Consider the following 113933-nt stretch of genomic DNA (forward strand, 5'->3'; position numbering starts at 1 on the left):
GAACCCTACCCGTACGCCCCATGCACCCAGCGTACAGACAGCCGTGGCGGTCCGGTGTTCTTCACCACTGCGTCTGGTGGATGTTTCGTTGGTGAGTACGAGTCAGCGGGCTGGTTTGACGAGGTCCGGGACTCGGGTCAGCAGGACTGTAGGGGAACTGCCGCCGGTTGAGGTTCTGGGCTGCACCATGCCCGACTTAACCCCCGCCCCACCGCCGCTCCCCCACCCAAACTCAGACCGAGTTCTCTAAAAACCCAGCCCCGCGCCTACCTCCCAGCGCAACCCAACCCCCGCTCCACCGCCGCTCTCCCACTCAAAATCAGACCGAGTTTCTCTAGAACCAGCCCCGCGCCTACCTCCCGACGCAACCCAACCCCCGCTCCACCGCCGCTCTCCCACTCAATGTCAGACCGAGTTCTTTAGAACCCAGCCCCGTCCGGCGCCATCGGCCGCCAGGCCGATGTTGTCGCCCCTCCGGCAGGAGCGTCGTTCTGTCCGGCCCCCGCGGTCTTTGCGGGGCCGGACAGAACGACGCTCGTAGCCGTAGTCGACGGCGCCCGCGCCGAAGGCGCCGGAGATACAGGGCGCCATCGGCAGTAACCTCGTGAAAGCCCCGCCTCCGGCCCGGTTTTTGGGGCGGAGGCGGGGCTTTCACGAGGCTGGTAGACGAGGCGCCGCACCCTCGTGGACACCGCTTCTGACCAGGGCGGCAAACGGTCATCGTCGATCTCCGCCGGCCCTGGCTTGGTCGACGAGAAACGTTGTCGGCCCTGGTTAAAAGCGGTGTCCATTCGGAAGGGATGACACTGGTTAGAAGCGGTGTTTGCTGGGGAGATGAGCGTCCTGGTCAAATGCCGTGTTTGCTGCGGACGTGACAGCCCTGCTTAAAAGCCGTGTCCACAGCGGACGCGACAGCCCTGGTCAAAAGCCGTGACTGTGCGGGAGCGGCGCCTCGTCTACCAGCCCTGAGAAATCCCACCCCGACACCAAAGGGCGGTGTCGGGGTGGGATTTCTTAGGGCTACTACCGATGGCGCCCTGTATCTCTGGCGCCTTCGGCGCGGGCGCCGTCGACTACGGCTACGAGAGTCGGTGTTAGGACCCTGCAAAGACCGCAGGGTCCTAACACCGACGCCCCTGCCGGAGGGGCGACAACATCGGCCTGGCGGCCGATGGCGCCGGACGGGGCTGGGTCCCGTACAAAGTTGACCAGCTACGGGTTGAAGGTGACGGTCCCGCACGGGGTGAGGACGGCGGGGGTTGGGTCACGCCGAAATTTGACCAACTTTGGTGTGAAGAGTGACGGTCGCGCACGGGGTAGGTTCCGTCGAAGTTGGCTGACTTGGTTGTGAAAGTGACAGTCACGCACGGGGTGGGTTCGCGGGCTTGGCTCCGCCGGGGTTAGCCGTAGATTTTTAGGGGGGGGCGGACGCTGCCGGTGGGGGGGATGGCTTCGTGGCGGAGGACGAAGCTCATGAGGTCGTGGAAGGCTGGGCCGGCGATCGGGCCGCCCTCGGCTTTGTCGGGGACCTTCACGAAAATCGCGACCACGTAGCGCGGCGCGTCGGCTGGTGCCATGCCGACGAACGACGTGACATTGCCGCTCTCGTAGTGGTTTCCGGCGACCTGCCCACCCGTACCGGTTTTGCCGGCTACCCGGTAGCCATCGATGGCGGCGGCCGGCGCGGTGCCCTCCTGGGTCGCCACGCCTTCCAGCAACCAGCGCATCGCGGCCGCGTTCTCCGGCGAGAGCACCCGGGTCTGCTTGGGCGCTGCCTTGGGCACATACGTGCCGTCGGGGGCGATCGTGCCGCTGACCAGGGACGGCTGGACGCGTACGCCGTTGTTGGCGATCGTCTGATAGACGGACGCCATCTGCATCGGCGTCACCGCGACACCGAGACCGATCGGGATGCCGCCGTACGACGGGCCGCTCCAGTTCTTCACCGGCTGCACGATGCCCGAACTTTCCCCGGGCAGGCCCAAATCGTCGGAAGCACCCAATCCGAATGCCTTCTGGAAGTCATAAAGTCGCTGCGCGCCGAGCTTGTCGGCGACGGTGATCGTGCCGATATTGCTGGACTGGGTGAGAATTCCCTGCAACGTCATCTTCACCTGGCCGTGCGAATGCGTGTCGGTGAAACGCACCCCGCCCTTGGTGATCGAGCCGGGCAGATCAAGCACGGTGTCCGGCTGGATCACCCCGGTCTGCAGGCCGGCGCCGATGGTGATCGCCTTGTGCACCGATCCCGGCTCGACCACCGTCTGGGTGGCCACATCCCGCCACGTGGTGGGGTTGGAGTCACCCGGATTCGCCGCGTCGTACGCCGGATAGCTGGCATCGGCGAGCACCTGGCCGGTCTTCACGTCGAGCACCACGGCCGTACCGAACGAGCCACCGGCCGCCCGAGTCTGCTGGGCGATGATCTGCTGCGCCTGATACTGCACGTCGTTGTCGATGGTCAGCTTGATGCCGGTGCCCGGCCGGGCCGGCACGGTTTTGTCGTAGCCGGCCGGAATCTGGATGCCGCTCTGGTCCGCCTCGTACGTGTGTTGGCCGTCCTGGCCGGCGAGCACCTTGTTGAAAGACGACTCCAGACCGGCGGCGCCCACGCCCTCGGAGTTGGTGAAGCCAATGATGTTCGCGGCCAGGTCATGGCCCGGCTCGTCGCGCCGCTTCTCGTCCTGCGTACCGATGCCCGGGAGGTTCATCGACGTCACCACGTTGGCGACCGCGGGGTCCAGCCGGTGCGCCAGGAAGACGAACCGGATCGCCTTGCCGGTGGTCGTGTTGGTCTTCTTGGTCATTTTCGCCAGCAGCGTCTGCTCTGGTACGCCAAGGACGCCGGCGAGTTTCGCGGCGGTCGCCTCAGCAAGACCTGGCACCAGCTTGTTCGCCGGCGTGCCGGGCACGTGGTCGACCTCACCTGGGTCGGCAAAGATCGCCTTGGCCTGCACGCTGGTGGCCAGCACCGCGCCGTTGCGGTCGACGATCGACCCCGCGCGCGGAGCGTTCAGCTTGACCGAGATCTCGCGGCTGTCCTTCGCCTCCGCCGCCCACGCCGAAGCGTCCGCGGACTGGATGTAGACCAGCCGGCCGACCACCGCGACGAAAAGCAGCAGGACAACCACAAGCCCGATCCGTAGCCGCCGGTACGACGTACCAGCGGCGATCGGATGACTCCAGCCGTTCGCCATCCGCCGGACCGCGGCGCTCGGCCGGACCCGCCCGGCCGGCTGCCGGGGCTTGCGGGCCGCGCCTTGCTGACCGCGGGACTGCTGAGATCCGGCGGTGGCGTACCGCGGCCGTTCGGTACGTCCGGCCCGGTCGGCGCGTGACCGAAGCGGTAGCACCGTTGCTCCGCTGGTCTCGGCGCGCGCGCCGGCCGGGAGGTCGGTTGGCCGGTGGGCGGCTCATCGGCCACCCCCGGCGGCTCCCCCAGTGGTGGGGGTAGTCGGCGTGTTAGCGCCCCCGGTCGGTGGTTTGGCACCTCCGGTCGGCGCATTTCGCGCCGCTCGCCGCCGAGTTCGCGGCGCCGGATGGCGGCGTCGACGGCTGGCCGCCCTGGGGTGTACCGGTCGAGTTCGCCGGCGGCACCAGCGGCTGCGAACCGTTCGAGTCGGAGGAACCGTCCGAGCTGGACGTCGGATCCTTCGCCGGCGTCGGTACGCCGAGGATCCGGCCGTCCGGGAGCCGGATGAAGGCCGGCTGCCCGGCTGGCACCCAGCCGAGCCGACGAGCCGCCGCGGCGAGCGTGCCGGGTGCCTGCAGCTGGTTAACGTCCTGATGCAGGCCCTGTTCCTTCAGGTCCAGCACCTTTTGGTTGCGCTGCAGCGTGTTCAGCTGGAACGAGTTCTGGTTGACCGCGGTGTTGAGCAGCAACAGGCACACCATGCCGGCGATGACCAGACCGAGGATCAGCACGACAAAGGGAGTACGTGGCGCCGAGCTGGCAGCGGGCGGTGGCGGCAGCAGAAGCCGCGCGCCGAGCCGTCCGGCCTGCCGCGGTACGGACCGCCGAGAGGCGGTCTTCTTCGGGCGGGCCGGCTGTGTCCGGGTGGGCTGATCACGCGGTGGTTGCCGGCGGCCAGGCTGAACCGGCCGCTGCGGCCGAGCCGGCGCGGGCGCGCCGACGGTGGCTCGACCCGCCGAGCGGCTGGGCGCCGGAGCCGTCCTGGTCGGGACGGTCGCGGTCGCGCGGGCAGTCACGACGCGTCCCGCACTCGCTCGGCGGCCCGCACGCGTACCGACTGCGATCGCGGATTGCTCTCCAGCTCTGCTTCGGTTGGCGTCTCGGCACCGCGGGTGAGCAGCCGCAACACCGGCTCGGTGCCAGGCAGCTCGACCGGCAGGTCAGGCGGCGAGGTGCTCGTGGCACCGGCCGTCAAAGCCCGTTTGACCATGCGATCCTCCAGCGAGTGGTACGACATCACCACCAGCCGGCCACCGACCCTGATGGCGTCGATGGCCGCCGGCAGCGCTGTCCGCGCAGCGACTCCAGCTCGGCGTTCACCTCGATCCGCAGCGCCTGGAAGGCGCGCTTGGCGGGGTGTCCCCCGGTGCGCCGGGTGGCTGCCGGGATGGCGTCCCGGACCAGCTCGGCCAACCTCGCGGTGGAGGTCAGCGGAGTGCGCTCCCGTTCGGTGACAATGGCTCTCGCGACCCGGCCGGCGAATCTTTCCTCGCCGTACTCCCGCAGAATCCGGGCCAGGTCGGCGGCCGCATACGTGTTGACTACCTCTGCGGCGGAAATCCCGGTGGTCGGGTCCATCCGCATGTCCAGCGGCGCATCCCGTGCGTACGAGAAGCCGCGGTCCGTACGGTCCAATTGCATCGACGAGACGCCCAGATCGAAGAGCACGCCCTCGACCCGGTCGATGTCCAGGTCTTCGAGCACCTCGGTCATCTCGTGATACACCGCGTGGACGCCGGTGAAACGCTCTCCGAATGGATCCAGCCGGGCACTGGCCAGCCGCAACGCCTCCGGGTCGCGGTCTGGGCCACCAGCCGCAACCGCGGATGAGCGGCCAGCATCGCCTCGGCGTGACCACCGAGCCCGAGCGTGGCGTCGACCAGCACGGCCGGGCCCGTGGACAGGGCCGGCGCGAGCAGCTCAGCCACTCGCTCTGCCATCACTGGCACGTGCTGTGGTGCTTGTTGTGGTGCACTGTCGTCCACGCGCGTCGACCCCCCCCCGAGTTTCGCTGCCGTGCGTGTGCGGTGATCTGCTGACGTTTCGTCAGGTCCCCATCCGCTCCGTACGCCTGGCACCGGGGAAGGTGTGTCAGGAGCGGAGCGGCTGGAGGCCTGGCGAAACGGCCTCGATCTTTTTCAGCGGGTGCCTAAAACACCCCGGGCAGAACCTCCTCCTCCACGTCGGCGAAGCCCGGCTCGGACTCCGTCAGGTAGTCGTCCCAGGCCTGCTGGTCCCAGATCTCCACCCTGGTGCTGGCCCCGATCACCACGCATTCCTTCGTCAGTCCCGCGTACTCCCGCAGCCCGGCCGGAATGGTGACCCGGCCCTGCTTGTCGGGCACTTCGTCGTACGCACTGGCGAAGAAGACCCGTTGATAAGCGCGAGCCGCCTTGTGGGTGACCGGTGCCGCCTGCAGCTGTCCGGCGATCCGGGTGAACTCGGCCATCGGAAACACGAACAGGCAGCGCTCCTGCCCCTTCGTGATCACAAGCCCCTCCGCGAGTTCGTCCCTGAACTTCGCCGGCAGCAGAAACAGTCGGCCCTTGTCGTCCAGCCGCGGGGAATGGGTGCCAAGAAACATGCCGGCCTCCCCTCCCCCAAGCGAGGCATCCTGCCGTCTTGATGCCCCACTGCGCTCCACTGTACCCCACAAATCCCCACGGACAACCCGTAGGCGCTCCGAACATACCCCCATTGAGGGTGACTGCCCAGGTCAGAGCCGGTGGAGAAGAGTGGAGGACGATTCCCGAAGGTGCACTCGTACGCTCGCCAGCCATCCACCTGACGCCCGTTATGTCCGTTTCTCCACGGGCTCAGGTGGAGATGTGGGGCAAAGTGGAGGACCCAGGGGAGCGGAATGGAGCGCCGTGGCGCCCAGCTGAGGCGCGCAGCGACACGACCCCCCGCCGCCCCGCTCGCAGACCAGCGACCGCGTCGACGCACTTATCCTCAGAGTGTGGCCGGCGACAAAACCCGATTGCCGGCCCGAACCCGTCGTCGCAGACTCGGTCGGTGCTGATCAGACGAGAAATTCCAGCTGACACTGAGGTCGTACGAGCGATTCACCTGGCCGCTTTCGCACGCGAGGACGGAACGCCCGGGACAGTCGAAGCGAACCTGGTGGACGAACTGCGCGTGGACGCCGGCTGGATCAACGCACTTTCGTGGGTGGCTGTGGAAGACGACAACGTGATCGGCCATGTCGTGTGTACGCGCGCAACCGTCGGTCCTGATGCCCTTCCGGTTTTAGGACTCGGACCTTTGGGCGTACGCCCCGACCGCCAACGCAGCGGCGCCGGAAAAGCGTTGATGATGCACGCCATCATCGGCGCCGCCGACGCCCTCGGCGAGCCGGCGATAGTCCTCCTCGGCCATCCGACTTACTATCCGCGCTTCGGTTTCCAGCCAGCCGTCCCCGCCGGCATCGTCCCGCCTGATCCCGGATGGGAACCTGCCTTCCAACTCCGCACCCTCACCACTTACGCCGCAACGCTACGCGGCGATTTCGTCTACGCGGAACCTTTCCGGCGCCTCTAAAAGTGCCCGGCCGACGCGCTGCAACCGTTGTACTGGGTCGGCGACGGCATCGTCGGCGCATACAGCCAGGCGTGGAAAAAGTCGTTGAGATCACGCCCGGACACCCGGTTGGCCAGCGCGACAAAGTCCTCTGTCGATCCATTGCCGTATCGATTCGACGCCACCCAGGCGCGTATCACCTGGCGGAGTTCGCTGTCGCCAATCCGGTTGCGTAACGCTTGCAGCGTCATGAAACCGCGGGTGTACGCCGACAGCCCGAGCAGATGGGCCGCGCCCGGATCCGCGACCACCGTGGTCCAGAAATCCGACTCCGGCGGGAAGTATCCACACAGGTCGTCAAAATACTGTTGCGCGGTCTCGCCGCCATGCGCTTCGTCTCACAGCTCGGTGGAATACACCGCAAAGCCTTCGTTCAGCCAGATATCGCGCCAGTTCTTCACCGACACACTGTCACCAAACCACTGATGAGCGTTCTCGTGCACCATCAGCCCGATCGCCGACTCGACCGGCTGCCCAGGCTCAACCGGCTCCCAGAATGCCTCCGGATACGTTGGCCGAGTCTGGTTTTCCAACGCGAGATCGTTCTTGTCCTCCATCAGCACACCGCCGACGGCGTCGAAAGGGTACGGCCCCCACTGCTGTGACAACCAGTCGACAACCTCGCCGGTCCGCCTGATATCCGCCCGCGCCTGCCGGTTGACCGCGGAATCCCCTTGGGCAAACGCATAAACGTACGGCAACCCCGAGGCGGTCCGTCCGCTTTCGACGTCGTACTTCCCTATCGCCATAAATGCCATAGGTCGCCTGCGGCAACGGCTCAGCCCACCGGTAGGTCGTCCACCCGCCCGCGGTCCGGGTCGACTTCAGATTTCCGTTGCTGATCGCCTGAATCCCGGCCGGAACCGTGATCGTGGTCCGGAACGCGGCTTTGTCCCGAGGATGGTCATTGGACGGAAACCACCATTGCGCGATCGCCGGCTCCCCGGTCGCCACTGCCCCGGTCTTCGTCCGAGTCCACGCAGACACACCGTCGACCTTGACCGTGCTCGGAATGCCCGCGTACGTAACGCTGACCGTGAACACCTCGCCGGCACGGACCGGATGATTCGGCGTAATCACCAGTTCCTGCCCATTCGCCGCGTTCGCGGCGGTCTTTCCATCGACCGTGACTCGACGAGCCGTGAGCGCGAAATCGAGATCGAATCGAGACAGATCCTGGGTTGCGCGAGCGACGATTTTCGTCGTACCAGCCAACTCGTCGGTTGCAGGTTGATAACGAACGTCAATATCGTAGCTGGCGACGTCATATCCTCCGTTGCCCGCAGCGGGAAAATACGGATCCCCGATGCCGGCCGCACCTGGCGACGGGACCGCCAGCACCGCTACCAGCAGCAGATTCACGATTGTCATCTGCGGATGCTAGCGCTAAACGAGGGTTCTCGGTGTGGCCGGAAACTGTCGGTTAGAACTGGGCCGCTAGAACTGGGGGCGGCGGCCTCGGCGAGGGCCGTCAACAACGGGCGCACGAGCGGATTGTTGTTGGTACGGCGATAGAGCGCGTGCACGTATCGCGGCGGCGGCTCCGGGGTGAGAAGTTGGGCAGTCAGTTCCGGATACGGTGGCAACGCCAACTCCGGCAGCAGGGTGACACCGACACCTGCGCGTACCAGCGCGCCGACCACCGAATATTCGTCGCTGCGCACGATAACTCGCGGCTGGAAACCGACAGACGCGCAGAGTTGCGCCAGCCCCGGCGATTCCAGGCTGGTCACCCAGGGATCGTCGCGCAGATCCGTGAGCTTGACCGGATTTCTGTCGCGATGCGGGTGCCCGGGTGGCAGAACGACATACCGTCGCTCGGTCAGCAGCGGGACGGTGACCAGGTTCGCCGGCCAGCGCCGCTGTTCGATCTCGTTTTCGTAGACCAGCGCGACATCCAGCCGGCCGTCTCGCAACAGCGGCAGCAGATCCGCCGGCTCACCGTACTCCAGCTCCACCGCGACGCCGCCGCGCGTACGCAACAGGTTGGCCAGCGCAGACGGCAGCAAACGCATGCCAGCGCTGGAGAAACTGCCGATCTGCAGCTGCCCGGTCTCCCCTGCCGCGCGTGCTTTCGCGTCCAGCTCCAGCGATCGCAAGCCGGCCACCAGGTCGACACTTTCCCGAGCCAGTTTCGCGCGCGCGCGGCGGCGGTCGGTTGAATGCTTCGCGGCAGACGCTCGAAAAGCGCCAGCCCGGTGGCCCGCTCCAGCATCGACATCTGCTGCGAGAGACAGCCGACGCGGTGTAGCCCAGCACGTCGGCCGCGGCCACAAACGAGCCGCGCTGCAGCACCACTTGCAGGGTGTCGAGATGCACCGGGTTGAGCACAAGCAAAGCTTACGCATGAGGCAACAGTCTTTCCTGCTGGTTGGCCTTGTCCTCCGGCTCCGGCTCAGTCACGCTCGTATCACCTGCGGAAACGAGGACGGTGACAGGTGCAAAGTGAGGTTGTTGTGGTCGGCGCGGGTGTGGTGGGGGCGAGCGTCGCCTTCCACCTGCGAAGGCTGGGGGTCGGCAAGGTGACACTGGTCGAGCGGCGCGCGCGCGGCGTCCGGTGCGACCGGCCGGTCGGGTGCGCGCTCGTACGCACCCACTACACCAACGATCCGGAGGCGTCGCTCGCGATCGCCGCGCTGCCCTGGTTCACCGAATGGGCCGACCGGGTCGGTGGCGACTGCGGTTTCGTACGTACCGGATTCGTTCAGCTGGTCGGCGTGGACGACACGAAACTGTTGCGGGAAAACGTAAAATCACTGCAGAGGCTCGGCGCAACGACGGAAACTCTGGCTGCGTCGGACATCCGGGCGGTGGTGCCTGGGCTCGCGGTGGCGGACGACGAATCGGCCGCGTACGAACCGGAGAGCGGGTATGCGGATCCCGTTGCCACCACCCGCGGTCTTGTCGACGCGGCCCGTCGCCTGGGTGCGGACGTACGGGAGAACTGCTCTGTCGACGGCCTTTTGACCGCAGGTGGTCACGTCGTGGGTGTCGCCACGAACGACGGTCCGATCAACGCCGAGGTGGTCGTACTAGCCAACGGCGCCTGGTCGAACGCGTTGACGCGGCCGCTTGGTCTCGACCTGCCGATCACCGCGACGCGCGCGCAGGCAGCGGTCGTGCGCCGGCCGGCACCGCTCGTCGGAATTGCCGGGCATCCGGCCGTTATCGACCGTCGGAACGGAATTTACGCGCGTCCGTACGACGCCGATCGGACGTTGGTCGGTATGAGCAGTTCCAACGCGGACACCCTCAGCGACCTCGACGACGTACCCGTCGCGCCCGGTTTCGCCGAGCGGGCCCGGGACCGGCTCGCCGAGGCGTTCCCGGCCTTTAGCGGTCAACCCATCAGCCACACCCAGGCCGGTCCACTTGACGTGACCCCCGATCACTGTGCGATCCTCGGGCCGGTCGACGGGATCGACGGATTGGTTCTCGCTGTCGGCATGAGTGGCTCGGGTTTCAAGAAAGCGCCGGCAATCGGCGCGTGCCTTGCCGAGTTGATCCAGGACGGACAGGCGACCAGCGCCGACCTCCGGCCGTTCTCGTACCACCGTTTCGCACGCGGCGCGCAGATCGAGCGCCGTGACTACCGAATGGGCGCCGGCGGTGGGACCGCTCTGGTGCACTGAAATGGGGACCATGCGCAGGTGGCTGCTCGCGGGATTGCTGGCGATCACCATGGTCGGCGTCGGCGCGTGCGCGAATCCGACCCAGGTCGGCGATGCCGAACCACCGGGCGTCCTCACCCCACTGACTCCGGACACGGCCGCGATCGCCCAGCTGCCGGCCGCTGTTGTCGCGCGAAAAAAGAGCTGGTGGTGGCGATGGACGTTTCCAGTCCGCCGAACCACTTCTCCGGGCCGGACGGGGTCAGCGTGATCGGGCTCGACCCGGACATCGCCAAAGCACTCGGGCAAGCGCTTGGCGTACGTGTCAAAATCGTCGGCATCGGTTTTGACTCGATCATTCCCGGGCTGGCAGCGGGAAAGTACGACCTCGCCATCGCACAGATGTCGCCGACCGTGAAGCGCGAGAAGGTGCTGGACTTCGTCGACTACTTCTCGTCCGGCACCGCTTTGGCCGTACGCAAAGGCAATCCGCTCGGCATGCGACTGGACACCATGTGCGGGCACACGATCGCCGTACTCAAGGGCTCCTTCCAGGAGTCCACCAGGGTGCCCGAATATTCAGCGGCCTGTGTGAAAGCCGGAAAGAAGCCGATCCAGCCGATGGTGCTGCCGGACCAGCAGGCCACCATTCTCGCCGGCATCGCGGGACGCGCCGACGGGGTGATGCAGGACTCGCCCGTTCTTGAGTACGCACAAAAGAAGTCCGACGGCCAGGTGCAGGTCATCGCGGTCGCGCACACGTCATCGGTCGGCATCGGCATCCCGAAGACCTCCGGTCTCCTGCAGCCAGTGCGCCTCGCGATGCAACATCTGATCGATTCCCCCACGTACAAACAGATCCTGACCCGCTGGGGTGTCGCGAACGGCGGGGTTCCGAGCGCGGCCGTCAACCACAACTCCGACTGAAGGACACGATGTGTCGCTGCAAAAGGACTCCGGCCTGACGGCGGCCGCGCCGGACGGCGAGGTGATCAAAGCCGTACCCGTCCGACATCCGGGCCGCTGGGTCGCCGCGGTGGTGGTGCTCGTCCTCGCGGCGATGCTGGTACACAGCCTGATCACCAACCCGCGCTTCGAATGGCCGGTCGTCGGGCAGTGGTTCCTCTCTGATCGCATTCTGTCCGGGCTGGTCAACACCCTCGAACTGACCGCGATTTCGATGGTGATCGGCATTGTCCTGGGTGCGGTGCTGGCGATCATGCGACTGTCGTCGAATCCGATCCTGTCGGGCATCGCGTGGCTCTACATCTGGTTCTTCCGTGGTGTGCCGCTGTTCGTGCAGTTGCTCTTCTGGGGATTTATCTCCGCCCTCTATCCGAAGCTCTCGATCGGCGTCCCGTTCGGCCCGGCATTCTTCACATTCTCGGCCAATGACATCATTACCGCTTTCGGCGCGGCGATCCTCGGACTTGGGCTGAACGAAGCGGCCTACATGGCGGAGATTGTGCGAGCCGGCATCCAGGTCGTCGACCATGGACAGAGCGAGGCCGCAGCGGCACTGGGCATGAGTCGTACGCTCACATTACGGAGAATTGTTCTGCCGCAGGCGATGCGTGCGATCGTGCCGCCCACTGGCAATCAGACGATCTCGATGCTCAAGACATCGTCTTTGGTGAGTGTGCTGGCATTTCCGGAGTTGCTCTATGCCGCGCAGCTCATTTACTCGGACAACTACAAGACAATCCCGCTGCTGATCACCGCGTCGATCTGGTATCTCATCGTCACGTCCGTCCTCACCGTCGGCCAGTTCTTCCTGGAACGCCGGTTCTCCGCAGGGAGTGCTCGATGACCTCAGCCGCTGTCGAAGCCGTACGCGTACACAAGAACTTCGGCCCACTGCAGGTGCTCCGCGGCGTCGACCTGCGCGTCGAGCCGGGTGAGGTGTGCTGCATCATCGGCCCGTCCGGCTCCGGGAAGTCGACTTTCCTTCGCTGCATCAACCACCTGGAACGTATCGATGCCGGCCGTCTTTACGTCGACGGCCAACCGGTCGGTTACGCCGAACGCGGTGGCCGGCTTTACGAGCTGACCGAACGAAAAGTCGCCCGCCAGCGGCGGCAGGTCGGGATGGTTTTCCAGCGCTTCAACCTTTTTGGGCACCTCACCGCTCTGGAGAACGTCATGGAGGCGCCCATCCAGGTCGACCGCAAGAGCAAGGAAACCGCCCGGCGTGAGGCTTGTGCGCTGCTTGAGCAGGTTGGACTGACAAACAGACAGAATGCCTATCCCACCCAGCTTTCCGGCGGCCAGCAACAACGGGTCGCGATCGCCAGAGCGCTCGCCATGCAGCCAAAACTCATGCTCTTCGACGAGCCGACCAGCGCTCTGGACCCCGAACTTGTCGGTGAGGTCCTGGACGTGATGAGACAACTCGCCCGCGACGGGATGACGATGGTGGTGGTCACCCACGAAATGGGTTTCGCCCGCGAAATCGCCGACAACCTGGTGTTCATGGACGGCGGCGCCGTGGTCGAAAGCGGCCTGCCCACCGCTCTGCTGACCAACCCCACCCATCCGCGTACGCAGGACTTCCTCGCCAAAGTCCTCTGAGAGAGCACCACACGACCATGGTCATCGTGGTCCGATTGTTTGCCTGATGAGGAAAGAGAGCCGTGCCGCGGCTGGCTAGGGCGTGTCTCCTCATTCCAGGTGGATGAGGGTCGAGATCCAAGCGTCGTCTGCCGGTGCCGGGCGGTCGCCTTCATACCGTTGTTGTATGGAGGTGATCGCCCGGTGCTGGCAGACGGCGTTTGGGCTCGGCCCTCGCCGCCTGGGATGAGGAGACACGCCCTAGCATCCGTTGAATGTCAAGGAAGTCGGTTCCGCTGGTCATCGGGTCGCTCGCTCTGGCAGGCACCCTGGTCTTGGTCAGCGCGGCCGGATCCCTGCTGTACCAGTCCGGCTTCAGCCTGGTACGGCACTCCATCGCCAGCACTCTGCCGCCCGGCTGCGAGGGGTTGCGCAAGGCCGGCCTGGACCACTACTGGCCGGAAGACATCCGCTCGAGTAGGGACGACGTACGAACCAGCGGCCTCGCGTCATGTGTGTGGTCCTCCACCCAACCCCAGCCGGACTCGCTTTATCTCGTGGTCAGCGTACAGATCAAACGGTATTCCGGCCGGATCCTGGCCACACCGGCCGCCCAAGCGCACGCTGCATACGAGGATTCCTGTCATGACGACTGGGAACTCACCGGCGCTCCAGGAGAGGCCGCGATCGGCGACGAATACTGCTTGGACAACCCTTTCGGCGAGAACAGCAGCCGGATCACCACGAGAGTGGCCAACGTGGTGATCCAACTGACGGTTCGGGGCGCGAACTGGTCCAAGACCGGTGGCAGCGAGACAATTTACGAGGCTGAGAAAAACCTGGTCTTTGGACTGATAGGTCAGCTCAAGCTGCACTGAGAAATCCTTCGCGAACTCGACGTTTTCGTTGCCTCTTTCGGCGTGTCGACAACGAAAACGTCGAGTTCGCGGTGGGCCGCTAGAGGGCTTTGGACGACGAAGTCGTCTTAAGCCCTCTAGACGACCAGGGTGACTATTCGGCCGGGGACGACGATGGATTTGCGGATGTCCTTGCCGGCGAGGGAAGCCGCGACGACGGTCGGGTCGGCAACGCGACGGCCAGCACGTCGTCCTGGGAAGCGTCCGCGGGGACGGTGACCCGGCCGCGGACTTTTCCGTTGACCTGGACCGGATAAGTGACGGTGTCCTCGGTCAACAGCGCGGGATCGGCCTCCGGGAAGGGTTCGAAGGTCAGGGTTTGCGGGTGGCCCAGCCGCGACCACAGTTCTTCGGCCACGTGCGGGGCCAGTGGCGCGGTCATCAGGACCAGGGGTTCGACGGCCGCCCGGGGGGCCGCGCCGCGCTCGGCGGCCACCACGGTCAGCCGGTTGGTCAGCTCGATCAGCTTCGCGGCCGCGGTGTTCGCCTTCATGCCGGCGTAGTCGCGGCGCGCACCGTCGATCGTTTTGTGCAGCAGCCGCAGCGTTTCCTCGTCAACGTCGTCGTCGTTGACGTGTACGTCCCCGGTCTGCTCATCGATGACCAGTCGCCAGACCCGCTGCAGGAACCGGTGCGCGCCCACCACCGCGCGAGTGTCCCAGGGGCGCGAGGTTTCCAACGGACCCATGCTCATCTCGTACATCCGGAACGTGTCCGCGCCATAAGCCGCGCACATGTCGTCCGGTGTCACAACATTCTTCAGGCTCTTGCCGATTTTGCCGTACTCACGCTTGACTTCGTTGCCCTCGAAGAAGAACTTGCCGCCCGTCTCGGTGACCTGGTCGGCCTGGACGTACTGGCCGCGGCTGTCCTGATACGCGTACGCCTGAATGTAACCCTGGTTGATCAGCCGGTGGAAGGGCTCCTCGCTGGACACGTGACCCAGGTCGAACAGGACCTTGTGCCAGAACCGCGAATACAGCAGGTGCAGCACCGCGTGCTCGACCCCGCCGACATACAGGTCGGCGCCGCCGACCTCGCCGGCGCCGCGCGGACCCATCCAGTACTCCTCGACGGCCGGGTCGACCAGCGCGTCGGAGTTCGTCGGGTCCAGGTAGCGCAGCTCGTACCAGCAGGAACCGGCCCACTGCGCGGCATCACGTTCGTCTCGCGGCGGTACTTTTTCAGTCCGTCGCCCAGATCCAGCTCGACCTCGACCCAGTCGGTGGCCTTGCCCAGCGGCGGTTCCGGTGCGGAATTCGCATCGTCGTCGGCATAAGTGCGCGGCGAATAGTCCTCGACCTCGGGCAGCTCGACCGGCAGCATCGAGTCCGGTACGGCGATCGGCAGGCCGGTCTCGTCGTACACGATCGGGAACGGCTCACCCCAGTAGCGCTGCCGGCTGAACAGCCAGTCGCGCAGCTTGTACTGAACCGTGCCCTCGCCGAATCCGCGCTTTTCCAACCATTCGATGATCAGCGCCTTGGCGGCCTTGACCTCCAGGCCGTTCAACGAAATCTCGGCGTTGGCTGAGTTGATCGCGGCGCCCTCGCCCACATACGCGTCGCCGTCGAAACCTTCGGACGGCTGCACCGTACGAATAATCGGCAGCTGGAAAACCTTCGCGAAATCCCAGTCTCGCTGGTCCTGCTGGCCGGGCACCGCCATGATCGCGCCAGTGCCGTAACCGGTCAGCACGTAGTCGGCGGTGAAAATCGGGATCCGCTGGTCGTTGACCGGGTTGATCGCGTACGAACCAGTGAAAACTCCGGTCTTCTCACGGGAATCCGCGGTCCGGTCCGTCTCGGTCTTCTTCGCGGCCTCGGCCTGATAGGCGGCCACCGCCTCGGCCGGAGTCGCGAACCCGCCGGTCCATGCGGGTTTGGTGTCAGCAGGCCACCCGGCCGGCGTCAGTGCGGACAGCATCGAATGCTCCGGCGACACCACCATGTACGTGGCGCCGAACAGGGTGTCCGGGCGGGTGGTGAAAACCGTCAGCGGTCCAGCGTCCGTACCAAAATGCACCGCCGCACCGACCGAACGGCCGATCCAGTTGCGCTGCATCTGCTTCACTGGCTCCGGCCAGTCCATCCGGTCCAGGTCGGCCAGCAACCGGTCCGCGTACGCCGTGATGCGCATCATCCACTGGGTCAGATTCCGCGCTTGAACACAGGGAAATTGCCGCGTTCACTGCGGCCGTCGGCGGTGACTTCCTCATTGGCCAGCACGGTGCCCAAACCCGGGCACCAGTTCACCGGCGCGTCCGATCGTACGGTCAGCCGATAGCCGTCGACGATCTCGCGGCGCTCCACGTCGGATAATGCCGACCACGCCCGGCCATCCGGTGTTTCGCGCTGCCCAGCGGAGAATTCGGCGATCAGCTCGTCGATCGGACGGGCTTTCTGCTGCTCAGGGTCGAACCAGGCGTTGAAGATCTGCAGGAAGATCCACTGCGTCCAGCGGTAGAACTCGGGATCGGTGGTGGCGATCGACCGGCGGTCGTCGTGACCCAGTCCCAGCCGGCGCAGCTGCCGGCGAAAGACCGTGACGTTCTCCTGCGTGGTCTTTCGCGGATGGGTGCCGGTCTGTACCGCGTACTGTTCAGCCGGCAGGCCGAAAGCATCGAAGCCCATCGTGTACAGCACGTTGTGGCCGTTCGTTCATCCGCTGGAAGCGGGTCAGCACGTCGGTGGCGATGTAACCCAGCGGGTGCCCGACATGCAGGCCGGCGCCGGACGGGTACGGGAACATGTCCAGCACATACATCTTTGGCCGGTTGATCAGGTCGACCCCGCCGGGGCCGGTCCTGGGCTCGGCCATCGGACCGGACGGGTTCGGCGCGTGGAAGGTGCCCTCGGTCTGCCAGCGGTCCTGCCAGCGGGTCTCGATCTGGTTCGCCAGCGCGGCCGTGTAGCGATGCGGGGGCGTGTCGGCAGAAGCGTCAACAGCGGGTTCGGTGCTCATCTGCTCAATCCTTCGGGTTCACAAAGTCTGTTGTCGGTACGGGAAGTGCCCCAGACACGAAAAAACCCCTCGCGCAGGAGGGGTCGCCGTACTGATCGCCGCGGTCCCGCCAACCGGCGGGAGCGGATCAGTACGGCCTACTAAGGAGCAGTCCGTATGCCGCCACGCGAAGAGTCTACCGTGCCGGCGCCGACCGCCCTGTCACCAGGTCGCGCGGACGCGGAACCGCGCGGCCGGGTTCCGGTCCGGTTCTCGTACGGCCAGACCTGGTCGCCGGATCGGCCATCGGCCGGGCCGCGGTGGGACACTCACTGGATGCTGGTTGACTGGCTCGGCTACGGCCTGGGCATCGCGTTGGCGCTGCCGGTGGCCGCCATCGCCGTCCACCAGCGGCGATGGTGGAGCTGGCTGGAGCTGGCCGGCCTCGCGCTGCTCGCGGTGGCGGCCCTGCGTACGATCGGCGCGCCGGCGTGGCTGGTGACTGTCGGTGTCGACGTGGGTCCACCCGCGTTAGTCGCCGGGCTGGTGGCGTGGCGGTTGCACGACGACGCAGGGTGGTTCGCCCGTAAAGACACCGGAAAAGACTCCGTCATCACCGGGCTGACCAGCAATGATCACGAACAGCAAACGGAATCCGGAGTTGCGGTGCCGCCGCGAGCGTCCACCTGCGAGGATTGACGCTCACAGCGAACACACGGGGTATAGACCGGCCGAGGACCCAACCATCGGCCGACGGGGGCCGACGATGCGCGGCCAGCGGGAGGGAGTGGACGGTGGCTCACGGCATGCTGGAGGAGTTCGAGCCTCGGCTTGGCCAGACGGCGCAGAACGGTCAGATCCCGGCGGGCGGCGCTTTGGTCACCCACAATGACCTCGCCGACGCGGCTCAGCGGATTGTCCGCAACATAGAAAACGTCATTTCTGGTAAGACCTCGACCGTACGGCTGGCGATCGCCGTGCTGCTCGCCGAGGGTCACCTCCTGATCGAGGATGTGCCCGGCGTGGGTAAGACCATGCTGGCCAAGGCGCTGGCCCGGTCCATTGACTGCTCGGTCCGCCGGATCCAGTTCACCCCGGACCTGCTGCCGACCGACGTGACCGGTGTGAACGTCTACAACCAGGAGACGCACGACTTCGAGTTCCGGCCCGGCGCGGTGTTCGCGAACCTGGTGGTCGGCGACGAGATCAACCGGGCTTCGCCCAAGACCCAGTCGGCGCTGCTGGAATGCATGGAGGAGCACCAGGTCACGGTTGACTCCACCACGTACCAGCTGCAGAGCCCGTTCATGGTGGTGGCCACCCAGAACCCGATCGAGATGGAGGGCACCTACCCGCTGCCGGAGGCGCAGCGGGACCGGTTCACCGCCCGCATCGCGATGGGCTACCCGGCCCAGGAGGCCGAGCTGGCGATGATCGACCAGCACGGCATGACCGACCCGCTGGCCTCGTTGCGCGCGGTCGCCGACGCGGCCCAGATCCGCGCGATGATCGACATCGTCCGGCGTACGCACGTATCCGACCCGGTGAAGCAATATGCGGTGGAGCTCGTCGCCTCCACCCGCCAGCACCCGGACCTGCGGCTGGGCGCCAGCCCGCGGGCCACCCTGCACCTGCTGCGCACCGCACGTGCGGCCGCCGCCCTGGTCGGCCGTGAATACGTGCTGCCCGACGACGTCCAGCACCTGGCGCTGCCGGTCCTCGCGCACCGGCTGCTGCCCAGCTCCGAGGCGCAGTCCCACCGCCGTACGGCCGAGCAGATCGTGCATGAGCTGCTCCGCCGGGTCCCGGTCCCGACCGCCCGGACACATTAGTGTTCTCCGCGCTGCGGGGACTCACACTGCGTGGCCGGAGTTTCCTGGCCGCCGGGATCGCCAGCGCCGTGTGCGCGCTGATCCTGGGCGAGAACGACCTGCTACGAGTAGCCGTGCTCCTGATCCTGCTGCCCATCCTGTCGTCGCTGGCGGTGGCCAGGACCCGCTATCTGATGTCGTGCCGACGCACGCTGAGCCCTGACCGGGTGCCAGCCGGCAAGCCGGTCAAGGTCACCCTGACGGTGGAGAACACCTCGCGGCTGCCAACCGGGGTGCTCCTGCTGGAGGAACAGCTGCCGTACGCGCTGGGCAGCCGGCCGCGGTTCGTGCTGGACCGACTGTGGTCCCGGCAGTCGGCCCGGGTCAGCTACCAGGCCCGCGCGGACGTACGCGGCCACTACCAGCTCGGCCCGCTGCAGGTCCGGGTCACCGACCCGTTCGGGCTGTGCGCGCTGAACAAGTCGTTCACCGGCACTGAGCGGCTGTCGGTGATCCCGGCCGCGAAGCCGCTGCCGGCGGTCCAGCTGACCGGCCAGCGGCAGGGCACCGGCGACAACCGCGGGCGTACGGCCGCCGTGCACGGCGAGGACGACGCGGCCACCCGCGAATACCGAATCGGCGACGACCTGCGCAAGGTGCACTGGAAGTCGACCGCGCGGGTGGGCGCCCTGATGGTTCGCCGCGAGGAGCAGCCCTGGCACAGCCGGGCCAGCCTGCTGCTGGACACCCGGGCGATCGGCCACCGCGGCGACGGACCCGGCTCGAGCTTCGAGTGGTCGGTCTCGGCGGTCGCCAGCATGGCCGTGCACCTGTACGGCCGCGGCTACACGCTGAAGACGGTGACCGACATCGGTACCGAGGTAGAGACCAGCCGGCACTCCACGGACGGCCCTCTTATGGACTTGCTCGCCGGCGCCCGGTTGTCGCACCAACGGCACTTCACCGACGGCGTCACCCGGCTGCGTAAGCACGGCGGCGACGGCGTCCTGATCGCCGTTCTCGGCTTGCTGGACGACGAAGCCGCCGCGGAGCTCGCCAACCTGTCCCAGGGTGGCCGGCCGTGCGCCGCACTGTTGCTGGACACCACCACCTGGACCCGGCAGGCCGGCGAGACGGAGATGGTCGCCACCCGGGAGGCGTACGACCTGTCCGTCCAGCTGCTGCGCGGCGCTGGCTGGAAGGTCGTGGAGGCCGGCCACGGTGACCCGCTGGAGAAACTCTGGCGGCAGGTGACCACCTGGTCCGGCCGCGGCGGCTCGACGCTGGAACTGCCGACCGCGAGCGGAATCGAGGGACCGCGCTGATGCCCACCATGTCCGCACTGTCCTGGCAGCTGCGCCGGACCGTTGTGGTGTCCATCGCGGTCCTGCTGTCGGCGACCGCGCGCTCGGACCGATCTTCAACTCCATCTGGGGCTGGCTGCTGCCGGTGGTGGGCGCGATGGTGGCGGTCGCCGCGTCCGCCGCCTTCGCTCGGCTGCTCCGCGTCCCGCTGTGGCTGCAACCAGCGGTAATGGTCGTCGGGCTGGCGCTCTACGTCGTCCTCATCCTGGTACGGACCGGGAACTGGTTCGGGATTGTCCCCACCCCGCAGAGCCTGGAGGCGCTGTCCTCGCTGGTCCGCGGCGGGGTCAGTGACGTGGTCACGCAAAGCACGCCCACCAACGCCTCGGCCGGCCTGGTCTTGCTGACCACCGTCGGCGTCGGGATGGTCGCGATCGTCGCCGACATCGTCGCGGTGGGCCTGCGCCGGCCGGCGCTCGCCGGCCTGCCGATGCTGGCGCTCTACGCGATCCCGGTGTCGGTGACCGGCACCGGGATCCCGTGGCCGCTGTTCGTCCTCGGGGCGGGCGGCTATCTCTGGCTGATCTCCACCGACCACCGGGACCGGATCCGCGGCTGGGGCCGGATGATGCGGCCGGCCCGTACGCCGATGGACTCGACCTCCGGCGATGTCACCAACACCCCGATCGGAGCCGCCGGCCGCCGGATCGGCCTGATCGGGATCGCGGTCGCCGTGGTGATTCCGCTGCTGCTGCCCAGCCTGCCAGGCAGCAACCTGGCCGCGCTGTTCAACGGCGGCGGCTTCGGCGGGCCCGGCGCCGGCCGGGCCACCCTGGTCAACCCGATCTCCACCCTGAAGGGCCAGCTCACCCAGCCCAGCAACAGCGAGATGCTGCAGTTGCACACCAACGAGACGAGCCAGCAGCTGCAATATCTGCGGTTGGCCACGCTCGACACCTTCACCCCGTCCGGCCCGCAGGCCGGCTGGTCCCCCGGCGACGCGAAGAGCAGCGCCCGCAACCGGGTCACAAGTGGGCCAATCGCGGCGCCCGGTGTGGACGCCAACGCCGCGCACCACACGGTGAAGAGCAGCGTGAAGATCACCGGCCTGACTGCCTCGCCGTATCTGCCGGTCTACCCGAACAGCACCAAGGTCGACATCGACGGCGACTGGCACCTCGACTCGCTGTCGGGCAACATCTTCAGCCCGTACGGCAAGACCGGCACCGCCACCTACCAGTTCACCTCCACCCACGTGGACTACGACCTGTCCGCCCTGGAGGCGGCGCCGAAGCTGCCCACCAGCGACCCGATCATGCAGCACTACGGCGCGGTGCCGGTGCTCGCGCAGGTGCAGGGCATCGTCGACCCGCTCATCCGCGGCAAGACGACCTGGATCGACAAGGCAAACGCCATCGACCAGTATTTCCGCGGCAACGGCTTCGTCTACGACACCTCGACCAGGCCTGGCAACAGCGGCAACGATCTGGTCGACTTCCTGCAGAACAAGCGCGGCTACTGCGAGCAGTACGCCTCGGCCATGACGTACATGGCGCGGCTGGCCGGCCTGCCGGCCCGAGTCGCCGTCGGTTTCACACCCAGGGCCGCAAGATCGCCGATGGCACGTACTCGATGCACGCCCACGACGCGCACGCCTGGGTGGAGATCTACTTCAAGGGCCTGGGCTGGGTGCCTTTCGACCCGACCCCCGCCGGACCCGAACACCGTACGGACCCCGCTGCCGTGGACCCAGCCGGACGGCGGCCAGGGCGCCGCTGGCAGCACCACCCCGAACGCGGCGCCCACCGCAAGCGCCTCGACCGGCGCCGCCGGAAAGTCCCGAAGCAAGCTGGACCAGCAGCAGGACAGCGCCGACCCAGCCGCCAACGGACTGGCACCGACCGGCCCGCCGCCGGCCCTGTGGTGGGGCCTGGGGCTGCTGCTGGCCGTGTTGCTGTGCATGCTGGTGTGCCCACGACGATGCTGCGCAGTCGCATCCGGCGCCGCCGGATGACCATCGCGAAGGCCGGCAGACCGACCACGGCCGCGCACGCCGGCTGGGACGAGGTCCTGGACACCGCGGCCGACCTGCAGTTCCCACTGGACGTCTCGGAAACACCGCGAAGCACGGCCGAACGGCTGGAATCCGAGGCGAGCCTGGACGCCGCCGGGGTCAGCGCGATCGACTTGCTGGCCAGTGCCGAGGAGCAGGCCAGATACGCGCGCCGCACGCGGCGCCGGCGCAGGGTCTGGACGAAGCGGCCGCGACCGTAGGCCGGCAGCTCAGCCGCGCGGTGTCCAAGCGTCGCCGCTGGCGAGCCGCCCTGCTGCCGGCGTCCGCGCTGGCCGCGCTGTCGGAGCCGACGAGCCGATGGAGCGAGGCGACCGCGGAATGGGGTCTGGCGGGTACGCCACGCCGTCGGCCGCGTTTTCCGCTTCCCCAGGTCCCCCCCCTCGCGGCTGACACCCGCGAATGTGACGAAACAGCTCAGTTTTGTCCGTTTCGTTACATTCGCGGGCGGTGCTGGCCGTGCTGGGTGGCTTGTTCGAAGGCATGGCCGATCTGCAGCAGGTCGAAGTCACCGTGCCAGCGGCCGACCAGCTGCAGCCCAACCGGCAGGCCATCGCGGGTGAAGCCGGCCGGTACGGACAGCGCCGGCAGGCCGGTGGCGGAGATGTCGGTGCAGGACCGCATCCAGTCCAGGTAGTGCGGGGTCGCGGTGCCGTCGATCTCGGTGGGGAACTCCAGGTCCACGTCGAAGGGCGGCAGCTGGCTGACGGGCAGGGCCAGCACGTCGTACGAGTCGAAGAAGGCGCGCATCCGCCGGTAGAGGGTGGTCCGCTGCTCCTGTGCGGCCATGATGTCCGCGGCGGACAGTCGTCGGCCGGCCGCCACGTTCTCGACGACCGTTTGCTTGATCAGGCCAGGATGGGCGTCCACCAGCGGTCCGAGGGTGTACGCGAAGGACGCGGCCCGGAGCGTACGGAAGCAGTCGTTGGCACCAGAGAGGTCTGGGCAGTCCTCGGTGACGTGGGCGCCGAGCCGTTCGAAGACTCCGGCCGCGGCCGCGATGACGGCCCTGACCTCCGGGTCGACCGGCAGCGTGCCGCCGAGGTCGGTCGAGTAGGCCACTCGCAACCCGGCGGGGTCACGGTCCAAGGCTGCGCTGAACACCTCTCCCGGCTCCGGCAGCGAGAGCGGTGAACGGTCGTCCGGACCGGCCATCACGGACAGCCCAAAGGCGACGTCGGCGACCGTACGGGCGATCGGCCCGTCGACGGGCAGCCACGCCCACCCGAGCGCGGCTGGATAGGCCGGGACGCGGCCGGCTGACGGGCGCAGGCCGACGACGTTGCAGAAGGAGGCCGGGAACCGCAGCGAGCCACCGAAATCGCTGCCGTCCGCGAGCGGCTGCATGCCGGTGGCGACCGCGGCCGCGGCTCCCCCGCTGCTGCCGCCGGCCGAGCGGTCCAGCGCGTACGGGTTGCGGGTCGGCCCGAAGAGCGGGTTGAAAGTGTGCGCCCCGGCGCCGAACTCCGGCACGTTCGTCTTGCCCATGCTGATCGCGCCGGCGGCCCGCAGCCGGGCCACCACCAGGTCGTCGTGGTCCGGGATCTGGTCGGCGAACACCGGCGAGCCCAGGGTGGTCCGGATGCCGGCCGTCATGTTGGTGTCTTTATGGGCGATCGGAACACCGTGCAGCGGGCCCAACGGTCCACCCGAAGCGGCCAGCTGGTCGGCCCGTACGGCCTGCTCCATGGCCCGATCGGCGATCAGCGTGACGATCGCGTTGACAGCCGGGTTGACTCGCTCGATGCGGCGCAGGTGCGCGTCCAGCACTTCGCGTGCGGACAGCTCACCAGCTCCGATGTCAGCAGCGAGCTGCCGGGCACCAAGGAAAACGAGATCTTCTTCGGTAGGCACCGAAACTTACGAGGTCCAGCGGTTCGGGCGGCGACGCCAGCGATCTTCCAGCCGGTCCATCAGCGAGCCGCGGCGGCGCTCGCCGCCTTCCTCGGAACTCGCACCGGGCGCCTCCAACTGGCGGTGCCGGTAGGCGCTGAGTCCGAAGACCAGGCCACCGAACATCGCGAGGAAGCCGACGGCGGCAACGATCGGCACACCCCACACGTCCGGCTTGCCGAAGATCACGCCGACACACACCAGCGCCAGCCCGACGACCGCGACGATGCCGGCCAGCACCATCCGGCGACGGACATGGTGACGCGGATCGGCGGCGCGTACGGTCGAGGCGAACTTGGGGTCTTCGGCGACCAGCGCACGCTCGATCTGCTCGAGCAGGTGCTGTTCATGCTCGGAGAGCGGCACGGCACTCCTCCTGCGACTCGGCCACGCCCGCCAGGGCGAGGGAAGAGTATCCCCCGCCGGTTGACGGTCGATCTGTTTGCTACCTCTGAGGTACCCCGAACTGACGGCGTAGTAACAACAGTCTACGAGCACGGCGCCCGTCCGGAAAGATGGGCGCCACGGTCAAGGGTGCCATCTCTGTGAGCATCCCGTCACAGAACCGCGAGGATTGGCAGCCGTACGTCCCGATGACCTCTCGATGACCTCCCGATCCGGCCCAGCCGGGCCGGATCGGGGTCTTCCGGCGCCCCTGGAAAGATCCCGCGCATGCCCGGATCACATTCTGTCGACACCGAACCCACCGCGCCCGAGCAGAAGCAGGCCGACCCGGCTCCCACCACCAGCCCCGCCGGCCGGGGCGGCTGGCTCAGTCCGGTGACCAACTGGGTGTACGGGATTCTGGTGACAGTCGTGATCCTGGCCGGCACCGCCGGCGCCGTCCGGGTCTGGCTGAGCGATCGGGGCTTTTGGAACGACGAGCTCTACATCGCCGCGAACGTCCGCGACCTCGGCGTACGCGGACTTTTCGGCGCCCTGCGGTATTACCAGATCGCCCCGCTGGGCTGGCTGGTCACCGAGAAGAGCTTCCTGAAGGTGCTCGGTGAGAGCGAGCAGGCGCTCCGGCTGCCGGCGATGGTCGCCGCGGTGGCCACGCTCATCCTCGGGGTCGTGCTGGCCTGCCGGGCGATCGGCAGGTGGGCCGCACTGCTGACCGGGCTGCTGCTGGCCACCTCGCCGATGCTTCTGACGTACGCGGGCGAGCTGAAGCAATACACCACCGAGGCCGCGATCGCGCTGCTCGTGCTGCTGGCCGCCGACATGTACGCGGCTGACGACCGGCAGCACCTGACCCGGCGCCGGCGGCTCATCACCTGGATCGTGATCGGCATGATCGCCGCGGTGTTCAGCTACAGCGCGATGGTCGTCATCGCGGCCGCACTCGCTGCCGTGGTGCTGCATCTCTGGATCCGCAAGCGATTCCCCGACATGAAGGCCTTCCTGCTCGGCAGCATCCCGGTCCTCGCGCTGACCGCGGTGGTCGTCTTCCGCCGCCGGATGCTGCCGCAACTGGCCGACCAGAACGGCTACTTCCCGACCGGTTTCCCGCCGGCACACTCGAACCTGCCGCAGATCATCGAGTGGCTGCCCCGGATGTGGGGCGGTTTCGTGCAGTCCCCGCTGATGTGGGGGGCGCCCGTTTTTTTGGTGCTGTTGCTGGTGATCGGCGGGCTGGTGTCGCTGTTTCTGCTGCGGGGCCGGCTGTTGTGGGCCGCACTGTTGACCGCGGTGCTGGGCGTGGCGATCTGCGCGGCCGCCGTGCAGGGCCTGCCGGTGCAGGACCGGGTGTCGCTCTACCTGTTGGCACCAGTCGCGCTGGCCATCACGGCCTGCGTCGACGGCGCGGTCCGTGGCTGCGTACGCGCTTTCACCGCGGTGTCAGGAAAACAGGCCTCAGCAGCACAGGGTTCGGCAACACAGGGTTCGGCAACAGAGGTTTCGGCAGCACAGTGGTGGAGCCGTACGCGGCCGATCGGCACCGCGGTCGGCGTCGTGCTCGCCATCGGTACGGTCCTGTCGCTCGGCACCACCGCCGCCATTGCCCAGCCGGCGGTCGCCGGTGCGTACAAAGAGGTCACCACTCCGCAGTATCGCGACCCGGGCCGAGACGTGCTGGCCGATGTGGCGACCCGACTGGAACCCGGCGACCGGGTCGTCGGCTATGCCTTCAGCAAGCCGCTGATCGCTTGGTACGGCCGACACTTCCACCTGCCGGTGGTGGGCCTTGCCACCCTCGGCCCGCAGAAGACCTGCCATCCCGAGACGCTCGCGCCGATCCTCGCCGGCGCGACCCGCATCTGGTACGTACACGGCGCCCGACTTTCCACCCACCCCGACGATTTCAACGCTCGGGTGGTCGCCATGCTCGGCCAGCACGGGCACGTGGTCCAGTCCAAGCAGATCAACTCGGCGTCGGCCGCGCTGGCTTCGCCGGGATGGACGCTGATCGACGTGAAGGCCGGGCCAGACCCGCACCCGGCGACATTCCCAGCACTTCCCGACTATGCCTGCATGACTATGTTGCCGGCTCCGACTTATTAGGCGCCTGTTTTCGCGGCACCAGGGTAGCGGGGCGGATCGCTCCGGAGCCGAACCGTTTCGCGGCGGCGTCGACGGCCTGTTCGGCGTCGCGCCAACCGTGGTCCGGGTCGCCGAACATCAACTGCTCGCTGCCGCCGGCACCGTCGCCGCCGAGGTGCTCCACTCGTACGCCGATCAGCCGAATACGCGGCTGGTCGAGCCGTAGGGCGTCGTACAGACCGCGGGCGGTCGCGTAAATCTCGTGGCCGCTGTCGGTGGACTGGTGCAACGTACGCGAGCGGGTGATCGTTTTGAAGTCGGCGAACCGGACCTTGATGCTGACCGTACGACCGGAATAGCCGCTGGAACGCAGCCGCTCGCCCACTTTTGTGGCCAGGTGCAGGATTTCCTTGTGCATCCGGCGGTGATCGGTGACGTCGATGTCGAAGGTTTCCTCGGAGCCGATGGACTTGTCGTGCTCCTCCACGGAGACCCGGCGCGGGTCGCGTCCGTTGGCCAGCTCGAAAAGATGCGCGCCGGCCGCCGCTCCGACGGTTTTCTGCAGCGTACGCAACGGCATCGCGGCCACATCGCCGACGGTTTTGCACCCTGCCCGGGTCAGGATCTCCTCGGTCCGCTGGCCAACGCCCCACAGCGCACCAACCGGCAGCGGGTGCAGGAACTCCAGGATGGAGTTTTTCGGTACGACCAGCTTGCCGTCCGGTTTGCACAGCGAGGACGCGAGTTTCGCGATGAACTTGGTCGACGCCACCCCCACCGAGCAAGTGATGTGCTGCTGCGGCCTCGACCCGGCGGCGAATCTGCTCGGCGATGCTGGCTGGCGGTCCGAGCAGCCGGACCGCGCCGGTCACGTCCAGGAACGCCTCGTCGACGCTCAACTGTTCCACCATCGGCGTGACGTCAGCGAAAATCGCCATCACATCGCGGGACACCTCGCCGTACGCGCCGTGGCTGACCGGCAGGAAGACGGCATTGGGGCAGAGCCGGCGGGCGACCCCGGTGGGCATGGCGCTGCGTACGCCGAAAGCGCGCGCCTCGTAGCTCGCCGACGACGACACCCCCCGCGGCCGCCGGTGCCACCCACAACAACCGGTTTCCCCCGCAGCTCGGGGCGGGTGCGCAGCTCGACGGACACGAAGAAGGCGTCCATGTCGACGTGCAGAATGGTGCAGCCGGTGTCGTCGCCGACCTCGCCGGGCTTGGTCGCCATCCGCGGCAGATGCTGGCTGCGGCCCACCGCTAGCCGGCCCCGGAAGACACCAGCAACGGGACCAGCTGTTCGTCCGGCACCATGCCGCCGTGCAGTCCGACCAGCGAAGACTCCAATGGCTCGGCCTCGGTGGCGATCACCGCGACACCGGCGCCAGGCGCTGTCACCACGTCCCCGATCCGGGGACGCACCCGGTCGTCCACCTTCGGTCCGAACCAGCCGTCCGCGATCGCCTGGTCGCGGCTCACCACCAGCGTGTCCGGTCCGAGGACGTCGGTCCACGCGGCCAACACGTCGGCTTCCGCGCCAGGTTGCGCGTACACATGGCGGGCCCGACCCTCGCCGCCGAGCAATGCCACGCCCTCCCACAGGGCGGGCCACTCGTCGGCGTCCAGCCGGCCGGCCGGTGGCACGTCAATCATCCCGTGGTCGGCGATCACCACCAGCGCCGCGTCCGGCGGCAAGGCCGCCCGCAGGGTGCGTACCAGCAGGTCGACCTGCGCCAACTCGGCCCGCCAGGCCTCGGACTGCCAGCCACGCATGTGGCCGGTGGTATCCAACTCCGCGAAATACGCATAGGTGAGCGCGCGGTCGGTCGGCGCTCGCGGTCGCGTCGGCGGCCCCATAAGCCAAGTCGCCGAGGCTGTACGCCGGACGGAACCGACCGCCGCGAGCGGACGCCCTGGTCAACCCACTGCCGTTGTGAAATCCAGGCCCAACGTGTGCGACGGCGAGACCGAAGCCGGCGGCGCGGGCCAGCACCGGCTCGTACGGCTGCCAGGTCAGCGGGTCGACTTCGCGGTCCCAACGCAGTGAATTCATCAGGCGGCCAGTGCCGGGGATGGCGACCTGGTAGCCCAAAACTCCATGCAGGCCTGGCGGCAGGCCGGTGCCGACCGTGGTGACGCTGGTCGCAGTGGTGGCCGGAAACGCCGTGGTGATCGACCGCCCCGCCATCGCGTTCAGGGTCGGCGCCTCGTCCAGATGCGCACGCAGCGCGTTCCAGCCGAGCCCGTCGATCAGCAGCACACATGCCCGCTTGAAGGACCCCCACCGGCTAAGGCCTGGATGCCGAGCACGTCGTCGTATCCGGGCACGCCAAGCACCGCGGCGACCGACGGCATCACCTCGGCGAGCGAGCCGGTGCCGTACGCCGGCAGCCGTACCGCGCTCGTTTCGCTGCTCATGTCGGGCCCATCTTCGGACTCATCGTCGGGCCAGTAAATGCAACTGGGTCGCGAGGTCTCGATAGGGCAGCTGGTCGGACAGCGCCAGCTCCAGGCTCAGCAGGTCATCGGTCGGGTGCTCGATATCGACCGTGCCGGCCACCAGGTCGGCCACCACCCTTACGCCGTGGACCTGCTCGACAGTCAGGCCGGCACCGGCCAGCAGCGCGGCGGCACTGACCGGGTCGTACCGCCGCAACGCGGTGTCTCCGCCCCGGAAAAACCTGCCATCGGCGTCCTGCAGCCCCGCGGCGGCCAGCTGGAAATGCCCGCCAATGGCCTTGGCCAACACCGCCGCGGCCCGGTTGGCCAGCACCACGCTGGCGAGCCCGCCCGGGCGCAGCACGGCCCGGATGGCCACCACCGCGGCGGCCGGATCGTCCACATATTCCAGCACGCTGTGGCACAACACCAGGTCAGCGGCCTGCGCTCCGACCGCGGTGATCAGCGTCGCGACATCTCCCTGCACCGCCGTCACACGGTCCGCGACGCCCCCGCGTCGATCACTCGGCGGCTGAGGGTGGCGAGCGCGTTCGGGCTCGGGTCGACCACGCTGACGTGGTGCCCCTGACAAGCCAGCGGCACCGCGAACCCGCCGCTGCCGCCGCCGACGTCGACCACCCGCAACGGCCCGTCGGCAGCGCGCCGGTCGATCTCGGCCTGCAACCCACGCCAGATCACCGCGGTGCGTACGGTGCTGCCGGCGCCCACTCGCGCCGTCTGGTCACCCACCCTGAATCACTGTCACCCCGGATCATTCGCGGTTCCTGCGGTGAACCCTTGTTTGTGAACCTTAGTGTCGAGGGCTGACAACCTGGCGGATCGACTCCGCGGGGCGGCGAAAATTCCTGGGCGTACGGTCGATCGCCAGCAATACTCGCTGATATGACCGATCTGCCGGGAGAATACGTCGACGGTGTGAGAACGCTGCTCCAGGACCAGGCCGACCGGTGGCTCGGCGAGCTGCCGGGGCACGTCAAACGGCTTCTGGACGACTGGCGGCTGACCATCGCCGACCCCGACCAGCCGCCCATGCACGGCTTGTGCGCGATCGTCCTCCCGGTGACCACCGCCGACGGCGATAAAGCCGTCCTGAAGGTCGGCATCACCGGGCCCGACAACCACCCCGAAGCCGAGGCGCTGCGCCGCTGGGGTGGGCAAGGCGCCGTACGGCTGCTCCGCGCCGCGCCCCATCATCGACGGCACCCGCGGCGTCGATCATCGTGGCCAGTGGCCAGTGGTACGGCACGAATGCGCTGCTCTTGGAGCGGCTGGACAGCTCCCGGTCGCTGGCAAGTGTCGACCATGAGCTCGGCGCGGCAGTGATCGGCGGCGGCTGCTCCGCCGGCTGGCGATCCCGGTCGGCGACGAGCCCGGCATCCTGACCCGGCAAAACGACACCGCGGCCCGCTGGGCCACCGAGTTGCCCGCACAATGGGAGCGTCTCGGCCGCCCCTGCGAGCGCGAACTCGTCGATTTCGCGGTCGCCACCTGCCAGCAGCTGCTTGTTTGAGCGGCCTTTGCTCGTACACGGTGACCTGCACCAACACAACGTTCTCGCGGCCAGCAACGACTCGTGGCTCGCGCTCGATCCGAAGGGCGTGGCGGGTGAGCCGGAATTCGATGTGCTGCCGGCGCTGCACAACCTCTGGGACGACTTGGTCGCCACCGGCAACACCCGCCGAGCGCTGCTGCGCCGGGTCGCCATCATCGTCGAAGCCGGCGACCTCGATGGCGAACGCGCCCGCCGCTGGTCTCAGGCCCGCGCCGTCGACAATCTCCTGGGTGCCGTGGAAGACGACGACTCCGACTTCGCCGAGATGTCCCATCACATCGCCAGCTGGCTTACCTGACTATTCCTCGATGGCTCCGTCGAGCCGCCGCAGGTGCCGGCGGAACGTGTACGCCGGATCAGCCGCCCGGCGAGCCAGGTAGTCATCGAAAGCCGTCTGCTGGCGCAACGTGTCGCCAGCCTTGATCCGGTCCACCTGGTCGCGCTCGGTCCGGCAGATCTGTTGCGCGATCGCCAAAATCTCGTCGAGCCGGCCAGCGGGCACGAACAGAACTCCATCGTCGTCACCGAAAACCACGTCGTCGCGACTCACCTCGTACGACCCGATGCGCGCTGTGGTGAGCGCGTCCGCCTCCTGCTCGTCCAGCCGCACCGGACCGGACGGATAACTGCCGTAGCTGAACACCGGGATCCCGATCTCCACCAACTCCCGGGTATCCCGATGCAGCCCCCAAATCACCACCCCGGCCACTCCGGCCGACGCCGCCTCCAGCACCGTGAGATCCCCCGCGCAGGCCTCATCTCGCCGCCCGCCGTTGTCCACCACCAACACATCGCCTGGCTCGGCCTGCCCGTACGCCTCCAGAAACACGTCCACACTGCCGTAATGCCGCGCCGGCAACACCCGCCCAGCAAGCCGGTGCCCTCGTACGACCGCACCCATCCCAGCCGGCGCCACCCGCAACGGCACCTCCGCCCGCAAGCACGCGTCCGCCACCAGAGGCGTGGAAAGCTCGGCGAAAATCTTCAGCATCGGCCCATTTCTCCCTGTCTCGGCAACACAAACAATCCTAAACCGATGTTGTGCGACTCCAGTCGTCGCGACTCTCCAGGTGGCGACCGCCACCCAGCGACCGCTGTCCGCAGCTAGCGCCGTTGATCATGGGACAACCCCGCACCTTCTCGAGAAAAGTGCGCGATTGTCCCATGATCAACATCCCCATCCCAACATGCGGGACGGCAACACCTCGACAGTAACTCCAGCCCCACCAACAACAGGTCCAGCGTCGAGTGCGGGATAAAACCCCACACTCGACGTCGACTGCGGGGTTTTATCCCGCACTCGACGAAAATCCAGCCCCACGCCACCGCGAGGGTGACGTTGCGGAGGGCGGAATACACCGGCTTGTCACCCCAAAACGTCACCCTCACGATAGGCCCCACTCGCTAAATCGGACAAACAGGGCACCGGAGTCAGTCAACTAGATCACGCACACGGCGGAGCGTCCGTTCTCCCCGTCGGCGGGCGAAGCACTCGCGCGTTTTCTGGCCCGGCGGCGGCAAACACCGGCCGGGGCACGCTCCCGCCGGAAGCTATCGTCGAAAACTCTCGGAGCGTGGCTCAGCTGCTCACGCCGCCAGCCGCGAGTGCACTAACACTGGAGGGCCGACAAGGGGATCCAGGAGGTCCTGGCGGAGGGTAGCCGGTTCCTTCGGCGCGGTGGGTGGCTTCTTTTGGTGATGGTCAACTGCACGTTGGTCGGGCGGCTGATTTGTCTCGTTTGCATTGCAGGGACTGCTCATGACATGCATCTTGTCGCCGGGTGTCATACCTCCCGGCAGCTGCGTCCGCCGGCGACGTTGATGGACGCATTGGCCAGCGCGGTCTACGCAATCCCGGTTACAGGCCGCCGTTTTTCTGGCAATTCGGCGTTTCTATTTGTTTTAGGGATAATTTGTCCATGAGTCTGCGGCGCCAGGATCTTGAGCGGTATGTGTTGGGATTTTTGGCGCGTTGCCGCGCGCTGACCAGCGAGTGAAGGCGCAGGCGTATCTGCGGCGCGCGTTGACTGATGGTGAGCGCAAGTCGATGGAGCCGATGGCGGACCGGATCGGTGCGGATCAGCAGATTCAGCAGTTCGTGTCGTCCTCGACCTGTCCGGTCAAGCGAGCTGGTGCGGGCCAACAGCTCGCGCAGCTTGCTGATGGGGGTGATCACCCAAGCCCAAGCCAAACTCCGGGCCATCACCGGCACGGCCCCCACTGACGCCGGAGCTACTGGCCGGTCTGCTCCCAGTACTTGTCGCCGAACGCCTTCAAGTAGCGATCCAAGAACTCGGCGAGGCCGGCGCGGCCGAGTACCAGTCCGGCCGGTCGTCCATCGGCAACGCGACGAGCACGCGACGGCCGTCACCCTCCGAGGGCGCGAACACGACAAGCTCCTGGTCACCGAGGAACTCGCCGATCACGACGTCATCATCGCGGCAGTCGCCGGAACGCTGGCCGCGCTCTTGCATTGTGCGCTCTGCGGCACCCTCCGGCGAGAGCAACACCAGACCCCACTGCCCGTAGTCGACATCCTCGAACAGCCGCGACTGCCGGCTAGTTGACCACACCTGCGCCAGCTCACCGGGAACCTCGGCACCCGGCCAGGCCGACGCGATCTCGACATCAGTAGCCGGCTCGTCGAACGAGCACGCCACCTTGAACGAGTTGTCGCCAGCAAGGCCGTCGCGCGGCTCGGTATAGGCGCGGAAAGCGTTCAGCACCTCCGCAGCATCATCCGTCATAGTTCATCCGCCACGGGTTAAATTCCTGCTGGTGCACCGTGCGGAGCACCGGAACGAGGTTATTGAAGTCATTCGTGCCGCCGTACTCGCGCGGGATGATGTGGTGGATGTCGTACCTCGACCACCCACCTTCCGGCGTCGCGTAACCCTGGTTATACCACTCTTTGATTTACGCGCCACGCTGCTGAGCACCCCACGGCACACGATCACCAACAGGAACCTTCGACAACCCCGACCGCGGCGCAGCAATCGGATCACCCGTCCCCGGATCAGGCACCTTCGGGTATGCCCGACCAGCCCCATTCAGAACCTCAGGTGGTGCAAGTTGGTTCGTCGGGTCAGCCGCAGCCGAGCCGTCGGTAGGTGCCGTTTGACTTGCACAACTCGCATCGCAGTCAGTTACTGCGCCGTTGTCGAGCGTGCCAGCATCAACCGGGATCCCCCCCCCCCGGGTCTGCGAACTGTTGGGGTGGTCCGGCCTGCGCGCTTCCTTCCTTTGTCTGGCCGCTCGCTACGCGCCGTCGCAGAAGCGAGCGGCCGGGGTCTTTATTTCGGCGCCCACCCGCCTTTGCGGGCGGCCAGATCCTTCGCGTTCCGGTCCGCAGCCTCCCTGACATCCCCGTCCGGTGGCGTAGTCTCCAAGTCAATGATTTGAAGAATCATGGAGAACGCCTGAACCTTCCCTATATTGTGGGCAAAGCCGAGCTTGTTGCCCGCTTTTTGTTCCTTCTCAACAGCATCCCGCGCATCCTTCATCCCCTGCGCCACCTGCCGGCGAACCTCTATCAGAGCCCCGGCGTTGGTCCCGCCGCCCGGCGTGCGCTTCCCATTCACCTCTGTTCCCTCACAGCCCTACCGCTTATAGCCATGACACGCCCCGCATTCCCGGCAACCGGGTTGCCGATGACATCAGCAACGCGTTCACCAGCACCCCATGCACCACCTCGGCTCTGGCCGGTTCCCACTGGACTACTTGCGGTTCCACCAGCCAGTACGTGGGGCCGGACGGCCATGAGGTGGGCGGCAGAGCCACCCATTCACCGGGTCCGTGCCGCAGCACTCCGGCGGCGGTCAACCGGTCCGGCAATCGCACGCCAGCGGTGACCACGAACAGCCACCGGTCCGCCGCCGTGGTCGCGGTCGCCGTTGACCGCAGCAGCACCCGGTGAGCCGCCGCGCCCAACGCCGCCGGGGCGCTGATCACGTCCGCCACCTCGCCACAGCCAAGGCCGATCCGGTACGGAATCCGATCCCACCAACGACTCACCGTCGCGGTGTCCGTGGTCGGGTACCGACCGGCGCACACCCCCCCGGCGCCCGCGCCCGGCTCGGTCGAGTCGTCGTCCTGCACCGGCAGCACAGGCCAGCCGTTGCCGGCGTACCGCAACGCCGCCACGCGCAACCGGGCCACCCGATGCCGAGTCCGTACCCGCCGCAACCCCGCGACCGACAACACGCTCACCGTGGATCGCCACCCCGGCGGCACGACGACACAGCTTGGCCGGTGACCGCAACAGCGGTAACAGCAGTGGAACAGGCGCGGGCCGCGTCCACCACCGTGGCCACCCGCGCCGCCCGGATACGAGCGTTGGGCGCCGCCGCGACCCACAGCACCGCGTGCCGGCGGTGACCAGCCATCGACACCGACGCAAGATCCGCACCCGCAGCGGACAACGCCGTCGCAAGATCGGCCGGCACCGGTGGCGTACGCGGGTCAAACGTCGTCAACACCGCGCGCCACCACACAAACCCGCCCGCTCTGTCCGGGCTGGGGTTGCCGATGGTAGCGGTGTCCGGCGTGCTGTCCGGCAGAGTGTCTGCGGCGGTGTCCAGCGGCACCGCAAGGGTCAAGTCATCGAAACCGAACAGCCGGACCCGACCCCGCGCCCCGCCCGGGTACGCCAGTACGGCCGGGCGCCGCATCGGCACTCCCACAAACCGATCCCGGAACACCAGCACCGGGCGACCCCTCCCACACCCGGTACCCGCGTCCAGCGCGGTCCCTGCGGCATCCTGCGGGCGGTAGGTCGCCCGCAGCCACACAGCACGGCCCACCTCGCCGGCCAACATCGCGCCGGTCGTCTCAGCGCCGCCAAACGGCACGTTCACGGCCGCGCTCATCGGGTCGGTCCCGTCAGGGCGTGGCCGGCGTACTCGGTCGCCCACAGCGACCGGTAACACCGCCACAGTTCCGGCGTGAGTGGGCTACCCAGGTCGGTCATGATGTTCTCCACCACCCGCCGCGCGTTATAGTAATACCCCAAGCACTCAGCTTCCGGTGACAGCAAGCGATCCATAATTCGTTTGTGGGGCTGGAAAATCTGGACACTCGGGAACAACGTCACCTGCGGCAACATCACCGTCATGAACTTCTCCAACTGCACCGTGGTATCCAGACCGGCAATGTAGGTAAACGAGGTGTCCAGCCCGGCTCCGGCCTCGGCCAACAGTGCCGGCATCGCCTCCGGCAACAGGTCTGCTTTGGTGTTCTTCAACAAGAAATCCCGCCGAGACACACACTCAGCGGTCAAGAACAACCCAAACGGGGCGACATGCTCAGCCAGGAAACGGAACGCCTCCCGGCTCCGCAGCACCGATGACAACAGCACGATGCGGGCGTTGATCCGCCGCGACCGCAACACCTTGCGCAGCATCACCATCGCCTCAAGCGCGGCATTCTCGGTCCGGTAACACGCAGTCGACACCGCAACCTCGTGCAGGGACCGCAAAGTGCCGCCGGGCGGTAGCTGCAGTTCCAGTCCGTCCAGTAGGGCGTGCAGCTCGCGCTCCAACGTCAGCACCGGGTCGGCTGGCGGTTCCAGCGAGGTCGGGCAGAACGCGCACCCCGTGCACCGCGACCGGCCCGCCGGGTTGATCGTCGCCGCCCACCACGTGCCGTGCTTCCAGCAGCGCAGATACCCCGACACCGCATCATCAGCGTCCGTACGCACCGCCCGACCGATCGGCACACCAGCCGCGTACAGCCAACCGTCATCGCTCAACGTGAAAGGTGGATCAGACCGACCAGCCGCCACCACAACAGTCCGGACCTCAGGGCTTGTGATCAGCGACAACTGCAAACGCACCCGAGCACCCAGCGGCGTACACAACCCGTACAGGTTCAACGCCAACAACAACGCGTCAACGTCCGGAACGCCGTACTGACCGGCGTCGGACACCAGGGCATCCACTACTCCTGATCGGCAACGCGATAAGACACTCATGCTTAACCGCCTGTCGCTATTGGTGCGTAGTCAGACGGTCGCCGATATGCGACGCCAGAGATATACCGTGGCGGTATTCCCAGGCGGGATACGGTAGCCAAGGAGGTGAAGAGCGCTGTGAAAGGTGATCCGTTCGCGCCGATCAAGCTGCCGGTCGGGTTTTGGGTTCGCGTCGAGATGATCGAGGCTCTTGAAGCGCGTGACTTCGGCGCCGTCTTCCGGCTAGTCAGAAAGTACTCAGGCGAAAGCCAAACCCGTATCGGCCGGCTTACTGGCTTTGATCAGGGCAAGGTCAGCGAGATCATGCGGAATCTGCGTGAGATTGAGACGCTTGATGTGCTGCTACGTGTCGCCGATGGTCTACAGATGCCCGACTCCGCCCGGCACCTCGTTGGCCTAAGGTCATGCCAACGCGGGATAGCAAACAATTCAACCGATGCCGTAGAACTGGAGACCGGCCCGGCTCAGATCGATGACGCTCCGGCGACGTTCGCCGAGTCTTGGGAGGGAAGCGCCCTCCGGGCCAGCGAGCTATGGCGGAATGACGTGCAGCGCAGGAGCTTCTTGGCTTGGACCGGATCAGCTTTTATGGTTCCAGCAGTCAAATGGTTAGCCGATAGTCCGAGGTCCGAGGTCCCAGCTAGGCACGGCGGCGGCGACCAGCTAGTGGGCTCGCCAGATGTGGCGACAGTCCAAGAGATGACACGCACCTTTCAACGGCTCGACAACCGTTACGGCGGCGCCCACAGTCGGCAATTAGTGCTTCGCTACCTCAACGGCGACGTCGCGCCGATGCTGACCGCTGGCCGGTTTGATGCGGCCACGGGAGCAGCGCTCTTTGCTTCCGCAGCTGAGCTAGCCCGGTTGGCCGGATGGATGGCATACGACTCGGGCGAGCATGGAGCAGCGCAAGCCCACCTAATCCACGCCCTGCGACTTGCCAAGGTCGCCGATGACCAACCGCTCGGAGCGGAGATCCTCGCCGCCATGAGTCACCAGGCCATATATCTGAAAGATCCGGACACGGCCATTACCCTCGCCTCAGCTGCACGTAAGACAGCTGAGGATGCTCACTTACCTGCGCTGGCCGCAGAGGCATGCGTGAGTGAGGCCCACGGTTACGCCTTGCGCGGTGATGAGCGAGCCTGCACGCGTGCCCTCACCGCAGCCGAAGACGCACTGGACCGTGGCGACCGGGCCGCCGACCCGCAATTTATGGAATATTTCGATGCCGCCTATCTGTCGGCTCGGTTCGGTCAGTGTTTCTCCGCCCTCGGTCGGGGAGAACAGACAACGCGATTTGCCGACAGATCCTTGGATATGGATATGTCCTACGTCCGGGGTCGAACCTTCAATTTGGCTCTGTTAGCCAAAGGTCACGTCCAGCAGGGGGAAATTGAGCGGGCGGCAGTGGTCGCGCTGGAGGCTGCCGAGCGGACCACTGAAATCAGATCTGCGCGGGCAATTGACTATGTCCGCGATCTGGATCAGGCACTTGCAGGGCACTCCGAAAATACGGCAGTACGGGAGTTTCGCGATTTCGTAGCTGCACAGATTACAGCTGCGCACCTTCCGAACGCCTAACATCCCGCGCTTTATACAGCCCAATGACTGACGCAGAGCCAACGATCTCACCGGACGCGATGCGCTGGTCCAGTTCGCCCAACGGTACCCAGCCAACCTCCTGGGCTTCGTTCACGTCCACCGCGTCGCCAGTCGGATCAGCCCCGCGACCTAGGAAAAGCAGGTTTTCGCTGTCAACAGTACCGACCATCGGTTGGAAGCTGATCAGCGGCTCAACCGACCGGGGACGCCACCCTGTCTCCTCAGCGCACTCCCGTTCCGCAGTCTCGGCCGGATCCTCGCCCGGATCCACGTATCCTCCAGGCAGCTCCCACACCCAGCGGTCAAGGATGAACCGGTGCCGCCGCATCATCAGTGCGCGGTCTTCGTCGTCCAGCACCAGCATCATGGCGGCGCGGGGCGCACGGATGACGTACTGCTCGAATCGGACACCGTCCGGCAGCTCAACGGACGCGATACTCAGCTGCGCCTTGCGCGTATCGTCCACGACGCGCTCACCATGAATAATCCACCGCGTCGACTCGTCATCGCCCATGATCACCAGCCTATGCGCCGTCCGGCGGTGACTGAGTCCCGGCGGCGCATCTCCTACTGCGGTGTTCGTTACACGAGGCCAGAGAATTAACGGCGCGCGGCCAGCACGCGCGACATACAGCTTGACCGGGGCATTATGCCCGGTCAAGCCGCTGTTAGAGGCGTCGCTTACTCGCCAGAGAGTGTGTCGGTCGGACGGTCGTGTCGATATAGGTCGAGTGGCGACATCTCCGCAGGTCACGAGTAGGTAACAAACTCGGCGCCCACCGCGGCGGGCGATGCCCTCGCACGTTTCCGGGGGCGGCACACCTAGCCGGGGCCCAAAACACAGCTCTGCCGCCGCCCCAGGAAACGTGCTAGCCCTTGCGTCGACGGGGAGAACGGACCCCACGCACCCCGTACGCAAGCAAACGCCACCCACCAAATGAGCAGCCCGGGATCTTCCCTCTCCTCGGAGGCAACCGCCGCTTTTGACCTTAAATCTTTTGACCTAAAGCCCTTGGCCTAAGGCCATCACCAGCCACCCATCAGCGGAAATTGCGTGAGGTGGTAGCCACCCGGAGCTGCAAACGCTCCAACCGGGTGGCTACCACGTTGACGACCCCTTCCACCTTTTCCAAGTTTCCGCGTACGAGCAGTGCCGGACTGACGTGGGCCACTCGGCGGTAGAGCTTCCACAAGCCTGGCGAGCAGACCACGTTGACCATGCCGGTCTCGTCTTCCAGGTTGATGAAGGTGATCCCGCCGGCGGTGGCCGGCCGCTGCCGGTGGGTGACTACCCCAGCGACCAGCACCCTGGTTTTGTCGTCCACAGTGGCCAGTTGGCCGGCCGGAATGACGCCGAGGGAATCCAAATACGACCGGGCGAACTGGGTGGGATAGCTGCCGGCCGACATGCCAGTCGCCCACACCTGCGCCATCGCGTCCTCCACGTCGGCCATTCCGGGCAGCATCGGCGGGCGGGCGCCGACCGCGATGCCGGGCAGCCGGTCCGGCCGCTCCTGGGCCGCCGCGCCGGCGGCCCAGAGCGCTTCTCGTTTGGTCAGGCCGAAACAGTCGAAGGCGCCAGCGGTGGCGAGGGCCTCCGCCTGTTTGACAGCCAGCCAGTCCGACCCGGCGTGCCACATCCGGCATGTCCGCGTACGGGCCGTGTTCGATCCGCTCCTCTTCGATTTTCTTGGCCAGCTCGTCGCCGACGGTCCGGACCGAACCGATGCCCAGCCGCACCGCTTGGTCGGTTCCCATTCTGCTCGGGTCCGGTCGTTGTGGGTCCACTGGTTCGAGCTTCGCTTTGGCCAGCGAGGCATTGACATCGACTCCCCGTATGGTCACGCCGTGCCGCCGCGCGTCGGCGATCAACGACTGTGGCGAGTAGAAGCCCATCGGCTGCGCGTTCAGCAGCGATGCGCAGAAGGCGGCGGGGAAATAGAGTTTGAACCAGGCACTCGCGTACACCAGCTTCGCGAAGCTGAACGCGTGACTTTCCGGGAAACCGAAATGAGAAAAGGCCTCCAGCTTGCGATAAATGTCGTCGGCGGCGGTCCCGGTAATGCCGTTCCCCGCCATTCCATTATATAGTTTTCCGCGCAGTTGGGCCATCTTTTCCGCGGATCGTTTGGAACCCATGGCCCGGCGGAGCTTGTCCGCGTCGGCGCCGGTGAAATTGCCGATGGTGATGGCCATCTGCATCAGCTGTTCCTGGAAAAGCGGCACGCCGAGCGTACGCTTCAGTGCTTCCTTCAGCTTCTCATGCGGATATTCCACCTTTTCCTTACCGCTGCGGCGGCGCAGGTACGGGTGCACCGAGCCGCCCTGGATCGGGCCGGGTCGGATCAGCGCCACCTCGACCACCAGGTCGTAGAAGGTACGCGGCCGCAACCGAGGCAGGGTGGCCAGCTGGGCTCGGCTCTCCACCTGGAAAACGCCGACCGCGTCGGCCGAGCACAGCATGTCGTAGACCCACGGATCCTTCTCGTCCAGCGAATCGAGGGTGACCGTCTGGCCGTGGTGTTCCTTGATCAGCCGCATCACGTCGCTGAGCGCGGTGAGCATACCCAGGCCGAGCAGGTCGAACTTCACCAGTTTCGCGTCAGCGCAGTCTTCCTTGTCCCACTGCACGACGGTCCGGTCCTTCTTGGTGGCCCATTCCACCGGGCACACCTGGGCGACCGGCCGGTCGCACAGCACCATGCCGCCGGAGTGGATGCCCAGGTGGCGCGGATACTGCAGCACCTGGTTGGCCAGATCGATGACCTGGGCCGGAATGTCGTGGTCACCGTCGGCCGGCAGCGGCCCCCAGTGGTCGATCTGCTTGCTCCACGCGTCCTGCTGTCCCTGCGAGTATCCGAGCGCCTTGGCCATGTCGCGAACGGCGTTCTTGGGCCGGTACGTGATCACGTTGGCCACCTGCGCCGCGCACTGCCGGCCATATTTTCTATAGACGTGCTGGATGACCTCCTCGCGCCGATCGGACTGGATGTCCAGGTCGATGTCCGGATAACCGTCCCGCTCCGGCGCCAGGAACCGCTCGAAAAGCAGGTTGTGGGCAACCGCGTCCACCGCGGTGATGCCGAGCGCGTAGCAGACCGCGGAGTTCGCCGCCGAGCCGCGGCCTTGACACAGAATGCCTTCCTTCGCACAGAAATCCACGATCTCCTTGACGATCAGGAAATAGCCCGGGAAGTTCAGGCCTTCGATGACCCCCAGCTCGTACTCGATCTTTTCCTTCGCCTGGCGGTAATGCGGCCGGCCGGCGAATCGCCGGCGCACTCCCTGGTAAGTCAGCTCGCGCAGCCAGGTCACCTCGGTGTGGCCGTCCGGCACCTTGCGCGGCGGCAGTTGCGGCTCCACCAGCGAAAGGTCGAAAGCACAGGCCTTTCCGTATTCGGCGGCCCGCCGCACCGCGCCGGGATAACGGGCGAAAAGCGCCGCCATCTCCGCGCCGGACCGCAGGTGCGCGGTAGCGCCGGCCGGCAGCCAGCCGTCCATCTCGTCCAGGCTCCGGCGCGCTCGTACGGCCGCCAACGCGCTCGCCAGCCGACGCTGCTGCGGGATGGCGTAGTGCACGTTTCCAGTGGCGACAGTGGGAAGTCTCGCCGCCCCCGGCCAGCTCGGCCAGCAGGTCGTTGACCTCACTGTCGGTCGGGTCGCCGTGGTCGATCAGCTCGATCGCCACATTGTCCCGGCCGAACAGCGCGACCAGCCGGCGCAGTTCCGCGGACGCCGCGTCCCACGCCCCCGCCGAGGTGCTGGCGGCCGCGATCGCCTGTCGTACGGCCCCCTTGCGACAGCCGGTCAGGATCAGCCACTGGTCCGCGGCGAGGTCGGCCATCACCTCCAATCGGTAATCTGGCCGGCCCTTTTCCCCGCTGGCCAACAAAGCCGAGCTGATCCCGCGGGACAGCCGGCGATAGCCATCCGGGTTTCGGGCGATCGCCAGCAAATGGCTGCCGGCCGGATCGGCTACCCCGTTCTGCCGGCTGGCCAACCCCAGGCTGAGCTCCGATCCGAACACCGTGGGCACGCCCTCTTCCTTGGCTGCCTGGGGAAAACCGAACGACCCCGTACATGCCGTCGTGGTCGGTGATGGCGACCGCGTCCAGCCGCAGCGCCGCCGCGGCCGCGACGATCTCCTCGGGTTGGCTCGCGCCGTCCAGAAAACTGAAGTTGGAATGGCAGTGCAGCTCGGCATACGGGACCGGGTCGCCGGTCTGTTCCGGAATCGGCGGGCGCGGCGGCTCGTACGGCTCACGTACCCGACTCCAGCCGGGCGCGTCGCCGCCGTCGCCATGCGCTTCAGCGTCCTGAGGCGATTTCCAGGACAGCGCTTGGTTGAGCTGCTGCCACCGAACCGGCGGGGTTGTTCCAGCCCACAAATCCTCCTACCGGGGAATTTAGTCGTAGATTCCTTCGGCTTGCCAACTGCCGTTTTCCAGCGAGAGTAGGAAAGCCGCGCAGTTCAGGGTGTGGTGGCCGGGCCGGGTGTCGGCCAGCACGATCTGGAAACGGGCCCGGCGAATCGCCGCGGACGGGTCCCACCAGCGCTCGTCGACCGGCCACGGGCCGGCCCAGGCCAGCACGCCGCGGGGCGGCCGGTCCCCGATCGCGACCCAGTGCGGCGCGGCGCGGCGCTGAGCTGGTGCCGGCCGGTCAGCGTGACCAGCGCACCGTCCACGTCCCTTACCACCGCCGGCAGCGGGCCGGCCGGCAGCAAGCTCGGGGACGGCGCCGGCAGCCGGCCCGGCCAGGGCGGCTCGGCCGGCAGCGCCGGGGTCCGGTCGTCCCGCCAGGGCACCAACCGGACCCGCTCGGCCGGGCCGCGGCCACCGCCGAGCACCGGAGTGAGCACCGCTTCCTGTCCCAGCATGCCCTGGACGTGCGTCAACGCGCGGTGTGCGCGCTCGTCTCGCTCGCCGACATCGCCCCACAGGCCCGCCTGCAGGCCGGTGTGTTCCACCAGCTCGGCCGGCACCAGCCGGAGCAGGGTGATGCCCGCGGTCGGTACGTCGACCGCGCCGCCGCGGGCCACGCTGGTCAGCCAGCCGTCCAGCTGCCAGCGCACCCGGTCGGCCACGTCAGCCGTGCGCAGCACGCCGTCATGCCGCCACCACGTACGGGACAGCTGCTCGCCGTTTCCGGTCTGTGCCTCGATAGTCAGCCGCGTACAAGCCATCCCGTGGGCGGACAGCACTTGATGAAACCGGTCTGCGAGCGTACGAGCCATGAAGGCCGCGGTGTCCACCCGGTCGATGGGATCCTCTGGCTCCAGCGTGACCACCAAGTCCGCCGGCACCCCGCGGGCGGCCGGTGGGTACGGGTCGATGCCGGCCGCGATCCGATGCATCCGTGCCCCCTCCGCGCCGAATCGGGAGGCCACGTCCCGGGCCGAGATGGCGACGAACCCACCCAAGGTGCGCAGTCCCAGCCGGCGGAACAGCTGCACGTGCTCGTCGAGGCTGTCCACCACCTGCTGGCCGCGGTTCTTGCCGACCTTCCTGGCGGGGCCCGCGTCCCAGCCCACCGCCAACTCACCAATGTCCAGCGGGGCAAGGAAATCCGCCGCCTGGCCGGCCGGCACGACCAGCCCGCGGCGAGCCGCGAGAGTGGCCGCGCGAACAGCCCGTCGGACACTCCCGCCTGCGCTTCCACCCCAGTCTCGACGGCGACCTGCTCGACCAGTTTTTCTGGGCCGCCGCCTCGTCTCCGCCGTAGTAACCGGACGGTCCGCGGGCGGCCACCGAAACCAGCCCGGGACGCACCACCTCGACGCCCGGCGCGAGCTCCTCGACGGCTCGTACGACCGGCTCGAACTCGCGGGCGTCCCGGTCCTGGTCGGCGTTGAGCACGGCCAGCTCGGGGCAGCGCGCCTGGGCTTCCCGGCGGCGCAGGCCACGACGCACACCGTCGGCCCGGGCCGACGCGGAACAAGCGATCACCCGGTGCCCGACCAGCACCGCGGCCGGTTGGTGAGTGGGGATGCCCTCGGCCGCCATCGCCGCGATCACCGGCCAGTCCGGGCACCACAGCACCACCATACGGACCGACATCTCTCCTGCCCTTTCCTTTGTTTACACGACATTTGGCAGCGGGTCGGCCCGCAGCTTGGAACCGAGGTCGACCTTGGTCAGCCCGGACCGGGCCCCGACCACCCGGGGCGTGTCGTACCAGCCCGGCCTTGCGGTGTCGCTCTTGCGCTCCGGCGCCAGGCCGCCGCCGCGAGCCGGCAGCAGGACCCGCGCGCTGCGCGTCTGGGCGGCCGCCGACCGACCACTGGCCCTTACCACCACTTCCCGCTCGACCAGCCGGCCGTTTCCGCTGCCCAGCCCGTGCCACCGGACCGTCTCGCAGGTCAGCTGCACCTGCGCGCCCGGCCAGTCGCGGGCGGTCAGCAGCACCACCCGGCGGGATCGGGCCCGGGCCGACAGGCGGCGGACATACGCCGGGGTGAGCCGGCAGTCCGGCCCCACCAGAACCACTTCACAGCCGTCCATAAGTGCGGCGATGACAGCCGGCGCGTCATCGCCGGGCCGAGGCACCAGCGCCAGCCTTTGTACGGCCGTACCCAGCTCCGCGGCGGCCAGCACCCCCAGCGTCGGCATCCCGACCACCGCGCACCACGCGCCGGCCTGGGTGGCCTCGGCGACCAGCGCCACCATCAGCGCCGTCCCGCTGGTCACCGACACCGTCCAGCCGCGTCGAAGGCCCCCGCCGGGGAGCAGCCCCGCGAGCGAGGCCGGCACCGGCAACACGTCGTCGGTGAGCCCGGCCAGCTCCGGTGGCCCGGGTTCGGGCGCAGCGGTGTCGACCGCGGCCGCGGTGGCCAGCGCGCTGGCCACCGTGACCCCCGTACGCAGTCGATCCGCCGCCGAGAATCCGAGCGTGGCCGCCAGTTTTCCGCGCCGTTTCGGCGTTTTTGGTGGCGGCCACCGGTGCCCGCATGTCAGCCAGCGAGGAACATCTGGTGCGTCGAGCCGAGCAGGGTGCTCACCACCGCCAGAAAACGCTCGGCGTCGCGAAGCAGGTCGTCGGCCTCCCGGGTGCTCACCACCCGCTGGATGCCGGCCTCGGCGGCGGCTCGTTTCGCCGCCCCCGCAGCGCGAAAAACGCGGCCCACTCGGACAGCTCCGGCGCCACCGCCGAAAGCAGCGTCCACACCGTCGCCGGGCGGCCGCGGTGCTTGCGTGGATCCGGTCGCGCCTTCGCCGCCAGCACCGCGCCGCGGCCGCCCGCAGCGCGGCCAGGTGCGCGGTCGCGTACCGCAGGCCCGGCGCGGTGGTCTCGGCCGCTTCCACCAGGCCGCGCCGGGACAGCGCGAGCAGCGCGGCTGCGGAGCGTTGTGGCAGCAGGCCGCTGGGGATCAACGCTGGCTCGCGGTGTGGCCGCAGGCCGTGCGAACGCCCGTTCCCGTTTCCGGAAGTGCTGCCAGTAGGCGGCGGGAGGGTGGTCATCGCTGCTCCTGAGGGTTGTACGGCTCGACTGTCCAGCTGCCGTCCCACCAGTTGAACCGCAGCGTGAACTCCCGCGCCGCGGACAGCTGGACCGGCACCGCCCGAGCCCTCCACTGTTCGATATGACCGAGCTCGCCGGTCGACTGCACGTGCTCCAGCACCTCGCTGACCAGGTAGAGCTGCCCCTGGAACTCGAACTGTTCGGGTGTGTCCTGAGAGTCCGGCTGGTCATGACGCATGGCAGTAACGGTGTAAGACACCGTCCCTCCCTCCCTCACTTCGGCACGGCAAGCTGACGGGCGCGCAAGTCGCGACACCCGCTCCGGTCAGCTGCGGAGGAAGGCACAGCACTTCGACCGCCGGCCCCACAGGCGCTTCCCCACGCCCGCAGCTCCAGCGATCTGTTCGAACGAATGTTCGAACACTGATTACAGTAAACCCTGGGTACGACAGAACGTCAACGGCGCCCGCGTACCCGACTCATCACGGCCCTGACCAGCGGTTTCCTCACGCTCACAAGGGGCTGTCCGTGGCCACTGAGCCCACTGGTCCCGGTGTGACTCCTGAGGCTTCCCGTACGCCCCTCAACGGCCCGCCACTTGCGCCCAGCCCGGGTCCCCGGCGGCGGCGTCTTGATCGTCGAGTGCGGCACAAAATCCCGCCGACGTCGAGTGCGGGACATTGTGCTGCACTCGATGAGCGCGCGGAGCGGGCGAAGTCAGTCCTGGATGAGGCGGCGGAGGATCTTGACGAAGGCGGCCTTCTGGTTCTCGGACAGGTCACGCAGGGCCGGGTGGTCCACCAGATAGGCGGCGTTGAGCTTCGCCTGCAGTTCCTCGCCAGCGGCGGTGAGCTGGACGCCCTTCACCCGCCGGTCGTCGCCACCCTGGCGGGTGATCAGGCCACGGCTTTCCAGCCGGGAGATCACCACCGAGACGTTGGACGGGTTCGCGTGCATCCGCTCGGCGACCACTCTCATCGGGACCTGCTGTCCCGGCCGCAGGCTGCTCAGCGCCTTCGACTCCGGTCCGGACAGCCCGAAACTCGCGGTGCACCGGCCGAAATGCTCCCAGATGCGGCCGGTCAGCACAGTGGCGAGATCCACGATCTCGGCGTCGGACGGTCCCACTCCCCCAGCCTACCGGAGAAAGCCGCCACTGACTTCCAGGTTGGTCCTCTGTAATAATAGTGGTGCAACATAACTATTATCTTTCATGAGGAGCTCTTGTGAAAATTGGCCTGGCAATTGGCGATTTCACCTGGCCATCCGGACCGTCCCAACTCGGCCCGGAGCTCGCGGCGGTGGCGCGAGCCGCCGACACCTCGGGGTACGACTCACTGTGGGTGATGGACCACTTCTTCCAGATCCGGATGCTCGGGCCGGTCGAGAACGAGATGCTGGAGGGCTACACCACCCTCGCGTTCCTGGCCGGCATCACCTCCCGCGTCCAGCTTGGTACGCAGGTCACCGGCGTGCACTACCGGCATCCAGGGGTGGTGCTGCTCAAAATCGTCACCACCCTGGACGTGCTGTCCGGCGGCCGGGCGGCGCTGGGCATCGGCGCCGGCTGGAACGAGGGCGAGAGCCGCGCCCTGGGCGTACCTTTCCCCACCACCTCAGAGCGGTTCGAACAGCTGGAGGAAACCCTGCAGATCGCCCACCAGATGTGGAAGGGCGACGAATCTCCGTACGAGGGCAAGCACTTCCACCTTGACCGGCCCCTGAACTCGCCACAGAGCCTGCAGCGGCCCCATCCGCCGATCCTGGTCGGCGGTGGCGGGGAGAAGAAGACGTTACGGCTGGTCGCACAGTACGCCGACGCCTGCAACATCTTCCCCGGCCCCGACATGACCCACAAACTCGACGTGCTCCGCGCGCATTGCGACGCTGTCGGGCGGGATTACGACGAGATCCAGAAAACAACGGCGTACTGGGAACCCATCGAGTTCACCGACCAAGGCATTGAGCAGGTGGCCGAGAAACTCGCCGACTACGCGAAACTCGGCATTCAGGCCGTGCACATGTCCATCCGGGAAAGTCACCGCGCGGACCTCGTCCAGCAACTGGGTGAGCGTCTCATCCCGGCGGTCGCCGACTTCTAACCCACTCCGCCACATTCCTGGCGTTCGAGCGCCAAAAATGCGGCATTGCTCGCGACCGGAGATCGCGTTGACACCACTCAAGGGGTCGCTTACGGTGGCGGAAATCGTTTTCTTTCGTACGCGACCAAGGGTGTCCATGTCGATTAGGCGAGAAATGCCACGAAAGGCCGGTTGGCTGCTCGCGGTGGTGGGTCTGGTCGCGACCGCGTTGAGCGCGCTGCCAGCGCAGGCGGCCACCGCCCCCACCACCGCGACGCTGGTGGCGAAGCTGACCGGTCCCGGGTCGATCAACCAGACCGACACGAAATACCAGTTCAAGGCGACCGACCTGGGCATCAGCTGGGAGAACAACACCGGCCAGATCCTCACCGCCTTCGGCGACAGCTATGGCCCTGGGTGGATCGGCCCTGGCGCCGGCGTCGGCGATCCGGCCACCCTGGACTGGCGCTGCAACGCGCTGGCGCACAGCACCGACCACCACCTTGCCGACGGCATGACCTTCACCGACATGGTCACCGATCGGCCGGGCCACGCGAAACAACTGCTCCCCTGCCGCAAAGACAGCAACGACGCGGGCGGCGAGGTGACCGTCATCCCCACCGCCGGGGTGAGCGTCGGGAACCGGAATTACATCTCCTACATGTCCGTACGCCACTGGGGCGCCGCCGGCGCGTGGGAAACCAACTACGCCGGCGTCGCGTATTCCGATGACAACGGCCAAAACTGGACCCAGCCGACCACCGCCCACTGGCCGAACAACTCGGCCGCCACTGACCCGTTCCAGATGAACGCGTACGTGCACCGCGACGGCTTCGTCTACATGTTCGGTACGCCCAGCGGCCGCCTCGGCGACGTCCATCTGGCCCGGGTGCCGGAAAACAGCGCGCTGACACCGGCCGCGTACCAATATTGGACCGGCATCGCCTGGAAAACCGGCGCCGACACCCAGGCCGTACCAGTGGTGACCGGCCCAGCCGGCGAGCTTTCGGTGCAATACAATCAATACACCCACAAATGGCTGATGATGTATCTGATCGACTCGCGCGGTCTGATCGTGCTGCGCGAGGCGCCCAGCCCGACCGGGCCATGGAGCGGCGCGCGTACGGTGGTGTCCTCAGTGGACTATCCAGCGCTTTACGGCGGATTCATGCATCCCTGGTCGTCCGGCCCCGACCTGTATTTCACGATGTCGCAGTGGAATCCGTACAACGTCTTTCTCATGCACACCACGCTCACCCAGGACGGGCGGCCGGCGAACCTGGTCACCGACCCCGGCTTTGAGGGCCAGAGCGCCAACAGTGCGGCCGTGCCGTGGATCAGCGGCGGCAAAGCCGGGGTCGACCGCAGCGCCGGATTTGCCCATTCCGGCGCCAACAACGGCTGGGTGCGCAACGACTCGGGCTGGAACAACCTCTATCAAACCGTTTCGGTCATGCCGAACACCACTTACCAACTGACGGGCTGGGTGCGTACGTCCGCGAACAACACCGCCGGCTATTTCGGCGCGCGCACGACCGGTGGAACCGTTGTCAGCGAACAGAAATTCGGCAACCTGGCTGGTTACAGCCAACTCAAGGTCACGGTGAATTCCGGCCAGCAGTCGCAGCTGCAGCTTTACACCGGCCTCTGGGCGAACAACGGCGACACCTGGCTGCAGGTCGACGACATTTCCCTCACCCCCACCTCCTGCCCGCCCCACCACCAGTAATCGGTGCATGACCGTAGAGTGCCAGTTATGCCGCTCTACTCGTTTGAAGGTGTCACGCCGAAAGTGCACGAGGACGCTTGGATCGCCCCGAACGCGACGCTGGTCGGGGACGTGACGGTCGAGGCCGGGGCCTCGGTCTGGTACGGCGCGGTGTTGCGCGCCGACTTCACCGCGATCGTCGTCAAAGCCGGCGCCAACGTGCAGGACAACTCGGTGATCCACTGCGGCTACGACCCGGTGACCGAGATCGGTACGGGCGCGACGATCGGTCACATGTGCGTCGTACACGGCTGCACGATCGGCGCCGAGGCCCTGATCGGCAACAACGCGACCGTGCAGGACGGCGCGAGAATCGGCGATCGGGCGCTGGTCGCGGCGCGGCGCGGCGCGCTGGTGCCGCCGAACACGGTCGTCGAGCCGGGCACGATGTTCCTCGGGCCGGTCGGCCAGCAACGCGGACCACTGTCCAGTGGCGCTGCGCGATGGGTCGACAACAACGCCGAGATCTATCAGGAGTTGGCCCGCCGCCACAAAAAATAGCGCCCGACCCGTCTAAAAGCCCTCGGCGAAGCCCCAGTGTTCGACGATCTGGCCGTCCCGTACCCGGATCATGTCGATGCCGCGGAACTCGAACCGCTCACCCGTCGGCGGCCGGCCGAACAGCTCGCCGGTGTGCGTTCCACGCATGGTGCAGCGGTTCGCCGCCCATTCCCCGTCCACCACGGTGTGCTCCACGGTGATCTCCAGATCGGGACAGCCGGCCATCATCCCCGCCCACTTGCGCCGCCAGTCGTCCCGGGTGACCCGCCTGCCCTGGTCGAGCGACTCGTCAGCGACGTAGCGCAGGCGTCCTCCCAGCGACCGTCGCGACGGCTCTCCGCGAGCACCTGGTGTACGTCTCCAGGTCCCATCAGACACCTCCACCAAACGGGGCCATCCCCGTTTCTCTTGCAACAGGCTATCTGGGGTCTTCCCCATTTGCCAACCAGTGTGGCCTGATGACACCAAAAATCCAGAAGAAATCTTCCAGAACTAATCTTCTGCATGTATGCTGACCGCCATGAGGCCGAAGCGACAGATCACCGACCCCGAGGTCCTGAAGGGGCTCACCCAGCCGTTGCGCCGCAAGCTCTATCGCCTGCTTGGTCAGCTCGGCCCGGCGACCGCGGGCGCCCTGGCCAAGCACACCGAGACCGATCCGGGCCTGGTCAGCTACCACCTCCGGGAACTCGCGCGGCACGGTTTCATCACCGAGGCGCCGGAGTTGGCGCGCGACCGGCGCGAGCGCTGGTGGCGGCTCGTACCCGGGTCGACGAGCTGGGACACCCTCGACTTCCAAGGCCCCGAGGGTGCCGCGATCGCGGCCACCGCGAAGGCCCAGATGGTCGCCGACGAGTTCGAGCGGCTGAGCAAGTGGGAGCAGGTACGGCACGCCTGGACGCACGAGTGGTCCCGGGCGTCGGTCGCCAGCGACAGCCAGTTCCGGCTCACCGCCGCCGAGCTGACCCAGCTGAGCGCCGAACTGCTGACCGTCCTGGACCGGTGGGCCGACGTGGGCAAACATCCGGACGGTACGCCACTGGCCGCTGACGACGACCGCGAAGCCGTCTTCCTGTTTTTCCACGCCTTCCCGGAAAAGCCATGACCACGACACTGACCAGACCGGCCTACCGCGAATCGCCGTACGTCCGCTACGTCGTCAGCCAGTCGGTGTCCGTGCTGGGCGACCAGGTCTGGTACGTCGCACTCTCCTGGGCCGCGGTCCAGCAGTCGACACCCGCGGTGGCCGGCGTGATCGTCTCCGTCTCCGCGCTCCCCCGGCTGCTGTTGATGCTGTTCGGCGGCCCGCTGGTCGACAGGTACGGCCCGCGCCGGCTGATGATTGGCAGCGACCTGCTGCGGGTCGTGGTCAGTGTGGCCGCCGCCGGCGTCGCGCTCTGGCAGCCGACCATCGCGTTGTTGGTGGTCGTGGCGCTCGTCTTCGGTGCGGTGGACGCGGTTTTTTCCTGCCGGCCGCCGGCTCGATGCAGCCGCGGCTGCTGCGTACCGACCAGCTCTCGTCTGGCGCCGCCCTGCGCGAGCTCACTCAGCGAGCCGCGCTGACGCTCGGCGCGCCGCTGGGCGGGATCCTGGTCGCGGTCGGCGGGTTGCCGCTGGCAAGCTGCGTCAACGCGGTGACTTTCGCGGTGTCCGCGCTGGCCATCGCGTCGGTACGACCGCGTACGGACGCGGCGACCGGCACTCCCGAGCGCTACCTCATCGCGTTGCGAGCCGGCTTCGGCTACCTCGCGAGACATCGGGTCCTGCGGACCAGTATGGCCGTCGGCTTCATCGGCAACCTCGGTTTTCGGGCCGATGAACGTCGGTCTCGCGCTGCTTTCCAGCGACCGTGGCTGGGGCTCGGCCGGCATCGGCTACCTGCTGGCCGGTTTTGGGATCGGTGCGGCGGCATCCGCGACGCTGCTGCTGAAAGTGCGGATCCGCGACCGGATCGGGCTGTGGATCGCACTGGCGGCGGCCGGCGAAGCGGCCGGAATCACGGCGATGGCGCTCGCGCCGAACCTCGCCGCGGCCATCGCGGCGAGCGCTCTCACCGGCCTGTCAAGCGGAGTTTTCGGCGTACTCGGAGCCTCGCTCAACCAGGCCCTCACCGAGGACCGGTTCCGCGGTCGGGTGGGCAGCGTCAACGCGCTCGCGAGCATGGGCGTCACGCCGCTGGTCATGGTCGTCACCGGCATCGCGGTCAGCGCGTACGGCCTGGTCCCCACCTTCGCCGGTGGTGGCGCCATCGAACTGCTGGCCGCCGCCATCTGCCTGTCCGTACGGGACCTCCGCCGCGCCACCCCTGAGGTGACGCTCGCACGGTCCGGCCTGTGGGATTAGGGCATCCTAAGCAAGCGGGGGAGAACACAGTTATCTCCGTGACCGAGGAAGTTGTGGCATCCTTGGTGACATGCCGTCGCCAGGAGAATTCCTGACAGTGCGCCTGCACATTGACCTGCAGCGCGTGCGTAGCGCCGCGTGTCCGGCGTAAGGACGATTGGCTTTCCCCTGCGATAAACCTGGCGCTTTCGCGCGCGCCCGTCGGCCGTCGCCGACCTCTGAGACTCGCACGCCTTCACAACAAAGGGACATCCATGGCCCGCACCACCCGAGGCCAGGGCCAGTGGGCACTGGGCTACCGGGAACCACTGAACCCGAATGAGCGGAGCAAGCGGGACAACGACCCGCTGACCGTCCGGGAACGGATCGAGAAGATCTACGCCCCCGGCGGCTTCGACTCGATTGACCCGGCCGACCTGCGCGGACGTTTTCGCTGGTACGGCCTCTACACGCAACGCGCGGCGGCATTCCGGGCGGCAAGACCGCGCTGCTGGAGCCCGAGGAGCTGGACGCGCGCTACTTCATGCTGCGCGTACGCACCGACGGCGGCTCGATGACCAGCGAACAGCTGCGGGTCATCGCCGGCATCTCGACCGAGTTCGGCCGGGACACCGCGGACGTGACCGACCGGCAGAACGTCCAGCTGCACTGGATCGAGATCGAGAGCATGCCGGAGATCTGGCGGCGACTCGAAGCGGTGGGCCTGTCGACCACTGAGGCCTGCGGCGACTCGCCGCGGGTGATCCTGGGCTGCCCCCTCGCCGGGGTGCTGCACGACGAGGTCCTCGACGCCTCCGACGCCGTACGCGATGTGGTCGAGCGCTATATCGGCGACCCGCAGTTCTCGAACCTGCCGCGCAAGTTCAAGACGTCTATCTCCGGCTGCTCCGAGCAGTGCACCAACCACGAGATCAACGACGTGGCGTTTGTCGGCGTGCACAACGAGGACGGCGAGGCCGGCTATGACGTGTGGGTCGGCGGCGGGCTGTCCACCAACCCGCACTTCGCCCAGCGGCTCGGCACGTTCGTACGCCCCGACCAGGTCACCGAGGTCTGGGCCGGCGTGATCAGCGTCTTCCGGGACTACGGCTACCGCCGGTCGCGGAACCACGCGCGGCTCAAGTTCCTGGTCGCGGACTGGGGCACGGAGAAGTTCCGGGAAGTCCTGGAAAAGGAATATCTGGGCTACGCACTGCCCGACGGCCCGCTGCCGGACATGCCAGCCAGCCCGCAGCGCGACCACGTCGGTGTCAACAAACAAAGCGACGGCCGGTACGCGATCGGTTTTGCACCGAGCGCCGGCCGGGTGTCTGGCACGATCCTGACCAAGGTCGCCGAGCTCGCCGACACGTACGGCAAAGGCCGGATTCGGTCCACCGCCCAGCAAAAACTGGTCATTCTCGACGTCACCGACGTGGACGGGCTGACCCGCGAGCTGGCCGAGCTGGACCTACAGGTCAAGCCGAGCGTGTTCCGGCGCGGCACGATGGCGTGCACCGGCATCGAGTTCTGCAAGCTCGCGATCGTCGAGACCAAGCAGCGCGCGCAGCAGCTCTATGGCGAGCTGGAGCGCCGGCTGCCGGAGTTCGATACCCCGGTGACGATCAACGTCAACGGCTGCCCGAACTCCTGCGCCCGGTTCCAGACCGCGGACATCGGCTTCAAGGGTTCGATGGTCCGCAACGAACGCAACGAATCCGTCGAAGGCTTCCAGGTCCACCTGGGCGGCCAGCTCGGCGCCGACCCGCAGTTCGGCCGCAAGTTCCGCGGCCTGAAGGTGACCGCTGACGAGCTGCCGGACTACTGCGAGCGGATCCTGCGCGGCTACCTGGACCGCCGCGAAGACGGCGAGACCTTCGCGAAATATGTCGTACGCGCCGACGAGGAGTGGCTCGCGTGAGCGAGCGCGCAACGCCGTTCTACTGCCCGTACTGCGGGGACGAAGACATCCGACCCGCCGGCCGAGCACCTTCACACCTACCGCTGCGACGCCTGCCTGCGTACGTGGGAGCTGAAGTTCGTCGGCACCAACCGGCGACCGGCCACCGCGACGCGGTCGATCGAGGAGACCCGATGACCCTCACTTTACCGAGGCAACGCACTAGCTCTGAGCTGCAAGAACTCGCCCTCGATGCCGGCCGCGACCTGGACGGCGCGCTCCCTCACGACGTGCTGCGCTGGGCCTGGGCGGCCTTCGGCAAGAAGTTCTGCGTGACCTCTTCGATGGGCGACGCGGTGCTGGCGACCCTCGCCTCCGACGTACTCCCCTCCGCCGTCGACGTGATCTTCCTGGACACCGGCTACCACTTCCCACAGACCCTGCAGACCCGCGACCGGGTCGCTCGTACGCTCAACGTCAACGTCGTGTCCGTACGCCCGGAACTGACCGTCGCACAACAGAACGTGGAGTTCGGGCAGAGTCTCTACGCCCGTGACCCCGACCCCGACGCGTGCTGCGCGATGCGCAAGGTCGCGCCGCTGAACAGCGCGCTGCAGCCGTACCTGGCCTGGGGCGCCGGTCTGCGCCGCGACGAGTCGCCGAGTCGGTCACTCGCGCCGGTCGTCGGCTGGGACGCCAAGCGCGGCAAGGTAAAAGTCAACCCGCTGGCCTGCTGGACGGCGGACGACGTGTCCGCGTACATCGCCGAACGAGACGTGATCGTCAACCCGCTCGCGTACCAGGGCTTCCCCTCGATCGGCTGCGCGCCCTGCACCAAGGCCGTCCTGCCCGGCCACACAACACGCCCGCGCCGGCCGCTGGGCCGGCCGCGACAAAACCGAATGCGGCCTGCACGTCTGAGAGCCCGGAATGCCCGATTGTCACGTCCGCTGAGATTGACCTGCTCAACGCCCTCCGTCGCGGCCGATATGCGCCCGATATGCAGACCCTGTATCTGTTTTATCGCCACGAAACCGATGCTGTGGATCACCTAGTGGAGCCAGTTCCGCACTGGTTGTGCGGGGACCGGCACAACAGATGGAGGATCCCGAATGCATCGCAGCCTCACCGGTCCGGCACGGGTGGTCGTCATCGGCGCGCTGGCCGCGGGCGCCGTCGCGGCCGCGCTCGCGATGGCCACGCCGGCCATGGCGAACGTCCCGATCGCCAGCCCGCCGGTCGCGCAGGCGCCGGCCGGCGAGCCGTACCCGATCGCGGCGGTCGCGCAGGTGCCGGACATGACACCGGTGCCGACCCCAGCGCGCACCTTGGCTCCGGCCATCGACCCAGTCCCGATTCCGCCGAAGTAGCGGTCACCGGTTATCCGCTTTGGCGGGTCGTCGCGATGCGTGCGTCTGGCGCACGCATCGCGTCGACTAACGGTCAGGGAGTGGTGTTGTCGCCGGTGGCGGGTGGGGCTGGCAGGGTCACGAACTGGTAGCCCTTGGACTTGAGCACCGGCAGCACGGCCTTCAGCGCGTCGTACGTCTGCGAGCGGTCGCCGCCGCCGTCGTGGCAGAGAATGATGTCGCCCGGCTTGGCCTTCAGCATCCGGAGCCGGATCAGCTCGGTGCCGGGCCTGGACCAGTCCTTCGGGTCGATTTCCCAGTCGATCGCGGCCATGCCGTTGGCGGCCGCCTGCTTGAAGACCTCGGCGGACCAGGCACCACCCGGCGACCGGAACAGATGCGGGGTGAAACCGGTGGCATCCACGATCGACGCCTGCGCGTCGTTGATCTCCTTGTGGATGGTCGCCGCGTTCAGCTTCGGCAGCGAAAGCGGGTGCGAGTACGTGTGGTTAGCCAGGTGATGACCCTCGCTCACGACACTCTTGGCGAGCGCCTTGTGACCCTTGTCCTGCACCCCGATGTGACAGAAGGTCGCCTTGATGTCGAGCTTCTCCAGCAGTGCGAGGACTTTCGGCGTCCAGGCCGGGGTCGGACCGTCGTCGATCGTCAGCGCGATCGCGTTCGACGGGAAGGGCTGCGCGCCGGGCACGAACTCGACGTATTCGTGCAGCGTGTGAATGGCCTTTTTCTGCTGCTTGAGCGCGCTGGCCGCGGCCGGGGTGGGCGACGGGCTCGCCGATGGTGACGGCGACGGGGGGTGCCGCGGTCGGTCCGGCCGGAGCGCCCGTACTCCCGCTCGCGGTCGGCTTGTCGGGCCCGCAGGCGGCGAGCCCGAGAGTGACCGCACCGGCCGCTCCCAATCGCATTATGTCCCGACGAGAAAGCTTATGTCCGTTATCTCCGTACGATCCTTTTGAAGCCACGGTGACTGACACTACCGCTGCTTCCACAGCTCTTTCACAGCACGCCACAGAGGCAAATTTCATAGCATTGACAGGCAACCAAACGACCAGGATACGTTGATCAGCGTGCTGTTAACGTCCCTTTACCGCGACCACACCCTCGACCGGCCGGAAGCGGTCCGGGTCGGCGACGACCCGTTGTCAGCCGGTGACCTGGTGGCCGCGGCGGCCGCGGTCGCGGACCGGATCGCCGGCGCGGCCGCGATCGCGGTGGACGCCACCGCCAGCCTGCACACCGTCGTCGCGGTGGTCGGCGCGCTTGCCGCCGGCGTGCCGGTGGTGCCGGTGCCGCCGGATTCCGGCCACGCCGCGCGCGCGCGCACATCCTGCGGGACTCCGGCGCGACCGCCGTGCTGGCGGCTCCGGGGCGTACGAGCACAGACCACACTGGGGACGACGCCATCGCGGCCATCCCGATCGACCTCGCGGCCCGCTCGGCCAGCGGTTTTCCGGCACCGGCGCAGGACGACACCGCTTTGATCCTTTACACCAGCGGCACCACGGGCGTGCCGAAAGGTGTGCTCATCCCCTATCGCGCGCTCGCGGCCGGGCTGGATGCGCTGGCCGACGCGTGGGCGTGGACGCCGGACGACGTGCTCGTCCACGGCCTGCCGCTCTTCCACGTGCACGGCTTGGTGCTCGGGGTGCTCGGCGCGCTGCGGGTCGGCAGCCGGCTGGTGCATACCGTACGACCGAAGCCGCAGGCTTATGGGCGGCGGCCGGCGGCAGCCTTTACTTCGGCGTACCAACGGTCTGGTCCCGGGTGTGCGCGGACGAGCCGTCGGCTCGGGCGCTGTCCGGCGCCCGGCTGCTGGTGTCCGGCAGCGCACCACTGCCGGTGCCGGTCTTCGAACGCCTCACCGCGCTGGCCGGCCAGCCGCCGGTGGAACGGTACGGGATGACCGAAACACTGATCACGGTCAGCACTCGCGCCGACGGCGAGCGGCGGCCCGGGTATGTCGGGCTGCCGGTGCACGGCGTCCAGACCCGCCTGGTCGACGACACCGGCGCGCCGCTGGCCGCCGACGGCGAGACTGTCGGTGGGCTGCAGGTGCGCGGCACCCAACTGTTCGCCGGCTATCTCGGCCGGCCGGACGCAACCGCCGAGTCGTACGCGGCCGACGACTGGTTCCGGACCGGTGACGTGGCCACCGTCGGACCGGACGGGTGGCACCGCATCGTCGGCCGGGCGTCCACCGACCTGATCAAGACTGGCGGCTACCGGGTCGGCGCCGGCGAGGTGGAGAACGCGTTGCTGGCCCATCCGGCGGTCGCCGAGGCCGCGGTGATCGGCGCGCCACATGACGATCTGGGCGAGGAAATCGTCGCGTACGTGGTGACCCGCGAACCTGTCACCGAAAAGGTGTTGATTGATTTCGTCGCCGGCCACCTGTCCGTACACAAGCGGCCACGGCGGGTGCACCTGCTGAATTCGTTGCCCCGCAACGCAATGGGCAAGGTGCAGAAGAAGTTGCTCTAGTAGTCTGTCTGCGGTGTCGACTTGTTCGGACTGGTGAATGCGGCCTTAACCGGTCATGTTGTTCGACCGACCAAGGAATCGTCCAGACAGGCCGCCAAAATCCGCCGGCAACGGTAAATGGCCTGCTCGCGTGCGGTGGTCCGATCGTACGACCGGACCGCCGGCACTTTGGGGCCTACCGTGCGGTAAAAGTAGTTTGAGGTAAAACCCTGCCGACCGCGCAATGGTCGTAACGTGATCGACTTGACCACGGCATCCGGAGGATGTGGCGGCCAAGCGGGGGCAATCGTGTCCAAGGCGACCGGGACGAAGAACCGGTCAACGGCGGCAAAGGAGCCACCATGCGCAGGACCCTGCGCGACCTTCTCGTGATTGAGCGAATTCTCCGGGACCGGGACAGCGTCTGGCGACAGATTCACGAAGAGCGTGATCTGCGGCTGTTAATCGGCCAACTGCTGGCGAGTACGGTGATCGCGCTGGCTTGCTATGGCGGCGTCCTGGGCGCCTCCAGCTCAATGGCTCAGGCGGTCTCGTCGGCACTGAAGCTGCCGGTGCTGTTCCTGGTGACCCTCGCCATCTGCCTGCCCACGCTTTACCTCTTCAACCTCGTTTTCGGCGCCCGGCTTTCGCTTCTCCAGACGCTGTCCTTGGTGCTGCTCGCCATCACCGTCACTTCGGTGCTGTCGCTGACATTCGCGCCGGTCAGCCTGTTCTTCCTGGTGACCGCGCCACAGTACGCTTTCTTCAAGCTGCTCAACGTGTGCGTGCTGACGCTGACGGCGCTGGTCGGCCTGCGTTTTCTGGTCGCCGGCATGACTGCCCTGAACCGGTTGAGCCGGCCGCCATCGGTGACCCCACCGGCGCCGCCGCAACTCCCGCAGGTGCCGATGCCGGCGCTGTCCGTACGGGCGATGGTGGGCGTCGACGACGAGGCGTGGATCGCGGTGCCGGCGCCAGCCCAGGAGCCTTGGCCGCCGCGCCTGGCCGATACCGGCGTCGACCGCGTCCAGCCGCACCAGCCGCCGGCGAGCCGCCCGATGTCCGTACGAACACAGGAAAAACTGGCCAGCCCAGCGCTGCTTTATTTGTGGATCCTGCTTTTCGGCTTTGTCGGCACCCAGCTGGGCTGGGCTCTGCGGCCGTTTTTCGGCAGCCCGGAGCTACCTTTCCAGCTCCTGCGCGCGGTCGGCGGCACCTTCTACGCCGACATCGTCCAGACCATCAGGCAGCTGTTCTGATCGCGCCCTCTTACACTGCGGATAAACGTGGAAGGGGCATGTCGTTGCGTACGACCGTGTTGGGAACCGGAATCATGGGCGCCGCGATGGCCAGGAACCTGGCCAAGGCCGGCCTGGACCTGACGGTCTGGAACCGCAGCCGGGACAAGGCCGAGCCGCTGGCCGCGGTCGGCGCCACCGTCGCGGACTCGCCGGTGGCGGCCGTCAACGGTGCCGACGTGGTCATCACGATGCTGTTCGACGGTGACACGGTCGACGCCGTGATGGACAACGCCCTGCCAGCGATGGCCGAGGACGCGTTGTGGCTGCAGATGACGACTGTCGGAGTCGACGGCATCGGGAGGCTCGCGAGCAAGGCCGCGAGCCGGGGCGTCGGTTTCGTCGACGCGCCGGTGATGGGCACTCGGCAGCCCGCCGAGAGCGGCCAACTGACCGTCCTCGCGGCCGGCGCCGACGACCTCGTCACCCGCGCGCAGCCGGTGTTCGACGCGGTCGCCAGCAAGGTGGTTCGGCTCGGCGACGAACCCGGTGCGGCCAGCCGCTTCAAGCTCGTGATGAACGCCTGGGTGCTCTCCCTGACCACCGCCGCTGGACAGTCGATCGCATTGGCGCAGGCCCTCGGCATCGACCCGCGGCGGTTCCTGGACGCGATCAAGGGCGGCCCGCTGGACAGCGGCTACGCGCAGCTCAAGGGCGCCATGATGATCGCCGGTGACTTTCCCGCGTCCTTCGCCCTCGATGGCGGCGCGAAGGACGCCGGTCTGGTCGCGGCCGCCCTCGAAGGTGCCGGCCGCAGTCCTGCGTTCGCCCAGGCCATCAAGGACCTGATGGACCGCGCGGGCGACCCGAGCGACGACATGGCCGCCGTCGTCCGGGGCTTCTGACTCCTCGCGACTGAGCACCCTACGAACCGGACGTTTTTCGACCGCGAATACGTCGAGTTCGCGGGGGGATCAGCCAGCGGAGGGAGACGCCGATGACGGCCAGCAGGGCGGCGACAAGTACGACACCGCCGGCGGCCCAGGCCGCGTAGACGGCGAAGGACGCGAGGTCGGTACCCAGCCCAGCCACCGAGGTGACGGTGGCGCGGGCGGCGCCGTCGATCCGGTCCTGCAGCCGGGCGTCCACCACCACCAAGGCCAGCCGGTAGAGCCCATAAGAGCCGGCCACCGCGACCAGACCCAGCGGCTGGCGCGACAGCCCGGCAGCGGCCAGCCCGACGGCCGCCGCCGCGACCAGCGCGGCCACCGCGCCGGTACGCAGCCGGCCGCTCGAACCACCCAGGAACGCGCCGGCGGCGCCGGCCAGCGGGATGCCCAGCACCGCCACCGGGACCAGGCCGGTCGGTACGCCCCAGTCGCGGGCCAGCAGCGGGAAGTATTCCTCCACCGCGTCGATGCTGGTCAGCAGCGCGACAGCGAGGACCGCGGCACGTACGCCCGGATGCGCGGTGGCCTCGACGAGACCGGCGCGCAAGGTCGCCACGTACGACCCAGTCACGGACGGCTTGACGGTGGCCGGCTCAGGCTCGTCGGCTGCTGTTCGAGGGGCTTCGGGAAGCCGGGATGCCACCACCGAAGTGCCGAGGCAGCAGCCGACGCTGACCCACCCCACCAGCGGGAAGCCGCCCCACGCGTAGAGCGCCGTGGTCGCGAGCGCGGCCGGCAGCTGCGCGATCAACCCGACGGCCCGTACCCAGCCAAGTACGCGCGCGAACAGCGCTTCGGCGTCGACCGTGGCGAGCCCGTCGTAGAGCAGCGCCTCGAAAGTCCCGGAAACCAGTGAGCCGGCCAGGCCCCACAGCACGAAACCGGCCGCGAACGCTGGAAAAGAAGGAAAAGCAACCCACAGGGCGTAGCCGGCGGCCTGCAGCATCCCGGCCACGACCAGCGCGCCGCGGCGGGAGAACCGGTCCGCGAGCGCGCCGGTCGGCACCTCGGCGAGGATGCCGACCGCCGACCACATCCCGAAAAGCACGGAGATCTGCGCGGGACAGGCCGTGGGCGGCGAAAAGCAACGCATAGAGCGCGTACAAGGGCACGACGTCGCCCAGAAACGCCCACCCGATCGCCATCCTGATCAGGGGTTTCGCGGCTACCGGAAACCGAGGTCAACCAAAGGTCATGCCGCGCACCTTAGCCACCCATGGCCAGTGCGTCGATCGCCTTTCACCGCAGGCGGTTCTGAGCTTTTTCTTTGCGCGCGCGCGGCGAACCACCACCACGACAGCCAGCGCCAACGCCAGGCCAGCGGCTGCCGGGGCGACCGCGAAGGCGCCGACGCTGCCGTACGTGTCAGCGAGCCGGCCGGCCACCGCACGGCCGACCGCGGAGCCGAGCGGGCCGCCAGCGCACAGGATGGTCATGGCGACCGCGGCCCGGCTCGGCGGCGCGATGTGGTCGGTCAGGGCGTAGAGGCTGATCATGTACGGCGCGACCGTCACGCCGGCGACGGCGATCGCGATCGGCACCGGTACGCCAGCAGCCAACGTGGTCATCCCGGCCAGCAGGGTGGCGGCGAACACGACGTACCGCCGCCACCAGCCGAAAGTCGCCGGCAGCCACCCGCAGGCCACCCCGGCGAGCGCGCTGCCGATGCCCAGTTCGGCATAGAGCAGGCCGGCGGCGCTGGTCGCGTACGCGGTGACGCCGGTCTGGATGGCACCGAGAATCGCCCCCATCGCGGCCATCGCGAGGAACAGGGCGATCATCGGCCACCGCGGTAGAGCCGGTCTCGGACCGGTCGGCGCTTGCCGGTTTGGCTCACGGGTGGCGAAGAACAGCGCGAAGGGCAGCGACGCGACGACCAGCATCGCGGCCATCACCACCGCCGGTACGGCCGGGCCGAGCGGCGCCAGCAGGCCGACCGCGGCAGGCCCGGCGACGAAGGCGATCTCGTCGGCGGCCGCCTCGTACGACAGCGCGCGCCTGCATCAGCGGGTCGCTCCCCAGCAACCGCCGCCACTGCACCCGTACGAGCGGCCCGACCGCGGTTGCAACAGACCGGCTAAGGTCGCGGCCAGCAGCATCGCTGGCCGGTCCATCCCAGCAGCGACCACCAGTCCCACCAGGGCAAACGCGTTCCCCACCGCGGTGACGACACCGACCAGCCGGTGGCCGAACCGGTCGGCGAGCGCGCCCACGGCGGGCCCCGCGACCGCGATCGCGATGCTCTGGGCGGCGCTGGCCAGCCCAGCGAACGTGTAGCTGCCGGTCGCGTCGACCAACAGGACAAGGGTGGCCAGCGGGGCCATCGCGTACGGCAGCCGGCCGAGGAAGCCAAGGGCGAAGAAGCCCGGGCTGACCGTACGCGCGAGGGCACGGTAAGACATCGCGTCTCCATCGAGTCACGTCGAGGAGACGCACCTGCCCAGCCACCCAGCGCGTCGTTAGCCCGATTCTGCGTACCAGCCTAACCGTGATCGCTCAGAGCGAACAAGGTCGAGGGAACACCAACGGCATCACAACAGTTGCGTCAGTACAGTACGCTCAGTTTTCTGGGGCGTCCGAGATGCACATACGAGAGGCGTGACACATGAGTCAGACAGTGATCGTGCCGGTCCTGCCGTTGGATGACGAGGTAGTGCTGCCGCAGATGGTGGTGCCCCTCGACCTCGCGGACGCCGACACGCGCACGGCCATCGAGGCAGCCCAGGTCGGGACCAGGGAAAACGGTGTCCGTACGCCAGGGATCCGGTCGAACACCGACAGCGGCGCGCAGGTGCTGCTGGTCCCCCGGCTCGACGGGGACTACGGCGCGATCGGCGCGCTGGGCACCATCGAACAGATCGGGCGGCTGCCCGGCGGCGGCAAGGCGGCGGTCATTCGTACGACCGCACGCGCGCGTATTGGCGCTGGTACGACCGGTCCGGGCGCCGCTTTGTGGGTGCAGGCGGAGGTCGTCGAAGAGACCGGAGCTGACGAGGTCAGCAAGGACACGATCCGCGACTACAAGGCGGTCATCGCCTCGATCCTGCAGCAGCGGCAGCGTGGCAGAGATGGTCGACTCGGTCCAGAAGATGGACGACCCGTCGGCCCTGTCGGATCTGTCCGGTTACGCGTCATACCTGGACAACGACCAGAAGAAGCAGCTGCTGGAGACCACTGACGTGGCCGAGCGGCTGCAGACCGCGCTGGGCTGGGCGCGTGAGCACCTTGCCGAGCTCGATGTGAACGAGACCATCCGCAAGGACGTCCAGGAAGGCATGGACAAGCAGCAGCGGGAGTTCCTGCTGCGCCAGCAGCTGGCGGCGATCCGCAAGGAGTTGGGCGAGCTGTCCGGCAAGCCCGCGACCGAGGAGCAGGACTACCGCGCCAAGGTCGAAGAGGCCGACCTGCCCGAGAAGGTCAAGGAGGCCGCGCTCGCCGAGGTCGACAAGCTGGAGCGTACGTCCGAGCAGTCCCCCGAGGTCGGCTGGATCCGGACCTGGCTGGACACCGTGCTGGAGCTGCCATGGAACACCCGTACCGAGGACAGCTACGACATCCCCGGCGCGCACGGGCACGGCGGTGCTCGACGCCGACCACGCGGGCCTGGATGACGTGAAGGACCGGATCATCGAGCACCTGGCCGTACGAGCCCGCCGGGCCGAAAAGGGCCTCGGGGTGGTCGGCGGCCGCCGATCCGGCGCGGTGTTGGCGCTGGTCGGACCGCCCGGTGTCGGCAAGACCTCGCTGGGTGAGTCGGTGGCCCGCGCGATGGGCCGCAACTTCGTCCGGGTCGCCCTCGGCGGCATCCGCGACGAGGCGGAGATCCGTGGCCACCGGCGCACGTACGTCGGCGCGTTGCCCGGCCGGATCGTACGAGCGATCAAGGAATCCGGTTCGATGAACCCGGTCGTGCTGCTGGACGAGGTCGACAAGGTCGGCTCGGACTACCGCGGCGACCCGACGGCGGCCCTGCTGGAGGTGCTGGACCCGGCGCAGAACCACACGTTCCGGGACCACTACCTGGAGATCGAGCTGGACCTGTCCGACGTGATGTTCCTGGCCACCGCCAACGTGCTCGACTCCATCCCGGCGCCGCTGCTGGACCGGATGGAGCTGGTCAGCCTGGACGGCTACACCGAGGCCGAGAAGGTCACCATCGGCCGCGACCACCTGCTGCCCCGGCAGCTGGACCGGGCCGGCCTGACCGCGCAGGACGTGACCATCACGGACGAGGCGATGGGCAAGCTGGCGGCCGAGTACACCCGTGAGGCGGGCGTACGAAACCTCGAGCGGGCCATCGGCCGGGTGCTGCGCAAGGTGACCACGAAACTGGCTACCGAAGAGCTGCAGACGCCGGTCAAGGTGGGCGTCGACGACCTGCGCGACTTCGTCGGCCGGCCGCGGCACACGCCGGAGTCGGCGGAGCGTACGTCCCTGCCGGGCGTGGCCACCGGGCTCGCGGTGACCGGTGCGGGCGGTGACGTGCTGTTCATCGAGGCGTCGCTGGCCGATCCGGAGACCGGGTCCGAAGGTGTGATCCTGACCGGTCAGCTGGGTGAACGTGATGAAGGAGTCGGCGCAGATCGCGCTGTCTTACCTGCGCTCGCATGGCGCCGAGCTGGAGCTGCCGGTCGGCGACCTGGCCCACCGGGGCGTGCACCTGCACGTACCAGCGGGCGCGGTGCCCAAGGACGGTCCGTCAGCGGGTGTCACCATGACGACCGCGTTGGCGTCGCTGCTGTCCGGTCGGCCGGTACGGTCCGATGTCGCGATGACCGGTGAGGTGTCCCTGACCGGCCGGGTGCTGCCGATTGGTGGCGTCAAACAGAAGTTGCTGGCCGCGCACCGGGCGGGCATCACCACCGTACTGATCCCGGCTCGCAACGAGCCCGATCTCGATGACGTGCCTGAGGAGGTCCGTTCCGACCTGACTGTCATTCCGGTCAGCGACGTACGGGAAGTTCTGTTGACGGCGCTTACTCCCGCTGAATCCAACGCCAAATTTCTCGTCGCATAACTGACAAAGAGAAAGAGCCGGTGCCCCGTGGGCGCCGGCTCTTTCTCTTTGTTTTTTTATGCCGAGCGAATGAGAGAGACAGTCCGCGGTTCGGATTCCTTCCGCGGCCGGGGCTTGCGTACCCGCGTACGCGGCTGACTGGTGTCCGGCTGGGGCGCCGGTGCCGGCTCGGGCAGCACCGTGGCCACGCCCTCGGTGAGGAGGGCTTTTTTCGTGATGGACACCACAACCGCAGGCGCGTCGTCGAGTTTTTCTTCGACGGCCTGGTGTTTTCCTTCTGAATTTTCGTGACTTTCGATGCGGTCAACGACTTCCGCTCGGCGTGGCAATGGATCCCACCCGAATGCCTCGACGACGGCGTCGAAAAGCGGCGCCGTCTCCGGCGGCCGTTGGGACAGCACTTCCACCACTTCGTAAATCATGCGAACCTGCGCTGCGAATACATGTGAAACCTCCGATGCGGCGGTCGGCGACCACCTTTGTTGCTGGCACCGACCGCTGCAAGCTTCGCCATTTCGGCGCCGCTCACACATCCCCGTTCTTGCCATCAGTTACATCCAGCATCGACACTACCGATGGCGATTAACAGATCCTTAAAGTGCGTGGAGTTATCGTACGAACACGCCTTTGGGACCCGCACCGGCAGTAGCCAGCTGGTCACGGATTTGGCCACCCAGCTCGATGAGCCGGTTTGTTTTCGCCTCGCCGAGCGCCTCCCACGGCGCCATGGCGGCACGATCGGTGGCTGCCTCCAGCTCCGAGCGTAGCTTGAGGCCGGCCTCGGTGATGGTGTTTTCGGCGTCGATCAGCCCGCGCTCCACCAGCCCCTTCGCCGCGGTGTCCCATTCCTGGTCGGTCCAACCACGGCTGGGCTGGGCGAATTCGCGGGTGAACGAGCGGCCGGTGGCAATGTGCAACAGCAGCGCGTCCAGCCCCGGGATGCCGGCCTGAACCAGCGCCGCGATGTGCCCGCCGCCGCGGTATTCACGCAGCAGTGAAGCCGCGTGCCACACTGCGAGATATGGCTTTTCTGGCCATTCAAGATCGGCGTAAGCGGCGTAAAGCGGGCGGCCTTCCGGCGTACAGGCCGCGGTTGCCTCGCGCGCCAACTCATTTAGCTCGACGACCTCGGGACTCTCACAGCCGGCCTCCCCCAGCAGCCGGACGAGGGCCGCGTCGACCGCGGCGAGCCTGGCCGCGACCACGTCCGCTGGCGACGCCAGCGTCCATGCCCGCGGGATGTTCTTGGCGATCGGTCCAGGGCTGAAGTTGTAGAACGTGGCGGTCACCACACCCGGCCCGACGGCGCCCATCGGCGCGGCCCGTCCGGCGTAATAGACCATCCGGCCAGGCCGGAGGCCAATCGCCGTCAGGTGCTCGGCGGTCTCCGGGGAGAAATAGCAGGTGATGTGAATGGGCTCCAGCACAGTGGCGGCGATGCGCGCGATACGGGTCTCCATCCGCGTACCGTATGACACGATCCGTGCGTCAGCAGCTCTCCCAGCGGACGGGTTACGCTGCCTTTCGTGCCGCCACCGCAGGAAATCGTGACGATCGCGGTCGCCGTCGACATCGAGACCCAGGCCCGAAAGTCCCGCTTTCTCTGCCTGCTCGCCCCGGTCGAAAGCGAAGCGGCGGCCCGCGAGGTGGTGGCCCAGCGGCGTCGCGCCCACCACGGCGCTGGACATCACTGCTCGGCCTTCATGCTCGGCCCCAGCGGCCAGCTCCAGCGGTCCAGCGACGACGGCGAGCCCGCCGGCACGGCCGGCATGCCGATGCTGGAGGTGCTCCGCGGCCGCGGCCTGACCGACGTGGTCGCGGTCGTCACCCGCTACTTCGGCGGTGTGCTGCTGGGCACTGGCGGCCTGATCCGCGCTTACGGCGGCGCGGTCTCGGCCGCCGCCGACACGGCCACGATCGTCCGCCGGCGACCGGTCCACACGGTCGTCGTCACCATCGACCATCAGCACGCCGGCCGGCTGGAAAACGAGTTGCGCGCGTCACCGTACACAGTGGACAGTGTCGACTATTCCGCGGTCGTAACGACTGCGGATTTTGGTGTCTCCTAACGATCTTTCCACTTTCAGCGACTGGCTCGCCGAACACGCCGCCGCCGCTGCAATGGCGGTCGGCGATCTGTCCTTTGTGGACGTTCGTTAGCTCGGGAGGCGCGAGCCCAGCAGCGGCCCGCGTCTCCCGCTCCCCCCTCGCTCCCAGCGTGGCGATGATCCCGGATCGCCCCCAGCCGGCGCCAGGGTTTTCGGCTCAGCCCGAAATGGCACTGCCCCTCTCGGCCAACCGGACCTCGCATTCTCGAGTGAGATGACCGCTTGGAGTGGTTCGATAGCTTTAACGGTCCGAGACCAACGGAGAGGTGGACCGGATGGGGCGTACGGGGGTTCGGTGCCCGGACGGGGTTCGCACCGCAGGGGGTGTCCCTTGTTGAGAATTCATTTCTCCGGGGACGATTTCGCCCGCCTGCGGCTGATCACCCGGCCGGATCCGCTGTGGGAGGTGGTGCTCAGCAGCCACCTGTTGCAGGCCCCGGGAGACACCGATCTTCGATCCGTGGCGGCAACACGCCCGATGGGCGGCTCGGTCCACCAAGGTCCGGCAGGCGATCGAGGTCATTGGGACGGTCAACCCGCGATGCACCTATTTTCCGGACTTCCTGACGCCCACACCGGACGGGCAGGGCATCGAGGCCGGAGTGGACGCGGTGCTACACACTCCGGCCCAGCGGGTCCGGCGCGAACTGGAGACCCTCTCCGGGCTCCGTGACCTCTCGCCGTGGGCACGCTCGCTGGCCGATGGCGACCTGGCGGCGGTGGGCCTGCTGGGCGACTCGCTCATCACCTACCACCGTGCGCTCGTACAGCCCTTCACCAGCCGGATCCGGGCCCGCGTCGACGGCGACCGTACCGTCCGCGCCCGCGCTCTTATGAATGGCGGTGTCGATGCGCTGCTGGCCAGTCTGCGGCCGACCCTGCGCTGGCGTTCCCCGGTGTTGGAGGCGGATTTCCCGAGCGACCAGGACCTGCACCTGAAACGGCCGCGGATTGGTGCTCGTCCCTTCCTTCTTCTGCTGGCGAACGCCAGTCACGATGGCTGACCCAGACCTGACGCCCGTGCTGGTCTATCCAGCGGTCGGCGACCCCACCTGCGGACCCGCCGCCGCGCAGCTGAGCAACCACGCCTTGGTGGCGCTGCTGGGCACCACCAGGGCCACGGTCCTTAACGCAGTCAGCGCCGGCGGCGGCGCCACCACGGGCGAACTCGCCCGTACGATCGGCGTCTCCGCGGCGACCGCCAGCGAGCACACCAAGGTGCTCCGAGAGGCCGGCCTGCTGACCAGCATCCGCAACGCGAACTCCGTCCTGCACGCTGTCACCCCACTGGGCTCAGCCCTCTTAGCCCCGCACCGCTGACTGGGTCTGCCCTAAAGGATCTTGTGTAAGACCAGGGGGTAGACCGGGCCGGCGCCGGATTCGCGCAGGAGTGCGGCGCAGACCGCCGTGGTCCAGCGGGAGCGGCACTCGTCGTCGAGCAGGAGAACCGGGCCGGCGGGCAGCGCAGTGGTCGCTGTCCAGCGGCGCAGCGCGGCGATGCCGGCGGCGCCCTGACTGGGGGCGTCGGACTGCCAGGGGGCGCTGCCGGCGTGCGGCTGCAGGGCCTCCACCAGCTGCATCCGGCCGAGCTGGGCAACTCGCTCGGCAAGGTCGGGCAGCAGCCGCGGCCGACGCCGGGACGGCACCCAAGTCACCCAGGTAGGCCGGCCCTGCGGCCAGCCCCAGCGGCTGAGCACCTTGACGATCCCGTCCAGGATCTCCTGCGACACCGGTTCGTCGGCGGCCAGCGCGGTGGTGATCGCGTCGCCCCATGCCGGGTCCTCCCCCAGCGCGAGCGCCCGGCCGACCTCGGGCCGGAGCTCGGTCGGGATCGCCCCACGCCGGGAAGCTCCGGACGGCCAGCGCTTGCGCGGCTCGATCCCGATCGTCTGCGACCGCAGGAAATCGGTGGCAGCCGACACTGTGGCCGGCCGTGGATCGGCGGCCGGCAGGGTGCCCGTACACACCGAGCAGCGGCCGCAGTCCGCCGCCTCCGGATCATCCAGCGACTCCCGCAGTGCCCGCATCAAGCACCGCTTCGCAGCCATGTAGTCGCGCATCACGGCCTGCTCGGCCCGCCGGGCGGCGGCAATCGCCTCATATCGCTCGCGGTCGTAGACCCACTCGTCGCCGGTGGCAATCCACCCGCCCTCCGCGCGATCGACGGCGCCGTCGACGTCCAGCACCTTCAACAGTGACTCCAGCCGGCCGCGGGCCAGCTCGGCCTGGCTTTCCAGCTCGGTGATGGTGACCGGGCGGTCCGCGCTCGCCAGCACGTCCAGGACGCGGCGGACCGTGCGCTCGGCCGGGAAGGCGGTGGAGTCGAAATACGCCCAGATGTTGGCGTCCGCCGCGGTCGGCAGCAACACCGCCCGCGCCTTGTCCAAGGCGCGGCCGGCGCGGCCGACCTGCTGGTAATAAGCGATAGGTGAACTGGGCGCGCGCCGAGGTGGATGACGAACGCGAGATCCGGTTTGTCCAGGCCCATTCCCAGGCTGGACGTGGCCACCAACGCCTTGAGATCGTTGGCGAGCAACGCTTTTTCCAGCGAACCGCGGACCTCTGGATCGGTGCGGCCGGAATATGCCTCGGCACGATGTCCTTGGGTGCCAAGGAAAGCGGCCAGCCGCTCGGTCTCGGCCACGGTCAGGGTGTAGACGATGCCGGATCCGGGTAGCTCATGCAGCGCGTCGGCGATCCAGGCGTATGCCGCGGGCACGTTAGGCATGTCGACCACGGAGAGGGCGAGGCTCTTCCGGTCCAATGGCCCGCGCAGGGTCAGCGTGTCGTCGCCGAGCTGGCTGGAAATGTCGTCGATCACCCGCGAGTTGGCGGTCGCGGTGGTCGCCAGCACCGGTGTCGCCGCCGGCAGCCCGGCCAGCACCTGCCGGATCCGCCGGTAGTCCGGCCGAAAGTCGTGCCCCCAGTCGGAAATGCAGTGCGCCTCGTCCACCACCAGCATGCCAAGGCGGGGTGCCAGATTCGGCAGCACCCGGGATCGGAACCCTGCCGAGTTCAGCCGCTCCGGCGAGATCAGCAGCACGTCGGCGCGGTCGGCGGCGATCTCCGCCTCGATCGAGGACCACTCGTCGAAGTTGGACGAATTCAGTGTCACCGCGTGAATGCCGGCGCGCTGGGCCGCGCCGACCTGGTCTCGCATCAAGGCCAGCAACGGCGAGACGACCAAGGTCGGTCCATAACCCTGCGCGCGACGCAACGCCGTCGCGATCCAGTAGACCGCCGACTTGCCCCACCCGGTCCGCTGCACCACCACGCAGCGACGATGGTCAGCGACCAGCGCCGAGATCGCCGCCGCCTGATCGTCCCGCAGCAACGCCTGCGGCCCGGCCAACGTCCCCAACTGGGCCTGCGCCCGTTCTCGCAGCTCAGCACTGATAGTCACACGCTCATCCTCTCAACCCAACCCGTCCACCCCCGATACTGGTCGCCACCCCCGACACTTTCCCCGCCCACCCCACGCGGACCCGTCATCTCCAACCACAACCGGCCAACTTCGACGGACCCAACCCGCTGACCTCACCACCCCTGCGCGGGACTGTCACCTTCACCATCAAGTTGGTCAACTTCGTACGGGACCCAAACCCAGCCGTCCCCACCCCACGCGGGACTGTCACCTTCACCATCAAGTTGGTCAACTTCGTACGGGACCCAAACCCAGCCGTCCCCACCCCACGCGGGACTGTCACCTTCACCATCAAGTTGGTCAACTTCGTACGGGACCCAAACCCAGCCGTCCCCACCCCACGCGGGACTGTCACCTTCACCATCAAGTTGGTCAACTTCGTACGGGACCCAACCCCGCCGTCCCCACCCCCGCGCGGGACTGTCACCTCTAAACCAAAGTTGGTCAACTTTGTACGGGACCCAACCCCGTCCGGCGCCATCGGCCGCCAGGCCGACCCTCGTAGCCGTAGTCGACGGCGCGCCCGCGCCGAAGGCGCCAGAAACACAGGGCGCATCGGCAGTAACCATCGAAAAATCCCGCCCCCGCCACCGCTCTTTGGTGGCGGGGGCGGGATTTTTCGATGGCTGGTAGACGAGACGCCGCACCCCTCGCAGAAAACGCCCTTAACCAGGGCGCTCACCTCCGCACCAAACACCACTTCCAACCAAGGCCCTCACCCCCACCGCAAACACCATTTCCAACCAAGCCACTCACCTCCGCAGCAGCCACCCGCTTCAACCAGGCCCTCACCCGTCGAAACACAAACAGAACGGGTGGCCGGCCGGATCAAACAGCACTCGTACGTTTTCCTGTGGCTGGGACTCCGCCAGAGTGGCACCCAACGCCACCGCGTCAGCGACCGCCGAGTCCAGATCACCGACCTGAAAGTCGAAGTGCATCATCGGCCGTTGTTTCCCGTCGACGGGAGGCCATACGGGAGGGCGATAGCCGTCCGCCTGTTGGAAGACGAAAAACGTCCTTGCGGGGAACCGGCGACGATGGCCGTCCCAGGTTCCTCGTGTCCAATCGGTAGACCGAGGAGTTCGGAGTAGAACTTCGCCAGACCGCTGGGATCGGGCGCCTCAATCGTCGTTCCCCACCACATGCCACCAGTTCGGGATTTCATTCCACCAGTCTGGCTTATGGCGTGGCTGTCGGACCAGTAACTCGGCGGCAGTCAGGACGTCATCGAACGACTCGCCACAGAAGGCCACTCGTACTGCGTGGTTGGTCTGCCCAGCGGATACCTAACCGAGGGGGTTCTCCTCAGCCCGGCCGCTGGCGGCGTAGCGGCGTAGTTCCGCGACGAACCGGTCGGCCGCGGCGCTGGCGCGGTTGGCCGGCAACAGCACCGAGATGATGCGGCCGCCGGGGTCGATGACGCCGCGACTGAGTCGGACGTTCGGGGTGGGGTTCTGGCTCAGCGTCAGGGCCGGGATGATCGCTGCGCCGAGTCCGTTGGCGACCAGGGCCACAGGGTGGCGGCCGAACCAGTGCCGATGTTGTGCGCGTTGAGCGTGACGCCGTGCCTCTCGCAGACGTCGACGAGCACCCGCCGGTAGAGGATGTCGTACGACGTCGTAACCCACGGCCTGGCCAGCAGTTCGGCCGCGTCGGTGAGCACTGGCCAGGACGCCCGGCACGATCACCCGGTAGGGGTCCGGCATCAGGTCACGTTCGACCACGCCGGCGGGGCGTTCGGGGTCGCCGGGGCCGAGCCGTTCGCTGATCAACATGTCAAGGTCACCGGTGCCCAACCGGGCCAGTCCCTCGGCCTCGGTGAGCTCGTAGATGCACGGGTCCAGGGTCGGGTCGGTGACCGCCAGACGCATCGCCACGGGCGCCACGAGTTCGGTGATCGCCACCGAGAATCCGCCGATACGCAGCGGCCCAGACACGTCGGTACGAAATTCGTCCAGGTCGCGTTCGGCCGCACTGAGCGCGTCCGCGACCCGCTCGGCGCCGTCGGCCAGCCGATGCCCAGCCGCAGCCGCGGTGAGGCACAGCGGGCGGCCACCGCCCCGGCGGGAGCGGTCCACCAGGTCAAGGCCGACCTCGGCCTCCAGTTTCGCCAGGTGTTGGGAGATGCCCGACGGCGTCACATGCAGCAGCCCGGCGGCCGCCTGAACGCCGCCGGCTCGACGTACCGCCCGCAGAATCAACAGCCGCCCAGGATCGATCGTCATGCAGTCAAACTACAGCAGAATTCAGAATAAGTAACTTCCCTTGAATCCCCCTCGGGACGAGAATTGTCCTATGACCACCAAAGCGGAGCAGCACCTGCGATCCCCAGAAACCATGACCTCAGAAACGCTGATCCGGTACGCCGCCGACGCACTGACCGTCGCGCGCGCGCAACGGCGCGGCGCTGCGGCCGGCACGGATGCGTACGCGACGATCGGGGCTCTGCGACAGGTCATCACCGCACTCGACAACGCGATGGGCAGCGTCGCCACCGCGCTCACCCAGCGCCCCCGTGCTGACCAGGCGATCGTGGAAGGTCCCTTCACTGGCGATATCGAAGCGGCAACCGGTACGGCCGAACAATGGCTGTCCCGAGCCCGCCTCACCCTGATGGTCGGCCCAGCACGTTCGATCGACAACGCCCACGTCGCCCTCGCCGGCCTCGCTCACGCCTCCCCGGTCACCACCTTCTAGCGGTGCGCTCCACACTTTTGCTGCCCGTGACGGATGTTGTCGTCCATGACACCACCCCGCGACCAGCACCGTCGACCGGCCCGAGCCCCCGAGACCAGGACATCGCCAAAGCCACCCATTGCCTCGTACCTCCGCCGCCCTACATGGTGAAGGTGTCCGGGTCGGGTCCGGTCCGCGTGTCGGTGTTCAACGACGAGAGCGCGTCCACGTCATCGTCGGCGAGTTCGAAGTCGAGGACGTCGAGGTTCTCCCGCATCCGGGACGGGGTGGCTGACTTGGGGATCACCACGTTGCCGAGCTGCAGATGCCAGCGGAGCACCACCTGAGCGGGGCGTTTTGCCGTACTTCTGGGAAATTCCAGTGAGGAGCGGTACGCCGAGCACCGCACCCTGAGCGAGCGGGCTCCATGCTTCTGTCGCGATTCCGTGTTCACGGTGGAACTCGCGCAGCTCGGCCTGGATGAACTGGGGGTGCAGCTCGATCTGGTTGACCGCTGGCACGACGTCCGTCTCGTCGAACAGCCGGCGCAGGTGCACTGGCTGGAAGTTCGACACGCCGATCGCGCGGACGCGGCCGTCGGCATGGATTTTCTCGAACGCTTTCCAGGTGGCCACATACTCGTCGCGGTCCGGCCGCGGCCAATGGATCAGGTAGAGATCGACGAAATCCAGGCCAAGCTTGCCCATGCTGTCGTCAAAAGCACGCAGCGTCTGGTCGTAGCCCTGGTCACCGTTCGCGAGCTTGGTGGTGATGAAGAGTTCGCCCCTGGGCAGACCGGATCTCGCCACCGCGGCGCCGACCCCAGCCTCGTTCCGATAACCGGCGTGTGTATCGATACTGCGGTAGCCGGCCTCCAGTGCGCTGGTCACTGTCTTCTCGGTTTGCTCCGGCGGCACCTGGAAAACTCCGAAGCCGAGCTGCGGAATCGCCACACCGTTGTTGAGCTTCAGTCGAGGAATGCCGCTCATCAGATACCTGTGTCCTCTCCCGGACGAAACGCGCCCGGTATCGATACTCGCGGACCACGCCTGGCCCACATTCGCCGGGGTGCCCGCTTTCCACCAGGTCACGCGAGCCTCCGCCAACCTGCGCTACCGGCGGATTTGACACCGGATGATCTCCGATGGTTGGGTCCCTGCCGAGCCCGGATGACGCACTGATATCGTCCGATCACCACAAGGGAGCGACGATGCTCTCACTGGGCGACACGTCGCCCGCCGGAAAAGTGCACCACCGGCAAAGATGCCGTTTCCCATCGCTCCGATCCCTGTCTACGCCACCGCGAGGCTGGCAACGAGACAGGATCCACAGGGCGGCAGGAACTACTCACCGTTAGTAGGTGAGTACGCAGAGACGGGAGTCGATGCGATGGTAGGTACGGCACCGCGCATGACCGGCGAGCGGCGGAAGCAGGGCACCCTGTACCGCCTGGACCTGCCGGCCCACAGTCGCACCGCGCTTTACGGCGGCCTCTCCGAGCAGTACGTCAACGATCCGGCTTTCGCCGTCGACACGGTGTCCATCGGCACCGCGGACGGACTGGTCATCCGCGGCGTCAGCGGGCACGCCGCCGAATGGTGCGACGCGGCGACCGTCCTCACCGGCTTCGGCGTCGACCTGTCGGCGAGCAGCGCCGGCTGCGCCATCCTGCTCGTCCTCGACGGGCAGAGCTACGCCTTCACGTACGGGCCGCTCGGCCGCCGACTGCTGGACCAGTCGCAGATCGACCGCGGCTTCGGCCTCCGGTACGCCGCGGCCGCCGCCCCGCAGCCGGAGGTGGACGACACCATCCGGGCCGCGCTGCGCTCGCCGCGCCCGAGCATGGAAGCCTTCGAGAACGTCGTACCGCGACTGGAGCGCCACCTGCGGGAGGCCCGCGTGCCGGTCAACGGCACTCGCTCCGCCGGCACCACCGGGACCGACGGCCTGATCCTGGACATCGTCGCCAACCCGGTGACGCTGCTGGCCGACATCCGCGCGGTGGCCACCATGCTCGCGTACGGGCCGCAACACCCCGAGCTCGACTTCGTCACGCACGTACGCCCACTGGCCGCCGACTCGCCGCTGGCCGGCGCGCTGGACGAGCAACTGGCCGCCCTGCTGGCCGGCGAGCGCCCGGAGGCGCCGCTCAGCTGGCGCCATGACCTCTGCCTGGACAACCCCGCCGGCTACCTGGAGTCCGCTTCGTACGGGCTCACCGTCGGGACCGTCGAGAGCGGGGAACGGGACGACCTGCGGGTCGAGGACATCCACGCCGGGCTCCGCGACGTGCCGGCCGATCGATCAACGCTGCGCGGCGCTGCGGGAGGGCACCATCCGGGTGACCAACGAGACCGACCGGCCCGGCATGCCCAAGCTGACCCTGACCGCGCCGGCTGACCACTGGATCGTCGCCGAGATCGCGCTGCCGGAGTTCCGCTACCTCTATTACCGGGGCGCGTGGCACCAGATCCACAACCAGTTCCTGACCGCGCTGGCCCGCGGTGAGGACAGCACGCTGACCACCATGATGCAGCTCGGCCTGCACCGACTGGTCTCCACGCGCGGCCGACCGCCGGTCCCGGCACACCATCGTCCGCGCCTTCGCCGCGTAGGCCCCCGCTCCGTCACCGTCGGGGCCTGATTGTGACGTTGCGTCCGCTGGAATGTCTTGAGCGTAATTCCGGGTCGTACGGCATTGGTCGACCCGGAATTTGCGCTTCAACCGCCCCAGAGCGGGAGGCACGGTCTAGCGCTACCGAATTGTTTGAGCACGCACCGACTACATCGTCTCGTACCAGTGGCCGGTGACCGTGGCTGTTCCGGAGCAGTAAGCCTCGGACCACGAATAGGCTGGCGCCCAGTTCCCGTCCTCGACCGCGCCGTCAGTGCAGTCCACCTGAATACGAAAAACGGTGTTAGGAGCGGGCAAGTCCCAGCACTTGCCGGCCAAGGCGCTGCCGTGCGCGTCGTTGTATTCCCGACAGGGGAGGGATCCCTGGGGCGAGTACGTCGCCGCCTCGGCTGGTGACGCCGTTGCCGTGGCCAGAGCGAAAACGCTTCCGGCGACCAGGCATGCGGCCAAGATCTTGCGCATCCGGGACTCACTTTCCTTCGTATTCCTACCTTGCTAGGGCTAGGGCACGAGAACGATAGGTGGCGCAAACCGGGTCAGGATAGATGCAATTCGCCATAGTTCTCTCGGGACATTCGTCATCGATCGCGCCGTCGGGCGTCAGCGCGAAAGCTCGGCATCTTCGGCCGCAAACCAACAAATATCCGAACGCGTACGCCAACCTGAGCAGTTCGCCACGCGCGATCGCGACCGCAGCCCCAATGTGGCCAGCGACCCTACCGAGCCCCGCCGGTCACGCGTCTACCCCCTGAGGCCGGAGCTGGTCTAGCGACGCCGGTCACGTTCGCGGCCATCACCTGTTATGACAGGTCATACTGAACGCATGAAAGCGGCGGTTCAGGCGTTGCAGCGACAGTCGTCGGTGCCGCTCTACCGTCAGCTCAAAGAGCGGATCGTCGCCCGCATCCAGGCGGACAAGCTGCGGCCCCACGACCGGCTGCCATCCGAGCGGGAGCTGATCGAGACTTTCGGCGTCTCCAGGATCACCGTCCGGCAGGCGCTCACCGAGCTGATGCACGAGGGGCGGATCTACAGCGCTCCCGGCAAAGGCTTCTTCCTGTCCGAGACGTGGGCTCCGGTGGAGCTCAACGGGCTGCTCAGCTTCACCGAGCTGGCTCGCAAGCACCGACGTCAGCCGGGCACCACCACGCACCTGGTCAAGCTGTCCCCGTCCGGCGACGCGGTCGCCGAGGCGCTCCGGATCACCCCCGGCGAGCCCGGTCGTACGGCTGCACCGGGTGCGGACCCTGGACGGCAGCCCAGTGCTGGTCGAAAACGCGTATCTCACGCTGGCGGTCGGCGCCGGCCTGCTGGATTCCGGCGTCGGCGACGGGTCGCTCTTCGCCACCCTCACCCAGCGGTTCGGCTTCCGGCCGGCCCGCAGTACGAGCCTGGTGACCGCCCGGCTCGCCGACGAAGCCGAGGCCGACATCCTCGGGCTGGCCGCGCCGGCCGCCGTACTGGTAGTCGAGCAGACCACCTTCGACGCGACCGGGCTGCCGATGTGCGTCACCTATTCCTCGCAGCACCCGCACCGATTCCCGCTCACGGTCACCGACACCGCGGACGGGCTGATCAAGGAGATCCGGTGAAAAGCCTCCGTATATTCGACACCCCCACCGAAGTGGCCGGCGCCGTCGCCGACCGGTTGGCCGAAGTGCTGGCCCAGCACCCGCGGCCGGTGATCACCTTCCCGACCGGCTCGACCATGCTGCCGGTCTACCGCGAGATCGTCGCCCGCAGCCAGACCGGGCAGCTGGACCTGCGCGGAGTGCAGGGCATCCAGCTGGACGAGTACGCCGGCGTCGACGACCACACCGAGGCCAGCTTTCGGGCGTGGTTGCACGAACACCTGCTCGCCCCGACCGGCATCACCGCCTTCCACACCTTGCCGGCACACGACCCGACACCTGCCGCCCTGGCGTCGTACGAACAGGTCATCGCCTCGTACGGTGGCGTCGACCTGGCCATCCTGGGCATCGGCGGTAACGGCCACATCGCCTTCAACGAGCCGGGCAGCCCGGCCGACAGCCGGACCCGCGTGGTCGAGCTGGACCGCCGAACCCGGCAGGCCAACGAGCGCTACTGGACCGACAGCGACGCGTTCGTCCCGACCCGCGCGGTCACCCAGGGCATCGGCACGATTCTGGAGGCGCGCGAGGTGCTGCTGATCGCCACCGGCGCGGAAAAGGCCGAGATTCTGCACGAGGCGCTGCATGGCCCGGTGTCCGAACACGTACCGGCCTCACTGATCCGCTCCCACCCGCACGCCGAAGTCCTCGCCGACGCCGCCGCCGCCGGGCGGCAGCCGAGCGACTCCTCCGCCCGCGAGAGCGACCGCCTTTCCGCTTAAGCCCCCCAGGCGCCGCTTGCCGAGTGCTTACTCGTCACCGTATACTCGTGTACGAGCATTCGGGTACGAGGGAGACTGGCGATGGCGAAACGGCGCAGGGTGGGAAACCTGTTGGCGTTGGCGGTGCTGTCGACGCTCACCCAGCGGCCCATGCACCCGTACGAGATGGCGTCGATCCTGCGCGAGCGCGGCAAGGACCGGGACATGCCGATCAAGTGGGGCTCGCTCTACACAGTCGTACAAAACCTGGAAAAACACGGGCTGGTGGCGGCGACGGGCAGCGTACGGGAGGGCGGGCGGCCGGAGCGAACGGTGTACGCCATCACCGATGCCGGCAGCGACGAGAGCTCCGCGACTGGGGCGGGAACTGGTGTCGAGTCCCGAGCGTGAGCACTTGCGGTTCGCCGCGGCACTGTCGGTGCTGGGCGCCCTCGGGCCGGACGAGACGATCGGGCTGCTCAAGCAGCGGCTCGACCTGTTGGACACCGAGCTCGCCGCCGATCGCGCTCAGTTGCTGCGCGAAGCCGCCGAGATTCCCCGACTTTTCCTGGTCGAGTCCGAATATGAGCTGGCGATCCGAGTGGCCGAGGCCGACTGGGTACGGGCGTTCCTGGCCGAGCTGACCACTGGCACCTTCCCGCACCTGGACGACTGGCGGGCCTTTCACCTGACCGGCGAGGCACCGCAGGAACTGATCGATCTCGCGGAGAGGGGCAGCACACCCGACTGACAAAGAAAAAAAACCTCGACGCCGGTGTTGCAGCACCAGCGCCGAGGTCCTCGACCTCGAACCGAAACCGCGTGAGCGGATCCCAGCCACGAGGTGGCACCGCAAGTCTAGCTGGGCTCCCTTTCCCGGGCAGGTTCACGAACCCACCCCAAGGGGAAACATGTCTGACGTAAGAACAGCAATCATCATCGGCGGCGGGATCGCCGGACCGGTGGCCGCGATGGCACTGCGGAAAGTGGGCATCCAGGCCCGAGTTTTCGAGGCGTACGACGAAACTGCGGACGGACGGCGTCGGCGGCATGCTCGGCCTCGCGACCAACGGCTTGAACGCCTTCGACCTGGTCGGCGTGAAGGACGCGATCGTCGACGTGTCGATTCCGGTGTCGACGATGGTCATCCAGAGTTGGACCGGCAAGAAGCTCGCCGAATTCGGCGATCCGGCCGGCCCACCGTTTATCCAGACGGTGTGGCGCGCCGACCTCTACCGCGTGCTCTACGACGCGGCGACCAGCCATGGCATCGAGATTGAGCACAACAAACGGTTGGTACGGGCCGAAAACACCGAAACCGGGGTCACCGCCACCTTCGCCGACGGCACCCAGGCGTCCGCGGACATCCTGATCGGCGCCGACGCCTCCGATCGACGGTCCGGTCGATCATCGACCCAGCGGCTCCCAGCCCGCGTTTCACTGGTCTCCTCGGCATCGCCGGCCGGCCCGCGATGGGCCCGAAACTGGCATCCACGAACGGCTCCATGAACATGAGCTACGGGAAGCGGGCTTTCTTCGCGTACGGCGTGGACCAGCAGGGCCAGGCGGGCTGGTTCGCCAACGTACCCAGTAAAAAGCCGCTGACGGTCGGGCAGGCACGAGCGATCGGTGGCGACGAGTGGTTGCGGATCCTGCGTGAGCTCTATGCGCAGGATCGGACGGCGGCGCCGGAAATCCTTCGGCATGTACGGCCGGCAGACCTGGTCATCGTCGGCGCGTTGGAGGACCTGCCGACCGTGCCGACCTGGAGCCGCGGCGCGATGGTGCTGGTCGGCGACTCCGCGCACGCCACGTCACCCAGCTCCGGGCAGGGCGCGTCGATCGCGGTCGAAAGCGCCATCCAGCTGGCCCGCTGCTTGCGTGACCTGCCGACCGCCGAAGCGGCTTTCGGTGCGTACGAACGACTTCGGCGGGCCCGGGTGGAGCGGATCATCGCCGGTGGCGCACGTACGAGCAGCGAGAAAGCCGCCGGTCCGGTGGCGCGGGTGTTCCGTGACCTGACCATGCCGACGGTGATGAAGCTGATGGCCAAGCCGGAGCGGATGGCTTGGCAGGTGGACTACCGGATCGACTTCGACGCCCCCGTCGACGAGTCCGCCATCCTCCCCACCCGGTAACTCTCGCCTGCACCTCACGCAGGCAGCGGGACGCGGCGGGAATCTCCGTTGCCTGCGGTCGTACGCTGGCGGGTATGAGCTCGCACGACCATCCCAATGTGCAGAAGATCGCGGCGGCGCTGGCTGAGGCCGGTGCGCCGGGGCAGATCAAGATCCTCCCGGAGGCCGTCCACACTGCCGCGCTGGCCGCGGCGGCGCTGGGCATTGAGGTGGGCCAGATCGCGAACTCGCTGGTTTTCGACGCCGACGGCCAACCGTTGCTAGTGCTCACGTCCGGCGCGCACCGGGTGGACACCGCGGCGGTGGCCGAGAAATTGGGCGTACAGAAGATCAAACGGGCCAGCGCCGACTTCGTCCGGCAGCACACCGGGCAGGTCATTGGCGGCGTCGCGCCGCTCGGACACCCGGCGCCGATTCGGACGTTGGTGGATGCGGATCTGCGGCAGTACGACCAGGTGTGGGCGGCCGCCGGCGTGCCGCAGTCGGTGTCCCCACCACCTTTGACGAATTGGTCGCGCTCACCGGGGGCATGCCCGCACAGGTGGCGTCACCAAACACGTAAGGTGGGCGGGTGCGCGACCTGCCCGAACCCGATCCGGTGCCACCGCTGGTCACCGTGCACATCTGGCGGGTCCCGGCGCGATCGGTGCCGGCGCCGCCGCGGCCCGGATGGCGACCCATCGAGGGCCGGTACGGCGGACGAACGGGTTGCGGTTCGGGAAACTGCTGGGCACCACTCACGACCGGACCTTCTCGCTGCGTGACGTGGACGTACGACAGTATGGCCTGCTGGCGACCTGGCGCAGCGAGCGCGACGCGGCTGAATTCGAGGAATCCCAGGTGGTGCGGTCGTGGCGGCGGGTGGCGAGCGAACAATGGCGGCTGCGGCTCACACCGCTGTCGTCCCGCGGTCGCTGGTCCGGCCGAGCCCCTTTCGGCGTACCAAAACCAGCGCGTTGGAAGGGCAAGGTGGTGGCGCTGACCCGGTCCCGGTTGGTGCCGGCGAAGGTCCCGAAGTTCTGGCGGGCGATCCCACCGGTGGCCGCCGACATCGCCGGCCGGGACGGGCTGTTGGCCGCGCTCGGCGTCAGCGAGATCCCGGTCGGCGTCCAGGGCACGATTTCCGTGTGGCGAAACGCCGATGACCTGACGGCTTTCGCGTATCGTGGTGCGCCGCACCAGGCCGTGATGGCGCGTAAGGACCGCGAAGGCTGGTATGCGGAAGAAGAATTGTTCGCGAGGTTCGGTGTGCTCGACTCGGTTGGTACGTTCCGTGGTGCGGATCCGGTGACATGAAAGCAAGCAGAGTGAACCCCCCGAAGAGATAAGCACGGAGCTGGTGCGTTGGGACCGCCGCGAGTTCCTTCGCCGGCTCGACGACGTGCTGCGCGTCTATGTCACCGCGATGGGCTACTCCCCCGGCCTGATCGGCAGTCGCCGAGGTTTCGTGGCCGGGCACGCCCAACGCGACGATTTCCGGGCGGTGGCGACGATCGAGCCGGCCACCGGGCGGTTGGTCGGCATCGGCTACGGCTATCACAGCGGCCCCGGCCAGTGGTGGCACGAGCAGGTCCGGGCCGGCCTGGACCGGCCGGCCGCGCGCTATTGGCTGTCGGACTGCTTCGAGCTCGTCGAGCTGCACGTCATGCCGTACGCGCAGGGTCACGGCCTCGGTGAGGCGCAACTGCGGGCGCTGCTGGACGGCGTGAAGGCGACTTCGGTGCTGTTGTCCACGCCGGAGGGCGACACCCGTGCGTGGCGGCTCTATCGCCGGCTCGGTTTCGTCGATGTGCTGCGGAACTACCTCTTTCCGGGTGACGCGCGGCCGTTCGGGGTGCTCGGGCGGCTACTCCCGTTCGATTCGCCGCCGCCGAGTGCCTCCGCGTAGAGCAGCCGTCTGGGCGCTGGCGGGAGCGACCGTGCTCGCGCAGATCTGCTATCCACTGACCAGCGGCACCGTACGAAATTTTCTTACCGTTGCTACGGTTCTGCTGTTCGCGGCCACGTCGATCACGCACGCGGCGGCGACCCGTGGAGTAAGTTTCGCGGCTGTTCTGGTCGCTGTCACCGCTGGCGGCGGCTTCGCGGTCGAGGCCATCGGCGTCGCGACCGGCTGGCCTTTCGGGTCGTACGTCTACGCCGGCACACTCGGGCCGCGACTGCTCGGCGTGCCGCTGGTCATCCCGTTCGCGTGGACGATGATGGCATGGCCGGCCTGGCTGGTCGCCGGCCGCCTGATCCGCTCTTCACGCTGGCTGCGGGCAGGCGTCGCTGGCTGGGCGCTGGCCAGCTGGGACGTGTTCCTGGACCCGCAAATGGTGGCCGCCGGCCACTGGCGATGGCTGCACCCTTCGCCGGCGCTGCCTGGCATTGCCTCGGTGCCGCTGACCAACTACGCCGGCTGGCTAGCCGTGGCCCTGGTTCTGATGACCCTGCTGTCCGCACAATCGGAATCCGATTGTCACAAGAACACCGTTCGGCACGCTCCGGACCGTGACAATCGGAATCCGATTGTGCAGCGGGAGGCAGGTGCGGTGCGAAACTGTCGTACCGAGGTGACATTGTTGCCCCCACCCAAAAGGGCGGGGGGTGGGTACGTGGGTTTGGACGTCACGTATAAAGACCCCACCCAACACACACCTAAGCGCGCGTTCAACCGCCCGGATACGCCGATGATGGCGCTCTATATATGGACGTACGCGTCGTCCGTCCTCGCACACGCGGTCTTCCTCGGGCTGCCGGCGTCGGCGCTGGCCGGAGCGGTCGCGATGGGCCTGGTCGCGGTGCCGCTGGCGGTCCACCTCGTACGAACGCACGGCCGGTGAGCGGCGGCGGCTGGCGGTGGGCGGTGGCCGCCGGGACGACGGCCGCCATCGCGGCGACCGCGCACGCAATCGTCAACACCGCGCTCCTACGGCGGCCGGCGAAGAACCCGCCGCCGCTGCGGGAGAGAGTTTCGGTGCTCCTGCCGGTACGCGACGAGGAGCACCGAGTGGAGCCATGCCTGCGGTCGCTGCTGGCCCAGTCCTCGCCGGAAAACATCGAGATCGTCGTCCTCGACGACGGTTCCACGGACCGTACGGCCGAGATGGTCCGGGCCGCAACGGCCGGCGATCCACGCGTACGGCTCGTTACCGGTGATCCGCTTTCGACCGGCTGGCTGGGAAAACCGCACGCCTGCGCGCAGGCGGCGAGGCATGCCAGCGGCGAGATCCTGGTTTTCGTCGACGCCGATGTGGGTGCTGCTGATGCCGCACGCGATCGAGTCCACTGTGGACTTGATGCGCTCCACCGGCCTCGACCTCATTTCGCCTTATCCGCGACAGATAGCCCAAACCACGGCCGAACGGCTCATCCAGCCCCTGTTGCAGTGGTCCTGGCTCACGTTTTTGCCGTTACGGCTGGCCGAAACCTCCCCGCGTCCGTCTCTGTCCGCCGCCAACGGCCAACTGCTCGCGGTAAGAAGGAGCGCGTACGACAAGGCCGGCGGCCACCAGGCGGTCGCGATGGAGATCATCGAGGATGTGGCCCTGCTGCGGGCGGTCAAGCGGGCCGGCGGCCGCGGAGTGGTGGTGGACGGTACCAGCCTGGCCAGCTGCCGAATGTACACCGGCACCACCGAAATCGTTGACGGCTATGAAAAATCACTGCGGGCGGCCTTCGGATCGCCGGCCGGCGCGGTGGCGGTCACCGCCGCCCTCGCCGGCATGTACGTGCTGCCCGCGGTCGCCGCGCTGGGCCGGCAACCCCGTTGGCCTGATCGGCTATCTCGCCGGCGTCGCCGGTCGGGTGGTCACCGCCCGCGCCACCGGCGGCCGAGTCTGGCCGGATACCCTCGCCCATCCGGCCTCGATCGCCGCACTGGTCGCGCTGACCGCGAATTCTTGGCGTAAGCGTGGAAAAACACAATGGAAAGGCCGGCTGGTGTGACGACCGGCGTGGTGGTCGTCGGCGCCGGGGTCGGCGGCCTCGCGGTGGCCGCCCGGCTGGCCGCCGGCGGGCATCACGTCACGGTCTGCGAGCGGGCCGCGGAGGTAGGTGGCAAGCTCGGGCTGATCCAAGTGTCCACATCGGACGGTGAATATCGGTTCGACACCGGGCCGAGCCTGCTCACTTTCCCGCAGGTGCTGGCAGATCTGTTCGACGAGACCGGCGAGCCAGTGACCTCCGCGCTGGGACTGCGCCGGCTGGACCCGATCGCCGACTACCGGTTCGCCGACGGGACGCGGCTCGCCATGCGTGCCGTGCCGACCAGTACGCGAGAGACGCGGCCTTCGACGACACTTTCGGCGCCGGCTCGGCCCGACAGTGGAATGCCTTTCTCAGCCGTGCCGAGAACATCTGGGCGGCCAGCCGTGGACCTTTCCTGGAGTCCACTGTCGACGGTCCACTGGATCTCCTACGACAGACCAAGAATATCCGGGATGTGACCACCATCGCACCCTGGCGGTCACTGCGCTCGCTCGCCGCGCACTACCTGGATGACCCACGAATGCGGATGCTGGTCGACCGGTACGCGACCTACACCGGTTCGGATCCGCGCCGCGCTCCAGCCGCGCTGGCCGCCATCCCGTATATGGAAACAACCTACGGCGGTTGGTACGTCGAGGGTGGCTTGCGGAAAATCGCCGACGCGCTGGTCGACCGTTGTACGGCTCTGGGCGTCGAAATCCGAACGCAAGCGGACGTTCAGAAAATCACTGTCACTCCAGACGGAGTCACCGGCGTCCGGCTGACCGACGGTGAGGTGAGGTCATCTCGGCTCGTACGGTCGTCGCGAACACCGACGCCGAGGTGCTCTATCGTGACCTGCTGCCGCTTCCGAGAGAGCTCCGGAAACTGCGAAGAGCGTCCCGGTCACTCTCCGGTTTCGTCCTGTTGCTGGGTTTGTCCGGCCGTACGCTCGGCCTCGGCCACCACACCGTGCTGTTTCCGGAAAACTACGACGCCGAGTTCGACGCGGTCTTCGGTCCCGCCGCGCGGCCAGTACCGGATCCGACGCTGTACATCAGCAATCCAGCCGACGACACCGTACGGCCGCCCGGCCAGGAGGCCTGGTTCGTGCTGGTGAACGCGCCAAGGCAGGGGCAGGTGAACTGGCGCGAACCAGGACTGGCGGACAGATATGCCGAGCGGTTGCTGGCAAAACTGGCCGACCGAGGTCTGGACGTACGCGATCGCCTACGGTTCGCGAAAACCATCACGCCGGCAGACCTGCAAGACCGTACCGGCGCGGTCGGTGGCGCCATCTACGGCACTTCGAGCAACGGGGCACGGGCCGCTTTTCTCCGGCCGGCCAACAAATCCGTGGTGCCCGGTCTTTTCCTGGTCGGTGGCTCCTCGCATCCGGGCGGCGGGTTGCCGCTGGTCCTGCTGTCCGCTCAGCTCACCGCCGGGCTTGTCGGGTCCGAAAAACATCGGTGACATCCCTGACAGGGAATGCGGACAGCTCTCACTCCCCCGAATGATCGACGTAAGCCCGACAGATCATGTGGAGCAGTTCAGGCGGTCACTACGCTCAAAAGCACCACAAATCCGAGCAGGAGAGCACCACATCACGATGAAACTGACGAAAACTGTGACCTTGGCAGCCGCTCTGGCGGCGGCCGTCGCGATGACTCCGGCGATCGCCTCGGCCGCGAGCCCCGCCATTGACTGGAAGTCGTGCGGTACCGACTCTGTCCAATGTGGACAGATAGCGGTGCCGGTCGACTGGGCGCACCCAGACAAGGTGACCACCATTGAAGTGGCCCGGCTGCCGGCCGCCAAGCCCAGCGAGCGGATCGGCACACTGTTCTTCAATCCTGGCGGGCCCGGCGAGGGCGAAGTTGGCTATCTGACCAGTGCGCAAGCACGGGAATACTACTTCCCGCGGACACTACGCGACCGGTTCGACATCGTCGCGGTCGAGCCGCGCGGCACCGGGCAGAACCCAGCGCTCAACTGCCCGATGCCAGTCGACCACACCGTTTCCAAGTTTTCCCAGCAACCAGGCTGAATCCAGGGCACTAGTGGCCAGCAACGCGAAGCTTGGCGCGCAGTGCGTGAAAGCCGCCGGCCCGATCTCGTCCTTTTTGGACACCGCGAGTGTGGCGCGGGACATGGACCTGGCCAGGTCTGAGCTTGGGGAACAGAAAGTCAGCTTCCTCGGCGTCTCGTACGGCACGATGCTCGCTCAGAGCTACGCCGAGCTGTTCCCGGATCGCGTACGTGCGACGGTGTGGTCGACCGATCGCAGCCGTGGCAGCGGCTGGTGGAGACGGACGCGCTGGCGGTCCAGGACGGCGTCGGACGGTTGGCTCAGTGGTGCGACGCGACGGCGAGCCGCGCTTTGCACGGCAAGGATTTCCGGCAGTCCGTGAGCCAGTTGCTGGCCGAAGCGGACGCCGGCCGGATCAAAGATCAGGGCCGGCCCGTACGCGCCGAAGAAATCGCGAATGCGATCGACACGGGGCTCAACGACTCGTCGTTCTTCGGACCGGTCGCCACCGGGATCCAGCGGGCCCTGCAAACCGGTGCGATGGGTGACCTGACGCAACTGACCTCCGCGAAGAACGGGGACTATCCGCTCTATCGCGCGATCATCTGCCAGGACATTCCGGTGCCAGCAGTTGCCGCCAGCCAGTTTCCGGCCGAAGCGGCGAAAGTACGCGCACTGGCGCCGACTCTGCGCGGCTACTCGGAGTTCTGGGACATCGCGAGCGGCTGCGCCGGCTGGCCGACCCCGGCTCGCTGGACGCCGCCCATCAGTGGCGGGTGCCAGCTTCTTTCCCGCCGGTGCTGCTAACTTCCGGAGCGTACGATGTCGCTACCCCGAGGCCATGGGCCGAAAACGTCCATCGGGCGCTGCCCGGAAGCACCCTGGTGCGATGGGACGGCGACGGACACGCGGCCTGGCCAGCGCATAGCCCCAGCACGGTTGCCGCGGAGATCTCGTACCTCACCCGGTCCTAACAACAAAAAACAGCGGCGCCGCTGTTTGTTCGTACGATCAGGCGGTGGCTTGCCGGCCGTCGCCGACAGATTCCATCGCGCGGCCACCTTCCTGCTCGACGTAGCCATACACCTCAGGGAGGATGTAACGGGCAGCGAGGAATCCAGCCAGCGAAATCAACGACACGATCAGGGTGGCCAGCGCGTTGCCGAGCGAACTCAGCATGATCGGGAACAGGAACAGGGTGATGAAAGCGGCCAGTTTCACGAACATGTAGCCAAACCCGGAGGCGGTTCCCTTGTAACGGGTGGGGGCGATCATCGACGTGACCGTCATGCCGTTGGACGCATCCCAGTAGTGGCCCCAAACCATCACGATGGCGGCGATCAGCAGCAGCCACGGCCAGTTGACCCACAGCGCGAAAGCGGCCACCAGCAGCGAAACAAAGGCCAGACCGAAGCCCCACTGGGCGATGCCGCGGTGGCCGATACGTGGGGGGTGATCAGCGGGCCGACGAGGCCGCTGACGATCGCGAGACTGTAGATCAGGGCGTTGATCAGGCTGTATCCAACGAAATGTGTGGTCGCGCTGGCGACCCCCACCACTCCGAGGATGCTGGGCAGGTAGAACCCGAACGCACCCCACTCGCCACCCTGGGCGGCGTTGGAAATCCAGCCGAAAATGCTGGCCCGGCGCCGGATGGGGTCCGCCCACATGTCCTTGAGGAAAGCGGTGGTGCTCGGTCGCTTGATGTGGAAATCCTCGTCCGGCAGCATTTCCAGCGAGTCACTGAACATCTTCTGCGACACCTGTTTGGCCTGCCGGAATTTGCCCCGTTGGATCAGCGAAAGCGCAGTGTCACTGATGGTGAGCCGGCCGAGCAACAGGGTCAGAGCGGGCAGCGCGCCCAGCGCCAGGCCGACCCGCCACAGCAGTTCGTGGTCGATGCCAGTCAGGTAAAGGCCCAACACCACCAGAATCGCGAGCACCTCGCCAATCGCGAACATCGCCTGCCAGCGGTTGCCCATCACCTCACGCTTGCCGCGCGGCATCGCCTCCATGATGTACGCGTAGCCGGAGGAAATGTCGCTGCCCAGCGGGAATCCCAGCAGGAAGCGAATAATGATCAGCTCCCACAGGTTTCCGGAGAAGCCCTGCGCCAACGCCAGCACGATGAACATGATCATCGTGACGATGAAGACCTTCTTACGGCCGAATTTGTCCGCGACCCAGCCGCCGATAAAGCAGCCCAACAGCGCACCGAGTTGGACTGCGCCGGAGGCGAGGCCCAACAACACCGGATCGCTGCCGAAGTCCTTCTTGATGAAGATCAGCAGGAACGCGATCGCGTACAGGTCCCACGCCTCGATGAGGATCGTGGAGATCATCAGCCAACCGGCCCGCCGGCCGCTGGCGGTGCCCTGCTGGTTCATGATGCGATGAGCCGCCTGGTCGGAGAGTGCTCGCAGTTCGGCTTCGGTGGTGACCATCTGGGCCTTCCGGGCGGGACGGTATTCCGTCTGATGAAATGTCCTACGACCGGGCTGAACGGCCGTTGGCCAACGTAGTGATGGCTCTGACATCCGTCAATATCGCTGGATGGCCGCCCCCACGGCTGAGAACAGCATTACCTTTCGGACAGATCGGAACGGGCGGCGCGCAGAATCTGGCCGAGTCCGGCCAACGACAGCAGCAACCAGAACGCCGTTCCGGTCCCGGCGATCACACCCGGCAATCCGTTGTGGACAGCCAGTTGTGCCGCGCCGGCGAAGAAGATCGCGAAAGCGATCACGATAATCCGGATCGGCCGCTCGAAAAAACGGTGACAACGCCCAAACCGGCCATGCCAACCGCGGCGGCCCTCGCTCGTACGTATTCCAGCAGATACCCGACGACTCCGGCGGCCACCGCCAGCGCCAGCGGGGCGCCCATCGCCACCAGGGCCAGCAGGAACAACAGTTTCCCCCAGCCGATCGCTCAGACTGTCCAGCACGGCGCCGAACCGACTGGCCGTCCCGGACATGACGGCCACCGCGCCATCGACGCTGTCGGCGAGCCCGCAGCAGATCAGCACCGGCACGGCGGCCATCGCCCACCCCCCTCCAGCCCACCCGAGCAACGGCACGGCCGCGCTCAGAGCCAGCCCGAGACCGGTCACCACGTGCGGGTGCAGGCCTCGACGAGCGGGCCGGACGGCCAGTGCGTACGTGACGCGGAACCACCCGACCGGGAACACGCCGGTCGGCCGCCAGCCGCCGTGCAGCGCCGACCAACGGTCGAGATAGCCGTCGTGGTCTGGCAGCGGATCAGCCGCGCGGTCGCGCCCGTACGACACCGAAAACGAGCAACGCGACCGTCACCGCAGCCAACCCGCCGGCCAGGAACATCAGGCCGGCTGGTCGACCCGCAGGCTCTGCCAGATCTCGCGGGTCGCGGTGGACCTGTTCATGGTGATGAAGTGGATGCCCGGGGCACCCTCGGCGAGCAGCCGCTCGCACAACGTGGTGGCCACCTCGACGCCGACCTGCCGGACGGCCTCCGGATCGTCGGCCACCGCCAGCAGCCGGTTCCCGAGGTCGGCGGGGAAGGCGGCGCCGGACAGCTGCGCCATCCGCTGGATCTGCTTCACATTCGTCACCGGCATGATCCCGGGGATGATCGGCGCGTCGCTGCCACCGGCCACCACCGCGTCCCGCATCCGCGTCCAGTCCTGCCAGTTGAAGAAGAACTGGGTGATCGCGTAGTCGGCGCCGGCCCGCAGTTTCGCCAGCAGGTATCGCACGTCTGTGTCATAGTCCGGCGATCGCGGGTGTTTCTCCGGGAAAGCGGCCACCCCGACGCAGAAATTGCCCACCTCGCACAGCATGCTGACCAGCTCGCTCGCATATCGCAGGCCCTGTGGGTGCGCGATCCACTCGCCCTGGGGATCGCCCGGCGGGTCACCGCGAAGGGCCAGGACGTTCCGTACGCCGGCCGCCGCGTAGTGGCCGATGATGTTGCGCAGCTCGGCGACGGTGTGGTTCACGCAGGTCAGGTGCCCCAGCGGCAGCAGGGTCGTCTCAGCGGCGATCCGCTCGGTGACCGCGACCGTCTTGTCCCTGGTGCCGCCGCCAGAGCCGTACGTGATGGAGACGAACGACGGGTGCAGCGACTCCAGTTCGCGGATCGCCTGCCACAGGTGCCGCTCCCCGTCCGGGGTCTTGGGCGGGAAGAACTCGAACGAGAACGTCGGAGTCTTGCCGGCCACCAGCTCGCCGATCGATGGACTGCTGCTGTTGCCACCCTGCGCCATGCGCCAACCTTACCAAGGATGTGTCAATGGTGGGTCGACGCGGCGGGCCGGAAACTGACGGTTTAGCGTCTGGTCGAGAATCTCGCGGGGATTACAGGAGGCATTTGTGCCCAGCGCAGAGGCCGACGTGGCGGCGCCCGACCAGGTGCGGCTGCGGGAGCGGGTGACCAGCGCACTGCGGTCCTTTTTGACCGCTCGCGAGGGCGAGCTGGTCGAGATCGGCCCCGAGTTCCAGCCGTTCTCGGACGCCCTCACGTCTTTCCTTCTCAATGGGGGGGAAACGGCTGCGACCAGCGTTCGCATACTGGGGGGTGGCGGGGCGCCGGCGGCACCGACCAGGCGACAGATCTGGACGCGATCGCGGCCGCGGTGGCGTCGTTGGAGCTGGTCCAGGCATCCGCGCTCATCCACGACGATCTGATGGACGGCTCGGACACCCGGCGCGGCCAGCCGGCCATCCACCGCCGCTTCGAGCGGCTGCACCGAGAGTCCGGTTGGCAGGGTGCTTCAGACGGCTTCGGCGCCGGCTCGGCGATCTTGCTCGGCGACCTCAGTCTTGCCTGGGCTGACCAGATGTTGTTCGCTTCCGGGCTGCCGGCACACGCCCTGACCAGGGCGAAGCCGATCTACGACATGATGCGTACGGAACTGATGGCCGGCCAGTATCTGGACCTGCTCGGTCACGTCCGCGGCGAATTTTCGGTGGCATGGTCGCTGCGGGTGGCTCGGGAGAAGAGCGCGCGCTACACGATTGAGCGGCCGTTTGCACCTCGGCGCGGCCCTCGCCGGCGGCGGCGGCCCGGCGCTGGTCGAGAGCTATTCCGCGTACGGGCTGCCGCTGGGCGAGGCCTTCCAGCTCCGCGACGACGTGCTGGGCGTCTTCGGCGACCCGGCTGTCACCGGCAAGCCGGCCGGCGACGACCTGCGCGAAGGCAAACGCACGGTGCTGGTCGCCCTCACCATGGAGCGCGCCTCCGCCGCCCAGGCCGACACCGTCCGATCCCGGCTCGGCGACGCGGCCCTCGACGACAACGGCGTGGCCGTCCTGCGAGACATCATCACCGAAACCGGCGCCCTCGCCGAGACCGAGCGGATGATCGCGACTCGGACAGCCCAAGCCGTACGGGCGCTCGAGGCCGCTCACCTCCCCGCCGAAGCCGCGGCCGCCCTTCTCGAACTTTCCGCCGCGGCCACCGCCCGCACCGTCTAACTGACGTCGAGTTGGACGCTTTCGCCGACGAGGCGGACTGGGTAGGTCGGCACTGAGATCGAGTCGTCGTCGAGGCACTGCCCGGTGTCGAGGTCGAAACGTTGTTTGTGCATCGGCGAGGCGACGGTGTTGACCGAGTTGGCGGTGCCGCTGGTGCCCACGATGCCGCGGGACAGCACGTACGCGCCGGAGCACGGGTCGAGGTTGTCGAGCGCGCGCAGGGAACCGTTGGCGAGCCGGAAGACCGCGACCTGGACGCCGTCGACGAGGGCCGCGGCGCCGCGTTCGGGCAGCAGGTCGTGGTATTCGCAGACCTCGACCCAGTGTTCGAGTACCAGCTCGGTGGCGGCGGTCATCGTTCCTCCCCAGGGGAAAAGCGGGTCATCAGGAAACCACCTTCAGCCGCGGGCCGCCGATCAGCGGAGCCTCGCCGGGCTGCGGTGGGCGGATCTGGTCCCGTTCGGTGACGAAGGTGATGCTCGGGTCGGGCGTGCCGGGTGCGTTCACGAAAGAGGTAAAGCGGCGGAGTTTCTCCGGATCTTCAAGGACACTGCGCCATTCGTCGCGGTACGAGCCGACGTGCCGCTGCATCGCCGCGTCCAGTTCGGCGCAGATGCCCAACCGGTCGTCGACAATGACCTCACGGAGATAGCCCATTCCACCTTCCAACGATTCCAGCCACGGCGCTGTCCTTTGTAGACGGTCAGCAGTCCTAATGTAGAACATCAGAAATCGGTCGATAAAGGTGACCAGGGTGTCAGTGTCCAGGTCGGTCGCGAAGAGCTCCGCGTGTCGCGGGGTGAAGCCGCCGTTGCCGCCCAGATAGAGGTTCCAGCCGGTTTCGGTGGCGATAATGCCGAAATCCTTGCCGCGGGCCTCCGCGCATTCTCGCGCGCAGCCGCTCACCCCGGCCTTGAGCTTGTGCGGCGAACGCAGGCCGCGATAACGCAGCTCCAACATCACCGCGAGCGAGGTGGAGTCCTGTACGCCGAATCGGCACCAGGTTTGGCCGACGCACGATTTGACCGTACGAAGGGCTTTCCCGTACGCGTGACCGGATTCCATGCCGGCGTCGACCAGTCGCCGCCAGATCGCCGGCAGTTGCTCGACCCGGGCACCGAACAGGTCGATTCGCTGGCCACCGGTGATTTTGGTGTAGAGGTTGAAGTCCTTGGCGACCTGCGCGATCGCCAGCAGCTTGTCCGGGGTGACCTCGCCGCCGGGCAGTCGGGGGCACCACCGAATAGGTGCCGTTGCGTTGCAGGTTCGCGAGGAAGTGGTCGTTGGTGTCCTGCAGGGCGGCCTGCTCGCCACTGTGAATTATGACCGTTGCCCAGCGACGCGAGAATCGACGCCACCGCCGGCTTGCAGATGTCACAGCCACGGCCGTTGCCGTATTCCGCGATGAGCGCCGAAAAAGTGGTGATCTGGCGGACCCGTACGAGGGCGAAAAGCTCCGCCCGGCTGTACGCGAAGTGCTCGCACAACGCCGTACTCATCTCGACGCCGGCCTTACTCAACTCGGCGCCGAGGAGCTTTTTGAGCAACGGTACGCAACTGCCGCAACCGGTGCCGGCTTTCGTGCAAGCCTTGATCCCGCCCACGTCCACGATCGCCTGCTCGTGGATCGCCGCGCAGATGTCGCCCTTGGTCACGTTGTGGCAGCTGCACACCTGGGCCGCCGCCGACAGCTCCACCGAGCCAGCTTCGCCGTTCCCGGAAGGAAGAATCAGCAGCGCGGGCTCGGCTGGCAAGGCCTGGTCGCTGCCGGCGAGGGCACGCAGGGTCGGGTACGCCGACGCGTCCCCCACCAGAATGCCGCCCAGCAACCGCTTCGCGTCGTCGGTGACGACGAGTTTGCCGTAGCGGCCGGACACCGGATCGGAATAGACGAGCTCCAAAGCTCCTTCGACGGCACCAAAAGCGTCCCCGAAACTCGCCACATCGACGCCCAGCAATTTCAGTTTCGTCGAGGTGTCCGCACCGGGAAAAGTCGCCTCGCGGCCAACCAACTGAGCGGCCACCGTCTCGGCCATCGCGTAACCCGGCGCCACCAGCCCGTACACCCGGCCGGCGAGCTGCGCGCATTCCCCGACAGCGAAGACGTTCGGGTCGCTGGTGAGGCACTGGTCGTCGACGACCACCCCACCGCGCTCCCCCACCGTGAGGCCGCATTCTCTGGCCAACTCGTCCCTCGGCCGTACGCCGGCGGAAAACACCACCAGGTCGGCGGCCAGCTCGGTGCCGTCGGCGAAAGCCAGCCCACGTACGCGGACATCGTCATCGACCAGAACGCTTGCGGTCTGACTGGAAAGACGCAGCCCGGACGCCCAGACTTTCCACGTGCCGGCGCAACATCTGTCCGCCGGCCTCGTCGACCTGTTGCGGCATCAGCCATCCGGCCATCTCCACCACATGCGTTTCCAGGCCCAGCGACCGCAACGCATTGGCCGCCTCCAGGCCCAGCAGCCCGCCGCCGACCACCGCACCGACGCGCCGGTCCGCCGCGTAAGCGCGGATCGCGTCGAGGTCGTCGATCGTGCGGTAGACGAACGCACCGGCAGCATCCCGGCCGTCGATCGGCGGTACGAACGGCCGCGAGCCGGTGGCGAGTACCAGCACGTCGTACGGGACGTTGCGGCCGGACCCGGTGACGACCAGCTGGGCCTGCCGGTCGACGCTGACCGCGACCTCGCCCAGCAGCAGCTCAGCCGACCCGGTGGCGCCGATCGGCAGCGTCAGGCTGTCCGGGTCGCCGCTGGCGAAGTAGCCGGACAGATTGACCCGGTCGTACGCCGGCCGGTTCTCCTCGCCCAGCACCGTCACGGCCCAGTCCGACCGCTCGCCGAGCGCGTCCACCAGCCGGTGCGCGACCATCCCGTACCCGACGACGACGAGCCGGCGCGACGATGAGGTGCGGAGGGGGGCCATGTCGACCCACTTTCCCGGACCGATGTAACACCGCTGGTTCCGCTTTGTTGCGGCCCCGGTACCGGAAACTCACGCGGTGACGACGGTCACCGTGATGCCCGCGTTACACGCGCGTAGCAAGACCGCAAAGGGCCACTAACCAGCGTGCCGGACTATCGGCCTAATGGCGCATCCCGACAGCTCGACCGCAGCGCGCGACCTGCCCCCGCTGGCCGGCTTCACGGTGGGGGTCACCGCCGCGCGTCGCCGCGAGGAACTCACCTCGCTGCTGACCCGCCGGGGGGCCACCGTGATCGAGGCACCGGCGGTGAAGATCGTGCCGCTGGCCGACGACACCGCGTTGTGGCAGGCCACCCAGGCCTGCCTGACCGGGCCGCTGGACTACGTGGGGGCGTCCACCGGGATCGGGTTCCGCAGCTGGCTGGAGGCCGCCGACGGCTGGGGCGTACGAGCTGACCTGCGGGAACGGATCAGCCAAGCGCGGTTGTACGCGCGGGGACCCAAGGCGGTCGGCGCGATGCGGTCGATCGGGCTGGCGGACGTGTGGTCGCCGCCGTCGGAGTCGTCGGCGGACATGCTGACGCGGCTGCTGGCCGAGCCGCTGGCCGGCCGCCGCGTCGTCGTACAGGAGCATGGCGCGCCGATGCCCGACTTCACGTCCGCGCTGCGGGCCGCCGGCGCCGAGGTCATCTGTGTACGCGTCTATCGCTGGGCGCCGCCGGACGATGTCGCGCCGCTGCGCAAGCTCGCCCAGGCCGTCGCGTCGGCCAGCATCGACGCGATCACTTTCACCAGCGCGCCAGCGGTGTTGACGCTGTTGGACGTGGCCGCCGACAGCGGTCACCTGGACGGCATGCTGGCGGGCCTGCGCGGTCCCGTCGCGGCGGCCTGCGTCGGCCCGATCTGCGCCGGGCCGCTGCGTGAGCACGGCGTCGAGTGCGTGATCCCCGAGCGGTCCCGGCTGGGCGCGCTGGTACGAGTGCTGACCGACCAGCTGAGCACAGAACGGACGCGACTCGTCCGTACGTCCAACCACGAGCTGCGGATCCGCGGCAGCGCGGTGGTGGTGGACGGCGTACCAGTGCGGCTGTCGCAGCGCTCGGCGGCCGTGCTGCGTGCGTTGGCGGTCGACCCCGGCCGCGTCCTCACTCGTGCGGAACTGCTGACCCGGGCCTGGCCGGACAGTCCGGGTGAGGAACACGCGGTGGAGACCACCATCGGGGGCGGCTGCGGGAGGCGCTCGGGCCGGCCGGCGCCGCTATTCAGACGGTCATCAAACGCGGCTATCGGCTCGCCGGTCATTCTCACAGCGTGAATTCGGGGCCGTGAACGGAATTTATTCACCCTGACACCTGGATTTACGTCCGGGCAAATTGATGATTCTAGCTTTAGCGGCACCCGCTCTAGGAGGTTTTCATGAGTATCGCGCGCGCAGACCGCGCCGGACGCCGGACGGTCCCGGCTCGGTGGTCGCTGGATCGAGCACTGGACACCGGAGGACCCGGATTTCTGGAAGAACATCGGCGCCAAGGTCGCCAACCGCAACCTGTGGTTCTCGATCCTGACCGAACACATCGGCTTCTCGATCTGGTCGCTGTGGTCGGTGATGGTGCTTTTCATGGGACCGAAATACGGTTTGAGCGTCGCGGACAAGTTCTACCTGGTTTCCACCCCGACGCTGGTCGGCGCGATCCTGCGGCTGCCGTACACGCTCGCGGTGGCCCGGTTCGGCGGCCGGAACTGGACCATCATCAGCGCCGGATTGTTGTTGATCCCGACCATTCTTTGCGCCATCGTGCTGCGGCCCGGGGTGTCGTTCAGCACCCTGCTGATCGTGGCCGCGGTGGCCGGGGTCGGCGGCGGGAACTTCGCCTCCTCCATGACCAATATCAATGCCTTCTACCCCGAGCAGAAGAAAGGCTGGGCGCTTGGCCTGAACGCCGGCGGCGGCAACCTCGGAGTGGCGGCCATCCAGCTTCTCAGCCTGGGCGTCATCGCCTGGAGTGGCACGACCAGCCCGCACATCATCCTGTACGTCTACATTCCGCTGATCGTGGTCGCGGCCGTCTGCGCCGCGCTCTTCATGGGACAATCTCTCGTCCGTACGCAATGACACCAAAGCACTGAAAGAAGCCGCTTCCGATCCGCAGACCTGGATCATGTCCTTTCTCTATATCGGCACCTTCGGCTCGTTCATCGGATACAGCTTCGCTTTTGGCCTGGTGCTGCAAAACCAGTTCGGTCGTACGCCCCTGCAGGCCGCCGGCATCACGTTCCTCGGCCCGCTGGTCGGCTCGTTGATCCGGCCGGTCGGCGGCCGGCTGGCCGATCGGCTCGGCGGCGCGAAGGTGACGCTGTGGAATTTCCTCGCGATGGCCGTCAGTGTCGTGGTGATCGTCGGGGCCTCGGAAATGAAGTCGCTGCCGGCTTTCACTGTCGGCTTCCTTGCGCTGTTCTTCTTCTCCGGCCTCGGAAACGGCTCCACGTACAAGATGATCCCGGCGATTTTCCGGGCCAAGGCGTTGACCCGCGAGGAATCCGGCGACCAGTTGTTGTGGGCCCGGCGAATGTCCGGCGCGGTGATCGGCATCGCCGGCGCGGTCGGCGCGCTCGGCGGCCTCTTCATCAACCTGGCCTTCCGACAGTCGTTTCTGACCGCCAAGAGCGGCATGCCGGCCTTCGTCGCCTTCCTGGCCTTCTACCTGATCTCTGCATCGCCGTCACCTATTTCGCGTACGTCCGGCAGCCCTCGACCACAACGACCACGGAGCCACTCTTCGCCAAAATCTGACCAAACAGAGTCGAGCCCCCGTAGCAACTGCTACGGGGGCTCTTCCGTACGCGGAGGGGGAGGAAAAATCACTCCCCCTCCATTTCTAACGTATATCGCACGGGGGGGCTTGCGGCAAGACCCCGGTCGTGCCGCAGAATCGTCCATCGAGGCCACCGCCAGCGGCGGCTTCTCTCGAAATGCACTCTCAGATCGGAGCGTAGTCCCCTGACCACCAGCACGTTTGAGCTTCCCGACACCCTCGCCGCCAAGGCCGACCCGGCGCTGATCGGCGACGACGACCAGCATTTCGCGGCCATCGCGGCGAGCATCGAACAGTCCATCGCCGAGCTGGCCGAACTCCTCGCCACCGAGTTGAAGGCACCCGGTGGCGCCGGTCAGCAGGCGATGGACCGGGACCTGGAGATCCGCCGGCTAGGCGCTCGGCTGCGTACTCTGCGGCGCTTCGGCCAGGACCTGTGCCTGGGCCACATCGTCAGCGCGGAGCATCCCGACCCCGTCTACATCGGCCGGCTCGGCATCACCGACACCACCGGTCGCCGGCTGCTGCTCGACTGGCGTACGCCCGCCGCCGAACCGTTCTTCGGCGCGACCCACGCCCCCGATGGGGCTGGTCAGCCGCCGCCGGTATCGCTGGACCCGCGCGGCCGGATCACCGACTACTGGGACGAGGTGTTCACCCCCGAAGGGCTCGACGGACACCGCGTCTCGCTGGACGACCAGTCCGCTTTCATCGCCAGCCTCGGCCGCAACCGATCAGCCCAGATGCAGGACGTGTTGGGCACCATCCAGGCCGACCAGGACGCGATCATCCGGGCCGGCTCCAGCGGCGCGCTGGTGGTCGACGGCGGCCCTGGTACGGGCAAGACCGTGGTCGCCCTGCACCGCACGGCATACCTGCTCTACTCCGACCCGCGCCTTGGACACCGCCGCGGTGGCGTGCTGTTCGTCGGTCCGCACCAGCCCTACCTCGCGTACGTCTCGGACGTGCTGCCCAGCCTCGGCGAGGAGGGCGTACAGACCTGCACCCTGCGTGACCTCGTCACCGAAGGTGCCACCGCGGCAGTCGAGACCGACCCGCACGTGGCCCGGCTGAAGTCGTCCGCGGACCTGGTGAAGGCGATCGAGGCGGCCGTCGCGTTCTACGAGGAGCCGCCCACCGAGGGACTCGCGGTCTCCGTCGACGGCGTCAAGATGCAGCTGACCATCCGGGACTGGGCCGAGGCGTTCCAAGCACCCGATCCGGGCACCGCACACAACGACGCCCGCGCGCAGATTCTGGAGGTGCTGGTCTCGATCCTTATGGACAAGTACAAGGGCGATGCCTCCGAGGACCAGCTCCGGAAGTCGCTGACCCGCAACAGGGAGTTGCTGACGACTCTGAACGGCGCCTGGCCGATGCTCGAGGCGGCTGACCTCGTCGGTGACTTGTTCTCCGTACGGGCCTACCTGCGCAAATGCGCTCCCTGGCTCAGCCCCGAGGACGTACAAGCGCTGCAGCGCCCGGATCCGCGGGCGTGGACGGAGTCCGACCTGCCGCTGCTGGACGCGGCCCGGCAGCGGCTCGGCGACCCGGCGGCGGCCCGGCGGGCGATCTCTGGCGCAAGGCCGAGCTCGCCGCCGAACGCGAGCGGATGTCCCTCGTCCTGGACGACCTGATCGGCTCCGACGATGACGGCGAGGGCGCACTCACCATGCTCCGCGGCGACGACGCGAAGAACACGCTGGTCAACGAGACGATCCTGGCCGTCGCCGACCCAGACGTACTGGCCGGCCCGTTCGCGCACGTCGTGGTGGACGAGGCCCAGGAACTGACCGATGCCCAGTGGCAGATGCTGCTGCTGCGCTGCCCGTCCGGGAGCTTCACCATCGTCGGGGACCGTGCCCAGGCACGGCACGGATTCTTGGAGTCTTGGGAGGAACGGCTCAACCGGATCGGGCTCGTGCGAATCAAGATGGCGTCGCTGAGCGTCAACTACCGAACGCCGGAAGAGGTGATGGCCGCTGCCGAACCGGTCATCCGGGCCGTACTCCCCGACGCCAACGTGCCGACCTCGATCCGCAGCAACGGTCTCCCGGTCGTCGTCCATGGAGCCGTCTCGGAACTGGACGCGGTCCTGGCCACCTGGTTCGCCGCGCACTCCGAAGGGATCGCCTGCGTTATCGGCGATCCCACCTTTGAGGCGACCTCGCGCGTACGGTCGCTCACCCCGGAGCTGTCGAAGGGCCTCGAATTCGACCTCGTCGTCCTCATCGACCCGGAGTCGTTCGGCGACGGCGTCGAAGGAGCGGTGGACCGCTATGTCGCGATGACCCGCGCGACGCAGCAGCTCGTTATCCTCACCAGCTCCTGACGATTTCGAATGCTGCTGCTCGCCGGTTCTTGTCCACGAGCAGCAGCATTCTCTGCGGCACGCCGCCGCCTGTGCCCGCGCCCAGGGTTGGACAAAGTCCCGCACTCGGCGCCCAGTGCGGACCAGAGTCCCGCGCTCGCCGACGGCACCCGACAGAGCCGGCTCAGCAACCACCGCACGCAGCGGGTTGAACGCGCGCTTATCTCGCGCGCGCGTTCACTTACGTAATGAAAACCCGCCACCCACCCCCCCCCCCCTTCTGAAAGGGGGGGGGCTCAAAATGTCACCTCAGTACGACAGTTTCGCGCCGCACCCTATGTAGCGGCGGTTGAGAGGTCGAAGGTGATCCGGTGGATCGACCCGATCACGGGGTTCGAGGTCTTATGCGTGAATCCGGGTGAGCGCCGGCACCGGGACGCCGGTGTCGCCGGCGGCGGTGAGGTATCCAGCGAAGGCGTCGATGTCCTGCGCGCCGCCCAGCGGGGAGGTGCCCTCGTTGAACACGGTGAACCCGTCGCCGCCGAACGCGAGGAAGTTGTTCATCGTCACTCGTACGCTGCTGGTCGGCGTCAGCACTTGGCCACCGATCCGGATTTCCCCGATCTTGCCGGCACAAGTGGTCGCTGACGGGATCGACTGGTACGAGATCGTCGACGAGATCTGCAGGGTTTTGGACGTGAGCTGACCGCCGCAACCAACGAACTGCTGCTCCAGCACGCGGTGCACCATGTCACCGGTCATCGTCTTGGTGACCAGGCTGTTTCCGAACGGCTGCACGGTAAACGCCTGGCCGTACGTGATGGTGCCACCGGGCAGGTCCGCCCGTACGCCGCCGGGATTCATGAACGCGGCTTGCGCGGCGCCCTTGTCCGGTGCCGAGGTCGCGGCCAGTTGGGCGTCCGCGATCACGTCCCCGAGCGTGGTTTCGCCCAGCGTGGTGGGAGTGCGGGTCAGATCGCCCTGCGTCTTGCCGATGATCCGGTTGGCCAGCGGCGCGGACGCGTCCACATACTGCTTCACGATCGACGCGACCTTCGGGTCGGCCTTGGACGGGTCGTCCTGCCGTACGACGCCGGCGCCGGGGGTGTTGAGCGCGTTCTGCACCACCGAGTTGGTCGCGTCCGCGGACACCAGCTGCCCGCTGAAGTTGTCGACTTTCAGGGTCAGGTCGCTCAGGATCCGGCCGTACGAGGCGGCGCTGGTGATCAGCCTGGTGACGCCGTTCGTGGTGATCGTGCAGCGATTTTCGGCGTGCGTGTGACCGGAGATGATCACCTTGATGGACGGGTCCAGTCGCTGCGCGATCTTCTCGATGTCACTGCCGGCGAGGTTGCCCGCGCAGCCGTTCGGGCCGGTGACCGTACCGGTCTGGTAGCCACCCTGGTGAATGACCAGCACCGGCACGTGGACACCCTTGCGGGCCAGCTCGCGGGCGGCCTTGTTCGCCGCGTCCGCCTCGTCGACAAACGTCAGACCCGCGACGCCGCTCGGGGTGACGATGGTCGGCGTCGACTGCAGCACCTCACCGATGAAACCCACCGAAACCGGGATTCCCAGCGTGGAGGGGAAACGTTTGATCCCGTACGCCGGGAAAAGCGGCTTTTTGGTCGCGTTGTTGATGACGTTCGCGGCCAGATACTGGAAATCCGCGCCCGGGTAGGTGTTGGTCGACCGCGGCTTGCCACCGGGATAACGCGGTGGCAACGCGTACGGCGCGGCCGTGCAGGCGGTCGCGCCGCAGCCGCCATTCTGGATGCGAAGCAACTCGTCCTTGCCCTTGTCGAACTCGTGGTTCCCGACCGAGGAAAAGTCCACATTCATGAAGTTGGTGACGACAGTTGCCGGTTCTTCCCGGAAAAGACCATTCACCAGTGGGCTGGCGCCAATGTTGTCGCCGGCCAGCACAGTGGCCTGGCGCGCGCCGTACTGACGCTGCTTGGCCTCCACCGCTTTGGCCAGATATGCGGCGCCGCCGGCAAATTGGCCGTAAATGGTGAGACCGGTCGGTTCGAGGTTGCCGTGGAAGTCGTTCCAGGACAGCAGATGCACGTCGGTCGTACGGCCGGGCCAGCCGTGACCCCAGGTGACCGACACTTTGTCGGAAAGCGTGTTGGCGCCGGAAATGCTGACCGCGTCAGCGGGTTTGGCCGTCGAAACGGCCAGCGGTGCGGCGATGACCGCGCTCACCGCCGCGACAATCAGGCCCGCGCGGGCGATCCGGGAACGCAGGATGGCAACGATGACGATCTCCCTCAACAAAGGCTAACTGTCCAGGCCGTGACCAGGCGCTAGCGTACGCGTGCGAGGGGCTTTGGCGGCGGGTTTTGGCCGGGAAGCCGACATGAAATCTTGGCGACCGGGGGCTGCCTGCCGATTGACGGTTTATGCAGCTAGATTGCCCGCTGTGGGAAATGTCTTTTCAGCGGTGGCCCGGCGGCGGTCCGAGTTGGGGCTCGTACTCGTCGCTGTGGTGGTCGTCGCGGCGGTGCTCTCGCGGCCGGCGTTGACCGGTTTGCTGGCTCAGCCGGCGGCGGCGAACTGGGCGACCGTCTTCGTCGCGATCGCGATCCAGGCGCTGCCGTTTCTGGTTCTGGGAGTGACGATCAGCGCCACCATCGCGACCTTCGTGCCGCCGACCGCGATCGCCCGACTGCTGCCCAAGCGGACGGCCCTGGCCGTGCCAGCGGCGGCGCGCTGCCGGGCTGCGAGTGCGGCTCGGTGCCGGTGGCGGCCCGGCTGGTCGCGGGCCGGGGTGACGCCAGCGGCCGCGTTGGCCTTTCTGCTGTCGGCGCCGGCCATCAACCCGGTCGTGCTGGTCGCGACCGCGGTCGCCTTCCCGCGCAACCCCGAAATGGTCGCCGCCCGGCTGATGGCGAGCCTCGCGACCTCGGTCGTGGTCGGGTTGTTGTGGATGGCGCTGGGCCGCGACGAGTGGCTGGCCAAACTGCGTTCCCGGCCGGCCTCGCACGGCTCGAAGGTGGCCGTTTTCTTGAGCACCGCGCAGCACGATTTCCTGCAGGCCGGCGGATTCCTGATTATCGGCGCGGCCGCGGCGGCGACAATGCAGACCGTACTTCCCAAGCAACTCGTCAACAATGTCGCCGGATCGGGACTGCTGTCCGTACTCGCGCTGGCGGTCCTCGCGGTTTTACTGTGCCTGTGCTCGGAAGCCGACGCGTTCGTGGCCGCCGGCCTGACCCAGTTCTCGCTGACCGCGCGGTTGGCTTTCCTGGTGATCGGGCCGATGGTCGACCTGAAACTTTTCGCCCTGCAGGCCGGCACTTTCGGGCCGCGGTTCGCGTGGCGGTTCTCGGCCACCACCTTTGTTGTCGGCATCGCTTGTGCGGGCCTGATCGGATGGTGGCTGCTGTGAGTGAGGACGTACGAGCGACGACTGTCTTGTTGGTCGGGGCGATGCTCATAAAGCTGTTCATCACCGACGCGTACGCTCGCTATGTCCGCGTCGGGATGGGCTGGTGGCTGCTGGTCGCCGGGATCCTGCTGGTCGCGCTCGGTTTGGCCAGTGTCGTACGCGTGCTGCGCCCGGCGACGCTGACAGTGCATGACGACGATCACAACCACTCGCTGCGCATTGGCTGGCTGCTGCTTGCGCCAGTGGTCGCGCTGCTGCTGGTCACCCCGCCGTCGTTGGGCAGTTTTGGCGTCGACCGCAATGCGGCCGTCTCGGTCACTTCCGGTGGGCGCACCTTCAGCACGCTGCCGGCCGGGCCGCCGGTCACCATGCCTTGCTGGAATACGGCGAGCGGGTGGCGGACCAGCACGGCGCGAGTTTCGGCTCAGTTTCGGTGCGGCTGACGGGATTCGTGGTCGACGCGGGTGATTCCGCCGGGTTCCGGATCGCCCGCTACCAAATCGCGTGCTGCGCGGCCGACGCGGTCGCCTCGGTCGTACGCGTCACCGGCGCGCCCGGCGACCGCCCGCCCCCGCGACCAGTGGGTCACCATTGTCGGCGGATTCCAGCGCTCCGCCGACGACATGCCGCAAATCGCGGTCACCGGCGTCACGCCCATCTCCGCGCCGCCGGACCCGTACGAATAGCTCTTTTGGTCTTACGAGGTCAGCACGAAAGTGAGCGTGGTTACGGTATCCGGCCGTCGACCGGAAGAGTGGGCACGTCGACTGTCACCGTGCCGGGGTATTTCAGGCCACTGCCGGTGTTGAGAACGACGACGTTTTCGTCCTCGGCCAGCCAGTTGGACGCGCGTAGCTGTTCCACGGCCGCGAAAACAGGCCGCGCCTTCCGGGCAGACGAATGCGCCCTCGGCGCGGGCCACCGCGGCCTGCGCGGCGAGCAACTCCTCGTCGGTGACCGCGATCGCGGTGCCATTGGTGGCTCGTACGGCAGCCAACACCAGGAAATCGCCCAGCGCCTTGGGCACGGTGATGCCGAAGGCAATGGTGTAAGCGTCTGGAAAAGCGGTGCTCTCGGCCTTCCCGGCGTGGAATGCCTCGACGATCGGCGCGCAGCCGGTCGACTGGACCGCGACCAACCGCGGCAAGTCACCGGTCAGCCAGCCCAGCTCACGCATTTCCAGCAGCGCCTTGTAAATTCCGATGATCCCCACACCCCCCCCGCCGGTGGGATAGAGGATCACGTCCGGCGTCCGCCAGCCGAGTTGCTCGACGATCTCGTAGCCCATCGTCTTCTTGCCCTCGATGCGATAGGGCTCCTTCAGGGTGGACACGTCCTGGTAGCCGCCCCGGCCGGCGACCGCGGCGGCAATCAGTTTTCCGGCGTCGCCAATCAAGCCGTCCACCAGATAGAGTTCGGCGCCGGAGACGACACATTCCGTACGAGTGATTTCCGGTGCGTCCACCGGCATCGCGATCAGGCTGCGAATGCCTGCGCGAGCCGCATAGATCGACCAGGCCGCACCGGCGTTTCCGTTGGTCGGCATGGCAATGCCAGTGACACCCAGCTCGGCGGCCCGAGACACTCCGACGGCCGCTCCGCGGGCTTTGAAGGCACCGGTGGGAATCAGGCCCTCGTCCTTCATCTTCAGCCCCGGCACACCCACCTGTTTCCCGTACGCGGGCAAGTCAAGCAGCGGAGTCATGCCCTCGCCGAGAGTCACGACATTTCCGGCTTCCCGTACCGGCAACACCTCGTGATATCGCCACAGATCCGGGCCGCGACCCGCTATCTCCTCGCGAGTGACCGTGCTGGCGACGCGCTCCAAGTCGTAACGCGCGAGCAGCGGCGCACCCACTTCCGATGTGCCCTGCACAACATCGGCGTCATACGTTTTGGACGTACGCGAACATTCCAGGTGCGACAGCGACGAATAAGCCCGCATGGCCCTCCTTCTTCTCTCGTACGTCCACCGCAACCCAGCAACATCGCCACCCCGGCGCCGATCACGATTGGTGCGGTGTCGCTCTTTGTTCAAGGCACAGCCAGCCTACTGATCAACCACAAGGTCACCGGGATTTGGCATTCCGGCGTGCCCAGGTCGCGTACGCGGCTCCGGCGATCAAAGCGGTGCCCACCAACAGGAATGTCGACGCGAACGGGAGTTGCAGTGGTGCCGGCAGGTAGAGCGGGACATACCAGAACCGGCCGTTAGTGCCGGCGCCCCGGGCGATGGAGACCAGCGGGAGCAGGCCCTGGCACAGGCCGAAGAATCCGCCGCTCAGCCAGAGAAAAATCAGCCGATGGCGCGGCTCCTGGGCGGCGACCTTTGGGGCGGCGGCCGGCGTGATTCCCTTGCGCAGCCGGGTCAACAGCCGGACCGGACCGGCGGCGGCGCAGCTGCCCGGTCGCGAACAGGCCGCCGATCCATGCCAGCAGCGTGCCGGTGAGGACTCCGACGCCCGCTCCAGCCCAGCTCAACGCGCCGGAATGGGTAAGCGAGCCGGCCAAAACCGTTCCGAGAGCAGGCAGTGCGCTCACCACGGCAAGGTAGAGCAGCACCTGGGCCTGGACGATCTGACCGCCGACCGAAGTGCCGGAGTCGGCCGGGTTCGTGGTCCGCCGGTGCGGGTCGGCCTTCACGATCGGGGCCGCCACTGAGAAAACCGCGAGCAGACCGGCGCCGCCGCCGAGCAGTGCGGGCAGCCCGGCCAGGACGTACGGGATCGTCCAGGCCTGCCGTGCGATCAGGCCGCCGACAATACTCAAGGAGACACCCAAAGATCCGGCCAGAACGACCCAGGCCACCTGCCGGCCACGCAGGTCGGTCCGTTCGGTGCCCGGGACCATCATGCCCAACCACAGCGCGGTCCCGGGCGCCGTACCAGTTTCCGGCCAGCATGGTCATGAACACCACCGCGAGCAGCCCTATAAAGGCGACCACGAAACCGGCATGCGCGACGGATGTCAGCAGACACACGAAAACACTGGTCCAGAACGCCATCCGCACGAGCCGGCCGCGGAGGGTGTCTCGCGCGTACGAGTGCAGTTCCTTCCCCACCACCGCGGCGAACCCGGAGCCCGCGGGCCGTCCGGCGTGTACGGCCAAACTCTCTCGCCGACGGCGCCAGCGTACGGCGCAGCAGCCGGGCCCACCCGAAAAGCAGGCCGGCGGCCAGCACGACCAGGCCGCCCAGTGCGGAAATCGTGACGAGCACACCGCCATCCGCGGCACCGTCGACGGCGCTGGTCGCCCAGCCAGTGGGGAGCCAGTGCACCAGCAGAGCCAGCGGTCGTGGCCAGGGCTGGACGATCCGCGGGCCGAGAATGGAGAGCGCGAGCGGTCCGAGAATCATGAAAGACACCGCGAAACCAGCACAGCCGCCGGGATCTCCCGGCCGGGACGGGTTTTCTCGATCTCGGCGATCCCGCCGCTGAGTTTTTGGACAGCAGCACGACGACGGCCAGCTGCAGCAGCGCGGCCGGAATCGCGACCAACCCAGGACCAAAGCCCAGCCGGAAACCATGCAACACCAACGCGCCGAAGGCGGCCAACGTGACAACCGCCGGAACGCCAACGAAAGCCGCGCCGAACAAGCCGGTGGCGAGCCGGCGCATCGGGATCGGAAGCAGCGCGAAATACTGCGGGCGCAGCGAGGTGTCGCCGCCGGTGACCATCGGACCGACGATCCAGCCGACCGTCCACATCGCGAAAGCGAGGCACAGGACGTCGCCGGCCGCGTCTCGTGACCCGACGATCAAAGTCGCGCCAGCCAACACCAATCCGACAGTGGCACCGGCGATCGTGAGCGCCGAACGGCCACCGCCGTACGACCGGCGGAGCACATCGAGCTTCAGCCGGATCAGGACGCCAACCATGCCAACCCCTCCGTCCCACCAACCCGGGCGCCGACCAGGTCGACGAAAACCGCTTCGAGACTGCTCCCCTGCCGTATGTCCGCGAGCGTTCCGGCGGCTCGCACCCTGCCGTTCGCGATCACCGCGACCCGGTCACACAACTGCTCGACCAAGGCCATCACGTGACTGGAGAACACCACCGAACCGCCGGCGACGACAAATCGCCGCAGGATCGTCCGGATAGTGGAGGCCGAAACCGGATCGACCGCCTCGAACGGCTCGTCGAGCACCAGCAATCGGGGCGCATGCAGCAAAGCCACCGCGAGGCCGATCTTTTTCCGCATGCCGGTGGAATAGTCGAGCACCATGGTCGAGTGGGCGCGATCCAGCTCAAGGACCGCCAGCAGCTCGTCGGCGCGCGCGACCACTTCGTTTTTCGGCATTCCGCGGAGCAATCCGGTGTACGTCAACAGCTCACGGCCGGTCAACCGCTCCGGCAGCGCGAGCCCGTCCGGCAGCACCCCGATCCGGCTCTTCGCGGCCACCGGGTCGGACCACACGTCGTCCCCGAAAAACCTCGGCGCGGCCCTCGTCCGGCCGCAGCAGCCCGACCGCCATTGACAACGCGGTGGTCTTGCCGGCGCCATTCGGCCCGACCAGGCGAAAAAAAAAACGACCCGGCCGGCACCTCCAGGTCCAGGTGGTCAACCGCGATGGTGGATCCGAAAGTCTTGTGTAGCCCAGAAAGGCGCAAGGCAATTGTCACGACATGTTTCCTCTCAGGCTTTGGTGGCGTGGTGGAAAAGATCGACCAGGTCGCGCGCGTACGCGCGGAGGTCCAGCTCTGGGTCGGCGATCAACTGCCCGCTGACGGCGTCCAGCGCGGCCCGGATGCTGGTGGCCATCACCCGGGTGGAAAAGGCCCGGAACTGGCCGTCTTTCTGGCCGCGCCGCAGAAACTCGTCCAATGTGCCGATCGCGCCGCTCGCGCCGGAGATGTCCGGCATCAGCGACCCGTTGGCGTCACGGGCGTTCGCGAGGATGTCTCCGAGCGCCAGCAGTTGTTCGCGGTGTGCCCCGACGAACCCGAGGTTTCCTTCGATGAAGCCGCGGATCTGGCCGAAAGCATCCGGCGCGGCCTCGATATACGGCCGCATATATGCCCGGGCATTGCCCACCACATACTCGGCGACCTGCTGGATCAGCTCGTCCTTGCCGGCAAAGTGATACGAGATGACGCCCTTGCTGATGCCGGCGCGCTGCGCGATCCGGGCCAGCGAGGTCTGCCCGTACCCCACCTCGGCGATGACCTCGACCGCGCAGCTGACGATCTGCGCGCGCCGAGCCTCCTCAATAAACGTCTTCTGGTCGACTGGCTTACTATCTGGCCGCATGGCCAAAGAGTAGCACAGACGGCCAGCGCGTCCAGGGGGTCTGCCCCGGACGCAGTGGGAGGTCGTATACCGAAGGTCGCCAATGGAGATTTCGCGAGGCACGGCCGCCAACTCATCCGGCCGGCCTTCACCAGGATCACCAAACCCGATGGGCACGTACGAGCGGCCGCCTGGTTAACCGCAGTCCGAATGCAGACCGTACGACTGCGGCCGGCGGGCGGCCATCACGCGGGTGAGTTCATCAGCGGCTCGGTGGAAGGGAAAACCTTCCGCGGCGTCGTCCTGGGCGGTGGACGACAGCGGCCCGACCGGCACTGGGCCGAGGCCGCTCGGGTCTGGCATCAAGACGCTGACCTGTTCTGCGTGTAGCGCTCTAACTGCTCGACGGTACGGCATTCGCGCCGCCATTCCAGGTGCCACGAAAGGCACCACGACGGTCGGTACGCGATCGCCGATCGCCTCCGCGAGGACGGTCAGCGCGTACGTGTCGGCAATCCCGGATGCGAGCTTACAGACGGTGTTGAAGGTGGCCGGCGCGACGATAATGCCGTCGGCGCGGGCCGATCGCGGCTCGGCCTCGCGGCGGTCCCGGCTGCGGATCGGGAACAGGGTGGCGGCCTCGATCCTTTCGACGTCCATGAAATCGATGCCGGCCGGGGTAGCGATCACCTGGATCTCCCAGCCACGGGCATGTCCGATGTCGACCAGACGGCCGATCCGACGAGCTGGTGGTGCGCCGCACACCACCAGCCGGACCGAGCTCATCGCCGGCCGCCGGCCGGGATGGCCCACCGCCGACGGTCCAATCCGACCACTGGAGAAATCGACGTTCTCATTACGCGATCCCCGTTCCCGTCCGCCCCGGTCCACTGTGGACAACAAGGTTCACCTGCGGCGATTGTGCCAGCATCCCGGCTGATTGCAATCGTTTTCCCGCATGCGGAAACGGCCGGAAACAATCACGGAAAAGGTATTCCGTGTGTGTCCCGCATGATCGGCTTACGGTTTTGGACGCTCAGTGAACAAACGCCCACGGCGCGCAACTCGCTGGCCAGAAACCATGCTCAGCACACATAAAAGGCTGCCCTTAGAGTAAAGGCAAGGAGTCCGCCGGGCCGTCGCCGCGCAACAAAATGTAGAGCGGCGGGACTCCGGCGCGTCCCGATCCGGACGCTTTTTCGGCCATCACCTCGCTGGCCGTCGTCCACGCCCGCGGATCATGTTTGGCCAGTACGCCAAAACGCTCCCACAGCAACACATGCGGGGTGTCCGACAGCCACGACAAGTCACCCAGGCAGTCGGCGAGCGCGTCCCAGTTCCGCCCGAACCAGGCCGGAAACTCCAGTACCCGCGCGCATTCGTCGAGAAAGGCCACCTTGTCTTCGGTGTGCACGCCTTCCAGGATGTGCAGTTGCCAGCCGATCGGTTCCAGCTCCCGGCTGATGGCGGCCGGGTGCGCACGGGATAACCACCTGTACATCCCCGGTGGTTTGCTTCCGTCCAGCAGCGTGGCCAGCCTCGTCATGACACGATCCTCCGGAACGACGCGTAATGGTCGTCGGTGTAATAGCGCTCGGCCGGCCCGCCGGCGATGATCCGCCGGGCACCGCGGTCTCGGGAACCCGGAGTGGGCACCGTGTACTCGTGGTAGTAGCCGTTCTTCTGCGCCGGCAGCAGGTGTTCCCGGTTGTTGAAGACCACCCCGTCCTGTTTGTACGGGAAGGGGCCGCCGGCATCGATGAGCCGCAACGTCCGCTGGGCCTGCACCGGCAACCGGGCGACCGAAATCGTCCCGCTGGCGTCAGCGGCCGGCCGAGCGGCTGGCCCGCTGGCCGGCCGGGTAGCTGGTGTCGCGCAGGAGACCAGCGCGAACAGGACAAGAACAGCGGCGAGCGACAGCCGCCAGGAAGCCCTCGCCAGCACTGGTAACCGACCGTCGTTTGCGGCATGACGGGACGACAGGACGCACCCCCTTCCCCCGAGCACCGACTGTGCCCGACCCCCCGGGACAAGCACTGAGTTTCGCTCCCCTGGCGCCGCGCGGCAACCTCAGGCGAGCAGAAATTTCCCAGCGGTTTCGCCCAGCTGCCCGCTGTTCCGACCGGCGGACCGGCATGCCATCATGGACGGTCGCGCCGCCCGGCGCGAGGTTCCCGGTCCAGGCCGTTGCGGCCGAGCCAGATCCAGACCGACACGGTCAGCAACACCATCGCGAAGCCGAAGAGCAGGTCCTCCACCGGCGCGTACGCGATCCGCCAACCGCCGAACAACCGCGGCTGCGCGTCCCCCAAGATGGCCGCCGGCGCGTAGACCACCATTCGCCGGCCGGTCAGGATTCCGTTGATCAGCAACTGAAAACCAAGCGTGATCGCGTACGAGACCCACCACACCCGGCGGGTCACCAGCCGGGTCCGCAGCACGAAAAGATCGAGAACGAGCACCACGCAGACGCCGATGACCGCGGCGATCGTGTACGTCACTCGTCGCCGGCCAGCCAGTGCGGCCTGACCGCCCGTACGGCCTCAAACCCCAGGATCGCGCACGTCGGCACGATCACGAAGAAGAGCAGCTCCTCGATCGGCAGCCGACCGGGCAGCACGATCCCGGTCAGCTGCCCTCGGGTCGTACGACCAGTGGCCGGCCGCGATCGCCGCGATGTCCCAGAGTCCGAAGAGAATCAGCGTCGGCAGCAACGAAAGCACCAGCCGCCGCCAGCGCCGCAGGACATTCACCTTCAGCAGCGGCTCCAGCCAGAGCGCACCGATCAGGCACAAAACCAGCACGGCCACGTACGACAGCCGCAGCCACATGGGCTAGAAGCCGAGGGCTTGGGCGCGCCGCTTGATCTCGGTGCCGCGGTTCTCCGCCAGCGCCTGCGCGGGTGTGCCGGGCAGGCTGTCGTCCGCGGTGAAGAGCCAGCGGATGATCTCTTCGTCGTCAAAGCGAGCGTCATCCAGCAGCGTCAGCACCCCCGACACGTGCTTGACGACCACCCCGTCACCAATCAGCTGCGCGGGCACCTGCATGAACCCGCCACGGCGGACAGCAACCAGCTTGCGGTCTCGAATGAGTTGGTGGACTCGGTTGACGGGAATCTTCAGCAGCTCGGCCACGTCCGGCAGCGGTAACCACTGCGCTGGCTCGCCGACACTGCCCGGTACGGGATCGGCCGAATCCGGCATAACCGTCGAATCCGGCCGGGAAACCTCGGCATTCATACGTTCACCTTGCCATAAGCACATTCGCTCAGTAACAGGCGCGCGGCGTGTCGAGACGGCTGTCGACCCCGCCCGTATCCTGAGCGGGTGAACAAGACGGTCGCCGATCCCCTCCTCGGGGCGGTGCTGGAAGAGCGCTATCGCGTCCGCGGGATGATCGCCCGCGGTGGGATGGCGACCGTCTACCACGCTCTGGACGAGCGGCTGGAGCGTACGGTCGCGGTCAAGGTCATCCACCCCGCGTATGCCACCGACCCGTCCTTCGTGGAGCGGTTCGGCCGGGAGGCGCGCAGCATCGCCCGGTTGTCCCACCCGAACGTGGTGGCCGTCTACGACCAGGGCAGCCACAACGGGCTCGCGTTCCTGGTGATGGAGTATGTGCCGGGTCGTACGCTGCGCCAGCTGCTCACCGAGCGCGGCAAGCTGGCCCCGGAAGAGGCCATCGGCGTGCTCGGGCCGCTGCTGTCGGCGCTGGCCGCCGCGCACCGGGTCGGCATGGTGCACCGGGACGTGAAGCCGGAGAACGTGCTGCTCAGCACCGACGGCACGGTCAAGGTGGCGGACTTCGGGCTGGCCCGGATCGCGGAGTCCAGCCGGGCCACCTCGACCAAGGGCGTCATGTTCGGCACCGTGGCGTATGTGGCGCCGGAGATCGTCACGGTCGGTACGGCCGACCCACGCGCCGATGTGTACGCGGCCGGCATCGTGCTCTTCGAGATGCTCACCGGCCAGCCGCCCTATCGCGGCGAGACGCCGGTTTCGGTGGCTTATCAACACGTGCACGCCGAGATGCCAGCGCCCTCAGAGCGGACCAAGGGGGTGCCGTACGCGCTAGATGACCTGGTGTTGCACGCCACCCGCCGGGAGCCTGGCGCCCGCCCGCCCGAACGACGCCGGCGTGATGCTGGCCGAGCTCCGGGACGTGGTCAGCGACCTCGCGATGACGGCCGTGCCGCCGGCCATCGAGCCGCCGGCGCCCCGCTGGGAGATGCCCACCGAGGCGGTGCCGCGGGCCAACCTGGTCTCCAGCCCGCCGGCCGCCACCAACGCCCCCGAAAATCCGAGCGCCACCGGATCTGCCGGGGGCGCTGTGTCCGCGCACGCGCCCGTCCCCGAGCCGTACAGCTATGACGAAGCCCCCCAGCGCGCCGCCGCGGCTGAGCGCGCTGCTCAACGCCATCCCGCCGCAGCGCCGGCGGCTGATGGTCATCGCGGTGATCGCGGTGCTGGCGCTGTTTGTGGCCGTCTTCGGGTGGTGGCTCGGCGCCGGGCGGTACGTGGCCGCGCCGAGCGTGGTGGGGCTGACCAAACAGGCCGCCGAGACCAGGCTGCACGGCGGCGGGTTCGAGGTCGGCTACGACACCCCCCAGTTCAGCGAGAAAGTCGCCAAGGACGCGGTGATCAGCCAGGATCCGGACGGCGGCGGCGACGTGGTCGGCGGCGGCACGATCACGCTGGTGCTGTCCAAGGGCCCGGAGCGGTACGGCGTGCCCAACGTGGTCAACCAGCCGCAGGCCGCCGCGGTCTCGGCATTACAGAACCTGCACCTGAACGCGCAGGTCACGCAGGCGTACGACAGCAAGATCGCGGCCGGCAACGTGGTGTCGACGGACCCGCCGGCGGGGACCCAGCTGCACCGGGACAGCAACGTCAAGGTGGTCGTCAGCAAGGGCGCCCAGCCGGTCCAGCTGCCGAGCCTGATCGGCCAGGGCTACAGCAGGGCCAGCAGCACGCTCAGCGACCTCGGGCTGAAGGTGACCGTCAAGCGCGAGTTCAACGCCACGTCGCCGGCCGGCACCGTGCTCGCGCAGGATCCGGGCGCATCCACGGTGGCCAAGGGCAGCACGGTCACGCTCACCGTGAGCAAGGGCCCGAACGTCGTCACCGTCCCGGACGTGCGCGGCCTCTCTCGGCCGCCGACGCGAGCGCGAAGATTCGACAGGCCGGGCTGGTGCCACAGATCCAGACCCTCCCGGGCGGCGGCGGACAGGTCTTCAACACCTCACCCGCGCCCGGCAGCCAGGTGGCCCCAGGCAGCACCGTCAATTTGTACGTTTTCTAGTTTAATTCGGCATTCCGGGGCTATTTCCGCTGCCAATTGCTGAGAGTCGACTGAGCGCGTCAAGCACACCTAGGAGTTTTCCCCCACGATAGAGACGCTCCACTCCTACTACGGGTGGAGAGCGATGTAAGCCCGAGGGGTGGCGTACTCATCACGCCGCGCTGAGACAATTCCATAAGACCAGCTCG

Annotated in this window: 109 protein-coding genes and 25 pseudogenes; 68 read left to right on the plus strand and 66 right to left on the minus strand. The window is 67.5% G+C overall.

Features of this window, described 5'->3' with window-relative positions; translation table 11 throughout:
• Positions 1 to 1400: 1400 nt before the first annotated feature.
• The 4 genes and pseudogenes from GNX96_RS19345 to mraZ form a co-directional block, all read right to left on the minus strand.
• On the minus strand, positions 1401 to 3353 hold the full coding sequence (locus GNX96_RS19345) for a peptidoglycan D,D-transpeptidase FtsI family protein (RefSeq protein ID WP_163569169.1): 1953 nt from the start codon (positions 3351 to 3353) through the stop codon (positions 1401 to 1403).
• 109 nt (positions 3354 to 3462) lie between these two features.
• Positions 3463 to 4209 carry a hypothetical protein gene (locus GNX96_RS19350; protein WP_163569170.1) on the minus strand — a complete coding sequence of 249 codons (747 nt, stop codon included), beginning with the start codon at positions 4207 to 4209 and terminating at the stop codon, positions 3463 to 3465.
• Positions 4206 to 5133, minus strand: a pseudogene (gene rsmH, locus GNX96_RS19355) (16S rRNA (cytosine(1402)-N(4))-methyltransferase RsmH). The gene GNX96_RS19350 and the pseudogene rsmH overlap by 4 nt, the downstream one beginning before the upstream one ends.
• 209 nt (positions 5134 to 5342) lie before the next feature.
• The gene (gene mraZ, locus GNX96_RS19360; RefSeq protein ID WP_163569171.1) at positions 5343 to 5777 is read right to left on the minus strand and encodes a division/cell wall cluster transcriptional repressor MraZ; all 435 of its coding nucleotides are present in this window, start codon (positions 5775 to 5777) and stop codon (positions 5343 to 5345) included.
• A gap of 431 nt (positions 5778 to 6208) precedes the next feature.
• Here mraZ and GNX96_RS19365 point away from each other — a divergent pair, with 431 nt between their 5' ends.
• On the plus strand, positions 6209 to 6733 hold the full coding sequence (locus GNX96_RS19365; protein WP_163569172.1) for a GNAT family N-acetyltransferase: 525 nt from the start codon (positions 6209 to 6211) through the stop codon (positions 6731 to 6733).
• On the opposite strand, the gene GNX96_RS19370 is transcribed toward GNX96_RS19365, so the two are convergent.
• The 4 genes and pseudogenes from GNX96_RS19370 to GNX96_RS19385 all read right to left on the minus strand — a co-directional run bounded on the left by GNX96_RS19370 (position 6730) and on the right by GNX96_RS19385 (position 8880).
• The gene (locus tag GNX96_RS19370; RefSeq protein ID WP_163569173.1) at positions 6730 to 7023 is read right to left on the minus strand and encodes a M1 family metallopeptidase; all 294 of its coding nucleotides are present in this window, start codon (positions 7021 to 7023) and stop codon (positions 6730 to 6732) included. The two genes, GNX96_RS19365 and GNX96_RS19370, sit on opposite strands and share 4 nt — an antisense overlap.
• A gap of 87 nt (positions 7024 to 7110) precedes the next feature.
• Positions 7111 to 7473 (minus strand): M1 family aminopeptidase, encoded by a 363-nt coding sequence (locus GNX96_RS53210; protein ID WP_279580838.1) that lies wholly within the window; start codon positions 7471 to 7473, stop codon positions 7111 to 7113.
• A gap of 67 nt (positions 7474 to 7540) precedes the next feature.
• Positions 7541 to 8143, minus strand: a pseudogene (locus GNX96_RS64070) (M1 family metallopeptidase); the annotation flags it as partial.
• Positions 8140 to 8880, minus strand: a complete 741-nt coding sequence (locus GNX96_RS19385; RefSeq protein ID WP_163569176.1) for a LysR substrate-binding domain-containing protein — start codon at positions 8878 to 8880, stop codon at positions 8140 to 8142. The pseudogene GNX96_RS64070 and the gene GNX96_RS19385, both read right to left, overlap by 4 nt.
• A gap of 348 nt (positions 8881 to 9228) precedes the next feature.
• Here GNX96_RS19385 and GNX96_RS19390 point away from each other — a divergent pair, with 348 nt between their 5' ends.
• The 6 genes from GNX96_RS19390 (at position 9229) to GNX96_RS19415 (ending at position 13811) form a co-directional block, all read left to right on the plus strand.
• Complete coding sequence (locus GNX96_RS19390) at positions 9229 to 10404, plus strand: NAD(P)/FAD-dependent oxidoreductase (RefSeq protein ID WP_163569177.1); 1176 nt, start codon at positions 9229 to 9231, stop codon at positions 10402 to 10404.
• Positions 10405 to 10414: 10 nt separating this feature from the next.
• Positions 10415 to 10654: a hypothetical protein gene (locus tag GNX96_RS19395; protein WP_163569178.1), complete on the plus strand. Its 240-nt coding sequence runs from the start codon at positions 10415 to 10417 to the stop codon at positions 10652 to 10654.
• On the plus strand, positions 10600 to 11310 hold the full coding sequence (locus GNX96_RS19400; RefSeq protein ID WP_163569179.1) for an ABC transporter substrate-binding protein: 711 nt from the start codon (positions 10600 to 10602) through the stop codon (positions 11308 to 11310). Before GNX96_RS19395 ends, GNX96_RS19400 begins: the two co-directional genes overlap by 55 nt.
• Before the next feature lie 109 nt (positions 11311 to 11419).
• Positions 11420 to 12193 carry an amino acid ABC transporter permease gene (locus GNX96_RS19405; protein WP_279580839.1) on the plus strand — a complete coding sequence of 258 codons (774 nt, stop codon included), beginning with the start codon at positions 11420 to 11422 and terminating at the stop codon, positions 12191 to 12193.
• The gene (locus tag GNX96_RS19410) at positions 12190 to 12954 is read left to right on the plus strand and encodes an amino acid ABC transporter ATP-binding protein (protein WP_163569180.1); all 765 of its coding nucleotides are present in this window, start codon (positions 12190 to 12192) and stop codon (positions 12952 to 12954) included. The genes GNX96_RS19405 and GNX96_RS19410 overlap by 4 nt, the downstream gene beginning before the upstream one ends.
• A gap of 254 nt (positions 12955 to 13208) precedes the next feature.
• Positions 13209 to 13811, plus strand: a complete 603-nt coding sequence (locus tag GNX96_RS19415) for a hypothetical protein (RefSeq protein ID WP_163569181.1) — start codon at positions 13209 to 13211, stop codon at positions 13809 to 13811.
• A 116-nt stretch (positions 13812 to 13927) separates the two neighbouring features.
• Here GNX96_RS19415 and leuS read toward each other — a convergent pair.
• A pseudogene (leuS, locus tag GNX96_RS19420) lies at positions 13928 to 16814 on the minus strand (leucine--tRNA ligase).
• A gap of 180 nt (positions 16815 to 16994) precedes the next feature.
• Between leuS and GNX96_RS19425 the strand changes: the two are divergent.
• The 5 genes and pseudogenes from GNX96_RS19425 to GNX96_RS19445 all read left to right on the plus strand — a co-directional run bounded on the left by GNX96_RS19425 (position 16995) and on the right by GNX96_RS19445 (position 22182).
• On the plus strand, positions 16995 to 17492 hold the full coding sequence (locus GNX96_RS19425) for a hypothetical protein (RefSeq protein WP_163569182.1): 498 nt from the start codon (positions 16995 to 16997) through the stop codon (positions 17490 to 17492).
• Between the two features lie 95 nt (positions 17493 to 17587).
• Entirely contained in the window at positions 17588 to 18625 is a 1038-nt protein-coding gene (locus GNX96_RS19430; protein ID WP_279580840.1) for an AAA family ATPase, read from the plus strand.
• Entirely contained in the window at positions 18625 to 19929 is a 1305-nt protein-coding gene (locus tag GNX96_RS19435; RefSeq protein ID WP_163569184.1) for a DUF58 domain-containing protein, read from the plus strand. The genes GNX96_RS19430 and GNX96_RS19435 overlap by 1 nt, the downstream gene beginning before the upstream one ends.
• A 91-nt stretch (positions 19930 to 20020) precedes the next feature.
• Positions 20021 to 21552 (plus strand): annotated as a pseudogene (locus GNX96_RS19440) (DUF3488 and transglutaminase-like domain-containing protein); the annotation flags it as partial.
• 366 nt (positions 21553 to 21918) lie between these two features.
• Complete coding sequence (locus GNX96_RS19445; protein WP_163569186.1) at positions 21919 to 22182, plus strand: hypothetical protein; 264 nt, start codon at positions 21919 to 21921, stop codon at positions 22180 to 22182.
• 232 nt (positions 22183 to 22414) lie between these two features.
• Here GNX96_RS19445 and GNX96_RS19450 read toward each other — a convergent pair whose 3' ends face one another.
• Together GNX96_RS19450 and GNX96_RS19455 are read right to left on the minus strand one after the other, a co-directional pair.
• The gene (locus tag GNX96_RS19450) at positions 22415 to 23833 is read right to left on the minus strand and encodes an amidase (RefSeq protein WP_163569187.1); all 1419 of its coding nucleotides are present in this window, start codon (positions 23831 to 23833) and stop codon (positions 22415 to 22417) included.
• 6 nt (positions 23834 to 23839) lie between these two features.
• The gene (locus tag GNX96_RS19455; protein ID WP_163569188.1) at positions 23840 to 24238 is read right to left on the minus strand and encodes a DUF3040 domain-containing protein; all 399 of its coding nucleotides are present in this window, start codon (positions 24236 to 24238) and stop codon (positions 23840 to 23842) included.
• Between the two features lie 306 nt (positions 24239 to 24544).
• Between GNX96_RS19455 and GNX96_RS19460 the strand changes: the two genes are divergently transcribed.
• Entirely contained in the window at positions 24545 to 26377 is a 1833-nt protein-coding gene (locus GNX96_RS19460; RefSeq protein WP_163569189.1) for a glycosyltransferase family 39 protein, read from the plus strand.
• On the opposite strand, the gene GNX96_RS53215 is transcribed toward GNX96_RS19460, so the two are convergent.
• From GNX96_RS53215 to GNX96_RS53240, 7 genes and pseudogenes are all read right to left on the minus strand, one after another.
• Positions 26352 to 27128, minus strand: coding sequence for a DNA polymerase Y family protein (locus GNX96_RS53215; protein WP_279580841.1), 777 nt, complete (start codon positions 27126 to 27128; stop codon positions 26352 to 26354). The genes GNX96_RS19460 and GNX96_RS53215 overlap by 26 nt on opposite strands.
• Positions 27129 to 27216: 88 nt before the next feature.
• A pseudogene (locus GNX96_RS64075) lies at positions 27217 to 27587 on the minus strand (Y-family DNA polymerase); the annotation flags it as partial.
• A gap of 29 nt (positions 27588 to 27616) precedes the next feature.
• Positions 27617 to 28213 (minus strand): alkaline phosphatase family protein, encoded by a 597-nt coding sequence (locus GNX96_RS53225; protein ID WP_313885705.1) that lies wholly within the window; start codon positions 28211 to 28213, stop codon positions 27617 to 27619.
• Positions 28214 to 28325: 112 nt separating this feature from the next.
• A pseudogene (locus GNX96_RS53230) lies at positions 28326 to 28616 on the minus strand (alkaline phosphatase family protein); the annotation flags it as partial.
• Positions 28607 to 28774, minus strand: a complete 168-nt coding sequence (locus GNX96_RS53235) for a hypothetical protein (RefSeq protein ID WP_279580844.1) — start codon at positions 28772 to 28774, stop codon at positions 28607 to 28609. The pseudogene GNX96_RS53230 and the gene GNX96_RS53235, both read right to left, overlap by 10 nt.
• Positions 28775 to 28793: 19 nt before the next feature.
• The gene (locus GNX96_RS19475) at positions 28794 to 29291 is read right to left on the minus strand and encodes a methyltransferase domain-containing protein (protein WP_279580845.1); all 498 of its coding nucleotides are present in this window, start codon (positions 29289 to 29291) and stop codon (positions 28794 to 28796) included.
• Positions 29288 to 29545, minus strand: a complete 258-nt coding sequence (locus GNX96_RS53240) for a hypothetical protein (protein WP_279580846.1) — start codon at positions 29543 to 29545, stop codon at positions 29288 to 29290. The genes GNX96_RS19475 and GNX96_RS53240 overlap by 4 nt, the downstream gene beginning before the upstream one ends.
• Before the next feature lie 186 nt (positions 29546 to 29731).
• Here GNX96_RS53240 and GNX96_RS19480 point away from each other — a divergent pair, with 186 nt between their 5' ends.
• Together GNX96_RS19480 and GNX96_RS19485 are read left to right on the plus strand one after the other, a co-directional pair.
• Positions 29732 to 30139 (plus strand): protein kinase family protein, encoded by a 408-nt coding sequence (locus GNX96_RS19480; RefSeq protein WP_279580847.1) that lies wholly within the window; start codon positions 29732 to 29734, stop codon positions 30137 to 30139.
• Positions 30140 to 30333: 194 nt separating this feature from the next.
• On the plus strand, positions 30334 to 30666 hold the full coding sequence (locus GNX96_RS19485) for an aminoglycoside phosphotransferase family protein (RefSeq protein WP_279580848.1): 333 nt from the start codon (positions 30334 to 30336) through the stop codon (positions 30664 to 30666).
• On the opposite strand, the gene GNX96_RS19490 is transcribed toward GNX96_RS19485, so the two are convergent.
• Positions 30667 to 31359 (minus strand): RraA family protein, encoded by a 693-nt coding sequence (locus tag GNX96_RS19490; protein ID WP_163569191.1) that lies wholly within the window; start codon positions 31357 to 31359, stop codon positions 30667 to 30669.
• 1002 nt (positions 31360 to 32361) lie between these two features.
• On the opposite strand from GNX96_RS19490, the gene GNX96_RS64080 reads away from it, so the two are divergent.
• Positions 32362 to 32592: a transposase gene (locus GNX96_RS64080; protein ID WP_163569192.1), complete on the plus strand. Its 231-nt coding sequence runs from the start codon at positions 32362 to 32364 to the stop codon at positions 32590 to 32592.
• Between the two features lie 49 nt (positions 32593 to 32641).
• Here GNX96_RS64080 and GNX96_RS19500 read toward each other — a convergent pair whose 3' ends face one another.
• The 6 genes from GNX96_RS19500 to GNX96_RS19525 all read right to left on the minus strand — a co-directional run bounded on the left by GNX96_RS19500 (position 32642) and on the right by GNX96_RS19525 (position 36294).
• On the minus strand, positions 32642 to 33115 hold the full coding sequence (locus tag GNX96_RS19500; RefSeq protein ID WP_163569193.1) for a hypothetical protein: 474 nt from the start codon (positions 33113 to 33115) through the stop codon (positions 32642 to 32644).
• Positions 33105 to 33284 (minus strand): HNH endonuclease signature motif containing protein, encoded by a 180-nt coding sequence (locus GNX96_RS64085; RefSeq protein ID WP_390624072.1) that lies wholly within the window; start codon positions 33282 to 33284, stop codon positions 33105 to 33107. Before GNX96_RS64085 ends, GNX96_RS19500 begins: the two co-directional genes overlap by 11 nt.
• Before the next feature lie 377 nt (positions 33285 to 33661).
• Positions 33662 to 33949 carry a hypothetical protein gene (locus GNX96_RS19510; protein WP_163569194.1) on the minus strand — a complete coding sequence of 96 codons (288 nt, stop codon included), beginning with the start codon at positions 33947 to 33949 and terminating at the stop codon, positions 33662 to 33664.
• A 25-nt stretch (positions 33950 to 33974) separates the two neighbouring features.
• On the minus strand, positions 33975 to 34577 hold the full coding sequence (locus tag GNX96_RS19515; RefSeq protein WP_163569195.1) for a bifunctional DNA primase/polymerase: 603 nt from the start codon (positions 34575 to 34577) through the stop codon (positions 33975 to 33977).
• Positions 34574 to 35236, minus strand: a complete 663-nt coding sequence (locus GNX96_RS19520; protein WP_163569196.1) for a YdeI/OmpD-associated family protein — start codon at positions 35234 to 35236, stop codon at positions 34574 to 34576. The genes GNX96_RS19515 and GNX96_RS19520 overlap by 4 nt, the downstream gene beginning before the upstream one ends.
• A complete protein-coding gene (locus tag GNX96_RS19525; protein WP_163569197.1) occupies positions 35233 to 36294 on the minus strand; it encodes a hypothetical protein in 1062 nt (353 codons plus the stop codon). The genes GNX96_RS19520 and GNX96_RS19525 overlap by 4 nt, the downstream gene beginning before the upstream one ends.
• Positions 36295 to 36444: 150 nt before the next feature.
• Here GNX96_RS19525 and GNX96_RS19530 point away from each other — a divergent pair, with 150 nt between their 5' ends.
• Positions 36445 to 37923, plus strand: coding sequence for a helix-turn-helix domain-containing protein (locus GNX96_RS19530; RefSeq protein WP_163569198.1), 1479 nt, complete (start codon positions 36445 to 36447; stop codon positions 37921 to 37923).
• On the opposite strand, the gene GNX96_RS19535 is transcribed toward GNX96_RS19530, so the two are convergent.
• The 9 genes and pseudogenes from GNX96_RS19535 to GNX96_RS19570 all read right to left on the minus strand — a co-directional run bounded on the left by GNX96_RS19535 (position 37895) and on the right by GNX96_RS19570 (position 46533).
• Entirely contained in the window at positions 37895 to 38458 is a 564-nt protein-coding gene (locus GNX96_RS19535) for an NUDIX hydrolase (RefSeq protein ID WP_163569199.1), read from the minus strand. The genes GNX96_RS19530 and GNX96_RS19535 overlap by 29 nt on opposite strands.
• 526 nt (positions 38459 to 38984) lie before the next feature.
• Positions 38985 to 39584 carry an OB-fold nucleic acid binding domain-containing protein gene (locus GNX96_RS64090; protein ID WP_390624073.1) on the minus strand — a complete coding sequence of 200 codons (600 nt, stop codon included), beginning with the start codon at positions 39582 to 39584 and terminating at the stop codon, positions 38985 to 38987.
• Positions 39585 to 39618: 34 nt separating this feature from the next.
• A pseudogene (locus GNX96_RS64095) lies at positions 39619 to 41592 on the minus strand (error-prone DNA polymerase); the annotation flags it as partial.
• Positions 41593 to 41668: 76 nt separating this feature from the next.
• Positions 41669 to 42332 (minus strand): annotated as a pseudogene (locus GNX96_RS64100) (PHP domain-containing protein); the annotation flags it as partial.
• An 18-nt stretch (positions 42333 to 42350) separates the two neighbouring features.
• Positions 42351 to 44003, minus strand: a pseudogene (locus GNX96_RS53250) (DNA polymerase Y family protein).
• Positions 44004 to 44024: 21 nt separating this feature from the next.
• A complete protein-coding gene (locus GNX96_RS64105; RefSeq protein WP_390624066.1) occupies positions 44025 to 44792 on the minus strand; it encodes a hypothetical protein in 768 nt (255 codons plus the stop codon).
• A 205-nt stretch (positions 44793 to 44997) separates the two neighbouring features.
• Positions 44998 to 45168, minus strand: a complete 171-nt coding sequence (locus GNX96_RS64115; protein ID WP_390624068.1) for an SAV_6107 family HEPN domain-containing protein — start codon at positions 45166 to 45168, stop codon at positions 44998 to 45000.
• A 232-nt stretch (positions 45169 to 45400) separates the two neighbouring features.
• Positions 45401 to 45664, minus strand: coding sequence for a hypothetical protein (locus GNX96_RS19565; protein ID WP_163569201.1), 264 nt, complete (start codon positions 45662 to 45664; stop codon positions 45401 to 45403).
• 458 nt (positions 45665 to 46122) lie between these two features.
• Complete coding sequence (locus GNX96_RS19570; protein WP_163569202.1) at positions 46123 to 46533, minus strand: MarR family winged helix-turn-helix transcriptional regulator; 411 nt, start codon at positions 46531 to 46533, stop codon at positions 46123 to 46125.
• A 98-nt stretch (positions 46534 to 46631) separates the two neighbouring features.
• On the opposite strand from GNX96_RS19570, the gene GNX96_RS19575 reads away from it, so the two are divergent.
• From GNX96_RS19575 to GNX96_RS19585, 3 genes are all read left to right on the plus strand, one after another.
• Positions 46632 to 47507, plus strand: coding sequence for an LLM class F420-dependent oxidoreductase (locus tag GNX96_RS19575; protein WP_163569203.1), 876 nt, complete (start codon positions 46632 to 46634; stop codon positions 47505 to 47507).
• Between the two features lie 154 nt (positions 47508 to 47661).
• Entirely contained in the window at positions 47662 to 49215 is a 1554-nt protein-coding gene (locus GNX96_RS19580) for a DUF4185 domain-containing protein (protein ID WP_279580851.1), read from the plus strand.
• A gap of 27 nt (positions 49216 to 49242) precedes the next feature.
• Positions 49243 to 49755 carry a gamma carbonic anhydrase family protein gene (locus GNX96_RS19585; protein ID WP_163569204.1) on the plus strand — a complete coding sequence of 171 codons (513 nt, stop codon included), beginning with the start codon at positions 49243 to 49245 and terminating at the stop codon, positions 49753 to 49755.
• Positions 49756 to 49767: 12 nt separating this feature from the next.
• On the opposite strand, the gene GNX96_RS19590 is transcribed toward GNX96_RS19585, so the two are convergent.
• Positions 49768 to 50133: an ester cyclase gene (locus tag GNX96_RS19590; RefSeq protein ID WP_279580852.1), complete on the minus strand. Its 366-nt coding sequence runs from the start codon at positions 50131 to 50133 to the stop codon at positions 49768 to 49770.
• A gap of 142 nt (positions 50134 to 50275) precedes the next feature.
• On the opposite strand from GNX96_RS19590, the gene GNX96_RS19595 reads away from it, so the two are divergent.
• Both GNX96_RS19595 and GNX96_RS19600 read left to right on the plus strand, forming a co-directional pair.
• On the plus strand, positions 50276 to 50860 hold the full coding sequence (locus GNX96_RS19595) for a helix-turn-helix domain-containing protein (RefSeq protein ID WP_163569206.1): 585 nt from the start codon (positions 50276 to 50278) through the stop codon (positions 50858 to 50860).
• On the plus strand, positions 50857 to 51318 hold the full coding sequence (locus GNX96_RS19600) for an MFS transporter (protein WP_163569207.1): 462 nt from the start codon (positions 50857 to 50859) through the stop codon (positions 51316 to 51318). The genes GNX96_RS19595 and GNX96_RS19600 overlap by 4 nt, the downstream gene beginning before the upstream one ends.
• Here GNX96_RS19600 and GNX96_RS53260 read toward each other — a convergent pair.
• Positions 51302 to 51457 carry a hypothetical protein gene (locus GNX96_RS53260; RefSeq protein WP_279580853.1) on the minus strand — a complete coding sequence of 52 codons (156 nt, stop codon included), beginning with the start codon at positions 51455 to 51457 and terminating at the stop codon, positions 51302 to 51304. The genes GNX96_RS19600 and GNX96_RS53260 overlap by 17 nt on opposite strands.
• 113 nt (positions 51458 to 51570) lie before the next feature.
• Here GNX96_RS53260 and GNX96_RS53265 point away from each other — a divergent pair, with 113 nt between their 5' ends.
• From GNX96_RS53265 to GNX96_RS19620, 4 genes and pseudogenes are all read left to right on the plus strand, one after another.
• Positions 51571 to 52098, plus strand: coding sequence for an MFS transporter (locus GNX96_RS53265; RefSeq protein ID WP_279580854.1), 528 nt, complete (start codon positions 51571 to 51573; stop codon positions 52096 to 52098).
• 254 nt (positions 52099 to 52352) lie between these two features.
• Positions 52353 to 53998 (plus strand): annotated as a pseudogene (locus tag GNX96_RS19610) (nitrite/sulfite reductase).
• 173 nt (positions 53999 to 54171) lie between these two features.
• On the plus strand, positions 54172 to 55032 hold the full coding sequence (locus tag GNX96_RS19615) for a phosphoadenylyl-sulfate reductase (protein ID WP_313885708.1): 861 nt from the start codon (positions 54172 to 54174) through the stop codon (positions 55030 to 55032).
• A 57-nt stretch (positions 55033 to 55089) separates the two neighbouring features.
• Positions 55090 to 55347, plus strand: coding sequence for a hypothetical protein (locus GNX96_RS19620; protein ID WP_163569209.1), 258 nt, complete (start codon positions 55090 to 55092; stop codon positions 55345 to 55347).
• Positions 55348 to 55420: 73 nt separating this feature from the next.
• On the opposite strand, the gene GNX96_RS19625 is transcribed toward GNX96_RS19620, so the two are convergent.
• The gene (locus tag GNX96_RS19625; RefSeq protein ID WP_163569210.1) at positions 55421 to 56233 is read right to left on the minus strand and encodes a polysaccharide deacetylase family protein; all 813 of its coding nucleotides are present in this window, start codon (positions 56231 to 56233) and stop codon (positions 55421 to 55423) included.
• 181 nt (positions 56234 to 56414) lie between these two features.
• On the opposite strand from GNX96_RS19625, the pseudogene GNX96_RS19630 reads away from it, so the two are divergent.
• The 3 genes and pseudogenes from GNX96_RS19630 to GNX96_RS19640 all read left to right on the plus strand — a co-directional run bounded on the left by GNX96_RS19630 (position 56415) and on the right by GNX96_RS19640 (position 59950).
• Positions 56415 to 57828 (plus strand): annotated as a pseudogene (locus tag GNX96_RS19630) (acyl-CoA synthetase).
• A gap of 341 nt (positions 57829 to 58169) precedes the next feature.
• A complete protein-coding gene (locus tag GNX96_RS19635; protein WP_163569211.1) occupies positions 58170 to 59066 on the plus strand; it encodes a hypothetical protein in 897 nt (298 codons plus the stop codon).
• A gap of 38 nt (positions 59067 to 59104) precedes the next feature.
• Entirely contained in the window at positions 59105 to 59950 is an 846-nt protein-coding gene (locus GNX96_RS19640) for an NAD(P)-binding domain-containing protein (protein ID WP_163569212.1), read from the plus strand.
• Positions 59951 to 59969: 19 nt separating this feature from the next.
• On the opposite strand, the gene GNX96_RS19645 is transcribed toward GNX96_RS19640, so the two are convergent.
• The 3 genes from GNX96_RS19645 to GNX96_RS19655 form a co-directional block, all read right to left on the minus strand.
• Positions 59970 to 61031, minus strand: a complete 1062-nt coding sequence (locus GNX96_RS19645) for an MFS transporter (RefSeq protein ID WP_390624069.1) — start codon at positions 61029 to 61031, stop codon at positions 59970 to 59972.
• Between the two features lie 145 nt (positions 61032 to 61176).
• Positions 61177 to 61887, minus strand: coding sequence for an MFS transporter (locus tag GNX96_RS19650; RefSeq protein ID WP_163569213.1), 711 nt, complete (start codon positions 61885 to 61887; stop codon positions 61177 to 61179).
• Between the two features lie 111 nt (positions 61888 to 61998).
• A complete protein-coding gene (locus GNX96_RS19655; RefSeq protein WP_163569214.1) occupies positions 61999 to 62397 on the minus strand; it encodes a hypothetical protein in 399 nt (132 codons plus the stop codon).
• Positions 62398 to 62600: 203 nt separating this feature from the next.
• Here GNX96_RS19655 and lon point away from each other — a divergent pair.
• Positions 62601 to 65012 (plus strand): annotated as a pseudogene (gene lon, locus GNX96_RS19660) (endopeptidase La).
• A 56-nt stretch (positions 65013 to 65068) separates the two neighbouring features.
• Here lon and GNX96_RS19665 read toward each other — a convergent pair.
• Positions 65069 to 65434, minus strand: coding sequence for a hypothetical protein (locus tag GNX96_RS19665; protein WP_163569215.1), 366 nt, complete (start codon positions 65432 to 65434; stop codon positions 65069 to 65071).
• Between the two features lie 186 nt (positions 65435 to 65620).
• On the minus strand, positions 65621 to 66472 hold the full coding sequence (locus GNX96_RS19670; RefSeq protein ID WP_163569216.1) for an SCO6745 family protein: 852 nt from the start codon (positions 66470 to 66472) through the stop codon (positions 65621 to 65623).
• Positions 66473 to 66538: 66 nt separating this feature from the next.
• Between GNX96_RS19670 and GNX96_RS19675 the strand changes: the two genes are divergently transcribed.
• The 3 genes from GNX96_RS19675 (at position 66539) to GNX96_RS53275 (ending at position 68440) form a co-directional block, all read left to right on the plus strand.
• Complete coding sequence (locus tag GNX96_RS19675; protein WP_279580857.1) at positions 66539 to 67081, plus strand: YigZ family protein; 543 nt, start codon at positions 66539 to 66541, stop codon at positions 67079 to 67081.
• Positions 67082 to 67722: 641 nt separating this feature from the next.
• Entirely contained in the window at positions 67723 to 68124 is a 402-nt protein-coding gene (locus tag GNX96_RS53270) for a hypothetical protein (protein WP_279580858.1), read from the plus strand.
• The gene (locus tag GNX96_RS53275; protein ID WP_279580859.1) at positions 68117 to 68440 is read left to right on the plus strand and encodes an ArsR/SmtB family transcription factor; all 324 of its coding nucleotides are present in this window, start codon (positions 68117 to 68119) and stop codon (positions 68438 to 68440) included. Before GNX96_RS53270 ends, GNX96_RS53275 begins: the two co-directional genes overlap by 8 nt.
• Before the next feature lie 11 nt (positions 68441 to 68451).
• Here the strand turns inward: GNX96_RS53275 and GNX96_RS61220 are convergent, their stop codons facing one another.
• The 4 genes and pseudogenes from GNX96_RS61220 to GNX96_RS19695 all read right to left on the minus strand — a co-directional run bounded on the left by GNX96_RS61220 (position 68452) and on the right by GNX96_RS19695 (position 72772).
• Entirely contained in the window at positions 68452 to 69396 is a 945-nt protein-coding gene (locus GNX96_RS61220; RefSeq protein WP_313885709.1) for a hypothetical protein, read from the minus strand.
• The gene (locus GNX96_RS61225; protein ID WP_313885710.1) at positions 69309 to 70523 is read right to left on the minus strand and encodes a DEAD/DEAH box helicase; all 1215 of its coding nucleotides are present in this window, start codon (positions 70521 to 70523) and stop codon (positions 69309 to 69311) included. The genes GNX96_RS61220 and GNX96_RS61225 overlap by 88 nt, the downstream gene beginning before the upstream one ends.
• A gap of 809 nt (positions 70524 to 71332) precedes the next feature.
• A pseudogene (locus GNX96_RS53280) lies at positions 71333 to 71578 on the minus strand (VOC family protein); the annotation flags it as partial.
• 255 nt (positions 71579 to 71833) lie between these two features.
• Positions 71834 to 72772 (minus strand): LysR family transcriptional regulator, encoded by a 939-nt coding sequence (locus GNX96_RS19695; RefSeq protein ID WP_163569217.1) that lies wholly within the window; start codon positions 72770 to 72772, stop codon positions 71834 to 71836.
• A 70-nt stretch (positions 72773 to 72842) separates the two neighbouring features.
• Here GNX96_RS19695 and GNX96_RS19700 point away from each other — a divergent pair, with 70 nt between their 5' ends.
• Positions 72843 to 73244, plus strand: a complete 402-nt coding sequence (locus tag GNX96_RS19700; RefSeq protein WP_163569218.1) for a hypothetical protein — start codon at positions 72843 to 72845, stop codon at positions 73242 to 73244.
• A gap of 139 nt (positions 73245 to 73383) precedes the next feature.
• Here the strand turns inward: GNX96_RS19700 and GNX96_RS19705 are convergent.
• Positions 73384 to 74212 (minus strand): annotated as a pseudogene (locus GNX96_RS19705) (aldo/keto reductase).
• 400 nt (positions 74213 to 74612) lie between these two features.
• Here GNX96_RS19705 and GNX96_RS19710 point away from each other — a divergent pair.
• A complete protein-coding gene (locus tag GNX96_RS19710; protein WP_279580860.1) occupies positions 74613 to 75623 on the plus strand; it encodes a DUF6119 family protein in 1011 nt (336 codons plus the stop codon).
• Entirely contained in the window at positions 75565 to 75867 is a 303-nt protein-coding gene (locus GNX96_RS19715; protein ID WP_279580861.1) for a hypothetical protein, read from the plus strand. The genes GNX96_RS19710 and GNX96_RS19715 overlap by 59 nt, the downstream gene beginning before the upstream one ends.
• A gap of 138 nt (positions 75868 to 76005) precedes the next feature.
• On the opposite strand, the gene GNX96_RS19720 is transcribed toward GNX96_RS19715, so the two are convergent.
• Positions 76006 to 76320, minus strand: a complete 315-nt coding sequence (locus GNX96_RS19720) for a hypothetical protein (protein WP_163569221.1) — start codon at positions 76318 to 76320, stop codon at positions 76006 to 76008.
• 361 nt (positions 76321 to 76681) lie between these two features.
• On the opposite strand from GNX96_RS19720, the pseudogene GNX96_RS64120 reads away from it, so the two are divergent.
• The 20 genes and pseudogenes from GNX96_RS64120 to GNX96_RS64135 form a co-directional block, all read left to right on the plus strand.
• Positions 76682 to 76855: pseudogene (locus GNX96_RS64120) on the plus strand (GntR family transcriptional regulator); the annotation flags it as partial.
• A gap of 208 nt (positions 76856 to 77063) precedes the next feature.
• Positions 77064 to 77450: pseudogene (locus GNX96_RS53290) on the plus strand (GntR family transcriptional regulator); the annotation flags it as partial.
• Positions 77447 to 78211 carry a glucosamine-6-phosphate deaminase gene (locus GNX96_RS53295; RefSeq protein WP_279580863.1) on the plus strand — a complete coding sequence of 255 codons (765 nt, stop codon included), beginning with the start codon at positions 77447 to 77449 and terminating at the stop codon, positions 78209 to 78211. The pseudogene GNX96_RS53290 and the gene GNX96_RS53295, both read left to right, overlap by 4 nt.
• 81 nt (positions 78212 to 78292) lie before the next feature.
• Positions 78293 to 78601: a PadR family transcriptional regulator gene (locus GNX96_RS53300; RefSeq protein ID WP_279580864.1), complete on the plus strand. Its 309-nt coding sequence runs from the start codon at positions 78293 to 78295 to the stop codon at positions 78599 to 78601.
• Complete coding sequence (locus GNX96_RS53305) at positions 78582 to 78941, plus strand: hypothetical protein (protein WP_279580865.1); 360 nt, start codon at positions 78582 to 78584, stop codon at positions 78939 to 78941. The genes GNX96_RS53300 and GNX96_RS53305 overlap by 20 nt, the downstream gene beginning before the upstream one ends.
• A 299-nt stretch (positions 78942 to 79240) precedes the next feature.
• A complete protein-coding gene (locus GNX96_RS53310; protein ID WP_279580866.1) occupies positions 79241 to 79699 on the plus strand; it encodes an FAD-dependent oxidoreductase in 459 nt (152 codons plus the stop codon).
• A gap of 2 nt (positions 79700 to 79701) precedes the next feature.
• Positions 79702 to 80328, plus strand: coding sequence for an FAD-dependent monooxygenase (locus GNX96_RS53315; protein WP_279580867.1), 627 nt, complete (start codon positions 79702 to 79704; stop codon positions 80326 to 80328).
• Between the two features lie 74 nt (positions 80329 to 80402).
• Positions 80403 to 80890, plus strand: a pseudogene (locus GNX96_RS19740) (YbaK/EbsC family protein).
• 107 nt (positions 80891 to 80997) lie between these two features.
• The gene (locus GNX96_RS19745; protein WP_279580868.1) at positions 80998 to 81624 is read left to right on the plus strand and encodes a monooxygenase; all 627 of its coding nucleotides are present in this window, start codon (positions 80998 to 81000) and stop codon (positions 81622 to 81624) included.
• Between the two features lie 43 nt (positions 81625 to 81667).
• Positions 81668 to 82216, plus strand: a complete 549-nt coding sequence (locus GNX96_RS19750; protein ID WP_279580869.1) for a GNAT family N-acetyltransferase — start codon at positions 81668 to 81670, stop codon at positions 82214 to 82216.
• Positions 82217 to 82247: 31 nt separating this feature from the next.
• On the plus strand, positions 82248 to 83153 hold the full coding sequence (locus GNX96_RS53320) for a carotenoid biosynthesis protein (RefSeq protein ID WP_279580870.1): 906 nt from the start codon (positions 82248 to 82250) through the stop codon (positions 83151 to 83153).
• 167 nt (positions 83154 to 83320) lie between these two features.
• Positions 83321 to 83506: pseudogene (locus GNX96_RS53325) on the plus strand (glycosyltransferase family 2 protein); the annotation flags it as partial.
• Between the two features lie 70 nt (positions 83507 to 83576).
• On the plus strand, positions 83577 to 84221 hold the full coding sequence (locus GNX96_RS53330) for a glycosyltransferase (protein ID WP_279580871.1): 645 nt from the start codon (positions 83577 to 83579) through the stop codon (positions 84219 to 84221).
• A 33-nt stretch (positions 84222 to 84254) separates the two neighbouring features.
• Positions 84255 to 84758: an FAD-dependent oxidoreductase gene (locus GNX96_RS61230; RefSeq protein WP_313885713.1), complete on the plus strand. Its 504-nt coding sequence runs from the start codon at positions 84255 to 84257 to the stop codon at positions 84756 to 84758.
• A pseudogene (locus GNX96_RS64125) lies at positions 84755 to 85027 on the plus strand (phytoene desaturase family protein); the annotation flags it as partial. The gene GNX96_RS61230 and the pseudogene GNX96_RS64125, both read left to right, overlap by 4 nt.
• A 95-nt stretch (positions 85028 to 85122) precedes the next feature.
• Entirely contained in the window at positions 85123 to 85752 is a 630-nt protein-coding gene (locus GNX96_RS61235; RefSeq protein WP_313885714.1) for a phytoene desaturase family protein, read from the plus strand.
• A 160-nt stretch (positions 85753 to 85912) separates the two neighbouring features.
• Positions 85913 to 86326, plus strand: coding sequence for a hypothetical protein (locus GNX96_RS19770; RefSeq protein WP_163569223.1), 414 nt, complete (start codon positions 85913 to 85915; stop codon positions 86324 to 86326).
• Positions 86327 to 86429: 103 nt separating this feature from the next.
• Positions 86430 to 86489: pseudogene (locus GNX96_RS64130) on the plus strand (hypothetical protein); the annotation flags it as partial.
• A gap of 59 nt (positions 86490 to 86548) precedes the next feature.
• Positions 86549 to 87115, plus strand: a complete 567-nt coding sequence (locus GNX96_RS19780; RefSeq protein ID WP_279580872.1) for a hypothetical protein — start codon at positions 86549 to 86551, stop codon at positions 87113 to 87115.
• Positions 87106 to 87282, plus strand: coding sequence for an alpha/beta hydrolase (locus GNX96_RS64135; protein WP_163569226.1), 177 nt, complete (start codon positions 87106 to 87108; stop codon positions 87280 to 87282). The genes GNX96_RS19780 and GNX96_RS64135 overlap by 10 nt, the downstream gene beginning before the upstream one ends.
• A 37-nt stretch (positions 87283 to 87319) precedes the next feature.
• Here GNX96_RS64135 and GNX96_RS53335 read toward each other — a convergent pair whose 3' ends face one another.
• From GNX96_RS53335 to metF, 4 genes are all read right to left on the minus strand, one after another.
• Positions 87320 to 87694, minus strand: a complete 375-nt coding sequence (locus GNX96_RS53335) for a hypothetical protein (RefSeq protein WP_279580873.1) — start codon at positions 87692 to 87694, stop codon at positions 87320 to 87322.
• Complete coding sequence (locus GNX96_RS19790; RefSeq protein WP_279580874.1) at positions 87649 to 88752, minus strand: MFS transporter; 1104 nt, start codon at positions 88750 to 88752, stop codon at positions 87649 to 87651. The genes GNX96_RS53335 and GNX96_RS19790 overlap by 46 nt, the downstream gene beginning before the upstream one ends.
• Positions 88753 to 88889: 137 nt before the next feature.
• Positions 88890 to 89597, minus strand: coding sequence for a CDP-alcohol phosphatidyltransferase family protein (locus GNX96_RS19795; protein ID WP_163569227.1), 708 nt, complete (start codon positions 89595 to 89597; stop codon positions 88890 to 88892).
• A gap of 51 nt (positions 89598 to 89648) precedes the next feature.
• On the minus strand, positions 89649 to 90554 hold the full coding sequence (gene metF / locus GNX96_RS19800; RefSeq protein ID WP_163569228.1) for a methylenetetrahydrofolate reductase [NAD(P)H]: 906 nt from the start codon (positions 90552 to 90554) through the stop codon (positions 89649 to 89651).
• A 106-nt stretch (positions 90555 to 90660) separates the two neighbouring features.
• On the opposite strand from metF, the gene GNX96_RS53340 reads away from it, so the two are divergent.
• The 3 genes and pseudogenes from GNX96_RS53340 (at position 90661) to GNX96_RS53350 (ending at position 91764) form a co-directional block, all read left to right on the plus strand.
• Positions 90661 to 90975, plus strand: coding sequence for a hypothetical protein (locus GNX96_RS53340; RefSeq protein WP_279580875.1), 315 nt, complete (start codon positions 90661 to 90663; stop codon positions 90973 to 90975).
• A pseudogene (locus GNX96_RS64140) lies at positions 90924 to 91256 on the plus strand (polyprenyl synthetase family protein); the annotation flags it as partial. The gene GNX96_RS53340 and the pseudogene GNX96_RS64140, both read left to right, overlap by 52 nt.
• Positions 91257 to 91305: 49 nt before the next feature.
• On the plus strand, positions 91306 to 91764 hold the full coding sequence (locus GNX96_RS53350) for a polyprenyl synthetase family protein (protein ID WP_279580877.1): 459 nt from the start codon (positions 91306 to 91308) through the stop codon (positions 91762 to 91764).
• Here the strand turns inward: GNX96_RS53350 and nirD are convergent.
• Together nirD and nirB are read right to left on the minus strand one after the other, a co-directional pair.
• Positions 91761 to 92120: a nitrite reductase small subunit NirD gene (gene nirD, locus GNX96_RS19810; protein ID WP_163569229.1), complete on the minus strand. Its 360-nt coding sequence runs from the start codon at positions 92118 to 92120 to the stop codon at positions 91761 to 91763. The two genes, GNX96_RS53350 and nirD, sit on opposite strands and share 4 nt — an antisense overlap.
• Before the next feature lie 28 nt (positions 92121 to 92148).
• Positions 92149 to 94695: pseudogene (gene nirB / locus GNX96_RS19815) on the minus strand (nitrite reductase large subunit NirB).
• Positions 94696 to 94858: 163 nt separating this feature from the next.
• On the opposite strand from nirB, the gene GNX96_RS19820 reads away from it, so the two are divergent.
• From GNX96_RS19820 to helR, 3 genes and pseudogenes are all read left to right on the plus strand, one after another.
• Positions 94859 to 96010 carry a uroporphyrinogen-III synthase gene (locus tag GNX96_RS19820; protein ID WP_313885717.1) on the plus strand — a complete coding sequence of 384 codons (1152 nt, stop codon included), beginning with the start codon at positions 94859 to 94861 and terminating at the stop codon, positions 96008 to 96010.
• Between the two features lie 162 nt (positions 96011 to 96172).
• A pseudogene (locus GNX96_RS19825) lies at positions 96173 to 97486 on the plus strand (nitrate/nitrite transporter).
• Positions 97487 to 97693: 207 nt separating this feature from the next.
• Positions 97694 to 99840 (plus strand): annotated as a pseudogene (gene helR / locus GNX96_RS19830) (RNA polymerase recycling motor ATPase HelR).
• A 381-nt stretch (positions 99841 to 100221) separates the two neighbouring features.
• Here the strand turns inward: helR and GNX96_RS19835 are convergent.
• Complete coding sequence (locus GNX96_RS19835) at positions 100222 to 102096, minus strand: bifunctional metallophosphatase/5'-nucleotidase (RefSeq protein ID WP_163569230.1); 1875 nt, start codon at positions 102094 to 102096, stop codon at positions 100222 to 100224.
• A 148-nt stretch (positions 102097 to 102244) separates the two neighbouring features.
• On the opposite strand from GNX96_RS19835, the gene GNX96_RS19840 reads away from it, so the two are divergent.
• Genes GNX96_RS19840 through GNX96_RS19850 form a run of 3 tightly spaced genes read left to right on the plus strand, consistent with a single transcriptional unit; the run spans position 102245 to position 103899 of the window.
• Positions 102245 to 103213 carry a permease gene (locus GNX96_RS19840; protein WP_163569231.1) on the plus strand — a complete coding sequence of 323 codons (969 nt, stop codon included), beginning with the start codon at positions 102245 to 102247 and terminating at the stop codon, positions 103211 to 103213.
• Positions 103198 to 103656 carry a DUF1980 domain-containing protein gene (locus tag GNX96_RS19845; protein ID WP_279580878.1) on the plus strand — a complete coding sequence of 153 codons (459 nt, stop codon included), beginning with the start codon at positions 103198 to 103200 and terminating at the stop codon, positions 103654 to 103656. Before GNX96_RS19840 ends, GNX96_RS19845 begins: the two co-directional genes overlap by 16 nt.
• A gap of 21 nt (positions 103657 to 103677) precedes the next feature.
• Positions 103678 to 103899, plus strand: a complete 222-nt coding sequence (locus GNX96_RS19850) for a hypothetical protein (RefSeq protein WP_163569233.1) — start codon at positions 103678 to 103680, stop codon at positions 103897 to 103899.
• 11 nt (positions 103900 to 103910) lie between these two features.
• Here the strand turns inward: GNX96_RS19850 and GNX96_RS19855 are convergent, their stop codons facing one another.
• The 11 genes from GNX96_RS19855 to GNX96_RS19905 all read right to left on the minus strand — a co-directional run bounded on the left by GNX96_RS19855 (position 103911) and on the right by GNX96_RS19905 (position 111647).
• On the minus strand, positions 103911 to 105158 hold the full coding sequence (locus GNX96_RS19855; protein ID WP_279580879.1) for a threonine synthase: 1248 nt from the start codon (positions 105156 to 105158) through the stop codon (positions 103911 to 103913).
• A gap of 266 nt (positions 105159 to 105424) precedes the next feature.
• The gene (locus tag GNX96_RS19860; protein ID WP_163569234.1) at positions 105425 to 106066 is read right to left on the minus strand and encodes a hypothetical protein; all 642 of its coding nucleotides are present in this window, start codon (positions 106064 to 106066) and stop codon (positions 105425 to 105427) included.
• Positions 106067 to 106180: 114 nt separating this feature from the next.
• Positions 106181 to 107092, minus strand: a complete 912-nt coding sequence (locus GNX96_RS19865) for a hypothetical protein (protein WP_163569235.1) — start codon at positions 107090 to 107092, stop codon at positions 106181 to 106183.
• Positions 107077 to 107631: an ABC transporter ATP-binding protein gene (locus tag GNX96_RS19870; RefSeq protein ID WP_313885718.1), complete on the minus strand. Its 555-nt coding sequence runs from the start codon at positions 107629 to 107631 to the stop codon at positions 107077 to 107079. The genes GNX96_RS19865 and GNX96_RS19870 overlap by 16 nt, the downstream gene beginning before the upstream one ends.
• A gap of 219 nt (positions 107632 to 107850) precedes the next feature.
• Positions 107851 to 108465, minus strand: a complete 615-nt coding sequence (locus GNX96_RS19875) for a TetR/AcrR family transcriptional regulator (RefSeq protein WP_163569236.1) — start codon at positions 108463 to 108465, stop codon at positions 107851 to 107853.
• 174 nt (positions 108466 to 108639) lie between these two features.
• Positions 108640 to 109230, minus strand: coding sequence for a flavoprotein (locus tag GNX96_RS19880; protein ID WP_163569237.1), 591 nt, complete (start codon positions 109228 to 109230; stop codon positions 108640 to 108642).
• Positions 109231 to 109552: 322 nt separating this feature from the next.
• A complete protein-coding gene (locus GNX96_RS19885; RefSeq protein ID WP_163569238.1) occupies positions 109553 to 109990 on the minus strand; it encodes a barstar family protein in 438 nt (145 codons plus the stop codon).
• Entirely contained in the window at positions 109987 to 110388 is a 402-nt protein-coding gene (locus GNX96_RS19890) for a ribonuclease domain-containing protein (protein ID WP_163569239.1), read from the minus strand. The genes GNX96_RS19885 and GNX96_RS19890 overlap by 4 nt, the downstream gene beginning before the upstream one ends.
• Positions 110389 to 110585: 197 nt before the next feature.
• Entirely contained in the window at positions 110586 to 110945 is a 360-nt protein-coding gene (locus GNX96_RS19895; protein WP_163569240.1) for a lycopene cyclase domain-containing protein, read from the minus strand.
• Positions 110946 to 110987: 42 nt separating this feature from the next.
• Entirely contained in the window at positions 110988 to 111275 is a 288-nt protein-coding gene (locus GNX96_RS19900) for a hypothetical protein (protein WP_279580880.1), read from the minus strand.
• A gap of 3 nt (positions 111276 to 111278) precedes the next feature.
• The gene (locus GNX96_RS19905) at positions 111279 to 111647 is read right to left on the minus strand and encodes an Rv2175c family DNA-binding protein (RefSeq protein ID WP_163569259.1); all 369 of its coding nucleotides are present in this window, start codon (positions 111645 to 111647) and stop codon (positions 111279 to 111281) included.
• Between the two features lie 123 nt (positions 111648 to 111770).
• On the opposite strand from GNX96_RS19905, the gene GNX96_RS19910 reads away from it, so the two are divergent.
• The 3 genes and pseudogenes from GNX96_RS19910 to GNX96_RS64145 all read left to right on the plus strand — a co-directional run bounded on the left by GNX96_RS19910 (position 111771) and on the right by GNX96_RS64145 (position 113745).
• Positions 111771 to 112814, plus strand: a complete 1044-nt coding sequence (locus GNX96_RS19910) for a protein kinase domain-containing protein (protein ID WP_163569241.1) — start codon at positions 111771 to 111773, stop codon at positions 112812 to 112814.
• A gap of 71 nt (positions 112815 to 112885) precedes the next feature.
• A pseudogene (locus GNX96_RS19915) lies at positions 112886 to 113539 on the plus strand (PASTA domain-containing protein); the annotation flags it as partial.
• 95 nt (positions 113540 to 113634) lie between these two features.
• Positions 113635 to 113745 (plus strand): PASTA domain-containing protein, encoded by a 111-nt coding sequence (locus GNX96_RS64145; protein WP_390624074.1) that lies wholly within the window; start codon positions 113635 to 113637, stop codon positions 113743 to 113745.
• Positions 113746 to 113933: the final 188 nt, after the last annotated feature.

This window comes from Fodinicola feengrottensis (genome assembly GCF_010993775.1).
Classification (GTDB): domain Bacteria; phylum Actinomycetota; class Actinomycetes; order Mycobacteriales; family HKI-0501; genus Fodinicola; species Fodinicola feengrottensis.

Excerpts from the sequence above, each read along its gene's own strand:
- mraZ (WP_163569171.1), bottom strand. The coding sequence starts at position 5,777 with ATGTTTCTTGGCACCCATTCCCCGCGGCTGGACGACAAGGGCCGACTG.
- GNX96_RS19395 (WP_163569178.1), top strand. The coding sequence starts at position 10,415 with ATGCGCAGGTGGCTGCTCGCGGGATTGCTGGCGATCACCATGGTCGGC.
- GNX96_RS19400 (WP_163569179.1), top strand. The coding sequence starts at position 10,600 with ATGGACGTTTCCAGTCCGCCGAACCACTTCTCCGGGCCGGACGGGGTC.
- GNX96_RS19410 (WP_163569180.1), top strand. The coding sequence starts at position 12,190 with ATGACCTCAGCCGCTGTCGAAGCCGTACGCGTACACAAGAACTTCGGC.
- GNX96_RS19415 (WP_163569181.1), top strand. The coding sequence starts at position 13,209 with ATGTCAAGGAAGTCGGTTCCGCTGGTCATCGGGTCGCTCGCTCTGGCA.
- GNX96_RS19445 (WP_163569186.1), top strand. The coding sequence starts at position 21,919 with ATGACCATCGCGAAGGCCGGCAGACCGACCACGGCCGCGCACGCCGGC.
- GNX96_RS19460 (WP_163569189.1), top strand. The coding sequence starts at position 24,545 with ATGCCCGGATCACATTCTGTCGACACCGAACCCACCGCGCCCGAGCAG.
- GNX96_RS53225 (WP_313885705.1), bottom strand. The coding sequence starts at position 28,213 with ATGGGGCCGCCGACGCGACCGCGAGCGCCGACCGACCGCGCGCTCACC.
- GNX96_RS53235 (WP_279580844.1), bottom strand. The coding sequence starts at position 28,774 with ATGAGCAGCGAAACGAGCGCGGTACGGCTGCCGGCGTACGGCACCGGC.
- GNX96_RS19490 (WP_163569191.1), bottom strand. The coding sequence starts at position 31,359 with ATGCTGAAGATTTTCGCCGAGCTTTCCACGCCTCTGGTGGCGGACGCG.
- GNX96_RS19500 (WP_163569193.1), bottom strand. The coding sequence starts at position 33,115 with ATGACGGATGATGCTGCGGAGGTGCTGAACGCTTTCCGCGCCTATACC.
- GNX96_RS19520 (WP_163569196.1), bottom strand. The coding sequence starts at position 35,236 with ATGAGCGCGGCCGTGAACGTGCCGTTTGGCGGCGCTGAGACGACCGGC.
- GNX96_RS19535 (WP_163569199.1), bottom strand. The coding sequence starts at position 38,458 with ATGGGCGATGACGAGTCGACGCGGTGGATTATTCATGGTGAGCGCGTC.
- GNX96_RS64090 (WP_390624073.1), bottom strand. The coding sequence starts at position 39,584 with ATGTGGCACGCCGGGTCGGACTGGCTGGCTGTCAAACAGGCGGAGGCC.
- GNX96_RS19580 (WP_279580851.1), top strand. The coding sequence starts at position 47,662 with ATGCCACGAAAGGCCGGTTGGCTGCTCGCGGTGGTGGGTCTGGTCGCG.
- GNX96_RS19585 (WP_163569204.1), top strand. The coding sequence starts at position 49,243 with ATGCCGCTCTACTCGTTTGAAGGTGTCACGCCGAAAGTGCACGAGGAC.
- GNX96_RS19595 (WP_163569206.1), top strand. The coding sequence starts at position 50,276 with ATGAGGCCGAAGCGACAGATCACCGACCCCGAGGTCCTGAAGGGGCTC.
- GNX96_RS19600 (WP_163569207.1), top strand. The coding sequence starts at position 50,857 with ATGACCACGACACTGACCAGACCGGCCTACCGCGAATCGCCGTACGTC.
- GNX96_RS53265 (WP_279580854.1), top strand. The coding sequence starts at position 51,571 with ATGAACGTCGGTCTCGCGCTGCTTTCCAGCGACCGTGGCTGGGGCTCG.
- GNX96_RS19615 (WP_313885708.1), top strand. The coding sequence starts at position 54,172 with ATGACCCTCACTTTACCGAGGCAACGCACTAGCTCTGAGCTGCAAGAA.
- GNX96_RS19620 (WP_163569209.1), top strand. The coding sequence starts at position 55,090 with ATGCATCGCAGCCTCACCGGTCCGGCACGGGTGGTCGTCATCGGCGCG.
- GNX96_RS19635 (WP_163569211.1), top strand. The coding sequence starts at position 58,170 with ATGCGCAGGACCCTGCGCGACCTTCTCGTGATTGAGCGAATTCTCCGG.
- GNX96_RS19640 (WP_163569212.1), top strand. The coding sequence starts at position 59,105 with ATGTCGTTGCGTACGACCGTGTTGGGAACCGGAATCATGGGCGCCGCG.
- GNX96_RS19645 (WP_390624069.1), bottom strand. The coding sequence starts at position 61,031 with ATGTGGTCGGCGGTCGGCATCCTCGCCGAGGTGCCGACCGGCGCGCTC.
- GNX96_RS19650 (WP_163569213.1), bottom strand. The coding sequence starts at position 61,887 with ATGGCCGCGATGCTGGTCGTCGCGTCGCTGCCCTTCGCGCTGTTCTTC.
- GNX96_RS19655 (WP_163569214.1), bottom strand. The coding sequence starts at position 62,397 with ATGTCTTACCGTGCCCTCGCGCGTACGGTCAGCCCGGGCTTCTTCGCC.
- GNX96_RS19665 (WP_163569215.1), bottom strand. The coding sequence starts at position 65,434 with ATGATTTACGAAGTGGTGGAAGTGCTGTCCCAACGGCCGCCGGAGACG.
- GNX96_RS19670 (WP_163569216.1), bottom strand. The coding sequence starts at position 66,472 with ATGGAGACCCGTATCGCGCGCATCGCCGCCACTGTGCTGGAGCCCATT.
- GNX96_RS53275 (WP_279580859.1), top strand. The coding sequence starts at position 68,117 with ATGGCTGACCCAGACCTGACGCCCGTGCTGGTCTATCCAGCGGTCGGC.
- GNX96_RS19695 (WP_163569217.1), bottom strand. The coding sequence starts at position 72,772 with ATGACGATCGATCCTGGGCGGCTGTTGATTCTGCGGGCGGTACGTCGA.
- GNX96_RS19700 (WP_163569218.1), top strand. The coding sequence starts at position 72,843 with ATGACCACCAAAGCGGAGCAGCACCTGCGATCCCCAGAAACCATGACC.
- GNX96_RS19710 (WP_279580860.1), top strand. The coding sequence starts at position 74,613 with ATGGTAGGTACGGCACCGCGCATGACCGGCGAGCGGCGGAAGCAGGGC.
- GNX96_RS19720 (WP_163569221.1), bottom strand. The coding sequence starts at position 76,320 with ATGCGCAAGATCTTGGCCGCATGCCTGGTCGCCGGAAGCGTTTTCGCT.
- GNX96_RS53300 (WP_279580864.1), top strand. The coding sequence starts at position 78,293 with ATGGCGAAACGGCGCAGGGTGGGAAACCTGTTGGCGTTGGCGGTGCTG.
- GNX96_RS53310 (WP_279580866.1), top strand. The coding sequence starts at position 79,241 with ATGCTCGGCCTCGCGACCAACGGCTTGAACGCCTTCGACCTGGTCGGC.
- GNX96_RS53315 (WP_279580867.1), top strand. The coding sequence starts at position 79,702 with ATGAGCTACGGGAAGCGGGCTTTCTTCGCGTACGGCGTGGACCAGCAG.
- GNX96_RS19745 (WP_279580868.1), top strand. The coding sequence starts at position 80,998 with ATGGCGACCCATCGAGGGCCGGTACGGCGGACGAACGGGTTGCGGTTC.
- GNX96_RS53330 (WP_279580871.1), top strand. The coding sequence starts at position 83,577 with ATGCCGCACGCGATCGAGTCCACTGTGGACTTGATGCGCTCCACCGGC.
- GNX96_RS19790 (WP_279580874.1), bottom strand. The coding sequence starts at position 88,752 with ATGGTCACCACCGAAGCCGAACTGCGAGCACTCTCCGACCAGGCGGCT.
- metF (WP_163569228.1), bottom strand. The coding sequence starts at position 90,554 with ATGGCGCAGGGTGGCAACAGCAGCAGTCCATCGATCGGCGAGCTGGTG.
- nirD (WP_163569229.1), bottom strand. The coding sequence starts at position 92,120 with ATGACCGCCGCCACCGAGCTGGTACTCGAACACTGGGTCGAGGTCTGC.
- GNX96_RS19820 (WP_313885717.1), top strand. The coding sequence starts at position 94,859 with ATGGCGCATCCCGACAGCTCGACCGCAGCGCGCGACCTGCCCCCGCTG.
- GNX96_RS19845 (WP_279580878.1), top strand. The coding sequence starts at position 103,198 with ATGGTGGCTGCTGTGAGTGAGGACGTACGAGCGACGACTGTCTTGTTG.
- GNX96_RS19855 (WP_279580879.1), bottom strand. The coding sequence starts at position 105,158 with ATGCGGGCTTATTCGTCGCTGTCGCACCTGGAATGTTCGCGTACGTCC.
- GNX96_RS19860 (WP_163569234.1), bottom strand. The coding sequence starts at position 106,066 with ATGATGGTCCCGGGCACCGAACGGACCGACCTGCGTGGCCGGCAGGTG.
- GNX96_RS19865 (WP_163569235.1), bottom strand. The coding sequence starts at position 107,092 with ATGGTTGGCGTCCTGATCCGGCTGAAGCTCGATGTGCTCCGCCGGTCG.
- GNX96_RS19875 (WP_163569236.1), bottom strand. The coding sequence starts at position 108,465 with ATGCGGCCAGATAGTAAGCCAGTCGACCAGAAGACGTTTATTGAGGAG.
- GNX96_RS19880 (WP_163569237.1), bottom strand. The coding sequence starts at position 109,230 with ATGAGCTCGGTCCGGCTGGTGGTGTGCGGCGCACCACCAGCTCGTCGG.
- GNX96_RS19885 (WP_163569238.1), bottom strand. The coding sequence starts at position 109,990 with ATGACGAGGCTGGCCACGCTGCTGGACGGAAGCAAACCACCGGGGATG.
- GNX96_RS19900 (WP_279580880.1), bottom strand. The coding sequence starts at position 111,275 with ATGTGGCTGCGGCTGTCGTACGTGGCCGTGCTGGTTTTGTGCCTGATC.
- GNX96_RS19905 (WP_163569259.1), bottom strand. The coding sequence starts at position 111,647 with ATGCCGGATTCGGCCGATCCCGTACCGGGCAGTGTCGGCGAGCCAGCG.